This window comes from Lysinibacillus sp. NPDC097195 (assembly GCF_044762075.1).
In the GTDB taxonomy this organism is placed as follows: domain Bacteria; phylum Bacillota; class Bacilli; order Bacillales_A; family Planococcaceae; genus Lysinibacillus.
This window is the reverse complement of record NZ_JBIWDP010000001.1, coordinates 865073-979298: the sequence shown is the minus strand read 5'-3', so window position 1 is coordinate 979298 and position 114226 is coordinate 865073. Positions and strand designations below refer to the sequence as shown.

Here is a 114226-nt window from a genome sequence, read left to right as displayed (position 1 = left end):
TTTAACTACACCAACTGTATCTGCAGCTGAACAGACTGATGATTATGGACTTACAATTGTAAATGAAAGTAAGATGCAATTAGAGATATTAAACGAGGAAGTAACAATTGTAAACGATGAAGATGGAAATATATTTGTAAAAAAAGGAGATTATATAGAAGTATTACCAACACAAGCTTTAGATAGTAAGGGTAATGAGATTAATTTAATTTACAAATCAGTTGGTAATGGGCTGATTATCGAATTACATAACAATGAACAACCGACTCTCGGAACTACACTTGCTCGTTCTAAATGGAAATGTACTTTAGGAGTTCTTGGTGGTTATTATTCCGGGCAATAACTGGTTTAGGGGTTGGACTTGGTGCAGGAACTGCATTCCCTGTTATTGGACATGCAGTGGGTGCTGTCGGGGGAACTATTATTGGTGAGTAGGTGGCACTATGTTAGGTGCAGCTTCTAATTGTTTTGATTAGTTAAATAGGAGATTTTGTATGTTTAATTTAGACCATGTTTTTAGTTGGCCAATGATCTTTGCTTTTTTTGTGATTTTGCATTTGTGGATTTTTTTACAGCTAGCATTAGAAGTAAATTTACTTTGGGTTTTTTTGAACCCTATTAATTTTGGTTTAATATTTAATATAGTGTTTGGCATAACCTATCAGTTCAAAACTAAAAAAAGAATATGATTATAAAATTCTAAATTTCAGCTTGTTGCCAAAATACCTCGAAAGTTCTTTTCTATCGAGGTGTTTTTTGTTTTCGTATTAGAAAGCACTATAATACTAACCTCAGCATTGTACATCCATATCCACTGGGAATCCACTTTAACGATAGCGCTTGTTTTGGTAACGTCGCTTTAATAAAGTCATTGCCATTCCCCAAGCAGCCTATTCTCATAATATCCATGCTTTTCTAAGTTATTGATTTGCAATAAGCAATACTCTATATCTCCCTTTCAATGCTAGAAAATCCAATAAAGTACATAAAGGAAATCAAAAACTTCAAAGCTGAGTTACAAAAATAATTTCTCACTTTTCACTACAAACCTTGAAATATCAGCATTTCCACAAAAAAACACTCGTATGCTATACGAGTGTTTCGGAAATACTATGATAACCATTTCGGTGGTGTGTTTTTTTCCCAGTAAATATCGCCGAGATTATTATGTGCCATAAAATCGTCTTCGGCACTGTGGTAGTGGAAATTATAGTAGTAGCCTTCTTGTGGACGTTTTTCCGTACGAACATGGAAACGTATTAAATCTTGGCCTGTGTTGTTATTAACGATATTAAAAATTTTCTCTCCGTAGTTGCCGCTTGGCTTTTCTGTAATAGTAAGATTTGCTAGTGAGCCATCTTCTACGCTCGCTACGGTCATTGCGATTGCTTCCTCCATTTTAGGGAAGATAATGGAATCAAATTCATCGCTAATTTTAGGACCAATTTTTGTTCCAAATTTCATATAGGACTGTTCTTTTGCTGCGTCAACTAGGAGTGCGCCATAGTCGATGGCTTCATGTTGTATTGCGGTCGCTTCTTGTGTAATTGCTTCTGGTTCAGCTGCTAGTGCAGTGCTTGTCCCAGGTGAAGGACCAATTGAGGCACGGTTCGATGGATTTTGATCGAATGCATCCCAAATTTCATGTGTTGGCGTAATTAATCCAAATGTTAAAAACGCAACCATAATAACGATACTTTTTTGAACCCACTTTTTCATTAATTAACACCTTCTCTTTTATGTACAAATTGGTAATTCTACTTATAATATAATACGTCCCAACCAATAAAAGGTTTCATAATTCTATATTTCATTGTACAATAATTTATGAATAATGTGTCGTTTTTTAAAAGGAGGTACAAAATATGTCAATCTTAATGGGTATTGGTCTTTTATTAATGTTAGGTTATTTAACTTCTTTATGTTTCACGAACTAATTCATATTTCTTAAAAAAATCCGCGACTTGCTTAGAGCTCGCGGATTTTTCATTTTATTATCGCCAATCACAAAGTTTATAATCCCAATTTTTAAAAAATTCACCTTCTACGACTAGTTCTGCAAATATTGGCTTTAACAATCGCTGGACAACCTCCTGTACTTTATCAAAAGGTACATCCGTTAAGAGTTGCCCTCCTTTCTTAGAAAACATGACCGGGTATTTTTCAATTGTCGTTTTTTGTCGGTCAAATGTGTCGAAAATGGCCTCTTGTAAAACACGACCTTCAAAATTTTGTGTCGTTGCTAATAAATAAATATCATAATAGTCGTTTATCGATTGTTCTAATGCTGGATATTGATATATTGTGTTAAATTTATGTGCAATGATAAGCTCTATTGGATACGCTAATTGCTCCATTGTTGCATTACCAAGGTATGTCGGCAGGACAATCTTTTTTGGCGACATTGGAATCGTATTAAAAAGGCATATTGTTATTTCTATGTATGTTGTGATGGATGCTATTTGTGCAGGGATTCGTATATAAACTTCTTCATCGCTAGAGGAAAGTTCTATTTCTTCACTCATAAAATGAATGCCATCTTCTGCTACTTTAGCCGTACTTATTTCTTGAAAAGCATGTTTAATAATGCTGTCTTTATTGGCCATTTTTTTTGCGCACAAAGTCATTCTTGCCGTGGACTTTGCAATATCCTTCGCTAATAGACCTACTAAAAAATCACCATACAGCAAATACTGATCTTCATAGGAAGAAGCAGCCAATCGAACTAATAATCTTTCTTGGGCATAGCTAGTTACTAATACATCCAAGCTTACTTGTTGTTTCTTAGCTACATCTGTTAATTGATCCAATACGCTGATTGGTCGCGTTTGTACATGTTTCATATGCCACCCTCACCTCAATCATTTTTCAGAATTTTTAAATCAAATTATCATCTATTTGATTTTTGAAAAAACTCTTAAATTAATTATTACTTATTTTCCCACAATAGTAAACGGTAATATAATCCATGATAGATTGTCGTTTTATGTCGTATTTTAGGAGGTTTTGCATAAAAAATACACCTTGCTATTGTTTGTAAGCAGGTGTAATAATGGCGTAAAAATTAGACAAGGGGTAGTCTCGCTTTTGCGAAACTACCCCTTTAGTATTTAATAGGTAACATTTCTGTAAATTGTAAAGTCTCAACCCAATCATCTGGGGAATATTATTTCGAAACATCTTCGTTTCATCACCGCGGTAAAATTCCACTGTGTGCTTTCTAACTTAAGCAACGCAAACCCAACCTTCTTTTGCGTCCTTGCAGCCCCAAAGCATGCGCCAGTGTGAATAAGTATCCTAAAAAACAAAAAGCAGAATGCCAGATTACTGAAAATTGCTACCCAAAATAGCACGTTTATTAATATAACATATTATTTTCAATATGTAAACCCTTTTTTTATCAAACACCTTCTAAAACGCAATTAATCAGTTTGCAGCTCAAAATATATCGGATAATGGTTTTTGCATCTGTCATTAAAGACTGCATGACATTTTGGACAAGATGGAGACTGCATATAAGTATGAATTGTCAATTCCTCTTTACAATGTCCACAAAGTATTGCCTTTATTTGAAACTGTGATGGCTGCCAACGCTTTATAGCATGCTTCGCATGTTCTTCATGGCATTTATAGCAAGGATAATAGCGCTCGCAGCATGCAAATTTTATTGCAATAATATCTTTTTCCGTATGGTAATGGACACATCTTGTCTCATTATCAATAATCGCGCCAAAAATTTTCATGTTAAAAGCCACTCCATTTAATAAAAATTAATAATAATATAAACAAAATTGTTCCACACATAGCCATCCAATCTTTTTGCCGATATTGTAATTCCATATAACTCGTGCGATTTTTGCCATTACCATAGCCTCTGGCATCTATCGCGTCACTTAAATGGTCTGCTCTTTTAATAGTAGTAAATAGTAACGGTATAATTATTGGTATATACGCAAATACACGCTTTATAAATGGTAATGATTGCATGTCAAATCCCCTTGATTTTTGAGCTAATATAATACGTTGCAACTCTTCTAAAACGGTTGGAATAAAGCGAATTGCTATTACAATCATTAATGAAAACTGTTCTATTGGCACGTGGAACTTTGCCAAAGGTTTTAGCAAGTTTTCTAAACCTTTTGCTAAAATAAGTGGCTTCGTAGTAAGCGTTAAAAGCGAAGCTAGCAAGACAAGTAATAAAATACGCCAAACAAAACGTATCCCCGCTTCAAGCCCTTCAACAGTTATAGTTATGAAGCCCATTGACCAAATAATATGCCCTTTTGTTAAAAACAAATGATAGAAAAATGTAAAAGATAAAATAAAAAACAAAGGCCGTAGCCCTTTGAAAATGTGAATAGCAGAAACTTTCGAAACAACGATAAGTGTGAATACAAAAATAGTAGCGACCACATAGCTCGTTACAGTATCCAACAATAAAAAACTTATCATTAGCATAAAAATACTGATAATTTTTATGCGCGGATCTAATTGATGAAAAACAGACTGCTTGTCGACATATTGTCCAATAATAATCGAACTACGCATCCAACTCCCTCCCAAACTGTAGATACGGCTTCACCGCAGTGAAAATCGTTTGCTCCTTACAGTTTGCTACCGCTATTTTCTCTCCTATTAATTGCTCCACAATGTTTAATAGTCGCAAATGGTCAGGTGTTTTTAGGCCCGCTGTTGATAATATATGGGACTGCTGTAAAAACAATTGGTTGGTATTTAAATGTCCTTGTAGTTCCCCACCTTGCATCACGATCACTTCATCTGCGTACTCAGCAACATCTTCCATTTGATGGGTAACAAACAATACTGTACATTTCGTTTCCAAATGCCATTCCTTTAGAAAATGGAGTATCGATAATTTACTGATAGGATCAAGCCCAGCTGTAGGTTCATCCAAAATTAACAGCTTTGGTTGCATTAATAATATGGATGCAATAGCAACACGCCGCTTTTGACCGCCACTTAGTTGAAAAGGGGCAAGTGTTAAAATCGTTTCGTCTAAACCTACTTTTGCAAGCATAGCGAATATACTAGCTTTTATGGCTTTTTCTGATTGCCCAAGTAGTTTTAAACCAAACGCAAGCTCTTTATAGACAGTCGTTTCAAAAAACTGATGCTCTGGATACTGAAAGACATAGCCAATGTCCTGCAAGGCTGGTGATTTCCCTTTCTCACTCACTTTCACGGGCTTATTATGTAGCCTATATTCCCCTTGGAAATCTACTAATCCTTTTAGTAGTTGAACAAACGTAGACTTTCCGGCTCCTGTTTTTCCAATGACCGCAATCCATTTACCATCTTCTATCGCACACGAAATATTATTTAATGCAATTTTTTCATTGTACTTTACTGTCACGTTTTTAAGCTGGTATCCCATAGTTGACGAAGCGCTCCTTCCCAATCCGCTGTAAATGACCATGCTTCATTCGCCAATCGATGAATTCTAACAGCTACTGGTTCCAATAAGGCATAATCTTTTAGAGAAACCGATTTAAAAAGGTCTATTGGCTGTCCATCAAAGCAAATTTGACCGTTATCCAGTAATAGTACACGATCGCTGTGCAATACTTCTTCCATATGATGCGTAATATGGATAATCGTCAGCCCTTGCTGAGAAAGACTATGCATAAGTGTTAACACTTGATCTCTCCCTAATGGATCTAACATTGATGTGGCCTCATCAAAAATAATGCATTGTGGGCGCATTGCTAATATGGCCGCAATCGCTACACGTTGTTTCTGACCACCCGATAATTCATGTGGCATACTATCCAAATAAAATTCCATGCCCACTGCTTTGCTCGCCCATTGAACTCGCTGCTCCATTTCTTCCTTCGGTACACGTATATTTTCAAGACCAAAAATGATTTCATCTCGAACGGTTGTTGTAATAAATTGATCTTCAGGATTTTGAAAAATAAAGCCTATTTGCTGTCGTATTTCAATTAAATCTGCACTATTAGCAGTCTTTAAATGATGAAAACGGACATCCCCTTTTTTTGGTAATAATAGACCATTCATTAATTTAGCAAGCGTGGATTTACCACAGCCATTTTTGCCAACAATGGACACAAATTCACCTGATTGAATTGTAAAGTGAATATCTTTTAAAATCGGGGCATCCTTTTGATGATAAAAATAAACATCCTCAAATACTAGCATTTAGTCACTTCCTTTTTGCTGTTTATACATAGCAAAAAATTGCTCGGGACTACTTGCAGAAAAGCTTTTTTGAGGTTTAACCCATTTCGTAACCGTTGTGCCATTTACACCAAAGATTTCACCTGTCATAGTTGGATCTTGCTGTGCAAGTAATGTACCGATAAAATAGGCAACATCTTCTGGTTGCCCCACTTTCCAAAAATCTGGAAACGATTCGTTTCGCTCCTCATATTTTTTTGTTATAAAATCTATAACAGGCTTTGTCATATCTGTTAATGCGGCAGGCGAAATGGCATTTACGCGGATATTAAATGGCTTCAACTCCTCCGCTAAAGTCCATGTCATTCCAAGTAAAGCTGCTTTTGCAGCACTATAATTAAGTTGGCCTTTAGAGCCCAATAGCCCTGCTGTTGAAGTCATGAGTAAAATATCGCCACCTTGTTTAAGTAAATGTGGAAGTACGTGCGAAATACTGTAAAAGGCACCGTGTAAATGAACATTAATGACATCTTGCCATTGCTCGGTCGTCATTTTTGTACATTTTTCGTCTCGAAGAATGCCAGCATTATGAATAAAAACATCCATTTGACCAAATGCTTCTATAATTACTTCCATCATTGCTGACACCGCATCCATATCCGAAATATCAGCACAATAACCAATTGCCTCATGACCTTCTGATTGGATTTGTTGAACAACCTCATCTATTAACAATTGGTTCGTGCCATTTACAACGACACTGTAGTGATTGTTCGCAAGATGAATAGCTATACTGCGACCAATCCCTCTAGTTGCACCCGAAATCAACACGACCTTTTTCATATTTCCAACTCCTTTACTTCAAAGTATCCTAATGCGATTTTGTCGTTATTCGACAAGATCATTACTTCTATCGTATTATGCTTTTCAACAAATCGAAAAGTCACTTCTTCATCTATTAGGAGTGGCTGTTGAAATCGCATAGAATAGCGGAAAATCCATTTCAATGGATTTTCTTTTATATACAATGATTGAGCAAGCCCCATTAAATACATGCCATGAACAATTGGTCTTTCAAAGCCCGCTTGCTTTGCTGCCTCCGTACTGACGTGAATCGCTGCATGATCTTGTGATACATGTGCATAGTTTAAGACTTGTTCTGCTGTAATGGTTTTTTTCATGTAACAGCACCTACTTGAATCAATACAGTTTCTAGTTGTACAATTTCTATACCTTGTTGTAAGCAGTTTAATGTATAAGTAAACAAAGTCATCATGCCAGCTTTTCCTTGCTTATGAACTGTATGACTTAACTCTAATTCACAATCTAATACCATACCTTCAAAAATTGGCGAATGATACGTAAATTGTTGGGAACCATGAAAAAGCGGTGTTTGATTATTTAGCATGAAGCCTTCAAATTGTTGCCAAAAGATAATTGGCATGGTCACAGGGGCAATTAGTTTATTTTGTACGTATTGCAATGGGGCTTCTATACTTTTTGCATAGTTCTGAATCCACTCAGTCGTTACAATGATTTTCTTAGTAGCAATCATTGGACCGCCTCCACAAGTGTTGCAAGCCCCATACCCCCACCAATCCCTAAAGTAGCAAGGCCTCTTTTATATGGTTGATGTTTCATTTCATAAAATAAGCGCGTCATTAAAATAGCACCTGATGCGCCGTACGGATGACCAATGGCAATCGCGCCACCTGCCCGATTGACTTTGTCCTCAGGAATTTGCAGGGCTTGAAGTGAAGCTAACACTTGGGATGCAAACGCTTCATTAAATTCCACAATATCAATATCTTGAATGGTTAGTTGCTGTTTAGATAATAATTTTTCTACAGCCGGTACTGGTCCAATTCCCAAGTAATTAGGATCTACTCCTACAGCTTGTGTATCAACAATTCGTAAAATGGGCTGTAAATTTAAAGCACGACATTTATCTAATGACATGACTAAAACAAGCGCAGCTCCATCATTAATCGGACAAGCATTCCCTGCCGTAACAGTACCATCTTCTAAAAATACAGAATTTAGCGATTGCAGCTTTTCCATACTAGTATTTTCTCTTGGACATTCATCTGTAGTCACCCATTTATTATTTACTTGTAGCGGAACTATTTCATCGGTAAAACGATTGGTTTTCATTGCGTAAATTGCTTTTTGGTGACTTTTATAGGCATAACAATCTTGTGCTTCACGTGAAACCGAATAGGCCTTCGCGACATTTTCAGCCGCAATTCCCATGTCTGGATCGCCGTACCGTTGAGGCGTGAACGGAGCACGAGCATAAAATTCGGGCATAGCCATTAATGAGTGTGGCTTGGTCATTTTCCAAGGTGCTCGACTTGTACTTTCTACACCACCGGCTAAATAAACGTCTCCCGCTCCACTTTGCACAAATCTTGCTGCCATATTAATCGCTTCTAATCCAGAGCCACATTGACGATCAATTGTTACACCTGGAATTGATAGTGGCAATTCTGCCTCTAAAGCTGCTAGTCTTGCCAAATTACCACCTGGACCAACAACATTTCCTACAATAACATCATCGATACAATCACTTGGCAACGCTGTTTCTTTAATAATATGTTGTATTAATGGTGCAACTAGATGCTCCGGTTCTAGTGTTGCAAGTTGACCACCCATCCTGCCAATTGGTGTGCGTTTTGCCATGACAATCACTGCTTCTCTCACGTTAATGCCTCCATTACCCAATCTTTCATTGCCTTACGAGCTATCTTTCCGCTACTTGTATAAATGAAATTTTGTACCGTCACTAATTGTTTAGGCAACTTAAAACTAGCTAAAAATTGTGCGCCAAAATGCTGAAGTTCTTCTATGGACAGCGACCGGCTATCATGCCATTTTATACAAGCAACAAGTCTCTCCCCCCAGTAATCATCTGGTACACCTACAATTATCATGTCATCAACAGCAACATGTCGTTTAAGTACTGTTTCCACTTCCTCAGGATAAACATTTAAGCCACCTGTTATCAGCATATTATTGGCACGCCCCACTAAATGTAATGCGCCTGTATCATCCTGCATCATATAATCGCCCGTTTTTAACCAGCCTTCGTGAAATACAGCATTTGTTTCTTCAGGCAATTGAAAATAACGACTAAACATCATCTCGCTACGTACATATAGTAAACCGATTTCTCCCTTTGACACTTCACATTGCTGTGCATCTCGAATGGAAATAGCTACTCCCGGAAAAGGTTGTCCAACTATATGTTCTTGTATGGTTTGTTGAACATCTAAATAACTAATATAGCTAGCTTCGGAAGAGCCATAAAATTCATATAATTTCGTTGCCCCAAAGAGCTTTTTGGCTCGTGCTTTCGATTGTTCAGACCATTTAGCTCCAGAAGAAATGATGGCTTGGGCATATATATCCTCCACCCCTTCTAGATTAAGCAACTTTTCAATCATTGTCGGCACTAGAAATAAAATTAAATTCGGTACTTGGCGACAATACTTGACTACTTTTTCTTCATCGAAAGTGGTCATCATATAATACGTCCCACCAAAATATAAGCTTTGCATAAGCGCAAAGAGGGATAGTGACTGCACGAAAGGACCTGGCGCTAGGACATTATTTAAATTCTTTAGATGAAATGCTTCTTTGGTCGCAATAAAGCTTTTTAGCCAAGAATCATGTGTTCGTTCGTATCCTTTTGGCGTACCAGTTGTCCCTGAAGTAAAGCCTATAAATATCGGGTCTTTCGCTTTGTTACCAGAATCTTCAGTAATTAAAGTTGATAACCATTTATCGTAAGAAGCATCATGCCTTTTGGAAAAAACATACTTTTCAATCTGCTCGAAGGGATACTTTTGCAAGTATTCTTCATGCATGTCCTCAAAGAAAATCATCTTCGGTTGCGCTAATTTTAATACTTTGTCAATCTCATATTGACTCCATTTAGGATCAAATAATATAGGTACACAGCCTGCATAAATAATCCCTAAAAAAACTTCCACAAATTCAATGCGATTATTGGATAAAATCGCAATTTTTTCGTCTTCAAGTCCTTTCAATTGAATACCTTTTGCAATTTTTTTCATTGCCTCAATTAATTGATGGTATGTAAGTACGCGTTCCTCATGCACTAGCGCAATTTCATTTGGCTGACGAACTGCATGTTCTATAATGGGCTCGATGATGTTCATATCCTCACTCACCTTTTGAAAACACTCTTATTCTATTTCTTTATTAAACTTTTGTTCAATTGGGCTCACCATTTTTAATTGAAGCACAATGATCGCCGCAATGATCGCCTTGATACAATCTCCTGGTAAATACACTAATGCGCCCACTAAACCTGCCCAAATCGATGTTTGTGTAATTAATGCCATTACTGGTGCCCCTATTAAACTAACAAGGATAACACCGAATAAAAAATTAATAACTAGTAATTTCCAAACCTTTAAACCTGACCATACTTTCTCTGTTGCTAAACCAATTAAGAATGCTGCTATTGGCCAACTAAATATATAACCAGCTGATGGTCCAACTAATACAGAAAATCCTCCACGGCCACCAGATAATAACGGTAATCCTAAAGCAACTAAAACAATAAATAACACGAGACTAATAGTCCCTGTTTTCTTTCCTAAAAATCCCCCTGCTAACATCACACCTAATGTTTGAGCGGTAATCGGTACAGGAATAAAACCAACAGAAATTGGTGGAATCAGCCCTAATACTGCAATTAATGCCGCAAAAAGTGCCGCATAAACCATTTCTTTTGTAGTCATAAAAAAACCTCACTTAATAAATTTTGATGCACAAAACCGGCTTTGTTGCATGTGAAATTATAATAGCGCTAAAAAACCTTTGTGTAAACTATTTTTATATAAAAAGTTAACACAAATCACAAAAAAGAACAGACATATAAACATGTCTGCTCTTGAAGTTTGTTATTTAAGACTTCTCAATCACACCATAATGGAATTTCGAAGTTAAGCGCGTTAATCTTGAAAATTGATATTTCTCAAAACACGTTGATCGGTAGTGGGCCTTTAACACGACGCGCTTTTTGGCAACCCGTTTTGCTTCTGTTACCCATTCATCTGTTAAAGTGACATGTGCCCCCGCTGAACGAAGTGCCTGGAAATTATTCGATTCCTCAATTATTTCCTCAAACATCGGATCCATATAAACGACATCAAATACATTGTCTGGCAGTCGCTTTAAATAGTGAACGGCTTCTGTTTGGACTACTTCAATTTGACGCATGCATGCCGTTAACGGAAGTTCAGAAGTATCATAGTTGTCCATACCGTGGGCCACAATAAATGCCACATTAGGATCAGCCTCCAACCCTACTACGCGGCCCAATTCTCCTACAATAAAAGCTGCTAGCATCGCGTCTGCGCCTAAGCCTAGCGTACAATCTAATAGTGTATCATTTTTTTCTAGTTGTACCGCTTGCAAAAATGGCTCTGCTTCACCGCGTGCTACACGCTTCAAGCGAAATGCCGCTGAATTTGGATGAAAGAAAAAAGGCTCATCGGCGCCAAGTGCATAATATTCATAGCGATTTTTCCCCGCAACAATAACGTTTGCCTGTTTTTCCTCAGAAATTTTTCGAATTGAACGTTTTTTCCGAGGCACAAATGGAACACCTAATGTCACGCAAACAGAATCAGCGAGCGCCATCGACAAGTCGTCTGGTCTGCCCGCTGTAGTCACAATCGTTTTTACTTCTCGCATGTCTGCTCTAAAACACCCGTTAAATGCGCGGTAATTTGCTCCACTGGGAAACCTTCAATTTGTTCGCGTGGAATAAAATACGCCAATTCGCCATCTTTTAAAATGGCCATTGATGGTGAACTTGGTGGCACATCCTCAAAAAAACCGCGCATCGCAGCAGTTGCTTCAGGATCCTGTCCCGCAAATACCGTTACCAAATTATCTGGCTTCACCACAGCTACCGCTTCACGAGCCGCCGGACGAGCAAGCCCCGCCGCACAACCACAAACTGAATTAATGACCACTAACGATGTCCCTTTTGCTTGTGCCATAAATTCATTGACAGCATCCGCCGTTGTCAATTCACTAAATCCAGCCTCCACCAATTCTTCACGCATCGGTTTCACTACCTGTTTCATATATTCGTCGTAAGCGTTCATGCTTTTACCCTCTTTCATATGTAATCACAAAGCCCATTATAGCAAGGTTTCTTACGAATGTACAAAAACTTGTTTTCGCCGAAAATCACATGTTTTCGGGAGAAATGTGACTTTTTCGTGACTTTCGTGACTTATTTTGTGTAACGAAGTGGGGTTGGCTGGGGTTTGTTTTACACCTGAAAATTGGGACAAAACAGTAACGATGTGTATACATAATCTTTTTTTCGCTCGAATTAGTTAACGTAAGGATTTTAATGGAAAGGTACTATTTTCAACTAACGGAGCAGGTTAATTATTTTAGATTATGGTAATATTTTTGTTAAATAACAGAAAAAGTGAGTGTTTTATTTGGACATAAGATATGATTCATCATACATCTATATCGAAAATATTAAAGATGAGGCTATGATTCTCAATAAATTTTGTAAAGATAAAGGAAATAAACTTGTTTTTTTAGAACTATATTCTGAAGAAGATGTAGCCGCTTTATTTATTAATAACTATCGTTTTAAAATCTTGGATAATGCCGTCGTGTATAAAGAACAGGAAAATAAAATATCAATATTACATAGTTCAGCTACAACTATGGATATTAGAAAAACATTAAAGTTATTTCCGTGGGATTTCTCAGCTATTGTATTGCAAAAAAACACACCAATAAGAATTAAATACCATATAAGAGGTTATGAGTCTGACAATGGGGTTGGCATAAGAATTAAAGAGTTTAAAAACGGTTCTTTTATTAAAGAGATACTTCCGCTATTAACTCAGACCAAATAAAAGTCAGGGGAAGGGCATAACATTAATTATTTTCTCCTTATTCAACTAACTGGTGGCTTTAGTTAAATTTTGATGCACGAAATATCAAAACAAGTTGTACAAAAAAGGTACTGCCATTGCAGTACCTTTTTTATGCTAATTAATTGTCTTTTTAACCAGCGATTTTGCTTTTTGTACTTCAAAACAGAACCCGTTACACGAAACATTGATTTTTAGAAGTTATTATGTAAACTCTATGAGTCACTAATTAACTATGAATTTTTAAATAGAATAGGATTTTTCATAAAACACTATTGTTATATTGTCGTTTATTTTCTTTGTTTCACCTGTTTTTTTATAGCCTAACTTTTCATACAGGTAGCATAATCAATCGCCATAAAGATAGTGAGTGCTTTGATTAAATGGTCAATCCCACCAACAAAATAAGCGACTCCTGCCATGGAGCCGCCTACAAGTGATGTATATAATGTGTCAGTTTTCATTGCACATCTTCCTTTTTGCATAATAAAAGCCCTCCACAAATGATTGTAGAAGGCTTAAAATCTATTGTAATTTTACTTGTTTTGAAACGATCAAGCATTTAAGTCTGTTATTGAAGGGATAATAATTTCCTTAACACATGAAACTGGTGATAAATTAATCACACATTGCACAATAGATACAATATCTTGTACAGGTATACGTGTACCTTCATAGAGATCAATTGCCTTTTCTGCACCTTCTTCATAAGGGACTTCTGCTGCTAGTTCCCCTGGATTAATACAAGTGACAGGAATTTTGTCTCCCCTCAAATGTTCACGTAGAGCATTTGTAATGCCCCGTAAGCCGAATTTAGATGCAACAAATGAAACCTGTGAACTGTTTGTATGTTCTAAGCCTGCCGTTGAACCAATTAAAATGACTTTTCCATTTTTAGCTTGTCTTAAGTTTGGGAGAAGCGCTTGAATATACGTAATAGTAGAAGTTAGATTTATATTGATTAAGTTCGAAATATCTTCTATTTCATCCTTATCAAATGTATAGTCATCCTCGAAACCATGCTTTTCCCATACGCCAACATTATATATTAATACATCTATTGCAATGCCTTTTAAGGTTTCCTTTAAAGAAGAGATTTGTTGTTGATTTGATAAATCTATGGAGAGCCAATTGCGATTTACACCATCATTAATATCCAAACTTTCTGGTCTTGTTCTTGACACCATCCATACTGTATCTCCCGCTAAGGGTAGACCTTTTACAAAGGCGTCGCCAAGCCCTTGACTTGCACCAAAAATAATAAAGTCTTTACTCATCCAACCATCCCCTCCAATAACTATCTTTAAATTATTTAAGATAGAAACAACATAACAGTTAAACCTATTATATTTACAATATTATTATTTCACTTTATTCTTTTGACTGAAATCCATAAATTTTACTATCAAATTCTTGTTCTAGTTTGCTATAACCACTTGACATAGATTCGATGATTTTGGTATTTGATTACGCTTTTCAGGTCTTGCTAGCACATAGGTATACCAGATAGCTAGTAGTTCACTATGCTCATTAAACATTTTGTTTTCCTCCTTTCAAACCATTGGCTATCTACGTTGAAAGCTCCATAAACGCCTTTTCTTGCTCTGCTCAAATTGTGCCTTTAACTCACGTAACTGTTTCGTCTTCTCCGATTCCGGTGGATAACGATTTGTAATTTCCTCTTCTAGCATCTATGGAGGAGTTTTCGTTTCATACGTTTTTATCGCTTCCGTTACACGCATATCAGCAAATGAATGCAACCATTTCTTCCTCTCATCATTGGCTCTTAGAAATGCTTAAACCGTTTCAAGTGTCAAAGTAGTCCCTTTTCCGTTTCCAGCATCTCCTTGTGGTGGATGCTTCCCTGAAGATTTCCTTCCCCACCATCAGCAAACATTTAAATATGTAAAGTTAGATAGGTTTAATGGATTGATCTTCATGATGTCCTCCTTGCCCAATAGTATTTATCCCTAAACTGTTCCATAGTAGTTTTTCCCGTACTTTATAGCGTCTGCGAGAAGAAAGACAAAACAAAAAGCCACTCAGGATGAATGGCTTTTTAAATATTTATAAAGTTTAATTAAAATAACGCTTCAAGTATTAATTTATTTGTTTTCATTATGGATATCTGTATTGTCACTTATATAATATAATGAAAAATCATTATTAGATAAATCAACTTCAAAGTAATAATGTTTATCTGATTTTTTATCTACTACAACCATATCAAACAAACCCATTCCTATTCTATAGTTAATTTCTACAGAATCTAAGTTTTCCTTTTTTACTCCATAGTTCGTTTCTATATAGTTTTCAGCATAAAAATAGGCAACAGCTTTTCGAGACTGTAGGTTAAAATATTGATAGCTAACAAAAATAACTAGTAAACAAAATATTAAATTAAATAAAACTAACTTTTTCATTTCCCTCCCCCTAATTATCATCATATTTTTAGTAAACTATTAATATTCGATTTTAGCAATTATTATGATAGATATTAATCGTTAAGCTTACTAATCACAGAATGAGTTGCATAATTTATATTAAGTACGTAACTATCAGGCCCTAATGTTTAAACTCTCAATATAACTCAATCCAGGTGTCCAATGGTAATCATAGTCATAGTCTACATTTGACTCGAAAAGAGTAAAGTACTCATCAAATTTCACAGCTATTGAGCTACTATTATCTATTTCAGTCTTATAAGAAGAAAAGTTATTAAAACTACTTATTACAGCTACATACGCACTTGCTATAACTTCATTTTCTAGACCAGAACGTACACCATTTACAGACATACCAAATGTACTACTGCCACGATACTATCCTTTAAATTTGACTCCTTAATATTGAGGTGTCAAATTTTTCATCTATCAGTGTTTTAAAGTAGAAGTGAAGTGATTCTTTATCGAAGATTTTTTACAGAAATTATCCCCTAAGTGCTATAATAAAAAGCCACTCAGAATGAATGGCTTTTGTAGCTTATTTAATATTTTTTAAATTATAAATCGTTATTGGAATTATAGGCTCTCTGATGAACGAATTATTTAACAATACCAACACTGTCAAATGGATAAAATCTAACGTTGGCTTTCCCTAATACTTTTTCCAATGGTACTAATCCCACACTAGAATATCTACTATCAATACTATTTCTTCTGTTATCACCTAAAACAAATAAGTAGCCTTCTGGTATCGTTGAATGATCTGTTAAAGACTGTAAAGTGAAATCTTTTGTTAGTGAACTAGTGTCTAGTAGTTGTTTTTTATGCAAATCTAAATATGGTTCTTCAAAAGCTTCATTGTTTACATAAAGGGTGTCCTTCTTATAAGCAACATGGTCTCCGGGTAATCCTATGACACGTTTAATATAAAGCTCATCATTAGGGGTTATGAATAAGATAACGTCAAACCTTTCAATACCAGAAATTTTCTTACCAATTTTATTAACTAGAACAAAGTCTCCATCTTGATATGTTGGCATCATTGAAGCACCACCTACTCTAGTTGGGGAAACAATAAATGTCATCGTAGCGATAACAATAACACATGTTATTACTGTAGACTTAACCCAGTCTAATAATTCCTTTTTCTTAGATTCCTTCAAAACAAACGACCCCTTTAATTACCATTAAAACAATTATAAACCATTTTTTCTAAGCCAGTCAAACTGCTCTCTGCATAAACAGCTGAATAAATAATGGTCATAAAAAAATCGCAAACGTTGATTTAACAACATTCGTGACTTCTTGGTGTACGTCCAAACTTTCATTTGGAAACGTTAATTTGTATAGAATTGTATGAATTACGCTAGCTGCTGTAAGGTTTAACTCATTGGCTATTTGTTTTAAGCCCTCTGTAAGTAAATTAACTACCGTTAATTCCAGACTGGTTAGCTTTCTAATCCGAGTCTGGCACCTACTTCTGCATACTCTATATCTTTTCTTTCTGCATTCCAATTATCCCCTGTTTGTCCGTCCCATATCGCTCCTGTTTCAACGAAACCGACAGACGCAAACAACTTCCGAGCGACTTCGTTTACCATCCAATATGATGTAGCAACTGCATTGGCTTTTCCTTGTGGAAACGACTTTATGTAATCAATAACTTTCATCATTGCTTGTTTGCCAAATCCTTTGCTCTGATGCTTTTTATCAATCATAAAGCGATTAAGTCCATAAGTAGATTTATCTCCATATTTTTCATATAAAAATGCACTTTCTGCCAGTTCGAAAAATCCTATATCGACATATCCTATGATCTCATCATTGTTGTATATAGCGAAAATCATAGGAGGTTTTTCGTCGTTGAGTATCTTTACATAGGCTTTAGCCAAACAGTATATACTAGAATCCACATTTCCTTTCTGCTCGTCTGTTATGCTTAACTTCAACACTGCCTCAAAATTATTGTGGGTAATTTTTCTTAATTCAATCATTTTTCTTCCCTACTTCCGAAAATATAAATTCGCCTCTCTACAAAACTTTCATTTGGGAACATTTTTTGTATAAAATTATATTAGAAATTCATTAATTAATATTCTTAAAAACCTGTGCCGTTATCAAAAGGTATCTCTTTTCCATTTACTAGGAAATTAATTGTGTCATATTCTGCATTGCCACGATTAATTTTAAATACGTACTGTTTTAACGCATTATTTTCTTGACTTGCGCTATCTAATATTATGGTTAATATGTTCTCTCTTACTTCAAGCTGGGCTGTAACTATACCTGTAGATTGAAAAATGATATAGGCGTCTCCCTTTTTAATATCATGAATTAGTTGCGATGTGTAATCGGTATTAATCCTTTCTTGTACTTTAGTAGGGACACTATGAATTTCGGTAATACTCAATTCTGTTGAATTACAAGCTGCTAATATTATTGCCGCAACTAATACTATAGAAAATAGTCTTCGCAATTTAAGCCCCTCATTTCTTAAATAAGTTATAAATTGTTTCACTAACATTATATAGCCGAACATTCCTAAAGCGCTGTTTGGGGATATTTCTTTGCTTATCGTTGTGAATCCATATAAATCTGACTAGACTCCGTATTCCACAATCTGGCCCTTTAAAGTAAATGAGTGCTGATCCTTTTTACAGAATCGCGCCCGATTGTTGAATATTAAAATAGTGATATATGATTGCTACGTTTAACTTGGTGAACTTACGTAAGCCGTTAGTGCCATGTAATATACTTCATTAATAATTAATTTCAATTCCAGCTTGTTTCAAGGGCCCTAACACTTTTGGATAACACATTGAAATATAATCTACTGTTATTAAATTTTTTAGATTCTGAAAACCTTCAACCGATATTACATCAAATAAATCATCCTCACCATCCCAATCAGGCTTTAGGATATGATAGATTTCATTACCTCCATCAAAGCAAAGGTAATTAACCTTTTCCAGATCACTTGCTTCCAAAGTTAACTCTTCTAAAAAATTGCGGATTTCAACAATCGGACCATTTCCGGAATACCATTCATAATTATTTATATACTTATTTTTTAAGTCAGTTAATTCCTCTAAAAATAGTGGTGCTTTATCTAATAATGCTTCAATTACTATTAATTTAAAATTAAAATCTTTAAACACTCCACTTTTATCCATTATCCTACCTCCTATTTTATTTTTGTCTTATAATTTAAACTAACAAGTTCCACCAATTCAAAATATTGGTATTTTTTATAATAATACCCTACATCAACCTATCTAATAGTTTAAGTTAAAAACTTTATAATATCCACTTTGCTTTAAAATTGTTAATCAACTAACTAGTTCCATGATATTAAGATAAATTTAAAAATGAATAATGAAAACTTAATCAATCAAACTGCTCTTTGCATAAAAAGCAGAATAAAAATGTTCACAAGAAAAGTCACAAACGTTGATTTAACAGCATTCGTGACTTCTTGGTATACGTCCTAACTTGCATCTTGGAACGTTAATTAAATATGGGATGTATAGAAAATATAAAATACTATTTTTTTAAAGCATCATTATTTTTGCCAAGAGCCTTCAAGTTGAATTATTTCTCCATCTTTTTTCACACGGTAAGTAACTCCTCTATTTGGTGTAGACTTATTACTTACATCAAAGTCACCTAATTGAATGACATCTTCGTAATTTCTTGATTCAATATAAAACTCTTCAGTTGGATATGTATTTTGTAAATATTGCTCTAATTCATCATAAAGTTTTGCATGAATATTTGAACGTATAGTAGGATAGATTGCGAAAAAAACAATATAACTACTGACAATTAGACTAACAATAATCCGTGCAATCTTTTTTCTTTTTCGTAAAATGATTAATAGGATAACGACAGCTATTAAAATAATCACAGCAATACCAATTAAAAAAATTAAATCATCTGGTTTCAAAAAAATCACCCCATTAAATTAAATCGACCTCAAAATTCCCAATTAAAGCTCGTAGTTGTATTTAATTTTTTTCTCTATGTCCAATAAACAATCCTTTCAAATCGTTTTCAAAGCGTCGTTTGAAAGCATATCTTAAAAAATTGTTCTCTAACAATCTGGCCCTCTAAAGTAAACGAGCGCTGACCCTTGTTACAGAATCGCGCCGATTGTAGAATAACTTTATCTATTATAAGTAATCCAAATTCTATACATATCTTTACCGTCCAACTCAACCTTATCTCTATGCAATGTAACATTAACATTTGTGTAGCCCGCCCATTGTGGTATTAGTTCCGTTAAACAATCGATTACCTTTGCATCAGGAGTTGCATATCCGATATTTTCTTTTCTCAAAAAGCCATTTGAGAAATCTTGATATAATGAGTCCGTCCATTCATAAACTTCAAACTGAGAATCAAAAATCCGTTCATCTTCTTGATATTGTCCGTTTACCCAGAAAATTTCCATAATAATACCTCCCCTATTGAATACAATGTTCCACGTACCATTTAATTCTTGTATTGTATCAATTAAATGGCCCTTTAAGAAAATGAGCCCTAATCCCTATTACAAAATCGCGCCCGATTGTTTCATAATATTAAAATATTTGTCTTTTCTAACATACCGTGCGTGCAATAATAAGCTATTTTTAATATGAACGTACTGGAGATATAAGATGAATATAAGAAGGATTATTAATAGGTTCAATTAAAACTGGTCTCATTGAACCACCAAAACTTAATCTTATTTCTTCTTCTTTGATTACCTTTAAGGCATTTATTAAATAACTTCCATCTAGCGAGATAGTTAAATCAGTTTCACCCTTTATCTCTTTGATTTTTTGTGTCTCTTCTATTTTTCCTATCTTTGATGAATTAGAAGAAATTTTAAGTTTCTTACCATCTATGATTGCTAATTGTACGTTATTATTTTTCCATTCACTTGCAAAAAGACAAGCTCTATCAATACCCCTTAATAATTGAGCAGTATCAAGAGTAATTGTTGTCTTCGAATTTTTTGGTAATAATCCTGTTATGTTAGGATAATTCCCTTCAATTAACCTTGCGAACAAAGTAAACGTACTTGTTTTAAATACCATAAAACTTTCGTTTACGTATATACGTATTTCGCTGTAATTATTATTTATTAATTTGGTAAGCTCATTAAGACTTGAACTTGGAACAATAAAAGACCCCTTTATATTTGATTCTACTATGATTTCTCTTAGTGCTAAGCGATGGGAGTCTGTTGCAGCAATTGATAGATGACTATCTTTAAATAACATTTTTACTCCTGTCAAAGCAGGTTGAGACTCACTCTTCGAGACTGCAAACGTAGTTTGTTTAATAATTTCAATTAATTCAGAGCTGGATATTTTAATGTAGTCAGTTTCATCAATTTGAGGAAGCATTGGATACTGATCCGAATTAAAACCGAATATTTCAGTTATTATTTCTTCGGATTGAATAATAACTAGTTCTTTTTCATTTACTCTTAAATGTACTTTAGCCGGTAGTTTTTTAATAATTTCACTTAAATGAATAGCAGGAATAACAACACTTCCGGTTTTAATTACTTCTAATACTTTTACTCCATCCACCGCTAAAGGAATAACCTTTTCAATAACAAGATCAGAATTACCTCCAACAAGAACTAAGGAATCATAATAAGCAATAATTTTAATACCCGACAATATAGAAAAAGGTGTTTTTAAAGAAACTGCTTTATTAACATCTGAAATTGCTTTATAAAAGCATTCATTATCTATTAAAAAATCCATATTAATTCACCTCATTAGTATCACTAGGAAACTAGTTCGACAAAACAGGCTACAAACCCTGCTATACCTTATAAGTTAGTTATTTACTTTTTCATCTCTTCCGCTAAATGTCTTTCTTCAATCGTTATAGACATATTTTTCAGGAATTTCTCTTGGTTGGTCTGTTATTTTTGATACGCTCTTTTTTCGTTATAGCCGTAAATTATTTATTCAGTAAGCTAAATATTTAACAACGCATAAAATTTTTGATTTCGCAAATAACAAGAAAAATACTTAAAGGAATTGTTTCGATGCGAAAAATAATTATCATCTCATTACTTTTAATGAATCTTCTCCTCGTAAATTCTGCTTTTGCTAACTCAGATATAGAATATTTCCCTCAAAATCAACCCCCGAGTGTGATAGAATTAGCTTTTTTACGTGAATTAGGTCAACCAATTCTTGAAACGATGTCTGCATTCGGTGATAATCAATTATTTGAATTTGGAAGAATTGAAAAGATTGAAAGAAATAGACAAAATGACTATTATGACGTTAGTTTAAAGGTGATTGCTTTTGAAGGTGCACACGATCAACCATTTAAACTAATTAACATTACTTTTCGTATACCGCCTGGCGAATCTGCAGGAAAATATAAAGTGATTTCAAATAAGGCTGTCATTGCATATAAGGCTAAAAAAATTACTCCTGAAGAAGTTGAAAAGTTATCTAAATTTACTAATTAACATTGACTGATGTATATATACCCTTAATCAACACAAATTATTATTGAGTGTATCGCACGCACTTATTAGGTTGTGGCGTTGGTTGACCGTCACACCTCCCTCCTTTTATGCATAGAATAAAATGTAATATAAATTGCTTAATATACTCAACTACTCCTTTATTTAGGCACTTCCTATTGGTACCTTGATAGAGTTTAGTTATTTTTTTGGTCACTTTCTTAATTGAAGTGATCTTTTTTTATTGATTAAAATTTAGCAATACGAAAAGGATATTTGTGTCACTACTCACACACATTTTTTCTATGGCCATAACGCCCTGGCGTTATAGTTTTATATTATTCTTGAAATACCTTAAACGATAAAACACTTAGTTAGAATAATAAGGTTTTTGTTAGAGATCAGTAACTTCCTGAGGATTACATAATAATTCCTAGTGATAATAAAACCTCTTCTGAACAGACTAACTTGAGGAGGTGAGAACCATGTCAAAAAATCGAAACAAGAACCAAACTGCTGACCAAATTAGGCTAAAAATCCAGCAAGCTGAAGCTAATAAAAATCAAGCTTCTGGTCGTTTTTCAAATCAAAATTATATGAATTCCAAGAACGACGTAGAATTAGGAATTGAGACTGATGCAAACCAAGTAAGACAACAAGTTCAAAATGTGGAAGCAGAGTACCTCCAAGGAGCATCAGGCCCTAAAGCAAATTATGGTTTTGGAAATAACCTCAATTAATTATATATCCGGCAGATTTTCCTGCCGGATTTTGCTTTAAATCCCCAATTTACCATTCAATCGTCAACTCAGTACCGAGATACCCTTTCCGAACAGACAACTCTGTCACTTGCTATCAATTAATGATTAGCCTTATCAAGCGTATCTGGCGCAATCTGTGAGGCTACCAGTCACACAGATGCGCGTTGCTGCTACTGATAAGATGCATAATAAATTTACTGAGTTAAATCTAAAAATTTTCTAGTAGTTTGTATAAAAATGACCAGCTTCACTATCTGCGAACCATTGAATAGCTAAAGCTAAAACGGTTTATAAATTAAATCGATTTTAATTCATGTTTTCTTCCTTGCCCTATATTGTTTTCTGCTAGAATAGCCTAAACTGTTCTATAGGTAGTTTTTCTCGTTCTTTACAGCGTATAAGAGAAGAACGACAAAACAAAAAGCCACTCAGAATGAATGGCTTGTAAATATGTAAAATTCGAGACACATAAACCATCTTAAGCACAAAACGAATGCTTTATTACTTGTATAAGCATTTTTTATAGTTAACTAATACTAAAATTACAGCCACAAATAAATATAATACAGAGGTAACTGTAAGGATATTAAGTACGTTGCCAACTTGTATGCCCATAAAATAGTTAAAAAAATGGTGGGTCACAATTGGAATAATAAGGTTATTATTTAAGTTGTAAAATGCGGTTATGATAATTGATATAGCAACAATTGCACCCAAGAAACTAAAGATATATTGTACTAAGTGAATTCCTGAGTATCCTGACATAAGCCATAACGGTGTATGCCAGAAACCCCAAATCACCCCAACGATTATGGCTGATTTTAATGGATTAAATCTTTTTTGCAATTCATTTAATACAAACCCTCTCCACCCTAATTCTTCCCCGAGTGGTCCCAAGATTAAATTGTAACAAAATAAGATAAGTAATGAACCCCATGAAGCACTTAATTGTTCATGGATAGCTAAACCCCAAAATTTATTTATCATTAAAAGACTACCTATCAAAACCAAAGATTGTATAAGAATAACACTCAATACCGCCGATATTCTGATTTTTTCCCTAAATTGACTTTTAATAAAGTTCCATAGATTGCTGTGAGGATAGATATTACGAAACATAGCTACAAATACAAATGTAGCCGTCCATGATGATAGTACGATTAATATATCTACAACTCCTTGAGACTTTAGTAAAAACATTGTCAGCCCTATGAAAAGTAGAAAAATAAGGAACATGCCATAGGTCCATAAAACATACTTTTTTAACCATACACTCAAATGCAAACGCCCTCCTTATAAATAAAAACCAACAGAACAGGTTGTACTTGTTCCATTGGTTATAAGGATAAACTATGGTGTTACCCCCAGGTCAAAATCTATAAAAAGGATTTTACTCTTATTCAACAGGGATATAAATTTCTAAAAAGACTCTTTCTTTGTTATCAAGATATGTAACGAGACGAGTAGTTACAAAAGCAACCCCTTTTGGTTTAAGTCCTTGTTCGCTTCCCCATTTTAAAGTTGATTCAAAAACTTTATATTTAATATCACTATCTCCATTTTGATACCTCCCATCCTCAACAATTGTATAGATGCACTTAGAATATTGTAAAAAACTTTCGCTTTTTTCCTTATTTATTGTTTCTTGCTTTGCCACAATATACATCGTAGAATCTATAAACCCGTTTTCATCAAAATTAAATTTTCTCATTATTTTGCTAAGAATATCATCCTTCCTCATATCCATATTTTCTAATATGGATGGATACTCCAAAAAGGAAAAAAAGTCAGAAAACTCGTCGATTACTTTAAAGGTTGGAAATTTTTTTAAGGAAAATTGGTTTAAGTGTACTTTTAATTCCTCACAGAATGCTTTTGTTTCTTTTATTTTTTCAAGCATGATTTTTTTATTTCTTATTGTTTCTTCTAATTGTTCGGCTTTTACTTCTAATAAATTTCCCAGTTCTTCTATGGAACTTCCTTCTTGTACTTGCCTAACTTCTTTCATAGATAAGTTTCTCTTTATATAAAAATCTGCAACCAATAATGTATAAATATCATAGTCATTGTATTGCCGATAATTATTTGATTGTTCATGCTTTGGTTTAACAATTCCTTGTTTCTCGTAATACCTCAAAGCATCCCTTGATACACCTAAAATTTTAAATAATTGACTTGTTCTATATGTATCCCTCTCCACTCTAAATTAACCTCCTAAACTTACTATTCATATATTCTCTTTGTGTATTCTTATTCAACTAAACTGCCCAGTTAGTTAAAGTATATTTTAGCATAAATACCCAAAAGCGATATGAATCCTAAGTTTGCATAAGATGATACAGATTTCCACATCAAAAATGGTTTTAGAAAAAATCAGAAATAAAAAGACATTCCTAATATTTTAGGAATGTCTTTATGAATAAGTATTTATCTGTACAATTCTAACTCGTGTAATAAATATGTTTCTATTTTATTTATTGTAAGCATCAACTCTTTATGGAAAGTATCTTCTCCACTTTCATTAACTATAGATAGTAAATACTTATTTCCACCCTCAAATATTTCTCCGAACTCTTTTAAAAATTCTTCAATTTTTTGATCGCCAGGAGTTACAGATTGAAAGATAGTTTTAAATAAATTGAAATCGCTATATGCATTATTTAAAAAATAAAGGGCTAGCGTTTTATCTGTATTAACATATGTTTTAACATAATTTAAATTTTGTTTTAATTTCTTCAACGCGTTAATAAGATTTGTAGTTTGTTTAAACATATTTGATGAATTACTATACATCCTAACCACCTCCCAATTCAATAATAATTGAAAATTTATCAAATTGGAATACTCCTTTTCAACTTTACTCTCCAAAGGAGTTACCGGTAAATCAGCATTAGAGGAGAACTGCTCTGTAACGAAAGAACTTTGTCCTCCCATAAAAGAATAAATTAAAGATTCGTCTGTAGAGTCCTTGAACATGAAAATCACTCCTCATTCCATCCATATGAAACTTTGAATTGAGGAGTATGTTGAAAATAAAAATACACCTATTAGAAACAAACCATAGGCTTTTCTCTTACTTTGAAACTCTCTAATACCTATGATTAACATGGATAAACCTAGGAAGAATATCATTAGGAAATTCAGATGGTAATCTCGTGTAATAAGTCCATACGCTGAAAGAGATATTGCTATGACTCCAAATAAAATTGGTAAAATTCTCATCATCACTTTCCACTCCTCCTTAAATTACTTCTTTCATTTATCATACAATAAGCATATGGAAATTACAGTAAATTTTTCACTCTATATTAAATTAAGGTAACTATTCACTTAAAAAATATGCTGGCAAAGCATGTAGCGTTCACAACTAATCTGACAAGCGTAGGTCAGTATTTAATCTAACTTCACCTTATATTGTTTATATAAATAGCAAAAGGAAAACCCTACCGAACAGTCCTACCTCCCAGTTTACATTATTATTTTTGCCCCACTTAATGTTGTAAGTCTGGCTACTATAGTAGATATAGAGCAAAAGTGATAACATGGAATTAGTTAAATATTTCATAGTTCAGGAGTTGGTTTTCAATGACGTTAGAACAAAAAATTGTGCAATTAACTAGAGAAACCCTCGTTGATTTAGTAAACCTTCGTTACGATAAACTTAAAGTGGAAAATAAAATTAACGATGAAACTGAGGAATTACTAAAAGAAGTTATTCCAATGCAAGGTACTCTTACTTTACCTCCTAGTGATGAAGTAATGGACATAGATGTATACGAATACAATGATAATAGTGGTTTTTGTGCGGAAATAAGATACCTTTGGTTTGATAATGAAGAAACCCCGATAATACTTTTTTGTAAAGCTAAAACAAATACTGAAAAAACACATGTAACTGAATTTTATATCGAAACAATTGATGCATAGGAAAACAACTCACTAGCTTTTGATCCTCTATTAACATCTTTAATAATGGGTAATGTGTTTAATATTTTTCGAACGTCTAGTATTTTCTTACACAATAGAATTACCTAAAACGCCTGCTGCTTTTGGTAGTGTATCCATTCCATTTTACAATAATGGAGTCTAAAGCGGCTGGTGATAACTCTTTTTTATTATAGTTATGCCCCCGTTGAGACAATACTTTTATGACTAAGCCATTATTCAAAGGGCATAGACCAATAGAAGCTGTAGCGTCTGCAAACGCTGCAGCTTTTTCGTGTTATAATTTTATTAGAAAATACTTGGAGGTATTACATTGGATTCTTCTGCAATATTTACTATTTCTATAGCAATGGCGGCTTTCGTGATTTCAGGTATTAATGAAAAGAAAATTAAAAAATTAGAAAAACGTATCGAAGAGCTTGAAAGTAACAAGTAATTTTATTACATAGAATTGTAGAGCGAATTGATAATCTCTCTAATTTCGTATAATAGTCTCAAAATATTCAGTAATAATATTCCTTCCCCACCTAATTTATGTTAACCTAAAAATATATTTTAATTAACATAAAATGGAGGTAGTAAAATGTCTCATAATTTCCGCTTTTATTCACTAATTGTTTCTGCCATTTTATTTATATTCCTTGTCTTTATGAATTTTTCGGGATATTGGACAGCAGACAGATTCCAACAAATTTTATATTTTATTTGTATGGTCTCAGCAATTTTCGCTGTGGGTATTGAAACAGGTAAAAAAATAAAAACTAAGAGCTGATTAGTATTTCTAATCAGCTTTTTCCTGCACATTTCCCTTCTACTTTGCATTAGACATATCATCGGTTAGCCACTTTTCATTTTTCCAACATTGTCACCAAAGTTTGATACATTCTTGTATTTATTTAGACCACTCGCTCCAATTATTAACTGTCATTTCTACACATTTTTTATTGTTTCACTTTTATATACTAATCTTTCACCAAAAACTATTCGGTAAGGAATCACATTAATTATTACTATTATGGTATAATAATCCTAAAAGGAGGTAATACCTTAATGAATGATTCAATAATGACCATGGAAACCGGTTTTGGAATAATAGATTGGATCCCATTGCTAATTACCATGGTTCCTTTTGTATTAGTAATTTGGTTTATGATTACATTTATTAACTTACAGAAGGAACGCAACAAGATTTTAAGAAAGATTTCTGACAAGTTAGATAAGTGACGGTATTAGATTATAAATACCATCTTTTCTTATGGATAAATTACACATGTTGTTCAGTTCCTTTTCTACTACATATCCTATCATTTAATACATTTAGATATTTAATAAATTTATAAATTCTTCTTATGCTACAATTTATTTGTGTTTTCTTCAAAAGAAAGGATGTTTTTAATGAAAGAGTATTTTGTTAAAAAAGCGAATTGTATTATTCGCTATAATGATTTCCCCGGAAAAGAAATTCCCATTCTATTTATCCACGGACTCGGATGTGCTGGATCGTTTGATTATCCACAGGTTGCAACGCAAGCAGCATTACAAAAACATCGTTGTGTTTTAGTGGATCTTTTAGGTTGTGGGTACAGTGACAAACCAGATGACTTCAATTATACAGTCAAAGATCATGCAGAATATCTTGTAGAATTTGTTACCTCGATAGGATTAGAATCTTTTATTTTATTTGGGCATAGTCTAGGTGGAGCTATAGCGCTTTCTTTAGCTGCTATATGTCCTGAACGCATAAAGAAAGTTATATTAAGCGAAGCCAATTTAGACAAAAGTAGTAATGGTTCAACTAGCAAGTACATAGCAGATTATAATATGCAAGAATTTCTACAAAACGGTTTTAACAAGTTGGTACAAGAGAGTCATTCAAGTGGAAATCAAATGTGGGCAGCATCATTAGCTTTATGGTCTCCTAGGGCAGCCTATCTCCTATCTAAATCAGCGGCAAAAGGTGAAGTTCCATCATGGAGAGAGATACTATACTTACTCGATTGCCCTAAAACATTTATCTTTGGAGAAAATTCGCTACCGGATTCTGATACGCAAGTACTCGATGCACATGGTATCAATATAGAAATCGTAAAAAATGCAGGACATTCCATGGCCTGGGAAAACCCTAAAGGTTTAGCCAAAGCAATTGAAAATGGTATTCAAAGAAATTTAGCATAAATGTTAACGGACATCTTAGAAAGGCCTTTTTTATACTAAATCAGGCCTTTTTAATCGGATGCTTTAAACAATCTATCTTTCTTATCTTATATCGTTTTTAAAACAAAACGCGGTTCATAATCACTAATCACTTCAAAAATGCCATCATTGTAACAATATATGTGATGCTCTACGTTAGGCATCTCTTTACTTCCTAACCAAGGTAATCGGTCAAACCATTCAATATAATCTGAATCGGTCATTTTGTAAAACCACTCTGCAGTTTTATCAATTTTTGACTCTTGTGCTATTGCCTCTTGGACAAGTGGCACTAAATCTGACCTAGGAATTTCTCCAGTATATCGAAAAGACCAAACATAATCTTGAATAGGAGAAATTTTATCATAAATAATATCAACTTCAGAACCGTTGCTATCAATTAATGTTAAACATAGACCTAAGTCAGAATAATGGAATGAAGCATTTACAATTTGAGCTCTTTGTAAACATGTAACTGGTTGCCAAATAATAAGTCTACGAGCGCACATATAACTCCCCCTTAAATTAATAATAATATTATGATCACTGTTGTGCCTGACATCATCTTTAATATACTCTTTTGCCCTCGCTGAATCACCAGTAGTTACTAAATGAAATTACCATAATAGCATTGATAGTCCTTTAACTTAAAGATAGTTGCATAAAATGATCCTTTTAATTAGTAGTACTAATTCAATCTGTAGCTTCTGCAAACACTGCTGTTTTTTATTTACTACGTATTAGTTCATTATTTTAAGTGTTACTATTTTATTTTAGTAACATACCAGACAATTCACTCTATAAACATAGCTTTCTCATCATAATAATAGTAAGGTAAAGCTAATTTAGCCTTACGTCTCCTTTTCTTTTTACTAAGGGTCACTACATCCCAAGTGGCCCTTTTTTAATTTTTAATCTCTAAAAAGTATATTTTTGTGATATGGTTTATGACCCTACTCCTTTTCTACAGCTAACATATTCTATATGGTAGAAAGGAGGTGTGTTTTATGGGATACAATGTTGGTGGTGTTCAAGGCGGTGGCTATTACGGCGGCGGTAGTGAAAATGGTTCGCAATTTGTTTTAGTTGTTGTGCTATTTATACTTCTAATTATCGTCGGTGCTACTTTTATTTCATACTAGTTTTAATTATTTTGATTGAGGGGTCGCCTCTTGGACAGGTGACCCTTTAAAATTGCTCATCGCCATCTTTGTATTTTGTTATTCTTACATAGTATTCACTTTGTTTTGCAGTACTCCGAAACATTTCATTTATTACCGCCTCTACGTTTATATCGGTTAAGCCATTCATCACAACTAAAGTGTTTCCTCCAATTTATGAATCTGAGAGTGGGATACTAAATATATTTTGCCTGAAATGTCGATTTTGTTTCCCTTTAGACGTAGAGCACAATCTTTGTTCGACACATAAATATTCAACTCTTTTGACAAGGGAGACAACTCCTCTTGAATCAGTGCCATATTATTTTCAAGATCGAAATGCGACAAGACAGAAAAATCGTTAAGTCCTATTCCTTCGCATATGGAGCTTTTTTCAACTTTATAGCCCAAGTTTGGCGAGCATAGCCATTTAGCGGACATGTTGATTGCACCGGCACTTGTTCCGATTACAACAGCTTTGCTTTTTTTTATCAAATCTGACAAATTATATTCCTTTAGAAAACCGTTTTGTTTAAGCACATCTCCACCCAATAAGAAAATAACTGAAGCATTTTCAATTAAAGTTTGGGCATCTTCCTTCTGAACCCGATAATTAATTACATGATAGTCATCAAACATTATGCCTGCTTGGTTAAGCCACGAACGTTCAGTCTCACCATTCTCCTCATAACAATTGGGATTCGAGCTAATCATGATTAGTGATCTTCTATCACTTATATCCTCCTGAAGCATCCTGCTCAATTTCTCGGGAAGGAAATTGGTAAACCATCCTAAATAGTAATGAGTTTTCATATATACCCCCTAGTTTTATGTAAATAACGTTATTTCTTTTTCGATTTTGCCAATATGGCATTAATTTATCAGGCAGTTTAGTTTGAATAGAAGTACATTTAGCCCGCTTTCTAAAAATTAATGCCCCCCAAATGTTCCATATCTTATTTATTGTTGTTAGAAAGTCTATAGAAGGAGAAAAAAAGAAATATTAAGCCAAAAGATAACAGAATGCCACCTGTAAGCATATTCGATAGTATATATTTGGACTGAAGGGAATGAAATTCAGCCGTATCCATACCTCCTATAGAATCTAAATAGTCACTAGCAGCTCCTACTCCTAAATCCACGCTAAACTTTAATATAAAAAAACCTACTAACGTGATAATTATTGGCAATATGAAAAAGCCATATTTCGTAATAAATTTCATAATATTCCTCCTGTCCAATACTTAATAAATTCGTTCGAATAATAAGCAATCTACGCGCCCGCTTTGGAATAATGCCTGTTAGTAGCTCAGCAACATCTATTAAACTTTGAGGTTATAACATTGTTGGTTTTAGAGAACATGTATAAACAGTATCTCCAAAAGACCGAATATCGCTTAGATAGTCGTATCCTTTAGATGAACCATACCGGTTAAACATTCTTACTGCTACTACATTTTCCTCTGGAATGACGAGGAGAGCTACATTGGTATAGCCGAGTAATTGATAGGAACCATTTGGAACTGTATCACCTATTTGATTAAAACTATTGTTTGTGTCTTTTACAAACCACAAAAATCCGTTCTTCTGAATAGGAAGTGTTGGGTTAGGCGTTTGAATCGATGTAGCCATTTGGAGAATTTCTCTTGGAATCATTTGTTTTCCTCCCCATTTCCCTTCTGTTAAATGAATATAACCCCATAAAGCAAGCTCTTTTGCAGACACATACATATTCATTCCAGAACCATCAACTACATCCGTCTCAGACCAAAAGGGATTATCAGCATCTCGAATAACGTTTGCAATTTTTGTATGTTGCTTACTCATCTTAATCCATTCTGTCGATTGAAAACCTAGTGGCTCAATAACGTGTAATTTAATTATTTCAGCAATAGACTGTCCTGTTGTTTTTTGGATAATCATAGTCAACAAATCAATACTTGGCCCTCTATACGCCCATGCTTCACCAGGTTTAAATTCACTTACTAATTTAGATCCATCTATCATATTGAGTCCATGTGTATGGGTTAATAAGTGACGAATGGTCACCCCTTCATATGCGGATAGATGTGGATCTTCAATAAATTGTTGAACGAGGTCATCCAATGAAAAGTAACCATTGTAAATAGCGTAAGCCGCTACAAACCCAATATAAGCTTTTCTTACAGATGCTATGTGAAATTGAGTATCTTCTTGAACATCTCGAGCGTCTATTACATTAGACTGTTTACCAAAATATAACTCTGTTACGAGATTGTCGTTCTGAATAATAATTAAGGCACCACCACTAGCACCCAACTTTTCAGCACTTTCCATTACATGAGTATGTACATCTTTAAATAAGCTTGAGTAATTTTTCTCATTCTTTAAAATCAATACTTCACACTCCTTTAAAAATTAAAAAATACCTCCAAAAAAATTGGAGGCACTATGATTCTTTTTAGGACAATAACACAAGGTTTCTTCCTTATGTCATCTATATAACTATATTAATTGTAATATATTCCATTTATTTTAGCAATATTCTGTTTTTCTTTGCACGCTAAAAATTGTACATGGATGTCTTTGCAAAATCACAAACCCAATTATCTTACACATATTTTGCTTCCTTGACTGGAACGAGTTAGGGCAAGCTGAAGGTATTTTTGTAATTGGAACTAACTAAAATGGACCATCCTATAATTAGAACGGCCCTATATTAGTTTTAATAACAGCTGACGCTCTCGTGATAGAAACAAGCATTTACTCCTCTAAATAATCAAATTTTCTCGCATGTTCTATTTCCTGCATGGATACTTGGCTTGTTAATTCATCTGTTTCAGAGATATGGTAGGAATCCCATTCGTCATTAACAGCAATTTCTTCAGGGTCCTCATATAATTCATCATATGTTTCGAAATTCCCTTCAAAATCGGAAGGCGTTTCGGAAGTCCCATATTTTGCTACAACTTGAAAGACATCTTCATAATCGTGAATATCATCCTTGTCATCTCGACCAGCAAAAGAATTGTCTACTGGAGGAAGTAGCACTTGCTCTTCAACCGGTCGATCTGTAGGAACGTCTTTTGCATCTGTATGTTCAATACAAAAAGTGGTATAAGGCAGTGCTACCAATCGATCATATGGGATATCTTGTTGACAAACTTCACATACACCATAGGTACCATCCTCAATTTTTTGTAAGGCGGTATTTACTTTTGCTAATTCATCCACGTCATGGGCTTTTAACGCCATATCTTTTTCACGTTCGTATAATTCGGTACCTAAATCTGCTGGATGGTTATCGACCGTTGACAACTCATCTACTGAATCCCGTAAGCTTCCTCGTTCTAAATATTCATCATCTGTCTCCATTTTTCGTTCAAGTGAGCACTTTTCCTCAATTAACATATTTTTCAACTTCGAAATCTTTTTCTCATTTAAAATAATCATCACGTCCTTTAGATTATTATGAACGAATTCGATTGAATTATTTGTCTAAAGGATAAGTTTCAATACAAAAACGAAAAGAACAAAATTTATTAAAATAGTATACAAAAACCTCTGCTAACCTGAAATAATTATGGAAAAAAAACTTCTAAAACTGAGATTACACATCCTAAAATGCTATTAGAATCCCCTTTTTAATTTGTCCTAAAAGTCATTGCCTTTGAATAAAATGCAATTACATCTGATTAATGGAGGCTATTTTATGGATTCTATATTTACCTTTATCTTTTTGGGCATATCAATGGCTGCAACCATTGGACCTGTTAAGAGTGTCCTATTAAATACAGGTTTAAAAAATGGCTTTTTTCATGCCTGGTTTTTTAGTCTAGGTGCCATAGCAACGGATATTATATATATGTTTATCGTATATTTTGGAATTGGACAATTTATCAATTCTATCTGGCTAAAAACTATACTATGGTCTTTCGGTTGTTTTGTTCTATTGTACACCGGTATTGAAAGTTTATTGTCGCTACATAAAATTGAGATGAATTCGAAAACAGGTAAAAGAACACGACTGAGACAATCACTTATGACCGGTTTTTTTATGTCATTTTTAAATCCGTTAACCATCCTTTTTTGGCTGGGAATCTACGGTTCAATACTTGCAAAAACAGCTGATAACTCTGCAGGTTATGAAATCATTTTGATAAGTATGACCATTTTGATTGGTATTATTATAGTAGATTTTATTTATTCCTTTTTATCCAGTGTCGCTCGAAAATTATTATCCACAGGGCTTTTGAAAACGGTCTCTTTTATCTCAGCCTTATTAATGATTGGTTTCGGTCTCTACTTTGGCAACCAAGCCTACCAAGTATTATTCCAATAAACTGAACATTACGCATAAATTGAACACGAAAGGAAACCATACCTTTAAAGAACATTAGTTGAGGTGTGGTAATGGCCAAAGAGAAGGTTAATGTAAGTGTCTGGTGTATTGTAAGTTTAACTTCTATTCCACTAATCATGACACTTGGGAATTCTATGCTTATTCCCGTGCTCCCGAAACTGGAAGATAAGGTCGGTATTACATCATTTCAGTCGAGTATGATTATTACAAGCTATTCAGTGGCAGCGATTTTTCTAATCCCAGTAGCTGGCTATTTATCGGACCGCTTCGGCAGAAAAATAGTCATATTACCGAGCTTAATTTTAGCTTTAATTGGTGGTTTGATTGCAGGGTTTGCTTCATGGAAAATGGATGACCCATTCGCAATGATTATTGCTGGCAGAATTATTCAGGGGATAGGCGCGGCTGGTGCCATGCCAATCGTATTGCCACTTGTCGGTGATTTATATCAAGAAGATGAGGAAAAAATAAGCTCAACATTAGGAATAATTGAAACGTCCAACACGTTTGGGAAAGTGTTAAGTCCCATTTTAGGTTCAATATTTGCCGCTTTTTTATGGTTCCTGCCCTTCTTTTCCATTTCAGCGCTTAGCTTGATTTCGATTGTCCTTATTTTTTTCTTTGTTAAAGCACCTAAAGATGATGATGAACCATTAAAGTTCAAAGAATTTTTACGTAATACAAAAAAGGTTTTCAAGGAGGAAGGAAAATGGTTGTACACCGTATTCCTTAACGGGGTCCTTGTGATGCTCATATTATTTAGTATGCTATTTTTCTTATCAGAAAACCTCGAAAAAGTTCATGATATAAAAGGGATAAAAAAAGGGTTTGTCTTGGCCATCCCGCTTTTATTACTTTGTATAGCTTCATTTATATCTGGACGAAAGATTGAAGGGAATCTAGGAAGAATTAAAAAAATTATTATTTTCTCCTTGATTGCCATGTCTGTCAGTATTGTCTTCGTTGGATTTACAAGCAAAAAACTGATTCTTTTATTAGTCGTAACCAGTATTGTGGGGATTGCTATCGGAGCACTATTGCCTGCACTTGACACAATTATTACTGACAATATTAGAAAAGAGTTAAGAGGAACCGTATCCGCTTTTTACAGCTCGGCACGATTTATAGGCGTTGCAGCTGGCCCTCCTATAATGTCACTTGCCATGAAAAACTATCTCAATGTTAGCTATATTACGGCTGGTGTATTAGGATTCTTCCTCCTATTTGTTGTCTTGAAATTTATTAAAGTTGAAGATATTGAAAAAAATAAAGAAATGGCATAAAACTGTACCTTACAGCTATTAAGGCTGAAGCGCCATTTCTCAATACTGAAAAAATTTCAACTTACATCTAATTTTTGACTTACTTTTAAAGGACACTCTTACTTCATAATTAACATGAATTGTTTTGTACAACTGACAACAACACCGGTATTTAGTACCAGTGTTGTTTCATGCTGGTTACTGACCACTTTCTTTCCATAATAATGGCACTCTAATAAATAATATCAACTTCAGAACCATTGCTATCAATTAATGTTAAATATAGACCTAAGTCAGAATAATGGAATGAAGCATTTACGATTTGAGCTCTTTGTAAACATGTAACTGATTGCCAAATATGAAGTCTACGAGCGCAAATATTGCAAAAATAAAAAGCCATGTCGATCCATGGCCTTTGTAGTTTTGTAATGATTTAATTATATTAAGTTGAGATTATGGCCTAAAGTATAATTTAAGTAAATTACATGGGATACCTATTTTTAGTCACCACTTCTCATTATATTTATGCTTTTTTAAATGAATGTACTCTGAGTTTTTGATTCTCGTCCAACCACTTAGAGCATTCAAAATCACCATAAAGATAACAAATAAAACAGAACCTACCATAAAATGCCCTAAGAAAAAAGTAACAAATGCAGCAACTAAAAGTGATAGAATGAACACTATCGCCAATATTTGAAATTTACCCTTCCGCTTTTCATTCATAGAATCACTCCCCCTATTTTAATTTCGCAATTCCAGCCATATTTATGGTTCATTTTACCATATTCTGAAGAAACCAACGAATATTTCTTATCTTTATTTTACACTAATTTTTAATGACACACCGTGATTAAGTTTTCTACTATTTTTAATTTAGGAACTGTGAAATAAATTATTATGGCAGTAGTAATGCCAATCATCGCTCCTTCAAAAGGATAATGAACCCCCACCCAAATACGCGAAACTCCTACTACTATCGCGAACATCCTCCACAGCATCCATTTACTATTTTTTAGCGTTCAATTGCAGAAATCATTATGTATGAAAAAGATTTTTCCTGGAACTACAATACAGTAGAAAACTCAAAAAAAATGAAGCCTGAAGTTGAAATATGTCTAGAAATACTATTTAACGGGTAAAGAATACATACTTGAAGCAAACAGGAGGTAATATTTATGAAGAATCAAGTGATTGGTATTTACGAAAATGAACAAAGAGTCGCTGAGGTTGTGGAAGATTTAAAAGAGAATGGCTATACAACGGAGGAAATTTCAGTTATTGCTAGAAAAGCTAACGATTTATCTGAAAACACAGAGGAAGTAAAACCCTCTACGATGGATGGTGCCCTTGCAGGAGCTGCAACTGGGGCTGCAATAGGCATTGCAGGTGTGATAGCAGGATTATCCACTATATTAATTCCCGGATTTGGTGCTGTATTGGCTGCAGGTCCTATTATTACAACCATTGGAGGAGCAGTAGTAGGAGCCAACTCAGGTGCTGGCGGATTAAAGCATGCTCTTATGGAAATGGGCGTACCTGATGATGAAGCAGAACGCTATTCTAAAGACGCTGAGGATGGGAAATTTCTAGTACTTCTTCATCCTAAAGAGTAAGGTCGGACTGAATGGTCAATATGCGTATAAATCATACGCAGTGATTTTAGCTAAAGGTTGCTATATCACTTGAATGCTAGGAATGGTCTCATGATGAATCGGAATACATATGAGATTTAATATGCAATTTGACGAACGAGTTCCTATGTTTGTATGGTTTTTATACAAACTTAGGAATTTTTTTATGGTCTTACGACAAATTGTAACCTTTAGTTACCTCTTATCGAATCATTTGTGGTAAGCAGATTACCCTTTCGTCCACAAGTCCATTTTAGATGTGTCGTATGTCTTCATAGGTAAAACAATTTGAATTATTTCATTGGTCATTGCTTTCACTCTCCCTTCACTTTTTTTCGTTTAACTTATGATATTAAATTAATTACATTTATAACAAGTTCCTTAAACGAATATCGTGTTTTTCACGTCTTTTTATCTCCGACTTACATTCAGTTCCATATAAAAATTTTTCACCTTAGGACGCCTCTTTTTATAACTATAATACATTTATACCAAAATAACCCTCATGAGATATACATATCTTTTCAAACTACAATAGATTACCAATATTTGAATATTGATAATTCCTTATACTTACATTAGGCTATTTAAGTGACAGTTTAAAAAAATTAAAGGTATTGGTTATGTTAGATTCTTTCTCCGATTTTATTGTAGATTTTATAATTGATTTAATTCCAGATGCTTTATCTGAAGTATTCCTAAATGGAAATTCAACACCTTTAAATACTAAAAAGATAGATAAACATATTGAACAATTAAAACAGCTTGAATGGTTTAGTGATATCTACCATGATGAGAAGTATCACAAATTATTTTTTGTTAATCGTAATGTTCGAAAATACTTACAAAATAGTTATCGTGTTAAAAAGATTGTTAAGAAAAAGCAAGCTCAAGAAAGATTCCTATATTTTTTAAGTAAACAAATGCAGAAGTATTAACTTACATACCCACTATTGTTGCAGCACAACGCTTTCATATTCGATTGCACGCCTATTCACGCAGTTCCCTTCGCGTTTATTAAAGTCTCGCTAAATGTAAAATACTACATACCGTAATACAGCCAGACCGTTCGTCAATCATGCTCCGACTCTCCTACCTAAATTCATGTAAGTTAGGAAATAACAAATAATTTCCCGGGTAAGCGCAAGAAACGACAAGTTTTTAATTTCCTAACGTTTAGACTTTTGCAAGCGCATAAATAACAAAGCAGGCAGAAGGTTTTTCCTTTGGTTCTGATTGTCAAATTACCTGTATCGCTTATCATTTCTTAAAACCGACAACCACGATTATCATCTACTTACTTTCAAAAAAGAAAAGCATCCTCATTAGAGGATGCTAAAATAAAATTTATTAGTCGATAGTTAACAAAAAGAATTTAATAAAGTTTAATAGTACTACTATAACGTAGAGTGAGATTTCAGTTTATCTCATCTTTTAAAAGTGAGCGGTAAGCTTATTAATAACATTGCTATCCCTAGTGCTAAAAAGTATAAAGGCATCGCAAGAACTGTTCCATTATGGAAAATACTCATACCATAAATGATAGCGCTAACAAGGAAGTAATAACCTAAGCTAAACATTGCACCCGCAGATCCAATAACGTCTTGAAAGTCAATGAGCGCTAAGCTTAAACAGTTTGGTAAAGCAGTAGCTGTACCAAATAAAATTAAGAACACACTCATAATCATCATTGACATTTGCAAAAAAATTGGTAAAAAATGCACAGTCATCGCGAGCACTGTACCAAGGAGCATGATGACTAAGCCGCCGACGATAATGATCTCCGGCTTTGTATAGCTTACAAGTCGTTTAGATAACATTGCACCGACAATAGAGGCGAGCGCAACGATAATGCCTAATAAACCATACTTTGCACTTGTAAGTGTAAAGTATTGCGTAAAAATAAATGGTGCTTCGGTATAATAGCTAAATATAATACCGTTAATACCGCCAATTAATAGGCAGTAGCGCCAAAGACGCGCATTTGTAATCATGCGCTTTACGATTGGTAGTAATGGCTTTATTTCGATGGTTGATAGTGCTGTTTCAGGTAAGCATAAACTCGTATAGCATATAACAATCATGCTCATAACAACTAACACTAAAAATACAACTTTAAAACCAAAATAATAATCTGTAAAGCCACCGATTAATGGGCCAAGGGCAGGTGTAAAGGCAAGGGCAGCTGAAATTTGAGCAAATAATTTATGACGCTCAATACCAGAATAACTTTCACGTAAAATTGTTTGTGTCACAACAGAGCCAACACTTGCACCAAACGCTTGAATAAAGCGTCCGATTAATAAAAAGACCATTTCATTTGCTACTAAACAAAGTACATTTCCAATAAAATATAGAAACAGCCCATAGAGCATTGCCTTACGACGTCCGATTTTATCGGATAAACGCCCAAAGAAAAATACTCCCACGGCAAAAGCGCTAAAGTAAACACTCATCGTAAGCTGTGCATCACTCATAGAAGTTTCAAATACTTCTGCGATAGAAGGTAAAGTTGGACTAAAAATTGTTTCACTAATTTGTGGAAAGCCCACTAATACAATCAGTAATAATAAGCTAGGTGTATTGTTTTCGATGTTTTTCTTCAAGATATTCCTCTCCTAGATAATTATAGGTTTGAAAGAAAAACATCGTAGCTTGGGAAATGGTGGCTTCACGAGTTTGATTTTTTCTAAATCTCTCATGAATTCACTTCCTTCCAAATTAAAATACACATAAAATTATACCATTCAAATGGATAGGATGATGTACCTTTTTTTGAATAATATACTTATTATAAACTTGTTAAGCTTCTAATTCCTTGATATTGATATTTCGAATTATTTTCATACGAAAGCCCGTAACAATTAATTTCACAACATTCGTGACTTTTGCAAAGAACTTATTAAATAGGACTCAACAACAAATTTATTTCATCTTCAATTATAGTTCCACTATTTTTCTTCGTTACTTCAAAAGGCTTTTTATAAAGACAAGCATATTTTAAAGCAAGGAAGCCATCTAGTGGGAACGTGTAATTTTGCCATTCTTGCCGATATCCTAAAATGCCACGTTGTTTAAGTAGTCGATCTAACTCTTTCACTACACATAATACAAACTCTTCAAAGTTACATTTTGTTTTCAATATTTTCCTAGGTAAATTATCATTTACTTTTCTCTCTACTATGAAATTTTGTTTTTCGGTAATTACAATCTCCAAGTCCTCAAAATCACGCTTAAATTCCCAGCACAATAAATAAGGACCTGTCTGCCATTCGATCCCCCCATTTCTTTTGTTAAAGGCGCCTTCTTTCCAACTTAATTTACATAGTGGATGGATTGATGCAAGATAGGTAACAAAGTCACCTAGAGCATCCGAATGAAAAGTTGGCGAAAATTCCATCTTTTTATCATTAATTTCAAATATACAAGTTGCATTTCCACTTCTAATATCATCATAATTAAATTTCATATTACTGACTCCTTTTCGATGCAACACTATTCGAATACTAATTATTTTTTGGCAGCGTCTTTTCGACTGAATCCAAAAATGGTAGAGGCAAAAATAAAGATGGCTGTACACAACCATAAAGTGATGCCATCCCATTCACCTTTTAATAAAGTTATATTTGTTAAAATACATATTTGCATCAAACAAATTGAAATAAATAAAACTAAAGAGTGTTTCATTGTCTACCTCCGGACGAAATTTATTTTGAAACTAATCAATTGCTTTTCAAAACGAAGTTAGTATACAAAAAAAGTAGAAAAAAACGCTAATTTTCTCTCTCCGTTACTCCGTTTATGTACCAACGTGCTTTCGAAATTACTAAATCCTCGTTTTCATATTTAGCTTCCAGTGAATAATACGGCTTTGTTAAATTTTTAAATTCTTGTGGTGAAAATTCCACCTCAGCTTCTTGACTAGAAAAGGCATAATCTATTGTAAGTTTTAGAAGAAAGATTTCCATAATGTTGAAAATAGCAGCCTCTACAAATTCTAGTTCCTTTATTTCATAACAATTAATAATTGTTGCTTCCTCTATTTCAATCATGAAACTATAAAAATTATCTTTATAAATGTGTATTTTAAGCAATACATCAATTAATGAATTAGCATAAGGAAATTTAGCAACGTTAAATTCCCAATAAAACATCTTTTCCAATTGATAGACTAATTCCTTCGTTACGGCTTTAGTTGGATTACTACTTTCTATCCAGTTTAAACCGTTCTCATCTGTAGCATATTTTACAGATTTAATTTTCATGCCACTGATATTCAAGAAATCTATTAGACAATCAAAATTCCCCTTTAAAGTGGTAATTTCACTTTTGACAAACCCAATGTTTATTTTCGCTCCCATTAATTAAGCTTGCCACCTCATTCCTATCCATCGACTATTAGGATAATTTTTTAACCATTACAATATGTGGACCGATAGGGGGGTAATCAAAAACATCTCCATAAGGCTCAAAACCTAATTTTTCATAATACGATTGAACGCTCGTTCTGCCCTTGCACCAAAGAAAATTAACACCACGTGCTGTTATAATATTTTCTGCAAAACTGACCACTGCTCTTCCAGCACCCAACTTTCTATAGTCCTCTAAAGAAGCCATTTGTCTTAAACGGTATTGTCTTTCGAATGAAAACGCTCCGTTATTTTCTATAATAAAGGATGCTATACTTACCAGTTTTTCTTCATAAAATGCACCAACATGAAAAGTCTCTTTTTCATAATCTGATTCAAATATAGATTCTTCCATACTTTGGTTTGGTCGCAAAACCATTTGCCTAAGACTAAAGGTCATTTCCGGTTTAATTAGTTTAATATCTAACATGGTAATCCCTCCATCTAAAATATGTTTATTATATAATTCTACATAATACGCTTATATCCTTCCAGATAAATCCATATCTTAAAATAAGGTGCAATAGTGATCCCCTGCTATATAGACGTTTTATCACCACTTTGTATAATTCGCAATTCTCTTTCCAAGAACAAAAAAAACACCCCGAAGGATGTTAATTTTTTTTATTACGCTCTAGTTGTTTCTCTATACCTGCTCGATCAATTTGTATCCAATACTCAACTATTTTTTCATCTTCAATTCTATAAACTGCACTAGCTATTTCAATAACCAGAAGATTTGTTGGCACATAGCCATCAACTTCTCCAATATGCGTACCAACTTGTTTCCAACGTACATATACTTTTTTATCTTGGACCATAAACTCTTGAATTTCTAAAGTAAATTTGCCATATGCTTCAATCATTTCTTTTACATGATCGGCATATTCTTTAGGAGTTCTTATTATCGTTATTTCTTCTTCTGCAATTACTTGGTGTGCAGACATTTGTTCAGCCATTAATTCGCTTGCATAATCTGGATTTTTTCCAGAACGTACTTCTTCAAAAAATTTTTTTACTATTAGCTCTGGTGTCATACGAGCCCTCCGCTATATTGTATTAAGTTCATTTCCTAATTTTAACAACCTTCTCCTATACTTACTAATAATAATATAGGGAATGTTGAATTGAAACAATTTTCCTATACATTTAAGAATACTCAAAAATTTTAGCGTACACTATACTTATTGGATTTCTTGAGCCAATTCTAAAATAATTCCCTCTGGACCACGAACATAGCATAACTTAAAACGCTCTTCATATTGCTGTATGTCGCTAAAGATTTCAGTACCCCTTTTTTTCAAATTGGCAACCACTGCTTCGATATCTTCTACATTAAATGCAATATGTCGAATACCTAGTGAATTGGCTAGTGGTAGTATTATTTCCTTTTCGTTGGACGGGGAAATAAATTTGATTAGCTCTAGCCAAGTCTGGCCGTCCGATGTTCCCAATCCTACACACGCGACTTTAGTATCACCAAGGCCAGCTGCATAGCCCATCAACTCTCCTTCCATCTCCCATTCTCCTCTTACCTCAAGACCAAAATCGACAAAAAATGCTTTAGCTGTATTGAGATCATTGACAATTACACAAACATGATCGATTTTTTTAATCTTCAACTTGCAAACCTCCTAAAATCCTGTTATTTTTCAGGTATAGACAATCTTTCATGGCCAAAACTCCAACTCTTTAGTATGTGGGACGGCTCCCACTTTTAGTCTGTTTTATTGCCAATTTCTAATTTCTTTTGTTCCAAAGCTAGTTTATCTCGTTCTAATTTAATTTGTTCGAGTTTAATATCGTGCTTCTTTTTTATTTCATAAATTACAGCTACCATAAGTCCTAGAAATAAAATTGCTATCATAAAATAATCCATTTGTTCTCCCCTCCTATTTACGCAACTTAACTTTCGTACTTGTGAATACACCGCAATATTATACCAGCATCGGCTTTCTCTTCTTACATCGCTAATGTTTATTCTGTTCCTTGATCAGTCCATAATACTTTATAGACGAAAGAAAGCTCAGCTTCTTCAAGTCCAGCAGGTAATTCTCCATTTTCACTTCCGGCAGAACCTAACTCGTTTTTTGACGTGCCTAGCCATGCCACTAAATAAACAGGTTTGTTCTTCGTTAATGTAATCTTTTTATCTATTAAGTTATTAAATGAAAAAATCGTCACATTAATGGGATAAGTTGTCGTAGCAAGACCCGATGGTATGCCAGATAATAATTTAAAAGGATGATTTTCATTAAAATCACTTATTCCAAATGAAAGTAAAGTATCTCGATAGCTTTTTTCGATAACTCCCCAGCTCTTTAATAATTCTTCTTTCAATTTACCTTTTTCGTATACTTCCACTGAAAATTGCAAATCATCTGCTTCAGCTAAAGTACCATTTAGTTTAAAAAATTCTATATTTCCTACTCCTGTTTTACTAATTAATAGACTTTCCTTTTCACTAATGTTATAAGGCTCAATCGATATTTGCTCATGAGAGATTGCTTTATCTTGAGCTGCACACCCTGTTAACAACAACATAAAAATGATGAATAAACAGCAGTGTTTAAAAATGTGCATTGTACTTCTCACTCCTTTGGTAATTTCTATGATTTCTTTGTAACTGTTATGTAAGTGTTGCTATAAAGAAGCATATAAATATTTTTTACATTCCACAATTTTTTAAATTCTTGAATAGGAATTTTTCGATTATAGCAATTGTTTTGATCAGGATAATTTACCATTTCATTTAAAGATTCTGCTAGATAGAAATTGTTCTTGTCATATCCTACGACAGGTACAAAATGCAAATATCTTTGATCTTTCCTAACTTTAATAAACACGATTACGGGTATACCTTTACTAACTTCATACTTTAAAGTATCAATATTTCCTTTATAATAATGTGTTTTAAATCCCCTGTTTTTTAACACCGTTCGTATGCCTTTTGGGTACACATTTCCGGATTTAGTTTTACTCGGGAAATGAGAATATAATGCTTCTCCATCAACGTCATAACCAAAATGACGCAACACGTAGGCGGTTGAAAACGCGGCACATTCCCTATTTTTTTGCATAGCTATTCTACTATTTCGGTTATGAAATAATTAGCCGGGTACTCTCTTTTACGAAAAATCGGTTTCGGTAATGTCATGAAATACCCATTGAAAATTGTTGAAATAATGATCCATAAAAAAACTGTTCTAACGATCAACATATTTTTATCCCCCATTGCAGCATAGCCTTTTTACAGTAATAGTAAAAAAGGAGCTGCCTATGCAACTCCATAATCTTCAACTAAAGCTATTAAATAGTAAATTGATTTCAACAATAATATTTATTCTTTTATATAAAAGAACCCGCTTCCATCTTCTTGTGTTACATATCCTGCTTGATTGACCAATTCTTCAACCATGTTTTGTTCTTGAGCAGTGATAATCGTTGCATGATCTTTGCTAGCAGTTAAATGTTCCTTTTCAAAAACGTATCCTGTACCATTTGCTTGAGGTATAAAACCTTCATTCGTCTGTAAACTTTCTACCATATTTTGTTCTTCTATTGTAATAACGGTATGATTGTTAGTTTGTTCTTGTGCAGAAACGGTTGAGCTTTGCGAGTCATTTGCTAGACCCTATGTTAATGCTAGTACGCCTGTTAAACCTAATATAGAAATCATCTTTTTTTTCATAATAATTACCCCCGATTATTTTTTGCCTTGTAATAGTATTTATTGGCTCATGAATAAGTTGCATCACCTTAAATATCCACCATTATTTAAATCAAACGTTGCACCTGTATAATGTTGTGCTTTATTAGAAAGTAAAAAAACAACTGTATCAGCCACATCCTCAGGCTGTAAAGGCTTATTAATAAGTTGGTAATTTAAATACTCCTCTTTTCGCCAATCAGGAATCGAATCCATCATAGGCGTGCTAACCATCGTTGGCGCAACAGCATTCACACGGATGTAGGGTGAGAAATTCATAGCACAGCTTTTAGTTAAACCTAGTATAGCTGCTTTAGAAAGCCCATAGATTGCATCTGAACTACCTTCTAGCGCAGAAACTGAGGACATATTAATAATGACTCCGTAATGTTTGGCAGAAATTAATTTTTCACCAAACAGTTGTGAAAAATAAACAAATCCCTTGACGTTTATGCCAAGTACTTTATCAATTTCATCGACTTGATAGTCTAAAATATTTTTTGCCAAATAAATCCCCGCATTATTAACTAGACTATCCACATGGAAGTGCTTGGCATGAATATAGGAGAAAAATTCGCATACTTCCTCATAATTACTTACATCTACCTGATAGGTATGTAAAGCAGTACTTGCATTCATTGTATCCATTAATTCCTCTAAAGCATGGTAATTGACATCACAGGCAATAACTGAAGCACCTTCCCATAAACAACGCTTTACAATAGCTTTCCCGATTCCAGATGCCGCGCCTGTGACAATAATATTTTTATTTTTAAGCAATATTTAAACCTCTCCTCAATTGCTATTAAACTATTTTTTTTCGCCAATACACAATTTCTTACTATACAATTACTACTAGTCAAACATTCGTATGATTAAAAAATGTAAATTTTTTATTATTTTACCATTCAATTAGTTTGTATACAAAATATAATGCATCTAAAAGCCACTTCATAATCAGAAGTAAGGAAATCGCCAAGGCTATTTTATTGTCGGTTTTTGAAACAGTTATGTATCATTTATAGATAATCATTGCCGAATAAACTTTAAATTCGAAGTTATTTATGATATTAGTAGAATATTTAATATCATAATTTCATGAACTTGCATAAAGTTGTTCACTTCCTTTTCGAACTCATCTTTTTTGCGATAATCATTAACTTTTATTTTCATATTTTTTAATTTCTCCTTTTTTAATGTTAAGGTTGTCTAAAAATCCACGATTAATTTAATTGCATGACTGGACTAATTTTCACACTCTTAACACAAAGTGAAGCATGACGATATTGACACATATTTTAATTTCTACAGTTCTATCTATTATTTGATTTTGTCTAAATGCTATAAGTTCCTCTTCTGTTACTTTTATTATTTTCGATAAGGTTTCTGTTGAAAATAAGTAATCAGTTATTAGATTATTCATTAATAATACGGCTCTTTCTTTGGCATCAAGTTCAAATCCAAACATCAACATATCTTTTTTAAGCTGAATTTTTTCATCATAATTCTGTGTTGAATTAGCTTTACAACTCACTAAATTTTCTAATTCATTATTTGATAAATGAAAAATCAGTGAAAGTTGCGGATAGCTTAAATTACAGTTTTCAATTAATTCTTGCATATCTTCTTTAAGATTATTAAATTGTGAAGCGTTCGTTGTTAAGGATATTTTTGCATGATTTCTATATTCCACTCTTGTATCACATCCATCGCATTTTTTAATATATTTTACCATATTATTACACACCACTCTTACTTGATAAAGATGTCCAAAATGAAAACAATTAAAAGAGCCTTACTCGTGTTAGGAATAAGGCTCTTTAAAAGCAATTAACCGTAAGAATATCAAGCTTTACTGTCTTTTTTTCAGCTGTAAATTCCCTTTATTGAACATAATAAGACCGTTAAATCGCTCATATACAGCATATAAAGGATATAATAATCCAATAAATACGATAAACGAAGGTATCTTTTCAATAACTGGAATAATGTTTGAAAGGATGGATATTAATTTCTCAGTTATAACAATAAATATAGGAATAACTACAATTAAGCCGATAAAAAGAAAAGGTGTTACTTTTGTTTCTTTTAATTTGGCTTTACAGTATGGACAAATCATCGTAAATGGCGATGAAAAATCCTCAAAATCTTCTAACGTAATTTTCGCTTGGCAATTCGGGCAAGGTACAGACGTTCTCATACATTTCTCCTAAAATACAAATTTACTCTAGTATAGTAATGAATTGCTTCTTTTGTAAGAGGGAATAATAGGTTTAAGATGTAAGGATTACTAAGGGTCATGGAAAACAAGCGATTAGCTGAATAATGACAAGCAAACAAGTTTATCTACGTAAAATGATGAACTATCTTTTGGACATGATATAGTAGAGTGTATTTTGTTCATTTGCTGAAGCAACAGAAGGAGTGGAATGTATGAAAAAACTCATTATAGCTGGATTATTATTTGTATTTTTCGTAGTGGGTACTATTTTTTATCAGCAACACCTATTAATTACTAATTATCGTGCACAACTTTACAATCAACTGTCCATAATTCAAATGCCTATTAATCGTATTTTGTTATTCCAGCAGAATGCAGAAAAATATACGGAAGACGAAAGAAATCAATTGTTTACTTTGTTGCACGAAGCCTATGCTTATGTTGCGAACTATACTGGGGGTGGCCTACAATTAGAAACTGACATTAGGGAACAATATTTCATCAATTATTTGAATACAAAAAATGAATATTCAGTCCTATTAGATGCTTATGTAGATGCTACAACTGCAGAACAACGCGAATTAGCACATATTAAACTAAAGGAGCAACACGAAATCTATAAGAAATTTTTAGAAGAGACAAAATTAGAGTTAGTTAAAGACTTTGAGTAAGAGACAATAATGGTAAAACCCCCTTTTCGGTTTCTGCACAAGCGTTATACAATACCTACATATGATTTACCTTTTTGTTAAAGAATATATACTATGGATTTTATTAAAGATAAAGGATTCTTTCTCTTTAGTAAATCCATTTTTTTCAGCTACGCGAATTGAAGGTCTATTGAATGGATCGATAATACTTATCAACCTATGTAGACCTAATTGAACAGTTCCATATTCCATACACCCATTAGCAGCTTCAGTAGCGAATCCTCTAGACCAATAATTTTTATTAATATGGTAACCAATTTCAACTTCATTTTTACCATCTACTATTTGTTTGACTAGTCCGCAGTCTCCAATTAGTTCATTCGTTTCCTTCAAACAAACTCCCCATAATCCAAATCCATCTTTCTCGTATCTGTCAATATTCTTATCCACCCAATTTTTAGTTTGTATTAAGTTAAATGGTGCTGGATAGTACTTCATTGTTTCCGCATCTGAAAAAATTGCATGTAATGCAGCAATATCTTCATTGTTAAAATGTCTTAAATATAATCTTTTCGTTTCTACTACAAACATTAGATAACCCCCCTCTCTTAACATTCTAAGACTTTATAATCATACACTGATGCTAGCTGCTGATTTTTATAAATGACAATACCTATCATTTCGTAAGTGCGTGCACGAAACTTCCTCTAATTGAGGGAACATGGCAGCTATAAAATTCAAACAATACCCCATCCTTGACACATTCACCTATGTATTACTACAAGTCCTACAGAGCAAATATTCTATAAACGATAAAACCCAAGGAGAATAACAATATAAATATGCCTGCTCTTAAAGACTTTTTGAAGTATTTTTCATCTTCTATTTTATAATCAAAACTTTTAATAATTATGACTATTCCTAAAAGAGCTACTGTTAGATGCATATATAGTAAATTGAATCCACTTGGTATAAGGAAGAGACACATGATGAATAGCAAAATAATATTGATATATTTCCTAGTTTGGGCATTCAACTTTCTGCCCTCCTTATCGAATAAAAGTTCTTCTCATTATATTTTTTTTGGAAATATGAAGAAATATAATGTAAAATTAGTTATTAATACAAGTTTCTGAGTCACTAAAACAGAAGGAGCTAGATAGAATGGATTTATTTTCTATTTTAACATTTGGTAGCTTAATTATATATATCGTACTACCATTACTATTGTTGTTCGTTGCTATAAGCGCTTGCATGTATATCTATGTCGCACTTTTCAAAAAGGTTCTTCCACGTAGCATCTATCATTTCTTTTTAGGACCAGTAGCAATTATCGGTTTCTTAATTTGGGCTGTACCATTGAAAACAGGTTTTTCCGAATTTTTTAAATCACTATTAGTAGTTTTTGCTCTATAAATACATATCGAGGTGTTTAAATGACTGTGTTTGGTAAATACATTTATTTGGCTTTCTTTTTCACTCTTTTCTTAATTTTAACGATTAAAGATTATTCCAGTTATGGTAATTGGAATTTATTTGAGAATTTTATCTTTTCAATATGGATGTCTATTTTCTTACTGATGGTATCTCTGCTACTACGAAAATCGAAAGTTAGTAAGGAAAAACATAATGTATAAAACATTATAAAGTAAATCAACCAATAAATTGTTTTTATTTCCTTTAATAGCTATAGTCTACCAAGTTATGGTATAATAGTAGTGAACACGCATAAAGGAAATCCTTTGAACTGCTGCGGCTTGCAAATGCCGCAGCTTTTTTATGTCAAAGTCCTTACCCTTTAAAAAGGAGTGATAATCTTGATAAACATAGCCGGAAAAAAAGTGACGTTACGATCTGCTACCCCAACCGATTTAGATGCGATTTATTATTGGAAATATGTAGATGAAAAGCAAGCGGCGAAGCAATGGAATGGACCATATATCCAAGAAAAGCATTTGACAAAAAGTGAATTTTTGAACGAATGGGCGAAGGATGAAGAATTATTTGAGGGTGTCCCTAGTACCTTAATTATGTCTGTAAACGAACAATTTATAGGGGTTGTTGGTGCTTACTGGGTAGATAAAAACACAAATTGGCTTGAAACAGGGATTGTCACATATCTTCCAGATTATTGGAATGGTGGTTACGGTTCTGAAGCCTATCGCTTATGGATAGACTACCTATTTGACAATACACCACTTCATCGATTGGGGATGTCGACTTGGTCTGGCAATGAAAGAATGATGCGAGTTGCTGAGAAATTAGGTATGCAGTTAGAAGCAAGGATTAGAGATGCCCGATACTTTGATGGAAAATACTATGACGCCATTAAAATGGGTATTTTACGTAGTGAATGGGAAAGACAAAAAATAAAACCAGCATGACCTTTTGCATTGCTGGTTTTTATTACATGCCATGTCTATATTAATCATTTAATCGTGTCAAAATCTCTATTAAAGTGACACATTTAGATGGACTTAATTTTAAATCTAACGCATTTCCTTGAATAAAAGAATTAAGCCAATCCATGTCTAATGTCGTTAACTTATGAATTAATTCTAATGTGATACTACCTTTATTAACTACTGCTTGAAGATTTTCTCTTAGTTCTGCTGGGAACACGAAAAACTCATTCGATGAATTTTTAACAATTTGTTGAAAGAGCATTTCTACTACCTGAGCTGAGCAACAAAATTTTAGTATCTCTTTTGTTTCATGGTGAAACCCAACTAGCTCCCATGAATAATCTAAACAAACATTTCCATCGGTTTTATTCATTTTTTCCCCCTTCGTTTGATAAGCTGAATTTATAAGGTTTGAAGTTTTAACCTGACATTTAATTGTTGGAGGCTAATGATGAATATAAAAAAATTAATATTGATTATTTCTTTCGCTTTGAATATGACGCTAATTTTCTTATCTTTTTTCTTTTATAATAAGATGAATGAGGCAAAAGAAAGTGCAGCCAATGAAATTCAGCTGCAATTCATTGCTATTGAGACGGCTATTGGCAACCAAATGCAAACAGCCTGGACAGAAGTTGAAGATGTAGATAAACAATTGCAACATTCATTAATGACAATAAGTCGCTCTGTAGAACTAATAGATGAGCTTTCTATTGGCAGCAAGAAAGAGTTTGAGTCTTCTTTTATAAATGTATTAAAAACATATAAAAGAAATAATTTTTTCGATAACAACCATTTTACATCTCAAGGTATAGCTTATTTTGAAAAACTACGATCCATTTTACGTGAAGAAGGTTTTGGAAAAGGTATAGCCATTACTATGAATGATTACAAAGTATTTATAACGAAAATAGATGCTTTAAATACTAAATTATCCGATTTATATGAGGAATAGTGTTCGTTCTAAATAAAATGTTGCAAAACAGTCCCTTTACCGTTAAGGAATTGCACCTCAGCAAACGCACCGTTGATCAAAGTCATTTGAGGAGGTAAATAGCCACAATCGATATCGTAGATAATTGGTATTTGCAGCTCCGCGGAAAGTTCTCTATAGACATCTTCAAGTGTATAATTTTCTACGGAGATTGCAGCACCGCTTCTTCCAAACATAATTCCTGAACAATTTTCAAACCATCCCGCTAACTTCATTTGTACGAGGGTCCTTCGTAAATCGGTAGTGGATAAGTCACAGTTTTCAAAAAACCATAGTACAGTATTTCCTTGAATAAAGGTTTCTTTAAAATATTGAATGTCCCCAAATGGAGTGCCAATTAAATGGCTAATCGAATCAATACATCCCCCAAGTAACCGCCCTTGCATATTAACTGCATTCCCTGTAGTCGATTTCCACATTGTTTTCTCTGTGAAATGAAAAACATATGGAGAAGGCTGATCAAACTGCCATTCCTTTTGATATAGTTTCGAAGAATGTTGTCGTATAGATTGAACTTTTTTTAGCGATAAAACAGGCTCCCACTTTGCTGTTAGTTCATCACTATACTCACCTCGTAAATCGATTAAATTTGTACCATGTGCGGTAGCTATACCTGTTTTTAATGTAATGGCTAATAATAAAAGACTAATATCTGAATAACCTAATATCCATTTAGTTGGCATATGTTCAAAATTAATAAATTCAAGCGTCTCAATAAGTAGTTCCCCACCCCAAGGTGGAATAATAATATCGATATCTTCATTTGTTATCATTTTCTGAAACTCATCTGCACGCTTTTGGGCAGGAGCAGATTTTGCCTTATTTTGCGTCCAGACAGTTTCTCCACAAAACAGCTTATATCCTTTCTGTTCCATACGATTACATGCTGTTTTCAATAACTCGTGCAGTTCACTTGGTATCCCTGATGATGGAGCTGTAACGCCAATAGTTGCTCCTTCTTCTAAAATTGGATATTTTATCATAAGCACCTCTCCTAATAACAAATTTTATTTTACATACTTTGATCCTTCTTGTTTTTTCAATTGCTCATATTACAGTTGAAATGTTTCCTTCACTATCTTAGCAACTTGTTCTGCACTGATATTGGTATTATTTATCTTCATATAGTTAGTAAAGGTGATTTCTCCCTCAAAAGAATTCAATCTATACGCGTCCATCGATTGTAATAAGTCATTCTCAGACCATTCAATATCCCTTTTCGATGGCTTATGTTCTAATCGATTAGTACTTTTATTTCGCTGAAGTCTTTCATTTAAATCAGATTCTAGCTCTACATAGTACACCGTTCCATTATTATCCTCAAATAGCTGGGCGACTTGTTTTACATAATCCCAATCTTCTTGTAAATTAAATGCCCATACATACGTAAAAATCAATCCTTCTAAATTGCTCGTTGCGACTTCATTAAATATTTCTCTTCGAAATAAATTGACTAAACGCTTCCCTTCTGTCGTTCCGTAATCAAAGAAATGACCTACTAAATCGATGGTCATATGATTATGAAAAAGTTTCAGATCAGTGAGTTTTGCTAATTCTTGTCCTACTGTCATTTTGCCCACAGCTTGAGGTCCAAATATGAAAACTAATTTCATAGTAAGTCTCCTTTCATTTCACTTATTTCCATTTTCGTATACATACACTTCAACTTCATACTCTTTTAAATGATAGGCTTGTAGATGGTGATTCATATAGTTTTTGACATCTTCTTTGTATTTTTGATTTGATACATCCATGCCAACAACCAATAAATTTGCATTTTGATCTACTCCCATATGTAAATCCCATATTTCGCTTGTGCAGTATTATAAATATCCTTATTTCCGAAAAATTCCTCTATATTTTTTTGAGAACTAGTTGTTGAAACAAAGATTTTATCTTTCATTTGATAGCTCGAGATGACAACTACTAAAAGCATAATTAGTAAAGTTATTTTCTTCAAATTACACCTCCTAATTACTTTACTCATACTCGATTAAATCCACTTTTAATGATAAATCGATTTGGATTGGCATATCTTCCTCTTCAACTACGGTCGAAATTGCGTAAAATCCTTCTGGTAATTGATCAAAGACTTGTTGAAAGCTTTCATTTGTCTTCAATATGCCCGAGACGATTACTTTTTGGTAATCCTCCAAGTTACGAATTTTATAAATAAAACCTTCTGTGCCTGTATTTTCAATATGTACCTTCACTTTCAAATCACTATAAGTTTGGAAATAGGTTTTACTTTCACCAATTGTTGAAACGAGATGTTCATCAATCATACGGGCGCGAATCACTTCTATCCCCTTGTCTTTCATGCTGATGTTTTCATCTTTGATTGTTTGCTTGTCTTGTATAGCAACTGGTTCTGATTCGATTATTTTAGACTGTTCTTGTGGTGATTTCATTATGAGTGGACTACATCCTGAAAGAAAAATAATGCCCATAAAACAAATCGCTGGATATTGATTCATTTCATTTGGCTCTCCTTTTCGGCGTATTGAATTTAATGGTAATTATACCAAAAATATATTTTTTCTCAATGCCAAGTATTTATTCAAGACACTAATTGGCACAACTATTTTGTTTTTGACATATGTTATAAAAAAACTTTTTTTACTTTTGATGAAGGAGTATGCCTCAATGTATAAAATTGTGTACTTTCGTTATCCACAAGCCTATTCCTCATTCCCTACATTACGAATGGACCAAGCGTAAAGGACAAACCTACAATCGATCCTTGTGAATTCACTCCTCCTAGCTCTTGGAATGTTACAACCTCACTTATATAGAAGACAAGCGAGCTACAACTTCCGTATAATTTAAATTTTATGTTCGAGGAAGGTATTGTAATAGTAATTTAACAGCTTCGTAGAAATAACATTTTTTTCTATTTTTAACAAAACCGTGTTATAGTTAATTTTAGAATGGAGGTGCTAGTCCGATGGTAAAACATTAATTGAGAAAATCTTAAATTATTAACTTCGTTAAAAACATGTAGATTTTCTCATTCATAAACAACTATCGAATGAAGAGGAGATATAACATGCTAAATAAATTAAGTGATACGATTTATTATTTATCAAATCAAAATGACAAAGAACAACCAACTTTAGGCTTAGTCTGCGGTGATCATTCCAGTCTAATTATCGATGCTGGGAATTCCCCGCAACACGCTAAAGATTTCTTAATTGAGATTGAGAAATTAAACGTACCACCTGTAAAATATTTAGTTATTACACATGCGCATTGGGACCATTTCTTAGGTATGAATGAATTTGATGCCACGATTATCGTTAATAAACAGACAAATGAATTAATGAAAAAATGGATCGAATATTCCTTTGACGATCAATCTTTGCAACATTATGTAAATAATAATGAAATGAATACTTTATGTAAGGAAATAATTCAAACTGAAATGCCCAATAGGGAACATTTTAAGTTGAATACGCCCCAGATAATTTTCGAACATGCCTTAACACTTGATTTGGGCAATAAGGTTTGCATGCTCGAAAAAATCACAAGTACCCATACAGATGACTCTACGATTGTTTATATTCCTGATGAAAAAGTTATTTTTTTAGGTGATGCTGCCTATGGTACAACTAAAAGTGCACTTTACCATTTTAATCAGTCATTACTAGCGCCCATGATTCAGAATATTGAAAAGTATAATGCCGAAATGTTTCTTCTAGGACATGAATCCATTTGTGACACAAATGAAATGCAACTATATTGGGAAGAGTTAACAACAGCCAATTCAGCTGTAAATTCAAGCTCTCTAGACAATGCCATTGAAAGTTTCAAGGTAGAAAATAAAAGAGAGCCGAATGATAACGAGCTATTTTTCATGCAAGCATTTGTCAATAATCAAATAATTCAATCGAAGAAAAATTAAATTGATAGAAATAAGCCACTTCATTTTTTTGAAGTGGCTTTCATCGTTTCAGAGATAGATTATTTTCGGTTTTATTTCTCAGCAGGCTAACTTGTCATTGCACAGTTTCACATTAACCACAGGATGGCTACTTTATATTCCTAACACCTATGTAAATAGATATTAGCTGCCAACTGTCTAACACGTAAATGATTACTACCGAGATTCATTCTCAAAAAATAGTCCGGATTTTCCTTTGAAATGATGATACGCCCAAGTTCATCCTCATAAGTGTTCCAACCAAACAATAAAAACGTTATATTTACATGAATTAAATTAGACTTAATATATAAATAGCCAATTACAATAAATAAAATCATATTTGTAACCAATGTACTTTTTTCTTTTATGTCGATAGCTAATAATGGCACGATATATGTCACTAAATAACTTAAAATTTCTTCATTTTTGCGGGATACACGCTCCCCTAAAATCGTGCTGTTTAATTCACATTTCGTAATATACCAAATGGGCAAAAATGACACTATAAATAAAAAAAGTAATATACTAAAAACCGTAAGCGTCATTTTATCGTGAACAATAGACTTCAAATTAAAATCATTATAGGGGATTATGGAAAGAGCAACCATTATATACAATGGAGAATAGGACGAAATAAACAACAATAGCTTAAAAAGATTAGTCAATTATCCCTCACCCTTTCTTGAAGATTTACCTTAAGTCATCTCTTCCCCGTTCACCAGTTAGTACCGTTTTATAATAAGCATCATTCAGTAATTTGACTATATCATTCAATTGTTTTTTATCTGTATATTTAATTTTTGTTTTTTCTTCGTTTAACTCTATATTTAAGTCAAATTCCATAATAATTTCTTCTACTTTATTAAAATTTTCAACAAATCTCGTCATTCTCTCAGGCTTTGTCATCAACCTGGAAACTCTCTTGACAATATTACCATCTTCAATGCTATCTATTTTAAACTGTTCAAAGCCCTCAAATTTATTTGTTTCTTCAAAAGCCGATAAGACAGAATTCGTATTTTGCACATACTTTGTTTTTAAATCAAATATTCTTTGTACAGATACATTGTTTACTACCAGTACTTCATCCTCATAAATAAGTAAATCAAAACCCGCTTCAATTCCAATCAACGAATCTGCTACTTTTCTAAAAGTAGCATCTGCTAAAGTTCCCCAAAGACCTTTTGAAAACTTTTTAAACGGAGGAATGCGATTGAAGAAATAAGCTAACTTCCCTGACTCTATTTCAATTTTTATACAGTATAAATCTTTTGTTGTTTCTTCATTCAGCAATTCAGCTGGATTTTGCAAGCTCGCTAATAAATGTTCATAGGTTATTCCTATATAAGATGATGGACAGTATTCAACAACGCCATTTGGTCGACCGTTTTCATTAAATTCAAGTTGTTCCTTCCCTACTAGCTTATCTATAGTTGGTTGAATAATTTTTAAAATATCTATTTGTAAAGAACGACTCAAAGAGGGCTTAAACGATAAATAATTTAATCCATCATTGTTCTTTATCTTTTCAATTAAAAACAAACTTACTTCAGCTGTTCCACTTAATAACTGTTCTGAAATTTTGCTGTTAATAAACTCGATATTCAAAAATAATCACCCTTTTCTAAATGATTTTCTATAACAAAAATCATACAGTATTTGGCTATTATAGTAAAACAGAACATTCATCAAATAGAAGTTATTCACATCTTCAAAAGAAACAGGCTCTGAAAATTTTACACAACGTAAAACTTCCAAAGCCTTTAGAAATCTTTATATTAAATTGCAATTAAATTACTAGGTAGTTAATAAGATGGTTACGGAAACACCATTTGAAAAAGCACCACCAGTTGTTGTTACTTGAACGGATAAAAGGGTACAACCAGGTATTGCAAAATTAGCAGATTGCGTTGCACAACAATTCGGTGTAGTAGACGAGCTTGGTCCAGTAACTGTAGCTCGAACGCCTGTCGCTACTGGCGCTGTAAAGCCACATGTTGTACTCGTAAATATTTGAGCAGAAGCTGTTTGTCCCGCACTCAATGTGTGATCCCTAATATTCAAGGTTATACTTGTAATTGTAGCATTTTGTGGGATAACAAGCGAACACCTTACAAATGAAGCGGAAGAAGTACCTGTACCAAGAAAATCATTGTTTCCAACTGACTGATCCGTAGAAAGAAAAACTTCCATTAATCCAGGTCCACTTTGTCCAGTGGCTCCCGTTATTCCCGGGTTTCCTGTTGGTCCAGTTGGTCCGGTTAGACCGGTTGCTCCCGTTGCTCCTTGAATTCCTTGGGAGCCGGTTGCTCCTGTTACTCCTTGAATTCCTTGAGGGCCTGTTGCTCCCGTTGGTCCTTGAATTCCTTGAGGGCCTGTTGCTCCCGTTGGTCCTTGAATTCCTTGCGGGCCAGTTGCTCCTGTCACTCCCTGGATTCCCTGAGGGCCGGTTGCTCCTGTTGGTCCTTGAATTCCTTGAGGGCCGGTTGCTCCTGTCACTCCCTGGATTCCTTGGGGACCTGTTGCTCCTGTTGGTCCTTGAGTTCCTTGGGGGCCGGTTGCTCCTGTTACGCCTTGGATTCCTTGTACGCCGGTTGCTCCTGTTACTCCTTGAATTCCTTGGGGGCCGGTTGCTCCCGTTACACCTTGAATTCCTTGTGCGCCGGTTGCTCCCGTTACGCCTTGAATTCCTTGTGCGCCCGTTGCTCCCGTTACGCCTTGGATTCCCTGTGCCCCGGTTGCACCTGTTACACCTTGAATTCCCTGCTCACCTGTCACACCTGTTACACCTTGGATTCCTTGTGCCCCGGTTGCACCTGTTACACCTTGAATTCCCTGCTCACCTGTCGCACCTGTTAACCCTTGGATTCCCTGCTCGCCCGTTGCTCCTGTAACGCCTTGGATTCCTTGTACACCGGTTGCACCTGTTACACCTTGAATTCCCTGCTCACCTATCACACCTGTCACACCTGTTACACCTTGGATTCCTTGTGCCCCGGTTGCACCTGTTACGCCTTGAATTCCCTGCTCGCCAGTTGCTCCCTTTTCACCTTGGATTCCTTGTACACCGGTTGCTCCCGTTACTCCTTGAATACCCTGCTCACCGGTTGCTCCTGTTACGCCTTGAATTCCCTGCTCGCCCGTGGCTCCTCTCACTCCCTGAAGTCCTTGTATACCAGATGCTCCCCTTACTCCTTGGTTGCCTTGTGCACCTGTCGCACCTGTTACACCTTGGATTCCTTGTGGTCCAGTTGAACCTGTTGCACCTGGTGGCCCCTGTGGACCAGGTGGACCAGTAATACCAGATAAATTTTGTGTATTTTCATCGTAGCTACTGCATCCACCATCATTACATTTGAACCTATATAATTTATTTTTCATCGCATCTTTTTTTGTACACTCACTTAAATGATTATCGTTAATAATTCTCCCTCTATAGAAACTAAACGGCATAAAATCACCCCTGTCTTCATTTAATGTATTCATAAAAGAATGATTAAAATAGACAATTAACCTAGGTGATTTACAACTAGCCCAAAACAATTAGTCCTTTTTGCGGTTATACTGGCAATGTAATTTCTGTTTATCAATTACTGTGAAGTAATTTAGTTAAAAACTGATAGCACACTTCTTTTTCTTTAAAACATTCATGTAGACTGTTATTTTCAATTTCGTAAAATTTAGCTGTTTTGCGAATGGTATATTTGCCAATTAAGATTTCTTCATCTTCACTAAGCTGATTTAGTGCTTTATAAATAGGGTCAATCGAAACGCCAATGATTTCAAACATCGTCACATTTTCCATCTTCATCCCCCTTAACTTGCATTAACCTTATTTTGCCGTGCCCTTTTGGAAAATTCAACCTATATTTATGAACCTTCACTGTTTAATAAACGCAAAAATAATATGGTATAATATTGGAAAAAGTTAGGCTATGTATATAAGGGGGACATTCCATGTTACCGAATCCTATAAATATAAGAAAAATGACTGAGAATGATTATGCCATAATGGCTAAATGGCTAAGTACAAAAGAAGTATTAGAATTTTATGGGGATGTTAATTCACCTTTCTCATTAGCACAAGTTAAGCAAAAGTATGAACCACGTGTTCTCGGAGAAAGCCCAGTTTCTTCATTTATTGTGGAGTTAAATCATTTACCAATAGGCTATATGCAATATTACATAATTAAGGCCAACGATCAAAAAGAATTTGGCTATACAGAGAATCAAGTGATTTATGGTATAGACCAATTTATAGGGTATCCTAGTTTATTTAATAAAGGCTATGGAACAATAATGGTTCGTCACTTTATCGATTTCATTATTAACACAACTGATGCAGAGGTTATTATAGTAGACCCTGAAATCTCAAATACAAGAGCCATTAGATGTTACGAAAAATGTGGATTTTCTATAGTGAAAAAGATTCAGAATGAAAGTCATTTTTTAATGGAAATCAATTTCGTAAAAGCAAATTAAGCTTAAGCCTCTCCTTTGATCAGAACTTTTCCTAGCAATGTGGAACGTATAGGGAAAAAAGTTCTGATTACATATTCTATCAATATATGATAGAAAGGAGGTTTAGCATGGAAAAAGAACCTAAAAAAATTCTAAAGTTTAAATTTAAATCCAATCCAAGCTGTAATTGTCATTGTTGCGGTTTTTGTTGTAATTGTTGTTGTAAACCACCATTTATTCCTGAACAACCCGAACAACCCATTTGTCACTACCTCGTATATGTAACGGATGCTGGTCAAGCGGAAACGCCTGATAATAGAGTGTCCGTAATCGATACGGCAACTAATACAATCGTGGCTTCTATCCCAGTTGGAAGTGCTCCATTAGAAGTGGCAATTACACCAAATGGTGAATTTGGTTATGTTCCTGCGCTTTTTTCAAATAATGTGACAGTTTTTAATACGGCAACTAATATGGTAGTCACTACTATTCCAGTTGGCATTAATCCACTTGGTGTGGCAATCTCTCCAAACGGTACACTAGCCTATGTATCGAATCATGGTTCAAACACTATTTCTGTCATAGCCACAGCTACGAATACAGTAATCGCTACGATACCAGTAGGACTTCAGCCACAGGGAATTGCCTTTACTCCAAATGGTGCGTTCGCTTATGTAGCAGATGAAAATTCAAATGCAGTTTCAGTCATCAACACCGCTACGAATGTCGTCATTGCAACAATACCTGTAGGAATACGTCCAAGATCGATCGTATTTACACCTAATGGTCAATTTGCTTATGTTACGAATGAAAATAGTAACACGGTTTCAGTCATTAACGCAGCATCGAATACTGTAGTTGATACAATTCCAGTTGGGACCGGACCAGTTGGCACTGCAATAACACCTGATGGCACGCTGATTTACATTGTCAATAAAGGTAGTGATACTGTATCTGTCATAAGTACAGCTACAAATTTAGTCATTGCAACAATACCTGTAGGTACATCACCTGACCAAGTCACAATCTTACCAAATGGACAATTTGCCTATGTAACAAATCAAACGAATAATACAGTGTCAGTTATTGATATTGCAACAAATACAGTAGTTGATACAATACTAGGATTTAATGGCCCAACTGGCATAAAAACTGGCACAATCTGTAATTCGAATTAAACACAGCTATTTCATTTCTGTAAAAATATAAACCAGAATTATGCTACTTCATGTAGAAGTTAATTCTGGTTTTTCTAATGAATTTTTAGAACCCTACTGGATAATTAATAATAATAAATGAACGATAGCAATAATCCCTATTGGATAAATAATTGATCTTGAAAATAAATTTTTAAATTCATTGCGAGGATGGCGTTCAAAAAGGAAATGTAGACCTGCATGAATTATAAAAAATATATCAAGGACCAAAAAAAGGGCCGTTTGATACTGACTAAAGAGGAAGGAAAATATGATTACATAAAGAAAAAGATGAATAAATGTAAATATTTTATAAGCCTTGGAATCTTCCAAATCCTTTAACACAATAAACAAACGCCATTCCGAGCGCCTAATTGCATCCATTTCATGTAAAAGAAATAAAGAAAGGTTAAATAAAAAAAGAACCAACAATAAATCAGGCATATACTACCTCCGATATACTTATATTCCAATATTACTATAAAAAACAAATTATATTACTCGTATTATTATTTATTTATGGCGATATAAAGTCGACAAGTGAATGGAAACACTACGAGAAATAGTAGCTAACAAGTATAGTTTATGGTGAATTGGACACTCTTTAGTAATCGGAGGTGATATTGATGCCAAAAGAAAAAAAGGACATTGCAAAAGAAGAATTCGGGTCTGATTTAAGTCCTGATGATTTAGATATTCGTGAAGAAAATGATTTAACGAAAGAACAAGCGAAAAATTCGAATGAAAACAAAGAGCAACAAAAAGAAAATAAATAAAAACAAACTTAAAAATCCCTAGTATAAGCTAGGGATTATATTTTATATTCACTTCTTAATAGAGAGAGGATAGCAAGATCAATATATTTTCCTTTTTCAAATTCATGTTGTCTTAATACGCCTTCTTTAAAAAAATTCAACTTTTCTAATAAGGTGATAGATGCTTGATTTGCTGGTTCTACTTTTGCTTCAATTTTATGTATGGCCATCGTTTCAAAGGCAAATGGAATAATACATTGCAGTGCCTCTTTCATAACGCCCTTTCCCCAGTAGCTCGGCATTAAATCATAACCAATCTCAATGCGATTATGTGCATGTTCATAGTTTAGAAATCCACATGTTCCAATTATCTTTTTTGATTCCTTTACTTCAATTACCCATCTTAAACCAGTCTGTTCTTTGAAAATCGTGTCATACCAATCTAACTCATCCAACGCATTTTCTATCGTGACAAATGGTGCCAAAGGCAAGTACCTAGTCACTTCCTCATCCGAATACAATTCAAAAAGATCATGACAATCATCTACAACAGCTTGCCGTAAAATAAATCGTTGTGTTTTGAATGTTGGAAAATGAGTAAATGAAAATCCCACTTGAACACCTGCTCTCATTATAAATTTTATGGCCATTCATTTTATTTAAAATACCAGTTAAGGGCATTTTTAAAAAGAATACGTTCTGCGGCTGCTGTGTCAAATAATTGCTGTATACATTCTATATCCGAATAAGCAAATGGTCTTTTTGCTCGAGTTGAAGGTAAATCTGTACCAAACATTAGAGCATTTGGATTAATAGCATATATTGATGTCAACGCATTTTCAACATCAAGACTCACGCGTCCAAAACCTGTCGCTTTCACTCGTACGCCCTTTTCTACAAGTTGTAATAGATGTGGCAAGCCTTCTTCAGACAACCCTAAATGATCAATTGAAATGGCAGGTAAGCTTGCAATCGTTGATGCAATTTCTGGCAAATCCTTAGCATCTATATATAGTTCACTATGCCAACCAGTTAAATCAAAAACACGTCTTGCAAAATAATCAAGTTTAGATAAATCTTCGGAGCCGCCCCGTTTAACATTAAATCGTAATGCACGCACACCTTTTTCATGTAAGTCCAGTATGTCATTATCAGTCACGGAAAACGGTAATTGTGTTACACCACAAAAAGCAGAGCCCATTTTTTCTAAAGCATTTATTAAGTAATTTTGGTCAAATGCTTGAAAAGAACCCGATACAATGGCACCACCAACAATATTATAATTTGTCGTTTCCTTTTGATAATCCTCTACAATATAGCTCGGTGGAACATACCCTTGGTTTTCTGTAATCGGGTAATTAAAATCAATAATGTGAAAATGTGCATCAAATATATTCATCTTCCCGCCCCCTTTCTTTTACGTTAACACATGTAATTTATAAATAAAAATTATCATTAATTATTAGTTTGGATAACTTTTTCTTATCCACAATTAAATAAAACAATAAACATACTACTTATCTATACAAAATAATGTTTTTTCAGAATCAACTGTGCTCTTTCATCAAGATTTGCAGGTAGTTTTGTTGGCGAGAAATATTGTAAATCTAGACTTTCTCCGTCTGACATAACTAATTCACCATACACTTCTTCTGCAAGATAAACACTGATAACGTTATATACTTCATCTCCATGAGGATATTTAAAATAAAGATATTGTCCAGATAGCAAATCAAGGAATTTAAAATTTTTAGCCCTTAGCCCCGTCTCCTCAAACAGTTCGCGTTCGGCCGTTTGCTCCAGGCTTTCTGCTAGCTCCATTGCTCCACCAGGCAACCCCCACTCTTTTGTATCAGCACGATGTTGAAGTAATATTTGATTGGTATTATTTATTACAAGAACAGTAGCTCCGACTAAAATAATGGGTTTCGTTCCGATTAAATTTCTTAATTCTTTTATGTATTCAGCCATAATGAATCAACACCTCTTTCCTCATTATTCAACTTTCCGTGCAGTCAATATTGGTTGGTAATAACCGGTCTGTGACGGGAAATGCCACTCAACATTTACAAAACCGGTTGCTTGCATGATCTTATTTAACTCTTCACGTAACCACGCTCTGTACAATGTACTATACTGTTTTGTTTTCCAGCCAGTGTTCATTCTCTGCATAATAAATTGGTGTACAGTATAAGTTTTTCCATCTTGTGCCCAATCATAAATCTGAAAGGCCATTCTATTGCCATTGTCAAAAACATTTGGTTTTGTGCTTGTTATTTGCTTTTTTACCATTGCATCGTAATCCCTTATCGTAACGATGAGTAAACCATTTTGATCAAGCTTAGCATGCATATTATGAAAAGCTTGGTATAAATCTTCATCTGATATTAAATGTGGAATGGCATTATCCGCAGACAGAACAATATTAAAAATGCCTGACACATCTGTATGTAATGTCCGAAAGTCTGCCACTCCAAAAGTTATTTTCACCCCAAAATTCGCAGCTTCCTTAATAGCTCTCTTTACAGATACAGCGCTGAGATCCGTTGCAGTGACGTTATATCCATAATTCGCTAATCCAATTGCTTGTGTACCGATACCACAAGAACAATCTAAAATACGAATAATATCTGTACAAGACAAGTTTAATTTTGATTGGATGATGTTGTGAAGTACCTCACTTTGCCTTGCAATTGACTCATGCCAGTCTATAAAGATAAGATGATAATCCTCTGCCAGTTCATCATAGAAATTGATAATCGAATCTGTCAATGATAAGCCCCCTTTTTTGTTGTCGCTGAACCCAGTCAGCTTTGCACACACTTTTACTTAAAAATATAGTCTTATAAAAATAAGTTTTTTTTATTATTCTTATATTATTTAGTACAGGAGAAAGGTGTGTTATTGTGGCAAAAAGCATTAAAATAGAATCTCCCAAATTACCCGTAACATTAACTCAAGCCAATTTTCAAGATGTTTTTTATGAAGAAGAGCCATTCTTATCAGAGTGTGTAATCGCTAATACGGTCATTGCTAATGAAAGTATAGAAAGACTTATCTTATCAAAAGTCCATTTTAAAAATGTGAGATTCATTGGTGTTACTTTTCGTAAAATCGATTTAACCGATGTAGTATTTGAGAATTGTGATTTATCAAATGCCAGTTTTTGTGAAGGACTAATTCATAGAGTGAAATTCGATAACTGTAAATTATTAGGTTTGAATTTTGCCGAAGCTAATTTAGGAAATGTTTCATTTGACAAGTGTATCGCCAATCTATGTGACTTTTCAGAAACCCGTTTAAAACAGGTAGTTTTTCAGGAGACCTCGTTACAAAGTGCAAATTATTTTGAATGTCAATTTAATAAGGTCATATTTAATCACTGTAATCTTAATGAAGTAGATTTTTCTCAAACATCGTTAAAAGGGGTTAATATTAGCACTTGTAGATTTGAACGCTTGCTTGTAACATTGGAAAGTTTGAAAGGTTGTGAAGTATCTTCAGCACAAGCAGTTGGATTTGCTTCATTACTAGGATTAAAAGTTATAGAGAACTGAAGTTTTTAATTTACTTTTGTGGGAGTTAAAAAGGGCTGAACGTATATTTAAACATCATGCCCTTCTCCTCCCTATATGCTTCGATTTAGACATATGGTTTATTTTCAAAAAATCTAAACATCTCTCACATGTATCGATAAAATAGCTTTCGCAAAAAAACAACCCATTGTTGATAGACAACCACTCTGTAAAGGAAACTTAACCCAACCAAAATGCCAATTGTTTTCGGTATTAAAATTGATAAATACTCCACTAGCTCTTTTGTAACGCTATAAAAATGACCAGCGGTACTACTTTCGCTTAGCTGGTCATTTTTCCATTTACTTAATTAACGAATAAACATTCGTATCATAAGGTATGTTATTTTGGTGCATATAATTTCGTAATACGCCTTCTTTTTCAAAGCCCAATTTTTCCAATAACTTATTGGAAGAAAGATTTTCTGTGAAGACAATGGCTCCGATACGCACTAACTCCATCTCCTGAAAGCCGTAGGAAATTACTTGTTGCACAGCTTCCTTTGCATAGCCATGCCCCCAGCTATTAGGGAAAAGTGCATAGCTAATATCTGCTTTTTTATGCTCAACAGACCACTCTTGAAAACCTATCGTTCCAATAATCCCCTCTTGCCCTTGTATTGCAATACCCCATTTAATGCCAAGTTTGTTCTCGAAATTATGAGAAAAATTATGGATTATTTGTTTCACTTGCTCTAAGCTCGTTAACGGCTTTTGTCCATAATGACGTAAAACGTCTGGATTAGAAAAGCAATCTAAAATCGCTTGCGCATCGTTTTCAGTCAGTTCTCTTAACACTAATCGATTCGTTTTTAATATAGGAAACATTTATTCACGCTACTTTCAACAATCGTATTTCTACCATTCTATAACTTTAACTGACTATTTTCACTACTTATTTTCCATTTTTGTGAAATATCAATCTTATAATAAAGTCGTGGCATCAAAAAATAGCCATTTAGTTACTCTAGATACTAAATGGCTACGTAATCATATTAAACAATTTAATGGTACATATTCTTTATTTGCTGTCATATTCCTTCATAATTTTCAAAACTATCTTGTTATATTTTGTTATGCTAATATTTTTCACGACTAACAATAAGAATAATGATACAATGCAAACAAACATGGCGATATGCATGATCGTTTGCATTATATAATAGTAGGTCAAATAAGGTGGGGCTTTTAGTAAAATACAACCACTTGATAACATAATGAACAGCCAACCAGGAAGTCTTTGCACAAGAAAGTCCGTACTTTTCCGTTTCATATATTTTATCGATTTTTTGAAAACAAAGGACATAATTTTAATATAAACGAAACCAATTACTGCACTTAATAAAATATTTAGAAGAGAATTCAAAAAAATCATCCTCGTATATTTTCTATCTTTATCTTTATTATCATGGTATGGCTTGATATTTTTCTTTTGCATTTAGACATAAATTAATGTAAGTAAAAACATTAAGTATAGTTCCAACGACCGGTACACTTTTCCCTAGCTTAGTAAATATCTTTTTGATTAATTCCCACGATAATAGATTTCCGCCTTTAACAGCATTCCAGACTGCCGAAGTTACACCTATTAAACCTCCTGTAATGATAACTTTTTCTTGTGCTACGATATTATTAGCTGCTGCTTTAAAATCTCTGTACTGCCATTGTTGCTTTGTTGTAGTTTTAGACATAGTACCAAAAATAGCATATGCATTGTTATTATTTGGTGACTCCTCCCAACGAATTGCTGCAATATAAGAACCGCCAGTTGCACCTTTTGCTGCAGCATAAGTCTTAAAACTTGGGCGCTTAAAATAGGATTGTTGTTGAAAAGTAGCATTCAAATTATATTGAGGATCTTTTTTGTTTAATTTTACTGCCTCACTATTCGGGTCAGTAAGCTCTTTAATCACTATTTCTTCTGCTGTTTCCAATATACTAATAACTTTCTCTTCTATTAAATGTTTATTGTCGTCATTAGGTGAAATTTTGAAAATTCTTTGGGTAATTTCCTCAGTTCCATCCGGTTTAGTAATTACATCTTCAACGTACTCAAAAATATTTCCTGTTTCATCTTTTAACTGAAAAGCTGAATTATCACCATTATCATAAAGTAACGTAAAACTATTAGAATCCGAAGCAAGCTGTATGTTTTCTTCATAACTCGCGATAGTCAATAATGTTGGAGACGCAACAGTAGAAAATGCCAAAATCATTGCTAAGCAACAAATAAATTTTTTCATACTTAACCTCCTATAAACATATGATTTTGATTTGTTTATCGTTGTTTGAGTATTAAAAAAATTGTTGACCGAACATTAATTTTGTTAGTTTGTTTAAGATAAGTTATACTAACCATATTCTTCTAATCTAACTTCTTTTCTCCTAGATCTAGTTATAATTTATTTTAACAATTATCAATCACATTTCAATATTCAGTGTGAAAATCAGTGGTATTTCACTATTTTCTAGAAAATCCTGCTAAATAAATATAGTTTGCGAATTATGAATTTTTGTATAATATTATAGATTATTGCTAAATTTTTATTTTTTTTGATTGTTTATATACTGTTCATCACTCTGTCATGTCGACTAAAAAAAGCACCCCACGATAAAGTGAGATGCGTTCTATTAATGAGGTATTTCTTCCGTTATTTTGTCAAAGTCTAGAAGGTAACCACCGATTTTTGCTTTTTCTAATTCTTCAATAAATTCTTCTTTTCGTTCATTAAGTCTGTCTTCAAGTGTGTTTTGATAGGCTGGAAATAGATTGTAATCTACTGGTTTCCCCATAAGTTCACCTCTTATATTATATTTTTCATTTATTATAAGTTACATTGATATTTTCTGACAATTAAAAAAGATGAAATTGAACCTTTAGGTTGATAATATTTATTGCCTATAGGCTTATAATCTAATGTCTACCTTGAACTTTTTTCCTATTAATTAATAAAAAATTGGTAATAATAGTAGAAAAACAAAATAGATTACCTTGCCTTGAATGTCGAAAATTTTACTTTACCCTTTAAAATCCATCCATTTGTTGCTACAATAATACCATTAGTGTATATTTTGGTTAAAAAATACAATTATAACTTATATCAAATGAAAATAATTTATTTTTTCTCTAGTATAAAGGCTAAAAGCTAGCAATCATAATTTTTATATCATAATAATAGTAGTGTAAAGCTAATTTAGCTTTGCCCTCCTGATTTGTTGGTTAGGGTCACTCTGGTCCAGTGACCCTATTTAAATTATAAAAGAACTTTCAAAATGAGAGTGAGGATACAAGATGGAATTTTGGCTAAACATTCAGACACTTATCTGGTTGTTTCCTATTTTTTTTATTATCCACGATTTTGAAGAAATTATTATGGTTGAAAAGTGGTTACATAATAATAGAAACAAACTCTATAACCGATTGCCATTAAAATTAGCTAATCGTATTGTGAAACAGTTTTCTATGACTACAGCTCAATTTGCAGTGGCAGTTTTCATTGTTTTTATAGTTGTCTGTGGGGCTACAATTGCTGCTATTCTGTATTTATATAATGGTATGAGTATAAACCTTTATGTTTTCATAGTGGTCACTTTAGTATTTTTTATTCATGCTTTTACGCATATTGGGCAATCAATCATTGTACGCTCGATTACTCCTGGTTCTGTTACTTCGTTGATTATTATCATTCCATATTGCATTCTATTATTTAGCACAATGTTTAAACAGGATATCATTACATGGCAAATGATTTTAATTTCTTTACCTTTTGGACTGTTGTTTTTTCCTATTGTTTTATTAGCCCATTGGATTGGAAAAAAGGTCATTTAATATTTACTTATAGTTACATATAGCAAAAATCTACCCCATGCATCTTATATCGAAATGAGCTCTATTTTACATATTTCAAATGCTTTTTAACAAAGGCGACAATATATTGCACTTCTTCTTCTGTCATATCTAATATTAGACAAACTCTGCGAAGTTTTGCAGGCGACTTCAATTGATCTCGCACTTTATCAATCAACATATATTTACATTTCCGTGGATTCACATGATCTCTAATTTGCTTATAACGCATGTAAGCATACCTAGCAAATGCGTTAAGCAATTCCCGTTCATATGCTTCGCGTTCCTCAAGCTTGACAACTTCATCAATCTCTTCTGTTTCAAATATCCAAGAGCCGTCAGTCAATTGCATAATACCACCTCTTTCTTTTTTAACTTGAAAAGGCGAGTTGCCTCAATTCCTCTTCTAAGCATATTTAAATGAAGACTTTCCCTTCATCACCAACATACCTTCACCCATCCTTATTAAATGCACAATAAAAAGTCACATCTAGATAGATGTGACTTCTTTGAAAATTTTATTTTAAATACCTGTAAAAAAAGAAGGATGAATCCACATTTTAGGGAAATGCTTCCCTCTGTATGCAATCAATGATGTAAATTATCGTTGAATAAGTGCTTGTCTCTACCTGAGCCTTATCCACCTAAATTACTTCCGCCCATTCCCCAATTTTTATTTAAGCTATTTAAAATTTCCGTACTACGTGACCTGTGATAATGAAGATGACTAGTAAATGGTCAAATAATCTAGTCATCCTGATGACATCATTGTATTCCTGTGCGGGATGAATTTCTTTTAGTAATGGTGTGATTAACATGTTGGTTAGTCCAATATTTAAACTACTATTCTTAATCGTCCTTTTTATCATCATTGTCCTTTTTTAATTGTGCAAAAGCATTGATTAAAAACTTAGGTACACGTATTCCCAACTTACCTAAGTTTTCAATGATGCTAATTCCCTCCATACCAATTAAAAACAGAATCATCGCATTTCGCATAAAATTGCCGCTCTCTGTAGCATTATCTAATTGTACAGCTGCTATAACCATTAAGATCATAGCTGTCTTCTTCATTAACCCTTTAAAAGTTTTACGAGAATCAATATTCTTTATTAGCCAGCCAACCATTAAACCTAATATTAAATCGATGGCCATTAAAATGGTTAAAGATGTTACTAACTCATCTACTCCGCCAATTAGATAGACAATTAATGCTGTTAAACCACCAATTAACGATGACCACAACGTATTGGTTTCCAGATTATCACCTACTTTCTTATAGAAATCCCCCACACAGGTGATAGCTGAAGGCATAAAAAACTATTTTATATTCCAAATTGGACATAGCTTTTAGAAAGAGCAGCCTTCCTATCTAGCATATTCAATTCCTAGAATGATGAGCGTTCACAATCATACAGAATGGACTGCCATTTAGTATGATTTTTATATTAGGTAGTGCAGATAGAAGTACTCTTCTGCGCTACTAGCCACCTCTCTCACACTAGTTCTACTGATTATCAATTAACAGCCCGCATATTAAATTAGTTTGAACGACTATTGACAAACGATGAAAGCAAGCAAATTCCCCTAATTATTTGCCACAACTTTTACTTTAATGTAAAATATTAGTTGTTTAATATTAAAGGATTGGAGGCTATTCGTATGGAAATTAAGGTAGCTACATTAAATGAAGTACCACACATAGAAGTTTTATATCAAGAGCTTTTTATAGAGATGTCCAAATTACAACCAAAATACATACAACCTTCTAAACAAGACGTACAATTTATTCGAAATACAATAAACAATCATGCATCAGATATTCTCATTGCAAAACTAAATAACGAAATCGTAGGCTTTTTGCTTATCCAAGAATCGACGACACCTCCCTATTCATGTATTGTTAACCATAAATACGCCTTTATCGTCGATTTTATTGTTGGCAGTCAATATCAAAGCCAAGGAATCGGTTCCGCGTTGCTAACTGAAGCAAAACATTGGGCTAAAAATCGCCAATTGGATTACTTAGAATTAAATGTTTTAGCTGAAAACATTGGGGCGATTACTCTTTATGAAAAACAAGGGTTCCAAAATATGAATCATACAATGCGATTTGAGTTGGTATAAAATTGATTGTAAATGTGGATGTTCACATAGATTTTGTGTTACGTATGCCTAAATGCCACATTTTAAAAAATGTGTGCTATAATATGCTTACTGACAAACCAAAAAGGTAACCAATTTAAAGCTGTAGCGCTTTTATGCGCTGCAGCTTTTTTATGTGAATTTATTTTTTTATAAAAGAGTAGTGCACGATTGGGATAAATACCCCTCCGCATTTCTACAATGAACATATTATAAAATTGAAGGAAGGAGGAATGTTTCATGGGATACTACGGAAATGCAGGTAATTGGAACACTAATTTTTACGGTGGATATAACTATGGCGGTGGATGTAACTACGGTGGTGGATGTAACTACGGCGGCGACTCATACTATGGCGGCGGCAACGGATCAGCATTCGCACTAATTGTTGTTCTGTTTATTTTGCTCATTATTGTCGGCACTGCTTTCTTAAATTAAGTTCTAGAAAGCATTAGATGTTACTAGCTTCTATACTCCTATCAATCCAAAAAGGGTCACTTCCCCCAAGTGACCCTTTTTTTGTTTGTTGCAAAACCTTAAATACATAATTAAGTAACGAATAATGCAAGTTCGCCTTTTATTAAAAAACAAAAAAGTAAGTATAGTAATAAGGGAAATCGTAAATAGTATGAATGGTGTCATAGCGCCAAATAACTACGGTGGAGGGATTTTGGATGAACAATATTCGAGAAGGTTTAATCCCAACTATTTTAGGTTCTGCTGTTACAGCTGCTGGTTATGCATTAAAGCAAAAAAGTGGTTCTAACAAAATGATTGCGAACACAGTCTTTGGATTTGGGTTAGCACATATTGTGTTAGGGGCAATAGACCTTGTAGAACATCGTCGTTAGAAATAGGAGAGCACAGTTTTTGTGCTCTTCTTACATTTCTGTTCGGTATTGATTGTGATTAGGCTCAAATAAACGCTCGTCAGCGTTTCTGACCACTGCAAAATTATCTACATTATAATGACCATGTAGCGTTTCATTATGGTGGGCTATAATTTGCTGAGCAGAAAGTGTCTTTGAATCAGTTGTTGAATGGCCATCTGCAACAAGTGTAACATCGAACGATTGAATTGTTGCTGTTCTCACTGCTGTATCAATGCAATGTTCTGTTTTACAGCCCATTATTACTAAATGCTGTACTTGCTGCGCATTTAAATATGACAACAAATCTGTTTGATAAAATGCGTTGGTCGCTTTTTTATCTATAAAAACAGCTCTATTTGTTGGAATATGAATATCATTGTGAACTTGAAAGCCTACCCCTTGGCCGTTTGCAACATCTTTATCTCTCACGAAAATAATTAATGCATCCTCTACTATAGCTTGCTGTATTACAATATTAATATTTTCAAGTAATCTTTTTTTCTCAAAAACTTCTTTTTCTTCGTCATGACCATCCATTAATTCCTGTTGAGCATCGATAACTAATAAAGCTTGCTTCAATAAATCCCCTCGTCTCATTTATAATTATTCCAATAATTACTATAATATATAATTAATATGCTTGCACAGTAAAACCTCGAAAAGTGTTTACTTTTACACTAATCGAGGCGGTCATTGCGGAACTAGATCCTTTATTTACGATCTTCCATCTTTTTATTGGCCTTTTGTACTTCTAGCAATTCCGATACTGTCACAAATTTGTATCCTTGCTTATCAAGTTCAGCTAATATTTTTTCTAAAGCTTTGACTGTTTGTCCTCGGTCTCCGCCACCATCATGAAACAGCACGATATTCCCTTCCTTGGCACCTTTCAACACCGTATTTACTATTTTATTAACACCTGGGCTTTTCCAGTCCATTGTATCTTGATGCCAGGACCACATGACAACTTTGTATCCTTCTTTTGCAACAGCCTCAATCATACCATCCGTATATTGCCCTTCTACAGGACGAAATAGTGTCGGTGTATAGCCTGTTATGCCGTAAATCGTATCATGTGTTTGTTTAATCTCTTTCAGTAAATTAGGAACATTCGTCCTTAATGGGTGAGTATACGTATGGATGGCTAATTCATGCCCATCTTCATACATTCGTTGTACAATTTCTGAATTTTTCTCTGCGTTTTCCCCTACAATAAAAAATGTTGATTTTGCCTGATATTTGGCTAGTATATCTAAAATTTCCGGCGTGTATTTTTTATGAGGACCATCATCAAACGTTAAAGCGATAATTTTTTCATTCGTTTTTATTTCCCACAAAATTTGCCCTGCTTCTTCATAATACTTTCTTCCTTTATCAGCAGAGAACCGCTCACTGACAAAAAATACTGCAATTAACACAATGCATATCGGCATAATATACAGCAACAACTTCTTCAAACATCTTCACTTCCCAGAAAAAAATATTTAGTACTTTATTATTTGTTTCTTTGTTTAAAAAATGCTTTTTATTTTGAATTATTAACTGTTATTTGAAGTATAAAAAAACAAATTGATTGCCATAATAACCTTAAAGCCATGAATCTCCCTAAAACATTTTTTCTTTTAAGCTGTAGCGACTCGCTACAGCCTTTTTTAATTTTGCAAAGCTGTTACTTAAATCTAATTAAAAATTATAGAAAAATACACACTAGAATTAACAAAGTGTTGTTAATTCTAGTGTGCTTTTAATTTATTAATACGCAATTCCGACTCTTGCTTTAATATATGTTGGGCTTTGAATTTGCTGATAAGTGAATTCCGCTGTATCTGCTACTGAAATTTCAGTGCCACCCTCAGGTAAAAAATCTCTTTCTACTCGATAGTGGCCGATGCTTGGACCATCCGGTAGATAGGTAGGACAAACAATGGTCCAATCTAAATTTGACTGCGCAAATAACTTATACACATAGTGATGTTCTTGTGCAGCAACGGTTGACTTTCTTTTTGATTCACTTGATTGATAACGAAGTACACTAGGTGTTAGACGACTTTGTAAAATACCAGCTGTACCTACTACAATAATGCGTTTCAATTTTTCTTTTTGCATCGCTTGTAAAATAAGTGGGAAGCTTTTTGAAAGTGTTGTTGTTCCGTCCGTATTTAAAGCACTTATAACTACATCGGTAGTCGCGATAGCAGAAGCAATATCCTCTTTATTTAAAACATTCCCTTGCTTCACTTGCAAGTTAGTGGCGGTCATATGTAACTTACTTGGTGTCCGTACAAAAGCGATCACTTCATGACCATCGTTTAGTGCGGATGTAACAATTTTGCTACCCACACGACCAGTTGCACCTAAAACTAAAATTTTCAGTTCCATCACACCTTTCTTTGTCATTATATCATAGAGCAAATATCCATATTTCAGCACAAATCAAATACTATAAAATATTAATTTCCATCTGTCAGCTGGACATCGACGATAAACAAATTAAAGTTATTTTTACTGGCAATTCTTCTTACAATTTCTTGGATTTTGCTTTCTGTACTACTATCAAGTTTATCTAAATTATGTAATTGTATGATAATAATTTGATTGTCAGATGTGTCAATTAAATATTCAATCGTGCTGTCGGGATGATAGCCTTCTGCTCTTAAAGCTAAGAGTATTTTTTTCGTTAACTGCGTGCTTTGTAATTTTTGTGCTATGTCCTCAGCTCCACCTTGCGGAATATTACTTTCTGATAAATACGCTGTAGAAGACGATTGATTTTTTATATAGATTGCAACTATAAGCGTTACGACAATCATTAGATAAAAAAACTTTTTCAGTCTTTTATGCATTCTTTAATTCTCCTTTTTAGTAGAATCAGAGGCTAATTATGGTGCCTATGCTTTATAAACGGACAAAAAGGTGTATGAAAATTACGATTAGGCACTTGCTATAGTTATGTATACATATTTTTTACTATTATTTGTTTTAATTCTATTCTAGTAGGACATATTACCAAACCAATAATTTTTCATTTCATAGATTATTAATGTAAGGCAAGCGCGCGCGTTACAATAACAAAACTAACAAAAGGGAGATTATAAAATGGAAGATAATAGATATTGCAAACATATGAATTGGGATTATTACGAAGTTGAAATGAATGGCTACGATAATGTAGAAGAATATAAACATAATGAAAAGAAATGTCATAAACATGAAGACTGTAAACAAAAGCATCCACATTGCTCTTGTAAAAAAGAGGAATGCTGGAAAGAAGACAGAGACACTTGTAAAGAGATGCATTGTAAAGGTTGTATTTGTCACTTATTAAGATGCTTTGAAATAGGTTCTACTGTAGATGTTTATTTGTCTAGTGGCGGTAGCTTCCTTGGCGTGGTTTTCATTAAATTAGATAATCGAAATTGCTGTGCTTATTTCGTTGAGGCTGGAGCAGCAGCTGAACCAATCATTATTGATTGCCAAAAAATAGAAGCAATCAGACGAATTGCAACAGTATAACTTAGAGTCAAATTAGCTAGGATAAAGCATCTGTTTACTATATATGGATGAATCGTACGCTGCTGCGTCTTCCAATATGTGTTCATCCCATATCGTTTACAGATGCTTTTTTATCGTTTTCTCCTATCCGTTGACAATTACTTTTACTACTGGTTCTAATTTCCCAATAAATGCATCTCCTACATAATCTACATCAATGATTACTGCTCTTGGTTCAAAGCGTTGTATACTATCAATTATGCGAGCAGTATTACGTCTCTTTGCAATTTGAAAAGGTACTTCAAGCGTCAATTTCCTGTCCCGCTGCCTCTTATCAGGGTAAGACATGACAAATGTAGATAATATATACGCTACATTTTGCAAAATTTTATCAACGCCTTTCGCACTAAAATCAATATTTCTCGTTGCCGTCACTTGATGTGTCATCCTATCAACCTTTCTTCAACCTGGTGTACATATAAATAGTTCTTTCTTTTTGCTAAGACTGTTTTATGAACAGTGTAAGTGTCAAAGCAACACTTAGTTATGTATGCCACAATTGCAAAATATATGAAAGTTATTATTAGTAGCAGCTTTACGCATAATTTTTTGTATGATCACTTTGTAGCTTTATCTTGTAAAAACATAATAAATGACATATAACCAGCTAAAGCAGCCATGAATAATAGCCCACAATATGGATTGATGGACACTCCAAGATATCGTAATTGCTAGAACGGAACCAAATCCTATTCCATTTTTTACGACTGATTTATTTTCCAATTTGTGCCCTCTCCTCATTCCTTTTGTGTGTACATACCGATTAATTTTTATTTTTAGTCCTCCCTTAAAAGTCATTTCATATTTCGAATATACTCTTATGCCAATAAAACAGCATATGTTTTAAAGGGCAAGACCATCATGCATTTTCACATAAAATTCTTCTATTTTTTGTTTCTACACTCTCGGCGGGATAATTTCTGTTCCCTATTTGTCATACCCCATTCTAATTTTTTTTACACCTACGTTTCGTTTTTACTAAATATCCCAATTAATTTTACTGTAAATGTTTATGTCTTTATGGTCGTGGGGATAATTAGGAAAAGGAAGTGGCTATTGTGAAATTGTTATTAATTATCTTGAGCATAATTGTCCCTTTAGTAATGCTTTGGCTACAAAATAAAAGCAAGAACGTACGCACAGCGTTTAACGTTCTTGCAGTTTTGGCAACATTTATTTTTGGAGGCATCGCATCTACCTCTATTTTTCAAATTATTGCCGATGATGCCGTTTTTATGACAACGATTCATGCAATTTTTTTAAACCCATTCTTTTTAGTTACAGGTGCATACATGGGTGTATACATTCTCTACAGGCTCTTGTTATTAACATCGGATGAAAGATAGTAGTTAGTAAAGACAAAAAAAAAGAAGCATCCTAAAGGATGCTTCTTTTTTGCTTATACACTGGTTAAATTAAAGTTTAACGATGTTTTTAGCTTGTGGTCCGCGGTTACCGTCTTCCACTTCAAATTCAACTTTTTGACCTTCGTCAAGTGATTTGAAACCTTCGCCTTGAATCGCTGAGAAGTGAGCGAATACGTCTGCTTCACCTTCAACTTCGATGAATCCAAAACCTTTTTCTGCGTTAAACCATTTTACTGTACCTTGTTTCATAATAAGAAACCTCCAAAAAAAATAAATTAATAAACAATTTCTCCAAAAAAAATTCACCTATTATAAAAAGTACCGAACAACACGATTACTTTTTGTAATAGGTGAATTCAATATTTTAAATCAAGAAATCTTTTTATTAATTTCATTATATACGAAATCATTCCAATTGTCTAGTAGAACTTTTTATTTGGCAATTCATTAACATGCAATACTAAATCTGCCTACTGTATTTGTCGACAACCACAATCTACAATGTGATCATTCACCATTCCAACTGCCTGCATAAACGAATAACAAATTGTACTACCTACAAATTTAAAGCCATCTTTTTTTAACTGTTTACTCATGTGATCACTTAGCTCTGTTGTGGCGGGAACTTCCGCAATCGTCGGCCATTTATTGTCAATTGGCTGATGATCTACAAATGACCATATGTAATTTGAAAAAGAGCCATGCTGTTGTTGAATTTTTATAAAGGCTTGTGCATTGGTCACCACACTGGCTATTTTAAGTTTATTGCGAACAATACGCTTGTCCTCTTTTAGTGCTGCTAGCTTATCTTCCGTATACGTTACGATTTTAGAGGCATTGAATTGGTCAAAAGCATCTCGGTAACCCTCTCTTTTTTGTAAAATTGTCCACCAGCTAAGTCCTGCTTGTGCCCCCTCTAAACAAAGCATTTCAAATAAATGCTGATCATCAAAAACGGGTACGCCCCATTCTTTATCATGGTACTCTACATATAATGGTTCATCTAGCTTTACCCATTCACATCTTTTCATCTATACAACCTCCATCTATTTCTTATTTAGTAGCGATTACAGAAAGCCAGCCTTTTCTTGTATGTTCATGTATCGTAATGGATTGAAAACCTATACTTTGCAATAGCATCTTTAATTGTACATTGGTTTTATAATCCTTTCTATGATAATTGATTTTGTATAGCTCTGACATAATAATAAATTGGCCACCATGTTTTAAAACTCTATATACTTCTTTAACATCGCTCGCTAAATCAGCCCAAAAATAATGTGTTTGACAAGCCGTTATCTTATCAAAAAAAGCGTCCGGATATGGAATATTAGCAACACTTGCTTGCGATACAATAACTTTTCCAGTTGCCACATCATTCCGATTTACTCTAGTCGTATCATTTACCGCTTGTTCAGAAAAATCAATTCCATGAATTTCACCTTGGTGGTTAATACTAGATAATGCTCGAATTGTTCTGCCACCACCGCATCCAATATCTAAAACAATATCACCATCTTTTATTACACCACTGTCTAGTAACCAGCTATTCATTCCACTATGAGCTATATTCATAATACGTAACATGACAGAACCAATCCATCCTCTTGGTTGTTTTGCCTGTTCAATTAGTTTTTGTAAAATAGTCACCTTCATTTCCCCCTTCTTTTTTTCTACGTTCAAACCGCTATTAAAGTTTCATATTTTTCCAATTGACAAATCTCGTTTATGGAGACAGTACAAAAAAATCACAGCGTTATCATTCATATCACTGTGATTTCTTTCAACTAGATATATTTTTGATGTAAACCTTATAAATGGTTTACATGAGCTTAATAATTTGTTCTATGCTTCATGCCAGGACAAATTTTTCAGTCCTTCGACAAAATTACGTTAAATTAATTTAAATATGTATTATTTGAATTATTTCGTTCGCGCTCATCTATTACTAGATGGATAATCAATGCTAGCTGTTGTTCAATTCGCAGATTATTTTGATGAAAAATATCAGCTATTGCACTTTTTTGGCTGTCTGCTAATTCAACCTTTTTTAGCATCATCATAATTTCTTCTTTCGAAAGCCCAAACATCTTTACTCACCCCATTTCATTTCCAAAAATATTTCATTATTGCAAAAACATTATCAAAAGTTCTTAATACTGAAGACATGCATTATTATTATTGAACCATTTTTACTAATTATAGGATATAACATACAGAATAAGCAATCTAAAAACTAAATTTTCTAACAATATTTCCTGCTAAAAAAGCCACTATTATTATATTATATATAATATTACAAATATTTTAATTGTAAAATCCCATAAGATTACAAGGTTTTCTAACATAATAAACATTGCCATCGTTGCTATAACAAGCAGAACATAATACAAAAGATATGTCGAATATCGGTAAAATTTGCAATTTTTTTGCATTGAATTAGTAGAATCTTCAAGTATTTTTATTTTCATTGAGCTAAATTATCTCCCTATTTCCATAAACAATCGCTTTTTCTTTTTTTAAGTAATGCATTAAAGCATTTCAAGTTAAAGCTCTCGTTAGTTTCTAGGGAATATCATTTTATTGCAAGAAAAAAGTAATTTCAATAAATTGAAACTACTCATTTTTTGTTTCTCCCATCCGCTTGTGTAGTGATTGTATCTACCATTTGCTGTATTTTTTCCTTTGTAGTTGGTTGCAAATCTAGCTGGATAATTCTTGAGCTTGCATCTTTTTGCCAATTCCCTGCTTTGACAATGCCTCGAATATATAGCTGACTATGGTCCTGCACGATGGCGACTGTTTTAACATCAGCAAACCTGTTATGAATAATTTCCAGTAACGATCGATTGGTCATTGCCAAAAACGTTCTCTCCGTTTCCGCAACCTCACAATTTTGAATACGCCCCATTGATTTATCACTCCAAAAAATCGAATAAGGGCTTTGTGGGCAATGTGAAAAGTTGCTATCTTTTACTTCCACGATGGCATCAATACAAGTAATTCCATTCCCTACGACATGATGAAATGTACAATTATTTGCAAAAAGACGTGCATTTGTTATATAAATTTGGTGGCTCTTTATATGCTGGATTTGTGAGTTTTTTATAGTAATCTTAGCATGGTCATTGCCATAAATACCCCCTGTCTCCCCAAATTGTATAGTGCATTGCTCAAGGACAAGCCCACTTGCATCGGCGATTATTTGAAATTGCGTATGATGATGAATATGACATTCAGTCATGTGGACATCAGCTTCATTGAAAAGTGTCACTCCCGATGTAGCACCCTTTTTAATATGGCATTTCCGAATTTCTGCTTTACTGTTTTCAATAAATAACTGTGGTTTGCTATGGTCAAGTAGCTGACAATCATAGATGACAGCTTTTGATTTTTCCCCTACATACACGCCATTCATTTGACTGGAAGCAATGGTACTATCTGTGGCGATTATTTCACTTTCATGAACAACGATATTTGTTCCTGCATGTTGCTTTATCGTGCATTGATCCATTGTTAATTTAGAGTCATTCAATATTTGAACGCCTAAATCTTGACCTTCGTGAATAATTGTATTTACTAATGAAATAGTACTTAATGCTGCTACAATTTGTGCTTTTTCATGGCCATGCAATTCACAATCTGCAATGGTCATTTCCACATTCCGAATAGCGAAGATGCCATTCATTCTACCTTCTAACAACATACATTTTGATAATGAAATATGGCTATTTTGAATAATTATTTGTGCTTTTGTATGATGTTGGATTGTAGTTTCCTCCAACATTACACTTGAACCATTATCAATGCGGATGCCAAATTGATTAGCAGGGCCAGCCATCAAATCAACATTTTTCATCATTAATGTACCAAACTTAACGGTTACTTGTGTATGAACCATTTGTTGCTCTATAATACAATTTTCAAGCTGTAAATCCCCTTTAATATAAATACCCTGTCCCTTACTAAAGCGGAGATTTCTCATTTCCACATGTGTATGGTAGCGAATAAATACAGCACCACTAATGGTGACATCCCCCCTACCATAAAGCGTCAATCTTTTCGAAATCTCTATACTCTCTTCGTAAACACCATCCCTAATTTCTATAGAATCTCCCACTTCAGCATCTTGTAACGCCTGGTTAATGCTTTGGTAACGGTGCATAATGCTTTTTTTTACAATCAGTGTTGCCAACCTCATACCTCCTGTCTTAACTGGATATTCTTTGTTTGCTATTCATCCTATTTATATACCTATTGAACTACCGATTATTCACTTCCTAATAAATTATTTACAATTTATTGGGTACTGACATAACAAACTACTGTTGCTGAAAATAAAAAAACCAGCAATAAAGCGTACAGTTCGCCTAATGCTGGTTTACAATAATTATTTTTTTCGTTTGAAATAGAAGACTGCAATAATAGCTGCTATAAGTACAATAACTGCAACAATCCATAACGTGTATGAGCTTGATGAAGTTGGGTTAGATTCTTCATTGTTTTGTTGTTCATCTCGTGGTGTAGCAGCACCTTCATATTTATGTGATGTTTGTTCTGTAGCTTGTTGTGAAGTCGAAGCAATTTGAATGTATTGTAAAGTCGGTGTATCAGAAGACTGCGCTTCATGTCCTTCATGGTGACCACCGCTCGTCGTCATAATCGATTTTTCTAATTTTTGACCAATCCAACTATTTGGCTCAGTGGAATCAGCAAAAATTCGTGGGTGACCTGATAGCATATATGTTTTACCTTCAATGACAACCCCCATATCATCACCAGTAACCACATCTTCTATAGTGCCAGTAGGTCCGTAGGAGAAGCCACCCATTTGTAGTAAAGTGTGACCGCCCATATCCATATCTAAGTTCTCAGATAGAAAGGCAATATACTCTTCTTTAGTTAGTGTTGCATCGGGATTTTCAAATTCATATTTATTATGCAGTAAAGCCGTATTAATTTCCTTATACGTAATATCTCCATCTAGCGAAGAAACATATTCCTCCTTTTTTGCCGCTTGCGCAAGGTCTTCCACTGTTGCACCTTCAAGACCAAAAAATGCACCAGTCCATGCAGCAAAGTCTTTACGCGATAAGTTCTCTGATGGGTTCAATGCCATGTCCACACCATTATAACCAATAAGTCCTGTACTTTGTAGAATCATGATTTCTTCAATATTCGTTGCAGTTGCAGGAACATCCGAATAAACCATACTTTTATCCATCGTATGTGCATAGGCTGCTGCTGGTGCCATTAACAAGACACTCATTACAAATAATAGTATATATTTTCTCATTTTTACTCCACCTTCCATTCCATAGTATAGCTTTTAATTGTGATGGAAGTATGAAATCCGATAGGTTTAATGCATTTTTATAAAAGATTTTTACATTCTTGCTTTTATCCCCAAAAAATAAACCAGTAATGAATACGCTTATTACTGGTTTATTCAATATTTATTTTTTTCGTTTGATGAAAAAAACTGCTAGGACAACTACGACTAGTATGATTACTGCGGTAATCCAAAACGTGCTCGAGCTTGTAGACGTTGTGTCTGCAGTTTCGTTTTCTTTCGGTGTATCCTTTGTTTCTTGTTGTTGGGATAGTTCTGTACCTGACTGTGTCGGTGATGCTATTTGAATAAATTGAAGTGTGGATGTATGAGATTGCTGTTCTTTATCATGACCGTGATCATCATTTGTCCCATGACCATGATCATCACTTGCTTCATAATCATGGCCGTGACCATCACTCATTCCATGATTATGGTCATCATCACCCTTCATATTTACAATTGATTTTTCTAAGTTTTGCCCAATCCAGCTGTTAGGGTCAGTAGAATCCGCAAATAGACGAACATGACCAGAGAGCGGATAGGTTTTCCCGTCCAGCATAATGGCTAATTCATCACCAGTTACAACATCTTCAATTGTCCCGGTTGGACCATAAGTAAAACCGCCCATTTGCAGGACAGTGCTACCATTGACATCTACATCTAAATGTTTCATTAAAAAAGCAATATAGTCATCTTTTGTGAGTGTTGCTTCTGGCTTGTCCAATTGCAACTTCTGTTGCCATAATGCAGCGTTAATTTCGTCATAGGTTATATCGCCATCTAAAGAAGAGATATAGTTGTTATTTTTTGCGGCTAGAGCGAGTTCTTCTACATTCGACCCTTCTAGACCTAAATAGCCTCCAAGCCAAGCAGCAAAATCTTTACGCGATAAATTTTCTGTTCGGTTCAACGTCATATCTACGCCATTATAACCGAGCAGTCCAATACTATGAAGCACCATAATTTCCTGTAAATTAGGTGCAGTAGCTGAAATATCTGAATAAAGCATACTTTTATCCATTGGATGTGCATAAGCTACTGCCGGACTAAATAACAGGCCAAACATCAACAGCAAGAGTAATATTTTTTTCAAATCTTCCACCTCCTAATTCCAAGTATAAATTTTAATTGTGAAAGAAGTTTGAAGTTGAAAGTTTGAAATTATGAAAATACTGTTACATTTGCTCTCGTACTACTTTTTGTACAATAAAGTTTTCCCTTTTAGCAATTTCTATCGTTACATATCTTTGATTTCGAATTGCTTTTGTTCAATTTCATAATCTATCCGTAAAAAAGGTAGTCCAAAAATACGCATCGTATGGATAGCTGATAATGTTGTTTCGCTTGTAGCTGTTATCGTAAAATGCTCATTTAATGGTAGTCTCCAAACATAGTTTTTCAATGCCAAATAAATGCCTGCATCGCCTAATTGAGAACTCGTTATATGTAATGTTCCATCTTTTTCATAGACATATAAAATACCAATCATCGTGGTAAAAGGTAGCGGTAAAGCAATATTCATATAGGTAGTCTGAGCAGATGTATGTTGAGAATAAATAGCGACAAATGTCGTTTGCTCCTCAATCTTTCGAATCCAAGCTCGTGGGGCATATCGACCATCTAAGCTTTCATCTACTTTCACAATAATGCCATCCATGTTAACTCTCTTACTTGAAAATGGTAAATTAAGTTGCTGCATCTTACGACTTATACTTTGATAAACAAAAGCAAATGGTTTAAACCATGTTTGCCATTGTACGGATGCGTATAAACGATAATCATTTGTATGTTCATAAAAATGCGGGATGGCTAGTGGGAGATTTTGAGTATCAACAAAATCTTGAAGTGCATCGACTAAGCCTGTATGGGGCTCACCTATTGTCCGTAATTTCCCTCGTATCTGACTTACCGGAAATGTAAATGGTTGATGGCGAGATGGTGGTACTTCAATTCCCCATGCTAATACGCCGACAAATCCAAACAACAAGCAGTTCATGATGCCATGAAATGTAAGCATATCAGGAATAGTGACAAGGATGATGCCAGTAACATTACCAAATGCTTAAAGTAAGGACCATAATATTGTGATACATAAAGAACCATAAGAAATTTTCAACAACAGACCTTGTTTTTTCGGAAAATTCGTTTTCAATGACAGTAACAACAAAGTATAGATTGCAACAATATAAAGCATCACTGATAGTATTTCGATAATTGTGGAAAACGTAATGCCGATTGCAACGAGTAGCGGGCCTGTTAGTAAAATAATAACGACAGCAGGATACCATTTACTATCATGTAATCGTCCAAGCAAGCCTACTGAAATCGGTAAAAGACAGGCAGAATAGTGAAAGTGTATGGCGGTTAACCACGTAAGTAACGGTGAAAATCCTGTATCAATACCCGCAATATAGGCGAAGAACCAAAGACCTCCGATTAATAAGTATACAAGTCCAATATCTATCGCTATTTCCGCAATATTCGTAAAGCCGCGTTGTAAAAATCGAATTACGCCCTGTAATGCGATAAAAGCGGTATAAAGTACATAGACTATCGCTAACAAAACGGCTAGCTTACTATCTGCCATCCACTGTAATAATGTGACAGCGACCATCATAACTAGTATAATCACATGACCTGTTTTATTGACGGTTACAACCATTTTCACTATTGCAGGCACTAAGACTAGTTGTGCAAATGTGAGTAATATTAAAGTATCAGATTGCTTACTAAACAAATAGCATATGGCTACAAAGAGCCATCCTATCAATACGATAGGGCTAAAAAGATTGTTGCGTAAATTCGCCAGCATACATCATTAACCTCCCTAAAAGTGGGTTATGTATATAGACATGGATGGTAAAAACATCTCTATCCTCGTCATATCCTTCCTCGACAATCACACGCCCTTCAAGCATTTTAGGAATCGCCCATTGTATTTTCGACATAACAAAGCGTTGTGTCCCAGAGCGAATAATTAATTTCCCTTGTCGTGTCACAGAAAATAGTAAATCAGAATAGAACAGAGCTGGAGAGCCCAAGTAATCTTTCACAATGTTGTGAACTGGATCTACTGTCATCCTCGCATCAAAATGCCTTGTTTTTTTACTAAAGTAAAACGTCCGTTCCCACAGTACTTCCATTTCGCCAGTTGGCAATCGATGACAGGTGTTGCGAATCGTAAATGGAATATTCTTACCTGATTCAGGAAATAAGAACTTAAACTTAGTTGCCACCATATAAAAGGGACGCATCCATTTGGCACCTGATTCTATAGTTCGCATCACGCCCTTCGCATAAAAAGCTTGCCCCACTGGAAGTGCATAGCGCTGTTGTAATTTAGGATGGAGATTCTTAAAGTCCTCTCCTAATAATGTTTGATAGATCGTCATCCTTTTTTGCCTCGCTTTCGTTTACAACTTTTTGCACTAGGTAAATCTTTACTTAGTTGAAAGCCTACAATGGACAATATCCATAATGCTCCATTAAAAGTTATTGGGTTAAATGGTGCCGTTGCTATATTAGAATCTGCGAGAATGGCACCTAGTGTTAAAATAGGAAACAACAAAATTTGTAAGCCAAAAAGTAGCCGTTTCCCTCTAGGTAGTAAAAAACTGATAGCAAAAATCATCTCCGCGAGTCCAATCCACTTCACAATAACCGACGCCTGATTAAAATTGGCCTCACTAGCCGTTGTAGTAGCAAAGCTCAAATTTGTCAGTAAGTGTTTAACCATCATCACTTCATCAGGATGTTGCACCATTACTTTTGGCACCACACCATGATATAACCAAACAAAGCAAAACAACACACTAATGAGTATTGTTAAAAAGAAGCGGCGATATTGGCTAAATGGATTTTCACCCTTCTCAAGCCATCTTTTTAAAACATCAAAGCTGAGTGCTGTTGCCCACCCCATTAGCGGACGAAATACAACATCCAAAAGTGCACCAAGTTTGCCATAGCGTACATCATAATCATATTGTGTTAAAAATGTTAAACCTTGATTGTGCGGGATATACTTCCAATAGCCTTTTCCCTCTGCAATGGGCGATATTTTCTGCGGTGTCCCAAAATGCAAAGAGGACATTTTGCTGCCGTCTTTTTTTAAATGCTCCCCTTTGCTTTCTCCCCATCCTCTTACTGTTAAACCAGGCATTACTTTCGTTTCATATGTAAAGCGTTGCGGTTCGTCCGCAAATTTTTTCTCGCTATATGTAATCGATGTAAAGCGTAAATCCCACTGCTCATGAAGTTTCGGATTTTGAGTATAATGCCAGGCATCTTCTATTGATGCTTGCATATCAATTTCAACGTAAATTGGCTTTTTGTTCATACAATACGCTCCTTTTAGGGTTTACGTCCTATAACAAGTTTTTATAAATCGTTAAGTGAATACATACAAATTATACTATATTTAACATTATAACAGTGAATTCCCCAAGTTTACCGCTAATTTTCAATAAAAAAAGCTCTCCATATGAGAGCAGCGCATGAGTGGAGTGACAGGCACTCAAACAATTCTGAATTTTATGCTCCGACAAATAACACAGCTTGTCCGATTGCAATAAAAAATGCTTCGTGCTGGATCGGGCTCGTTGCTTCAATTTCCAATGTAATATCAAAATATGTTTCTTTGAATACGGCTTGCCAACGCGCAATGGGTTGCTCATCTATCGTAAAGACCGACCAACCTTCCATCTCCTTATTGAGCATTATTTTTTGTTGCCCATCAGTAATTATTAAATCGGGTATCATTATTTGCCAGCCATCATAGGCAATCATATAATCTTTCGCTGTGACAAGGTCTTTGCCTTTAAAATAAACCCGCCCCCGTCGCGATACTTTTTTACATGTAAAAAGACGTTGTCCCTCCACATCACAAACATCAAATTGTACAAAATAACGATAATCCATCGTACGGTCAAAGGCTTTTTTTAATTTATTGGAATAAATTCGTTGTACGGTAGACGTCACGCCCCCTTCTTCATTGACAATTTCGACTAGTTGCGTCGATTCAATCGTTGCGGGTTGCTTATATGTAAAAGTTTTCAATTTGTTCGCTCCTTCAATCACTGTTGCTTCCTTTAAGCTAACACAAAATATGCGTCAAATACAATGTCCCTGTATTTGACGCATCCATTTAGTCTTGAAGATACATATGCTTATTTATCTAATTTAAAAGTAATATCGCCTACACCCATTTCAGCGTTTACTTCTAGTATAACATCTGACTGCTCATATGCATCATTGACATATACACCTTTACCTTGTGCAATAAAGCCCTCTAGATTCATCGAACCAATGCCTTTTTCCGTTGTTATTTTCACACCAACTGTTGATGGTAAAATAACCGTTGTTTGACCAACTCCTGTTTCAATATTCGTTTCGAAGCTTTTTTTCCAATCACCACCTAAATCAACGTATAGTTCGCCTACACCCGTTTCAATTTCTAAGTTTTCAAGCTGTAAACCTTGTAGATTTAGCGTTGCTTGCGATGCACCTGTTTCAACTGATAAATCCATCGGTATTTCTTCATTTAGTTTCAAATCCCAAACGTTATTAATTTTCCCAATTCTAACTTTGGTAGAGCCTTTATGGTCAATATCTAAATGACCAGTTTGCCCACGTTGTTTATATCGTACTTCTGGTGCTAATTTTTTTATGTTATACTGAGCATTTCCTTCCAGCCATCCCTTTGCACCTTTGGCAACTGTCATTTCACCTACACCAAGATTTATTTCCACGTCTAATTTCTTGGCGTCATCCTTTTTCACTGAAAATGTGTCTTCTTGTTCCTTCTCTGGCATAAATGAAAAACACCCAGTTAATACGAGCAATGAAGCACCCATTATGATAACAAAGCCTAAATATTTCTTCACTCTTAGTTCCTCCCAAATAGTTTTTTCTATTACATCCACTATATCTAAATATTGCCAATGAACAAACGACCCTTAGCTTTAACTTCCACTAGGACCTGAGACGTAGACGTAGGTCAGTTTTCATTACCATCCATCTATATGCGGTTAAAACACAAAAATGAACCCTCCATTTTGCCACATTCACTGGGAACAGAATAAAGGGTTCTTACTATATATTTTATTAGTCAACGTCTGGTAAAACGAACATTTCTGAAGGTTGATATAAATCTTCTACCGTGCCGTCTTGGCGGACAGCTTGAATGGTAGCGGAAGATACATGGGCATTCGGTGGGAAAGGAACTGCCACAAGCTGCGCACCACGATGTGCATCCACAGCGACTTCTATCTGTTCAGTGTTCATGTCTACAATTATTCTCTCAATCGTATGACCTTCAAGAAGTGGCACCACTATGTAGTGTATCTCCGGTAACACGATCGTTTGCATTGTAGCTTCTGAATTCAAAAAGCCATTAACTAATTTATAGCCTTTACCATCATGTTTAAAAAAAGCGATGCCTTGCATATTCGATGTAGTAAAATAACTTAAACGAAATTGGTCGATTGTAATTGTATCAAATAACTGTAAATCATCCGTATTTCCTATTAGCCATACTCCTGATTGAATAACATCCACAATATCGTCTTCATTTGCTACATAATAGCGGTAGCCAAGACGTTCAGACATATTACCCACAATGGCAAAAATAACGATGGCACATAGTAAAAGCCACCAGAGCGACTTCTTACGGAGTGCATATAATCCAAAGCAACATAACAGTACAATTGTTATTAGACCTATCATCATCCAAGGTTCGTTAAGTAGAACTGTATAGTCTTTTACTTTACCTGATTTTTCTAGATAATGCTCCGAACCTTGTAACGGCGTTTCGGGTGAGGGTTGTTTGTTATTCATTAAAAGCATATTAAGTCCGATGATTAAACATATTGTGACACAAAGCGTTAATATTACAGGCGTTAAAGGACGTTTTTTTTGTTGATGGATCTTTTGGAATGTTTTCTGTTGATTGTCTAGCGAAAATTTCCCCTCTTTATAGACAGAATTAATGGCATTACGAATTGGATCCAAAGTCAAGCCCCCCCTCCTGTAATGTCACGCCAATAGATTGCCGTGCCCTTCTTAACCTTGTTTTAACCGTATTTTGTTTAAGCTTTAACGTTTCAGCAACTTCATTTAACGATAATTCTGCAAAGTGGAATAGTATTATGACATCTTTGTATTTCGTTGGGAGCTGTTCAATCGCTGCAACCAACATACGATCTGTCTCATTTGCAAGCATATGATGAACAGGATCCACTTCATCGCCCGATAGTTTATGCCAATAATCAATTACTTGCAGTTTTTTATAGCGCCAACTTGCTACATAATTATGACAATGATTGATAGCAATGCGATATAAATAGGTTTTGACAGTTGCTTCTTCACGATACTGGTCCATTTTTTCATAGAATTTGACGAATGTATCTTGCACTAAATCTTCGGCAACCGCCCAGTTTTTCACATATGTATAGCACACGCGTACTAAGTAATCGCCATACTGTGTCATCGCATCTACTAAGCAAGCATCTTTCTGCGCTTTTAACACGTTACTCCCCCCATCCAGTTAACCAACCAATCATGCAACCACTGTTTTACCAATTTATAGTTAGACCGACAATAATAGAAAAAGTTTCATGGAAAAATAAATTATTTTCACATGAAACTTTCCTTAGTTTTATTGACTTAGTTCATCTTTTTCTAACAGCAGTTTTTGCTGGAGATTATTGTATATACCTTGTTGTTGCATTAGTTGTTGATGATTTCCTTGTTCTACAATTTCACCTTGTTGAATAACTAAAATTTGATCGGCATTTTCAATCGTTTTCAAACGGTGTGCAATGACAAAACTTGTACGTCCTTGCATTAAATGTTGTAATCCTTTTTGAATATCGACTTCTGTTTGCGTATCTACGCTCGATGTCGCTTCATCCAATATTAAAATATCGGCATTTTCTAAAATAGCACGAGCTATCGCTAGTAGTTGTCTTTGACCTTGACTTAAATTAGCGCCTCCTGCCTGCACCACAGTATCATATTGTGCTGGTAAGTACTTAATAAAATTATGTGCATTGGCAATTTTGGCCGCTTCTTCGACCTCCGCATCCGTGGCATCAAGCTTGCCAAAGCGAATATTTTCTCTAATTGTACCTGTGAATAAATAAGTATCTTGTAACACGACACCAACGCGTTGACGAATCGTTGCCATTTGGTAGTCTTCGATATTGTGCCCATCAATAAGAATCGCACCACCATCCACGTCGTAGAAACGTGTTAGCAAGTTAATAATTGTCGTTTTTCCAGAGCCAGTTGGACCTACAAGTGCTATCGTGTCCCCAGCCTTAGCATGGAATTGTATATTTTTCAGTATAGGCTGATTAGGCAAATAGCTGAAAGATACATTTTGAAAGGCTACATCACCTTGTAAACGCTGACGCTCAATGGCATGTTGTTTATCTGCAACTTCAGATGGTTCATCTAAAATTTCAAAAACTCGTTCTGCCCCAGCAATTGCGGATTGGAATGTATTCAATAAGTTTGACAGCTGATTAAGCGGACGGAAAAATTGTCGTGTATATGTGACAAATGCCGCAATAATCCCAACGGTCACAAGCCCTTTGACCGCTAAAAATGCCCCTGTGCCTATGACAACTGCAAGCCCTAAGTTATTCATAAAGTTATTGATTGGGCCTAATAAACCTGAAGTTATTTCTGCGCGCTGAGCTGAATTTCGCAAGTTATTATTTTGTTGTCGGAACGTTTCGATGGCTTGCTGCTCTTTCCCAAACAGAGTGACCACCTCAGCTCCAGTTATCATTTCTTCAATCGTGCCATTTAGTTTTCCTAAATCACGCTGACGTGCTGCATAATTTTTACTACTACGTTTGACAATTTGTTTTGTTGTAAAAACAATGAGTGGAATGATAATCAGTGTGACAATCGCTAACTGCCAGCTCAGAGAAAACATCGCAATGCTAACACCGATTACGGTTAAAATAGAAGAGACAATTTGTGTAACGCTCTGAGCTAATGCTGTATTTAAATTATCAATATCATTTGTCACACGGCTCATTAAATCACCGAGAGCACGTTGATCGAAAAATTTTAATGTTAATGTTTGCAGTTTATTGAATAATTCCTGGCGCAATGAACGAATCGTCTTCATTGCCACTTGTATCATGACATACGTTTGAAGCCAAGTAAAAATAGAGGCTACTGTAAAAATGCAGGCTAATACAAGACCGAGTCGAATGGTTCCCGCGACTTGCTTTTTCATAATATAATCATCCACGATATGACCGATTAAATAAGGTCCTGCTAAGCTTAAAAAGGTAGAAGCAATGACAAAAAATATCGACAAGAACAGCCCTATTTTTTGTTGTCTTACATAGTGCCAGACACGTAAAATTGTTGTTTTTTGATTTTTAGCTTTTTCAGCCGGCCCACCCATTCGAGGTCCACGTCCAAAATTCATTTGCTTTGGTTGAGTTTGGCTCATTGTTGTTCACCAGCCTTTTGCTGTGAAGCGTAGATTGCTTGGTACGGTTGGTTATTTTGTAATAATTGCTGATGTGTACCTTGACCAACAATTTCGCCATCTTCGAGCACTAAAATAAGATCTGCTTGTTGTATGGATGTAATTTTTGAAGCGACTATAAATGTTGTCGTATCTTGAAAATGTTCAGTTATTGCTTGCTGTACATGCTTTTCAGATGCGCTATCAAGAGCAGAAGTCGTATCATCTAAAACTAAAATCGCTGGTTGCCTTACAAATGCTCGTGTTAGTGCTAATCGCTGCTTTTGACCGCCAGATAGATTGGTTGCTCCTTGTGATAGCTCATGTGCTAACCCATGTTCAAGCTTGTCAACAAACTCTGATGCACATGCCCTATCGAGTGCTAGTCTTAATTCTTCTTGGGTTGCTTCTTCCTTTCCAAGATGAATATTTTTTTCTATTGAACCTGAAAACAGTAAGGCCTTTTGAGAGGTAAAGCCGATATGTGAACGCAATGTGCTTAATGCATATTGCTTGAGTGGCTTGCCGTCTAGCAGAATATGGCCGCTCGTTGGATCAAAAAGGCGAGGTAAAAGTTTGACAAGTGTTGATTTACCACTGCCTGTTTTTCCAATGAGCCCTACTGTTTGCCCTGCCTTGACAGTAAACGTAATATTTTTGAGCACATCTTCTGACGTTTCATAATAACGATAGCTCACATGTTGAAAATCGATGGCTCCTTGAATAGTCGACGTAATCGGCTGTGTTGCTTCTTGCACCGCCACTTCTTTGTTTAGCACATCCACAATACGCTCACCTGAAGGTAGCGCACGGGCGATTTGCATCAAAACCATACTAGAGGACATGAGTCCATTTAAAATAATCGTTAGGTAGTTAATAAAAGCAAGTATGACACCGACTTGTAATGTGCCAGCTTCGACTTTTATAGCACCAAGCCACAGTGCCGCAACGATACCTAAGTTCACGATAAACATCGTAAACGGTACGAGTAATCCAACAATTTGTTCTGCCGTAATAAAGCGTTTTGTCAGTGTATCATTTAATCCTGCAAACTGCTCAACTTGGTGCTTTTCACGTCGAAACGCTTTAACGACTCGAATACCAGCTAAATTTTCTTGTAGCTTTGTATTCACACCGTCAATTGCTTCCTGTACTTTACGATATAAAACACCTGAATACTTTGTGAAAAAATACATCGCAGTAATTAAAAGCGGCACAATGATGAGTAGTATTGAAAATAACTCGCGAGCAGTTACAAACACAATGATAACCGCGCCAATAAATAATAAAGGTCCACGTACAAAAATACGCAGTGTCATCATAAATGCACGTTGGATACTTTCTACATCACTTGTTAAAATTGTAATCAGCTTACCAGTTGTAAACGCATCCCGCTCTTTTGCCGAATACGTCATCATTTTTTCATATAATGATTGGCGTACATCTGAGGCAAAATGAATGGCCGCTTTAGAACTGTAGATAGAGCAACCAAGGCCACCCACTAGTCCAAGAACAGCACTTAAAAGCATAAATAAAAACATCTTTAACACATACGGATTGTCACCATTGGCTATACCCGTATCAATCATATGTTGCATAATGGTCGGTTGAATTAAATCCATCGTCACTTCAAGCACCATTAACATTGGTGCAATCAGCGTAAAAAATTTATAGGGCCCTAGATAGCGCCCTAACTGTCTAACTGCCTGCATTCTTTCGTCTCCGTTCCTTGTAAATCACATTCGCTTTCCATTATAACTGAAAATCATTCCCAATTGGCAAATAATTTTTCGGGTCACGTAATATTTAGACAACAAAGATTCCCTACCGAATTTTCAGAATTGTTTGCGTGCCTGTCACTCTTTCTCAAACAGATAAGCCGCAACCATCGCTATTGTGCGACAAGTTGCGACTTTCATTATGGTTGTATCCTCTTGTAAAATTTCAGAATTGTTTGCGTGCCTGTCACTAACAATTACAAGTCATCAAAGCCGTTATCTTCTACATTGACTTTGACATATTGACGGGAGCGTTGCTCGAAGAAATCCGTTTTTCCTAAGTCTACATCCTCGTAAGCTTTAATCCATTTAAGTGGATTTTTACGATAGCCATCAAACGGACGCTCTACACCTAATTGATTGCAGCGAACATTGGCATAGAAATGAACATAGTCATGGACATCTTCCACATCAAGTCCTTCAATCTTGTCGCCGATTACTTCATTTGCCCAATCAATTTCTAGCTGAACAGCTTCACGGAAAATTTCTTGCACACGTGCCGCCCATTCTGGTGTATCATATTGCGGATATTCCGCTAGCAGTTCCTGATAAATTTTCACAAATAAATCAACGTGTAGCTGTTCGTCGCGGTTAATATAATTGATCATCGTTGACGAAGCTACCATTTTTTGATTGCGTGCTAAATGGTAGAAAAAGGCGAAGCCCGAATAGAAAAATAAACCTTCTAAAATAACATCATAAATAATAGCCTCTAGCATATTTTCAACGTTTGGTTCCTCTGAAAATGCCTGATAGCCTTTCATTACAAAATCATTACGACGCTCTAGCACTGGCTCTGTACGCCAAAAGTCAAATGTACGGTCCTGCTCATCTTTATTGACGATACTGGAAAGCACGTAAGAGTATGAATGATTATGGATAACCTCTTGCTGCGCTAAAATAATCATTAAGGCATTCAGGCTCGAATCCGTTAAATAGTCTGCAACTTTACCAGCAAAATCTGTTTGCACACTGTCTAGCAGTGCTAGTAAACCGATAATTTTTAGAAATGATTCTTGTTCATGTGTTGATAACGTTGGGAATTGTTTAACATCATTGCTCATATTAATTTCAAAAGGTGTCCAGAAGTTCCCAAGCATTTTTTTATATTTTGGATACGCCCAACTAAATCGTACGTCATCCCAGTTTAAAATATTGGAAGAGCGCCCGTTGACAATAGCAGTAGAACGGTTTGGCGCTTCCTTATCCATCATTTTTCGTTTTGTAATTGTTGTCATTAATTGTTCCTCCTAGCTCGCACAAGACTCACATTCTAGCAACTCAACAGAAGTCGAGCGCACATAATAAGTCGTTTTCACACCACTTGCCCAAGCATTTAAATGTAACGCGAGTAAGTCTTTTGCTTGAATCGTATTTTGTACATATAAATTTAGCGAAATCCCTTGGTCGATATGACGAGCACGTGCTGCATTTTGTTTTATTGTCCAGTTTTGATCGATAAAGTACGCAGACTTATAATACCAAGTCGTCACGGGTGATAAATCCGGTACTGTAACTGGAATTTTGTAATCCTTCTTCTCTTCCGAATAACTTTTTTGGAATATCGGATCAATTGTTGCTGTACTGCCTGCTAAAATAGATGTCGATGAATTCGGTGCTACAGCCATCACATAGCCATTGCGCATCCCATAGCTTGCAACATCCGCGCGCAATGCTTGCCACTGTTCACTGTGATAGCTACGCTTGTCAAAATATGCTCCTGTTTGCCAATCGGAGCCCTCGAATAGTGGGTAAGCCCCTTTTTCACGCGCAAGGTCATTTGATGCTCGTATCGTTAAATAAGCAATTTGCTCGTATAATTTATCGGCAAAATCCACGGCCTCATCCGACTCCCACTGAATTTCTTTCAAAGCTAGTAAATGATGCCAGCCAAACGTGCCAAGTCCAATACCGCGGTAGCGGGTATTTGTGCGCTCTGCTTGCTTTACTGGAATGGTGTTTAAGGCAATGACATTATCTAACATGCGTACTTGAATCGGTATTAAACGCTCTAATACGTCAGCAGGTACTGCCTTACCTAAATTGACAGACGATAAATTACAGACAACAAAGTCTCCCGGTTTACGACGCGTGACAATAACATCATCTTCTAACGTAATCGATTCAAATTGCGTTGGCGACATGTTTTGGAAAATTTCAGTACATAAATTAGAACTATAAATTATGCCTTCGTGCTTATTAGGGTTCATGCGGTTCACTTCATCACGGTAAAACATGAACGGTACACCTGTTTCAAGTTGAGAGCGCATAATACGTTTCATAATATCAATCGCAGGTACGACTTCCCGACTTAATAAAGGATTGGCAATACATGCTGCATATTTTTCACGGAAAGAGCCTTGCCCTTTTTGTTCATCATAATAATCCTCCAGTGAGAAGCCCATCACTTCACGCACTTCATGAGGATCAAATAAATGCCAATCTTCACGAGCTTCGACCGCTTCCATAAAGATATCTGGTAAACATAATCCGGTGAAAATGTCATGGGCACGTAAGCGCTCGTCTCCATTATTTAAACGCAAATCTAAAAAGGTAAAGACATCCTTATGCCAAACATCTAAATACACGGCGATAGCCCCTTGACGTTGACCAAGCTGATCCACCGAAACAGCTGTATTATTAAGTTGTTTGATCCATGGTAGCACACCACTTGACGCGCCTTTAAAGCCTTTAATAGAAGAGCCACGACTACGGATTTTCCCCATATACACGCCAATACCGCCACCATATTTTGATAATGTTGCAACATCTGTGTTTGTATCATAAATACTTTGTAAACTATCATCCACAGTATCAATAAAGCAACTTGAAAGTTGACCATGCGTTTTTCCAGCATTAGATAATGTCGGTGTCGCCACTGTCATATATAAATTACTCATTGCCCAATACGATTCACGGACTTTTTCTAAGCGATTTTCCGTTTCATCTTGCATCAATGTCATGGCAATGACCATCCAACGCTCCTGCGGTAATTCCACTGGTGTTTTCGTATAATCACGGACAACATAGCGATCCATTAATGTTTTTAAACCGATGTATGTAAATAGCTCATCACGGCTCTGTTCAAGATAGGATGCAAGTTCCGCTAGCTCTTGTTCACTATACTTTGTCGTTAAACATGCATGATAAAGACCTGCCTCTGTATAGCGTGCAAGCTGCTCCGGAAAGACTTTATAAACGTCTTCCTTTGCAACACCACGGTTTGTAGCAAATTGACTATATAATTTTTCTAAGTAAATTTGTGCAGCGACAAATGTCCAATAGGGCTCTTCTTCATCGATTAGACTAAGTGTTTGTAAAATCATCGCATCCGCCCAAGCTTCAAACGTAGCCTCTTCATTTTTACGTAGCCAACGATCCGATAATCTTACAAAGCTTTCAAGCTCATCCTCCGTGTAACTTTTCTTCAACTTAGCCATGTGCTGTTCAATTTGTATTGTCATCTTTACATTCTCTCCCTTTCTCAACAGCCAACACATCAAAAAAGCGATTACACACCATAGTTCGGTTGCGTAATCGCTGTAAAATTGGAAATGGAAATGAAGGATATGTACACATCAAAGTGGACAAATCTCTCGCTTCCACTTCTCAATCCCCGAAGATGTGTTGCTGTCTTGAACAACTCGGCAGGTCTCCTGGCTCATGCTTCACTCAAATAATGGCCTTCCCGTTTTTTCACAGTGGCATGTTCATTATTTGTCAGCATTTACAGTTGCGGGGACAGCTTCGGCTTTAGATGTCTCTATTTCCGAATTCCCTTTTAAACCATACTGGTACCGCTTGTCCAACATACTATATATTGTGTTTCAATCTCTCAATTAATCTAACATATTGTGTTTCTCGTTTCAATAGGTGTTTTGTCCCTTGCAATTTTAAAAATCTTACTTTTGCTCGAAGCAAGCCCTATTCCAATGCAGTTTTACACAGTTTCTCAAAATTTCGAGTAAAAATTTTTTGTGCTAATTGCTCTTTCTGTGGATCAATTCCGAGTAAAATAACGGCACAAGGTCCTGCAGATTTTGCCATATCCAACGAACTTTTAAGTGGTTGCTGACCAAAAAGTCGTGAAAATTCAGCTTGCAGTCCTTGCGATCCTACCGGCCACACTTGTTGGACAATTTCCTCACGCCATGCATGATAAATGGGCTGAAGTTGGGCGACATCTTCAGCCTGTTCAAGCACTTCTTGGCCAACGAGTGGCACACCATATGTGTACCAACTTAGTTTTCCACGTTCAAATGATGCCCTTTGTTGGATTTCGCCTAACATTGTCACCGATAAGCCCGATTGCAGAGTCGGCATATTGGATTCTGAACTTCCTGTTATAGGTGGACAATCCATCCCTACTTCATCAAAAACTTGCTCAAGTCCTGCGATATAGCGCGACCATGCTGCATCTCCTGAAAAATTAGCAAGTATGATGTGACTCGGTATGGCATTTGCTGCAAGCTGTTCTAAAAAAGTAACACGCGCTGTTAAATAAGCGGTTAAAGTATCTGATGCACAGACGACATCTTGTGGCTTCTCACCAATTGCTGCCGCATTGTCTGTAGTAGCAATTAAGTGTCCTATTTTTACGGCATTCCTCAATTCGCTCGACCTGCCTTACGAACAAACACTTTTGACAGCACGGGTATAACAACTGCCACAATTAGAAGGTTAATGACCGTTGCCATGAAAATACCCGGCAAGGATGCCCAGAAAAAAGCTGGACTAATGATAAAATAAAATGGCAGTGGTGCGATTATACCATTTAAGACAAGTGCTACGGGCCATTTCAAAAAATGCATCCCTTTTTTATGCATAACACCAAATAGCCATACGACCATAAACATTTCAACTGCAATAATAATATGCAAAGGTCCATAAGGAAATCCAGCTGTTAATGCTGTAATAAAATGCCCGATTAGCCCTGCTACGCCCGCTAACACAGGTGATAAAAATACTACGCCGATAAATGCCGGTGCTGAGTCCAGGGCAGCCGTCGATACAAATGACGGGATTTTAATTACTGCTCCGATGGCGCAAATCGCTGCAACCATGGCAGTTAAAGTTATAGTCATTAATTTTTGTCGATTCATTCCATTCCCTCTTTTCTAGAAATAATGAAAGCCCATGCCTGAATGACAAAACGTCACATACAACATCATTTGATGCGTTCAGCGATGCCATACCAAATACGATCGACTCGCTGTGCTTGGGCAAATAACGCTTGGTACAAGCGACCACAAGTGTCACGCAACAGTCGTGCTTGTTTTTCCATTGGCACAACACCGCGCCCCATATCAGTAACAATAATATACAATGGACATGTTTCCTCAAACGTTTTCAGTCTTTCCAAAATTTGCTGAACAAGCATTTCATCGTCCTCAAGATTATGCGTTATCAGCCATTGTTCTAAGTTTTTAATAATAAGGGCATCACAGTCAGGAACAACATCTGGCAATATGCCATCCAATATTGCCACATCCTGCTCCGCCAGCAATTGCGTTACATAGGCGTTTTTTCCGTTATAGGCTCCTCCGATAAAGACATGCATCTTGCTCCCTCCTTCCAAGCCGCTTTGGAAAATGTTAACGTAAACATCCTATCATGCGGTACTTGATACGACCAGAAAGGCTTTTGCTGTGGTGCAAAAGCGACAAGCAATGCACGCACGACACCTCCATGCACAACAAGATAATAATCGTCTTCCTCTTTTGGTAATGCTAAAAAACCTGTTACTACACGCTGGCAAAACAAATCGAAGCGCTCTCCATTTGGTGGAGATGTGTTTAGTGGGTCATCTAGCCATTTACAGTAGCGCTCGTCCGTTTTTAATTCGTCATATGTTTTACATTCAAAGTCACCGAAATTAGTCTCTCGAAATCTAGCATCAGCCATATAGCGAGCATGTGGAAAATAACAACTCGCTGTTTGTTGACAGCGTCGTAAATCACTACCGTAAACTTTCTTGACAGCAAGATCGACAATAGGCAGTGATACTATTTGTGCTAATGGAGAATCTGTCCAGCCAATATAACGCTTTTCCATGTTTTCTTGCGTTGGTGCATGTCTCATTAAGCGCACAGTAACAATGTCAGCCATAGCACAACCTCCATTCCTTCAATTGATGCTCCGAGTAAATCTCCTGATACACCGCCAAAATTACGCAATGTAAACTGACGAAATAAAATAAACGCGACGATTAAAACAGCCATTAATACAACAGGTAAAATTGACAGACCGGTCACAACCAATACAGTGCAATAAGCAAGTACAAGCGTCATCAGCATAAAGCAAGTCAATGTACGGTGGTTTAGTTGCGTCTTAAAAAAATAAGCAAGTCCTTTTTCTTTTGAGCACTTTAACGATAAAAAATAAAAACTCATCCCTACTCGTGTCAGTAAAGGGATAAAAACAAGCATCCATAAGGCGAACTTGTCCTGCACTATAAGCTCATGTAGCACAACAAATTTCCCTAATACTAAAAATAATACAGACATGACGCCAAACGCCCCTACACGAGGATCGTCCAAAATTTCAAGACGCTTTTCACGATCCCGATAGGAAAAATAAGCATCTCCCATATCGATAAATCCGTCCAGATGCAAGCCCCCTGTAAATAACGCAAATAACCCTACAATGACAAATGTTAATAAAATTTCACTGCTTGCTGTCCAGGTCGTTAAACTATAAATAGAGCCAGCAACAATTGCTCCCATCAATGCCCCTACCCATGGCAAAAAAGCGAACATCCCAGTAATCGTACTTTTGGATAATGGAATTTCCTTATGTACAGGCAAAACTGTAAAAAATTGAAATGCGAGTAATACGCTATGCCATATAGTTTTCATCGCCTTGCCCTCTTCCTATTAATTTTATTTCCACTTCTTTACGATACCATAATTTATTTCGTATGCCTCTTCAGCAACTGAAACCAACCATTGATGTAATTGACCGAGCATTTGTCGATACAATTCGACTTCATCATTGTCGTAAGGCGGTTCATCGAATAGTTCGTTAGAAACAACAAAAAGCGTCACCTTTTTGTCAAGTAACGTCTGTACTGAACTTTTCATGATTTGTAGCTTTTGCTCAAGACAACCTGGCTTTTCCACACACGGTGTTCCACTGTCAAACCCTTCATAAAACGCATTCGTCAGCCACGTCGTCACACAATCCCAAAGGACCACATCACCATCTTCAACCTTTTCAAAGGCATGCTGAATTTGATAGGGTGCTTCGATTGTGTGCCAGGCAATCTGTTGTTTTTGTCGATCAGTCTGGTGGCGCTCGATACGTCTTGCCATCTCATCATCCGTTGCAACACCAGAAGCGATATAAACTAATCGCTTACCCTGAAATTGATTGTATTGATAGTGCTTAACAGCTGCTTTTTCAGCAAAGTGAGACTTACCGCTACGGACACCACCAGTAATAAAAATTAGCGGCACGATTATCACCCCTCTATAATAAATGTGGCGTGCTGCCAATTTCTTTGACGTGCCAATTTTCATCTAGTCGCTCTATAATAGTCACACTTGTTCCATGGATAAATGGTGCTGTCCAAAGCTGATCGATGCCACGTCCTAATATGGCATTTAGTATGCATTTAATTGTTACCGCATGAGACACGATTAACACATGCTCATGTGGATACATTTGAGCAATATTTTTTAACGTGTACATCGCCCGCTCTGTTACGGCACCAAAACTTTCGGTATGCGTGGCAATAAATTGTGCTGGATAATCCGTATACAGTTCATAGTCCAAGCGATTTGTCGCCACTATTTCTTCAACCGTTTTACCTTGCCATTCACCTAGATAAATTTCACGTAAATCATCTTCATAATGCATGGCAAGTTGACGACCAGCTGTCAAATAGCGCAACGTTTCTTGTGCACGACCACTTGAGCTACTATAAGCGACAGTAAACGGAATCGTTTTTAATTGTTCTGCAAGTTTTCGGGCATGCAAAATGCCGTTTTCTGACAAAGGCGAGTCCAACCACCCTTGCAATCGCTGCTCTTTATTCCATACAGTTTCCCCATGTCGAACTAGATAAAAAGTTGTCACATTCCTCACCCCTTATTTGCTTTAAACCATACCTGTAAACAATTTTGTAAATAGGTCATGGCCGCTACATCTTTTATCCCGATGCGGAACCACTCACCATTTAAGCCCATAAAGTTTTTTGTATGCCGTAAGACGATGCCCTCCGCTAAGCAATAGCTAAAAAATGCATCTGCTTGTTGATTGTTTGGCAATGAAAAACAAACATAATTCGTAACACTATTTGTTACCTGACATCCATTTTCTTGCAGAAATTGTTGTAGCCATTGTCTTTGATGTGTAGCATAGCTAATTGCCTGTTGACAGTATTCATGCTCGTCCAAACATCCTGCACCAATAACAAGGGCAAACGCATTGAGATTCCAATGAGATAGCATTACTTTTAATTCTTGAACGATGGTTTTACTGGCAATTAAATATCCTAATCGTAGCCCTGGTATAGCATACATTTTTGTCATCGAACGGACGACAATGACATGCGCATTATTAGCCACATAGCTAATCAATGAATGTGATTCACTTACCCAATCAATAAACGCTTCATCAAAAACGAGCTCACAATTCACTTCTGCTCCGTAAGCAATTAAGCGTAGTAATTCCTCTTGTTTCGGTAAGACACCTGTTGGATTATTCGGTGTACAAATATATAAAGCATCTGCATTGACCATTTCTTGATAAAGCAGTGCCATGGGTAATGTATAGTAAATAAAATCTTCAACTACTATCGGTATAACATTTGCTCCGGCTGCCTGAAGTGTGCGTGCGTACTCAGAAAATGTTGGATGAACGACAATGACCCGTTTATTTGCATAGCGTCTTGCTAACACACTAAATAGCTCTGAAGCCCCGTTTCCTAAGACAATCGAATCTTTTTCAATGTGATGAAATTGTGCTACCTTTGTTAAAAATGGCTCCCCATCTGGATCTGGATAACGTTGAATTAATGGATAAAAAGTACGCCAACGAGCCTCTACAAATGCAGGTGGGCCTGCGGCATTAACATTTTCACTAAAATCGTATACTTCTGTTGGCATTTTCAGCCCAAGCTGATGATAAACATTTTGTGGATTTGCTCCATGATTAGGTAATTGCAAAAATAAACACCTCCATTGCTAACATTACGAGCGTAAACAATACAGTAGCAACACGCATATGGATAATCGATGTTGCAATATGTTCTTTCGTTAACGGTACGTATTTTTCCCCCATTGTCGCTCTATGGGATGCCACACCTTGATATGTATTTTTTCCACCTAATTGCACACCTAATTGAACTGCCGTTGCGGCTTCTAAATAACCGCTATTTGGACTCGGATGTTTTCGTGCATCTTGTGCCCAACGCTTTAAACGTTTGCCGAGTGGCACAGATGTCTCATTTTTTGTGCCAAGTACCATCAATAAGCCTGTTAAACGACTTGGAATAAAGTTTAAAACATCATCCAGTTTTGCTGCAAACATCCCAAAGTCTTTGTATTTTTCATTTTTATAGCCTATCATCGAATCCAATGTATTAACGGCTTTATAACCCCATAAACCGATTGCCCCAAATAAAAATGCATAAAAAAGTGGTGCAGTGACGCCATCACTTGTATTTTCAGACACGGTTTCAACTACTCCTCGCACAATTTCATCTTCATCCAGCTTATCGGTATCTCGTCCAACAATCCATGATAGTTTGACACGTGCTTCTTTAAAATCGCCTTTTACAAGTGGCTCATAAACAGCTAACGCGGCTTCCTTTAAACTACGCTGTGCCAGTCCAACACCTATTAAAAGGCCCTCTATTAGAATACCAAATACGATGCTCACTTGATAACTAAGCATTAAAATAACCGTGACTACAAACATTGTTGTACCAACGACAGCAAGCGCCATGACCATGCCACGTACCTTTCGCATTTTGCCTTTATTCCACAACGCGGTTTGCGCTTGAATCAGCTTGCCGATCCAGCGTACTGGATGAGGCATTTTGGGCGGGTCCCCAACTAGTAAATCAAAAAGTAGACCGATGATACAGGCAATAACTAGTGCAATCATAGTAGATTCGCCTCTTTCTCTTTTTTATACTTTTGAATAGCCTCTCGCATCGTTTCGTATACACCATGTCCTATTATTTTCCCTAACATCGTAATAGGACCTGCGTATTGATGGAAATCTCCTTCTTCCGTCGACGCTATTAGCAAACTATCAGTTGACGTCCCTGTTGCCTGGGTACCTGTTGTAGGATCTGTAATGTTTTCATCTATCAGTGCCTTGACCTTTGCCTCAGTCGTTGAAATCATTGCCTGAAACAATGCTTCATCAGATAGTTTCCCATTGATTAGCACCCACGTATTTATTGTTCCTGCATGATACTGTTCTTGTCGATGAAATGCACGCGTAATATCGACAGCATTACCTAATCCTGCTGTAATCATCACGACAAGATGAATACCTTCATATGTAAATTCTCGAATTGTTGCAAAGCGTGCATATACAGCTGTCATCATCGCCACCGTTTGATCGATAGGATAGCCCTCTGCTTGTAAAAAGGATTGTAGCTCTTGATGGGGTTGTCGTTCGTCGTAAGCTTTTGGTACAGAACGATTTAACAAATGTGTATAATAGCCAAAGCCCGGGTTATGCATCGCTGACGATACGACTTTCATCGGCTCAGCGGTTTCAATCACAAGATAATGCTCTACTATTTTTATATCTTCCTTTCGTACAACAGCCATCTGCTCACCTCCTATTTTTATAAGTAATATTACTTTCTTGCTTAGGCAAATAAAAAAACAAATTCTTACAAAGAAGAATTTGTACTGTTCATGCTTTAATTATGAATACACTGCAAATTTGAACCTTCTGAATTTTTTGTATAGTACAGAAAAACAACTTCATGCAAATGAAATTAATTATTTTCTTTGAAATTGTATCATAACTTTGACGTTTGCAACATTCATTTTCTTGATATTTTTCTTATTGCTTTTGCTTTAAATTTTTAAAGCGGATGATGGAGCCAGCAATAATAAAGATCCAGCCAATCCCAACATAAACCACTTTCATTGATTTCGTCGATGCTGGTAAAATATCCATAATTGTTAAACAGACAAATAATATTCCGATAACAGACAAAATCATACCCATTGAAAAACTTTTCAACCGAATGCCCTCCTATCTATGTACGCACTTGATTTTACAGTATTACTGGCTAAAAGAAAACTGTATTCCTATTAGTTTGGTAGAAAACCGTAAAATCATCCACTGTGAAAAGCACATTTAACATGAAAAAGCTGCCTCATCAGCTATTGAGTAATAGCTTTTTGAAACAGCTCTCTTTTATTGTTAGATAATTTTATCATCGCTTTGCTAAAAATTATCGTATTTTATCCATTTATGCTTGCACTTGTGCAAAAAATTCCCCATATAGCGCTTGTAAAATTCGATTTTCATATTCTTGTAATACACCAAATACAAGACTTACTTCAGACGAACCTTGGTTAATCATTTCAATATTAGCTCCAGTTTTTGAAATAGCTGTAGCTGCACGCGCGGCAAGACCCGTGTTATTGCGCATCCCTTCGCCTACAATCACAATCATAGAGAAACCATGACGCATTTGAACATCATCTGCTTGCAATTCTTCTTTCACACGCGCTAAAATACGTGCTTCATTTTCCGGTGTTAGCTGATTAGAGCGCATAATAACCGAAATATCATCTAAACCTGAAGGTGTATGTTCGTAAGAAATATTTTCATCCTCTAAAATTTGGAGAAGTTTACGACCGAATCCTACTTCACGGTTCATTAAATACTTAGACACATATAACGTTGAAAAGCCACTATCTGCCGAGATACCTGTTACCGGGCGACCTGTCGCAGGACGACTCGGTACAATGCGAGTACCTGGGGCTGATGGATTATTTGTATTTTTTATGTTAACTGGCACCCCAATCTTATAGACAGGCATTAATGCTTCATCATGGAATACAGAAAAGCCCGCATAGGATAATTCGCGCATTTCGCGATACGTTATTTCTTTAATCTCAACAGGATCATTCACGACTTTCGGATTTGCAGAAAAAACACAATCCACATCCGTAAAGTTTTCATAAAGCTCCGCCTCAACAGCTGCTGCTAAAATAGAGCCTGTAATATCGGAGCCACCGCGGTCAAACGTACGCAATATGCCCGCTTTAGTGTAACCGAAGAAACCTGGGAAAACAATAATTTCTTTTGTATCTTTTAAAGGCGCTAAATTTGTATAAGCTTCAGGTAATGCGAATGTACGCTCTGGTAAATCATTGACTACCAACCCTTCTTTTGGACTTACATAACGTGCTGGCATACCGATAGAGTTAAAATAAGCTGCGATAAGCTTGGCGTTGTTATCTTCTCCAGCTGCTTTTAAGCTATCAATAAATAGTTCTTTGTTTGCTACATCACCAAGCACACGTTGACGTAAGTCTTCAGCAATTACGTCACAAATCGTATGATCCAATTGTAAGCCGTCTGCTATAGATTTGTAACGGTTCACAACGGTCTGGACTTTTTCTTCTGTATTTTCTTTTTGAATTGCTGCGTTCGCTAAGTCAATGAGTAAATCAGTTACTTTTATATCATCAGCACAACGTTTCCCTGGTGCTGAAACGGCTACGATTTTGCGTGCCGGATTAGATTTTACAATGTTTGCGACTTTTTGAATTTGTTCTGCACTTGCTACAGACGTTCCACCAAATTTACATACGATCATATCTATCAAATCCTAACCTTTTAAAATAATGTATTCCTCCAAAAAACAATTGAATGTACACAGTGTACAAATTATCGTTCTCTACGTCAATACAATTTAAAAAATTCACGCAATTTAGCGAGAGAAAATGGACAATTTACGCACTGTTTGATTTATTATACGGATTTCGTAGCAAATAGTTAAGGTTTTTATAAATTTTTTTCGTATATGTTACATAATCATAAAAATTTTCGCTTGAACTAGCTTAAATCAGCTTCCTACAATAGGGTATGAAACCACCTTAGCTCGTCTTCTTCAGCAAATGCTATCAAACAGCCACATCTCTTTGCAATCACTGTTTTATTTTATACATAATGACAGCGCTTTCTTCCATTATGATATGCGGCGAAAATCATACGGTCTGTGCTATTTGATCTTCATAACTTACCAAAAAAAAAAAACAATGTCACCCTTTTCAAGATGGCATTGCTGTTTTTATTCTTCTATATAATGGAGGAAACGCTTTCTTTCGCATAAATTTATTTTAGAGACAACAGCGGTAAGTTAGTTACGTTGCATTTTTTACTGCATGGATATAGTGAATGGTTTCAAACGCTTGTAAATAATCATGTCGATTGGAAAAGAATTGATGTTGAATAGCTTGTGGTGATAAATGCTCATAAATTAATAAGTGTTCCTCGGCAAGAAATTTCGCTAAATCTGATATGGAAGATGCGAACTTCATTTGTTCTCCAGAGACACGAGCCATCTGAACCATATTGTGCACTCGATTGAAAATGCCAGCTGTCGTAAATAATTGCTCATCTGCTACATCGAAAATAATCGAACTACCATTAGGTAAATCTTTAAACAATATTTTGATTAATTGCTGAAGTATATCTTTTGTTAAATAGTAAGTGACACCAAGCAAACTGAAAATGGTTTTCTTCGATATATCAAAACCTGCTGTAACCAACTTTTCTAGTGACAGCTCCTTGGTAAAATCCAATGCTACAAAATTCACATGAGGCGGTATGTCATATTTTGCTTGCTGTAAACGTGCTAATTTAAAATGCTGTGTTAAAGGATGATCGACTTCGAAGACAGTTACATTTGTTAATGCATCGTGTCGCCATGCAAACGTATCTAGACCTGCACCTAAAATAACGTATTGCTCCGCACCTAATTGGCATTCATGCAGTACCACTTTTTCTGTGTAAGCCGCTCTTGCAACAGGTGTTGGAGAAAGTTGAACTTGTGTCACCCACTTTAAGATTGCTTCATTATCACCCTTTAGTTGGTCAGCCATTTTTGGACTAAAAAATGCAATGCCATTAGTCATATTGCTTGCAATTGCTTGATATTCTTCGGGCAATAGGAAGTCCTGTGCTAAGTAATCATTAAAAATAAGTGGACGATCTTCTTTCGCGTGATACGCTCGGCTAAATGCTGAAACGAGGGAAGTAAGACTTGCTTCATTCTTTTTCACAGAAATCACTCCAATAAAAAAAGATTCCCCCTGGCCAGGAGAATCCCATTGTATCACCTATTTTTATAACTGTAAATTATAGCATAAATGAATTTTTTTGTCAAATATTTTGCATTCCATTTGTTTAGCAATTTACTTCACTTTATTAAAATCAAATTCAATTTTCCCTTCCACTAAACGCAAGGCAGCACTGAATTGTTTTCCACTCTTTGCTTTGAACCCTTTAATTTCTGCCGTTTTGCCATTGCTACATAAATCTCTAATATTCTTTTCAGAAAGTTTTCTTCCTAGTAATCTTTCAGGGAATGTTTGTTTACAGCCATTTTTATAATCTGAGCAACCATAAAAGTTTTTTCGCAAGCTGATTTTTCCGACTTTGCATGCGGGACACGTCACAATATCTTTTGCGACAGGCTTTGTAAACTGCTCCGCCTCAATTGTTAACGTATTGATTTTGTTCGGAACTTCTGCAATTAGCTGATGAATAAACTTGCCTATATTATCAATAAAATGTTTTGCAGACCCTTCGCCCCGACCTATTTTTTTTAAATAGATTTCCCATTTAGCCGTCATAGAGGGACTTGAAAGTAATGTTCCTTCAATCGCTTTGCACAATAGTTCACCTTTTGGCGTAATGCTGACGATATTTTTCTTTACCTCAATAAAGCCATGTTTTTTTATCGTTTCAATAATGCCACTTCGTGTGGCTTCTGTGCCAATGCCCTCTACTGAATTTAATACTTCGATTTCAGCCTCATCTTCAACTGCTTTACCACATGTTTTCATCATCGTAATTAACTGCCCTTCTGTATAGGGCTTAGGAGGGGTTGTTGTGCCCTCGATAATCTCTACCTTACTATGCACCATCTCACCTTGGGCAACGACAGGAAGTACCTGTTCGCGTGGTTGAAGCTCTATATCGCCAGTAAAAAGTGCTTTCCAACCTTTTACAAGTTCTGTTTTGCCAACTGATTTAAACTCTAAGTTTTTGACATTCGTTAAAATGATTTTCTCGTCATACTCGTAATCTTGATGAAACATCGCAAGCGTCGTATTTACTATTTCAAAATAAATATTACGTTCATCTGTTGCCATAGATTGCAGTGCTTTTGCTGTCGGAATCTTTTTTGTTGGTATGATGGCATAGTGTTCACCAACATTCGAACTGTCGACATAGCGTTTATGTTGCCCTCTTAAAACAGGTGCAAATGTTTGCCCAATAAGTTGTTGGTATTTTTGTAAAGACTCTTTTAAATACTCGAATTCATTATGCGTAATAAGCTGGGAATCGGTACGTGGATACGATACGAGCTTTTTCTCATACAACGACTGTGTAAGCTTTAACACATGAGCAGGACTGTATTTCCAACGTTTATTGGCGGTTGCTTGCAATGTAGACAGCGCATGTAATTTTGGTGGTTGAATGCGCTTCGTCTTATTAGTTACACTCGTTATTTGACCACTATCAATTGGCAAAATAGCGTGCTGCTGTAATAATTGCTCGACTTCCGTCCTTACTTTTGCTTTAATTTTTGCTTTACCTTTATACATACCTTTTTGTGCTTTAAAGAGACCTTCTACTTCGTAATAATTTTCGGGTTTAAAATGCTCGATTTCCTGCGATCTTTTATAAATTAAATAAACGGTCGGTGATTGCACACGACCAATCGAAATACTCCCTTTAAACCCCTTCTTCTGAAGTAACAATGTGTATAATCGACTGCAATTCATCCCGACTAGCCAGTCACTAATTTGACGTGTTTTTGCTTCTTGATACATTAGCAAATCCCGCTCATTACTTTGCATATTTTGAAAGCCTTTACGGATTTCATCGACCTCTAATGAGTTTATCCATAAACGTTTTACAGGCTTATGTACTTTCGTCATTTTGTAAATAGAATAAAAGATATTCGATCCTTCGCGCTCCGCATCGCATCCATTATAAATCATCGTCACTTGCGGATCGTGGAAAATTTTTTTAATGGCATTAAATTGCGTGTACATAGTCCGAACGACTTTATCTTCGTATTTATCTAAAATAATTGGCAACGAATCTAGTGACCACTTGTCCCACTCTTTTTTATATTCCTTCGGTTCCTTCAATTCGACGAGATGACCAATACCCCAACTGATAAAAGCGCCATCCGGAAAAGTTGAACAAGGTTCTAACTCTATAAATGTTTTCTCTTTATGTTTAATTTTAAATGCTTCTGCATACGCTCTTGCCTGCGATGGTTTTTCAGCCAAAATAGCAATTTTACCCATTATTATCACATCTTCTTTTAAAAATTTATATAAACTCAACTAATGTCATTAGTGAGTTTATGATGGCATACCACTATTTTACTTTAAACAATATAAAATTTCTAATGTCATTGTATGAGAACAGTATTGATTTAAATTTACTTGCAGTTGTTGCACAGATATACAAGAAAAAAGTTTAAACTAGAAAATATTATATTGAGCTAGCAAATAGCAGGATGAAGATGATAAAATATGGTTATTAAGGGGGATGGGATATGGGGAAATTAAATAAGCGTAATATTTTATGGATTATACCTATTTGCATTATAGGGGTGTTTTGGTACTATTACGGGCCACAAAAGGATATTACGGATAATGAATATATTACATATGTAAAAAGCTATACTATTGAAAATAGTAACAAACCATTAGAAACAGCCTTTGCTTCAGCTTGCCAAAATCCTTATTGGGTTTACTTTAAGACGCAAAAAGGGCAGGATGTTGTTGAATTTGAGGGGAATTGTCCTATTAACAACAAGGACGCAAAAATAAATGTTCAATTTTTAGTAAATCCTGACATGACAACTGTCAAGTATGGTGCAATGTTAGTCGATAGTAAGTTACAACAAGAAAACGATCGAGATCATTTTCTTGTTACGTTGACGAAAGACTAATTAGGTACTAGCAGTCATGAGCCCTCGCTCACTAAGAATAGTGAATGTGGGCTCTTTACATTATTTGTTAAACAATGCATACACGTACGTATCATACGCCTTTCCTTGTTGGTACATATAATCCTTCAAAATTCCTTCTTCTTGAAAGCCTAGTTTTCTTAGTAATTGATTCGATCCTTCATTATCGATAAAAACAATCGCCCCAATACGGTGTAATGCCAAGTTGCTAAATCCAAACGATAATACTTCCGTAATCGCTTCCTTCGCATAGCCTTTGCGCCAATAATCCGGATGTAGTTCATAACCAATTTCTGCCCGCTTATGATTAGGTGACCATGCATTAAAGCCAATTGTTCCAATAAGTCCTTTCACATCTTTTCTTTCTATCCCCCATCGCATCCCCCGCTTTTCTTGAAAGCTTTTAGAAAAACTTTCGACTAGTTTTTGCGCTTGTTGTTCTGTCGTAAACGATGTAAGTCCATAATATTGTGTAACATAATCATTGGAAAAACAACGAAACACATCCCCTACATCGTCAGCTGTTATTTCTCTTAATATTAATCTATCAGTCTCTAAAATCGGAAACATGTCATTCCTCCTTATCTTCCTTTCTATTCTCTACACGCTATACATTATCCTTTTTACAAAGTGATATACGATGTACAACTACAAAAGCATACTAGGAGTTTCCCTAGTATGCTTAAAATTCCAATTATTTAAAATAAAAGTTTACAACTTCATCAGCACTATGGAAAATATTATTTTCGTTGTTTTTATAAATCAGCTTCGCCGCTTGACAAGCATTTTGAAGGTTTTTCGCATGATTTAATTTGCCATTTATTTGCTCTATGATCGATGAAAAGCCATCTAAATGAGTTGAGTTGTGTTGATCCAATTGTTGAGACTCAATGTCTAACATAATCGATAGCTGATCCTCTACATAATTATTTAAATTAATAAAAATACATTCCTCCAAGTCTTTAGAATGCTTGTCTATAGTTATTTGTGCTTGTTTATATTGCGCTATTAATTTTGAAGATGCCATTGTCACCGTAAATCCATGCTGCTCTAAATGCGTAATAACACTTGTAAAAAATTGTTGAACTTCAGAGGCGATTTTAGGTGCAACCGTTGTTTTTTTTAATTCATAACAATTTTGATAAATTGTATCGATTTCCATTTGTTTTTCCACTAATAACTTAAAATTTGACAGTGAATACATCAGCAATCCCCCTTTTTACTATAGTCGGCAAGAGGTTTAATTTTTAGTCATTAATAGCTGGCTTACTTATAAAGATAATTCTGCTTCATCGCTTGTATAGTTTCAATCATTTCTTCTCTCAGCTCCAGTGGCTCAAGTACTTCTATATCTGCCCCTTGACTAAGGAGCCACATTTTAATACCACGCCCAAAAACTTCCGCTTCAAATAAGCATTCTCCCGCTTTATTGGATAAGATTTTAGCTGTCGGCAAGCGATCTAAAACTGCTTGTGGTGAATACCCTTTAAAAATAAATTTAATATGTATAAGCTCACCAGCATCCATAAATTGAATACGTTTACGAAATTCGCCTTCTTGGAAGCGCTCTGAGTAGGGGATTTGAAACTTCTTATCTAGCTCCACAAAATGCTGGATACGGTCAATACGATAAACAATTGTTACATCCTTTTCCTGCTTACTATCATAAGCAATTAAATAAAAATAATATTCGGAGAAAATAACACCGAGAGGTTTCAATATTTTTTGTGCAGGAATTGTTTCTCCTTCACGTAAATAATCAATTTTAATAATTTTTTTCTTTTGAATAGCTTCTGAAATGACCCAAATTAAATGTAAAAGAGATTTTTTATGATTTAAATCCACGTACAAATGCTTTTCATTTAAAATAATATTATGAATAAACTCTTGTTTATCCGCAGCAACGATGGATATAAGCTTATCGATAATGTCGCTCATTTCTGATTTTAATAGCGCCCTCGATTCGATAAGTATTTTCACTATGGCCAATACTTGTTCTTTTGATAAAACATTATTTCCTGTTTTCGTAAGCTTGTACACTTTTTCTGTTCGCACATATTCTAAATGACAATCTAATTTAGCTTTTTCAATATACGCTCGAATTTGATCTAAATCGCGTTGTATGGTTTTTTCACCAACCTGATGTGTAAATGCTTCTTGCTTTTTGCTAATTCCTTGACCATCCATCAATCTGTCAAACATAGATATGACACGATAGCCTTTATTCTGTTGTGAATCCACCATATATCCCACTCTTTCTACGTAGTTACCCTCTCATTATACAAAACGAGATGGACATTATTAGTCCTTTTAACTATGAATTTTCTATATATTTGGGATAATTAGTTCAATACTATTTCCACTACTAAACAAACGTCACTGACGGAGCACCCATTTTTTTGTTAGTATTATCAATAATTTTAAAATTAAAAGGACTTCAATTCGTTTAAACTGAAGTCCCCTGTTCAAGTTATCCTTTTAATTTTACAGCAGTTCCATAGGCTAATACTTCAGAAGTGCCATCCATTACAGATGAAGTCGAAAATCGAATAGCCACAATGGCATCCGCACCAAGACGTTGCGCCTCTTGCTCCATTGCGCGAGTGGCCAATTCTCTTGAGCGAACAAGCATTTCAGCATATTCTTTCATTTCGCCTCCAACAATATTACGAAGCCCTGCCATCATATCGCGACCAATATGTCTCGATTGCACTGAATTGCCCTTTACTAAACCTAATGTCTTGTCAATCACTTTTCCTGCAACAACATCCGTTGTTGATAAAAGCATTTGCCATCCCCCTTAAGGTTGTAGTTCTTGCACTGCTAAAACAGCATCGTTAATTGACGTAGTAATGACACCGTTGCGCTTTATTAAACCAATGACAAATAAATTGCGATAGACAAATTGATTTTCTATCCCATCTCGAATAAGCGCTTCAATTTTCATCATATTTTCTCGCCCTTGTTGACGGACGTCAGTAAATACTCCGAT

At 35.0% G+C, this 114226-nt stretch carries 142 protein-coding genes and 1 riboswitch (2 of these 143 cut by a window edge); of the genes, 29 read left to right on the top strand and 113 right to left on the bottom strand.

Features of this window, described 5'->3' with window-relative positions:
- Positions 1-343 carry the 3' portion of a hypothetical protein gene (locus tag ACIQXI_RS05065; RefSeq protein WP_402922221.1) on the top strand. It extends 65 nt beyond the left edge of the window, so the window shows 343 of its 408 coding nt (coding positions 66-408); its start codon lies off the left edge, out of view; the stop codon is at positions 341-343.
- Positions 344-1110: 767 nt separating this feature from the next.
- Here ACIQXI_RS05065 and ACIQXI_RS05060 read toward each other — a convergent pair.
- The 14 genes from ACIQXI_RS05060 to ACIQXI_RS04995 all read right to left on the bottom strand — a co-directional run bounded on the left by ACIQXI_RS05060 (position 1111) and on the right by ACIQXI_RS04995 (position 12308).
- Positions 1111-1719 carry a YpjP family protein gene (locus ACIQXI_RS05060; protein ID WP_402922219.1) on the bottom strand — a complete coding sequence of 203 codons (609 nt, stop codon included), beginning with the start codon at positions 1717-1719 and terminating at the stop codon, positions 1111-1113.
- A 275-nt stretch (positions 1720-1994) separates the two neighbouring features.
- Entirely contained in the window at positions 1995-2843 is an 849-nt protein-coding gene (locus tag ACIQXI_RS05055) for a nucleotidyl transferase AbiEii/AbiGii toxin family protein (RefSeq protein WP_402922217.1), read from the bottom strand.
- 579 nt (positions 2844-3422) lie between these two features.
- Positions 3423-3743, bottom strand: coding sequence for a CHY zinc finger protein (locus ACIQXI_RS05050; RefSeq protein ID WP_402922215.1), 321 nt, complete (start codon positions 3741-3743; stop codon positions 3423-3425).
- Between the two features lies 1 nt (position 3744).
- On the bottom strand, positions 3745-4548 hold the full coding sequence (locus ACIQXI_RS05045; protein WP_402922213.1) for an energy-coupling factor transporter transmembrane component T family protein: 804 nt from the start codon (positions 4546-4548) through the stop codon (positions 3745-3747).
- Positions 4541-5395 (bottom strand): ATP-binding cassette domain-containing protein, encoded by an 855-nt coding sequence (locus ACIQXI_RS05040; RefSeq protein WP_402922212.1) that lies wholly within the window; start codon positions 5393-5395, stop codon positions 4541-4543. The genes ACIQXI_RS05045 and ACIQXI_RS05040 overlap by 8 nt, the downstream gene beginning before the upstream one ends.
- Positions 5371-6180 (bottom strand): energy-coupling factor transporter ATPase, encoded by an 810-nt coding sequence (locus ACIQXI_RS05035; RefSeq protein WP_402922210.1) that lies wholly within the window; start codon positions 6178-6180, stop codon positions 5371-5373. Before ACIQXI_RS05035 ends, ACIQXI_RS05040 begins: the two co-directional genes overlap by 25 nt.
- Positions 6181-7002 (bottom strand): SDR family NAD(P)-dependent oxidoreductase, encoded by an 822-nt coding sequence (locus ACIQXI_RS05030; protein WP_402922208.1) that lies wholly within the window; start codon positions 7000-7002, stop codon positions 6181-6183.
- A complete protein-coding gene (locus tag ACIQXI_RS05025) occupies positions 6999-7340 on the bottom strand; it encodes a MaoC family dehydratase (protein ID WP_402922207.1) in 342 nt (113 codons plus the stop codon). Before ACIQXI_RS05025 ends, ACIQXI_RS05030 begins: the two co-directional genes overlap by 4 nt.
- Positions 7337-7714, bottom strand: a complete 378-nt coding sequence (locus ACIQXI_RS05020; RefSeq protein ID WP_402922205.1) for an FAS1-like dehydratase domain-containing protein — start codon at positions 7712-7714, stop codon at positions 7337-7339. Before ACIQXI_RS05020 ends, ACIQXI_RS05025 begins: the two co-directional genes overlap by 4 nt.
- Positions 7711-8862 (bottom strand): thiolase family protein, encoded by a 1152-nt coding sequence (locus ACIQXI_RS05015; RefSeq protein WP_402922203.1) that lies wholly within the window; start codon positions 8860-8862, stop codon positions 7711-7713. The genes ACIQXI_RS05020 and ACIQXI_RS05015 overlap by 4 nt, the downstream gene beginning before the upstream one ends.
- The gene (locus tag ACIQXI_RS05010; protein ID WP_402922201.1) at positions 8859-10343 is read right to left on the bottom strand and encodes an AMP-binding protein; all 1485 of its coding nucleotides are present in this window, start codon (positions 10341-10343) and stop codon (positions 8859-8861) included. Before ACIQXI_RS05010 ends, ACIQXI_RS05015 begins: the two co-directional genes overlap by 4 nt.
- A 27-nt stretch (positions 10344-10370) precedes the next feature.
- A complete protein-coding gene (locus ACIQXI_RS05005) occupies positions 10371-10931 on the bottom strand; it encodes a biotin transporter BioY (protein WP_402922199.1) in 561 nt (186 codons plus the stop codon).
- A gap of 166 nt (positions 10932-11097) precedes the next feature.
- A complete protein-coding gene (locus ACIQXI_RS05000) occupies positions 11098-11889 on the bottom strand; it encodes a class I SAM-dependent methyltransferase (RefSeq protein ID WP_402922197.1) in 792 nt (263 codons plus the stop codon).
- Positions 11877-12308 (bottom strand): BrxA/BrxB family bacilliredoxin, encoded by a 432-nt coding sequence (locus ACIQXI_RS04995; RefSeq protein WP_402922195.1) that lies wholly within the window; start codon positions 12306-12308, stop codon positions 11877-11879. The genes ACIQXI_RS05000 and ACIQXI_RS04995 overlap by 13 nt, the downstream gene beginning before the upstream one ends.
- A gap of 348 nt (positions 12309-12656) precedes the next feature.
- Here ACIQXI_RS04995 and ACIQXI_RS04990 point away from each other — a divergent pair, with 348 nt between their 5' ends.
- The gene (locus tag ACIQXI_RS04990; protein WP_402922193.1) at positions 12657-13088 is read left to right on the top strand and encodes a hypothetical protein; all 432 of its coding nucleotides are present in this window, start codon (positions 12657-12659) and stop codon (positions 13086-13088) included.
- Positions 13089-13429: 341 nt separating this feature from the next.
- On the opposite strand, the gene ACIQXI_RS04985 is transcribed toward ACIQXI_RS04990, so the two are convergent.
- From ACIQXI_RS04985 to dnaN, 10 genes are all read right to left on the bottom strand, one after another.
- Positions 13430-13591 carry a phage holin family protein gene (locus ACIQXI_RS04985; RefSeq protein ID WP_402922191.1) on the bottom strand — a complete coding sequence of 54 codons (162 nt, stop codon included), beginning with the start codon at positions 13589-13591 and terminating at the stop codon, positions 13430-13432.
- A gap of 69 nt (positions 13592-13660) precedes the next feature.
- On the bottom strand, positions 13661-14383 hold the full coding sequence (locus ACIQXI_RS04980) for an SDR family NAD(P)-dependent oxidoreductase (RefSeq protein ID WP_402922189.1): 723 nt from the start codon (positions 14381-14383) through the stop codon (positions 13661-13663).
- An 828-nt stretch (positions 14384-15211) separates the two neighbouring features.
- Complete coding sequence (locus ACIQXI_RS04975) at positions 15212-15529, bottom strand: histidine kinase (protein WP_402922187.1); 318 nt, start codon at positions 15527-15529, stop codon at positions 15212-15214.
- A 620-nt stretch (positions 15530-16149) separates the two neighbouring features.
- Positions 16150-16713 carry a signal peptidase I gene (gene lepB, locus ACIQXI_RS04970; protein WP_402922186.1) on the bottom strand — a complete coding sequence of 188 codons (564 nt, stop codon included), beginning with the start codon at positions 16711-16713 and terminating at the stop codon, positions 16150-16152.
- A gap of 285 nt (positions 16714-16998) precedes the next feature.
- Positions 16999-17544 carry a GNAT family N-acetyltransferase gene (locus tag ACIQXI_RS04965; protein ID WP_402922184.1) on the bottom strand — a complete coding sequence of 182 codons (546 nt, stop codon included), beginning with the start codon at positions 17542-17544 and terminating at the stop codon, positions 16999-17001.
- A 104-nt stretch (positions 17545-17648) separates the two neighbouring features.
- The gene (locus ACIQXI_RS04960) at positions 17649-18074 is read right to left on the bottom strand and encodes a peptidylprolyl isomerase (RefSeq protein ID WP_402922183.1); all 426 of its coding nucleotides are present in this window, start codon (positions 18072-18074) and stop codon (positions 17649-17651) included.
- 235 nt (positions 18075-18309) lie between these two features.
- Positions 18310-18723, bottom strand: a complete 414-nt coding sequence (locus ACIQXI_RS04955) for a DUF6892 domain-containing protein (protein ID WP_402922181.1) — start codon at positions 18721-18723, stop codon at positions 18310-18312.
- Between the two features lie 389 nt (positions 18724-19112).
- Positions 19113-19496, bottom strand: a complete 384-nt coding sequence (locus ACIQXI_RS04950) for a hypothetical protein (protein ID WP_402922180.1) — start codon at positions 19494-19496, stop codon at positions 19113-19115.
- Positions 19497-19715: 219 nt separating this feature from the next.
- On the bottom strand, positions 19716-20003 hold the full coding sequence (locus ACIQXI_RS04945) for a hypothetical protein (RefSeq protein WP_402922178.1): 288 nt from the start codon (positions 20001-20003) through the stop codon (positions 19716-19718).
- A 181-nt stretch (positions 20004-20184) separates the two neighbouring features.
- A complete protein-coding gene (gene dnaN / locus ACIQXI_RS04940; RefSeq protein WP_402922176.1) occupies positions 20185-21315 on the bottom strand; it encodes a DNA polymerase III subunit beta in 1131 nt (376 codons plus the stop codon).
- A gap of 290 nt (positions 21316-21605) precedes the next feature.
- Here dnaN and ACIQXI_RS04935 point away from each other — a divergent pair, with 290 nt between their 5' ends.
- Both ACIQXI_RS04935 and ACIQXI_RS04930 read left to right on the top strand, forming a co-directional pair.
- On the top strand, positions 21606-22040 hold the full coding sequence (locus ACIQXI_RS04935) for a hypothetical protein (protein WP_402922174.1): 435 nt from the start codon (positions 21606-21608) through the stop codon (positions 22038-22040).
- 482 nt (positions 22041-22522) lie between these two features.
- A complete protein-coding gene (locus ACIQXI_RS04930) occupies positions 22523-22777 on the top strand; it encodes a hypothetical protein (RefSeq protein WP_402922172.1) in 255 nt (84 codons plus the stop codon).
- A gap of 522 nt (positions 22778-23299) precedes the next feature.
- On the opposite strand, the gene ACIQXI_RS04925 is transcribed toward ACIQXI_RS04930, so the two are convergent.
- The 4 genes from ACIQXI_RS04925 to ACIQXI_RS04910 form a co-directional block, all read right to left on the bottom strand.
- A complete protein-coding gene (locus tag ACIQXI_RS04925) occupies positions 23300-24076 on the bottom strand; it encodes a CPBP family intramembrane glutamic endopeptidase (protein ID WP_402922170.1) in 777 nt (258 codons plus the stop codon).
- A gap of 118 nt (positions 24077-24194) precedes the next feature.
- Entirely contained in the window at positions 24195-24998 is an 804-nt protein-coding gene (locus tag ACIQXI_RS04920; RefSeq protein ID WP_402922168.1) for a MerR family transcriptional regulator, read from the bottom strand.
- Between the two features lie 227 nt (positions 24999-25225).
- A complete protein-coding gene (locus tag ACIQXI_RS04915; protein ID WP_402922166.1) occupies positions 25226-25774 on the bottom strand; it encodes a hypothetical protein in 549 nt (182 codons plus the stop codon).
- 12 nt (positions 25775-25786) lie between these two features.
- Positions 25787-25930 (bottom strand): DUF3953 domain-containing protein, encoded by a 144-nt coding sequence (locus ACIQXI_RS04910; RefSeq protein WP_402925662.1) that lies wholly within the window; start codon positions 25928-25930, stop codon positions 25787-25789.
- Between the two features lie 453 nt (positions 25931-26383).
- Here ACIQXI_RS04910 and ACIQXI_RS04905 point away from each other — a divergent pair, with 453 nt between their 5' ends.
- The 4 genes from ACIQXI_RS04905 to ACIQXI_RS04890 all read left to right on the top strand — a co-directional run bounded on the left by ACIQXI_RS04905 (position 26384) and on the right by ACIQXI_RS04890 (position 28918).
- The gene (locus ACIQXI_RS04905; protein WP_402922165.1) at positions 26384-26725 is read left to right on the top strand and encodes a DUF7668 domain-containing protein; all 342 of its coding nucleotides are present in this window, start codon (positions 26384-26386) and stop codon (positions 26723-26725) included.
- Positions 26726-27056: 331 nt separating this feature from the next.
- A complete protein-coding gene (locus ACIQXI_RS04900) occupies positions 27057-27179 on the top strand; it encodes a hypothetical protein (RefSeq protein WP_402922163.1) in 123 nt (40 codons plus the stop codon).
- Between the two features lie 614 nt (positions 27180-27793).
- Positions 27794-27967 (top strand): hypothetical protein, encoded by a 174-nt coding sequence (locus ACIQXI_RS04895; RefSeq protein WP_402922161.1) that lies wholly within the window; start codon positions 27794-27796, stop codon positions 27965-27967.
- 171 nt (positions 27968-28138) lie between these two features.
- Positions 28139-28918 (top strand): alpha/beta fold hydrolase, encoded by a 780-nt coding sequence (locus ACIQXI_RS04890; protein ID WP_402922159.1) that lies wholly within the window; start codon positions 28139-28141, stop codon positions 28916-28918.
- An 86-nt stretch (positions 28919-29004) separates the two neighbouring features.
- Here the strand turns inward: ACIQXI_RS04890 and ACIQXI_RS04885 are convergent, their stop codons facing one another.
- Positions 29005-29445: a hypothetical protein gene (locus tag ACIQXI_RS04885; protein WP_402922157.1), complete on the bottom strand. Its 441-nt coding sequence runs from the start codon at positions 29443-29445 to the stop codon at positions 29005-29007.
- A 498-nt stretch (positions 29446-29943) separates the two neighbouring features.
- Between ACIQXI_RS04885 and ACIQXI_RS04880 the strand changes: the two genes are divergently transcribed.
- Complete coding sequence (locus ACIQXI_RS04880) at positions 29944-30078, top strand: YjcZ family sporulation protein (RefSeq protein ID WP_402922155.1); 135 nt, start codon at positions 29944-29946, stop codon at positions 30076-30078.
- 174 nt (positions 30079-30252) lie between these two features.
- Here ACIQXI_RS04880 and ACIQXI_RS04875 read toward each other — a convergent pair whose 3' ends face one another.
- The 4 genes from ACIQXI_RS04875 to ACIQXI_RS04860 all read right to left on the bottom strand — a co-directional run bounded on the left by ACIQXI_RS04875 (position 30253) and on the right by ACIQXI_RS04860 (position 33522).
- A complete protein-coding gene (locus ACIQXI_RS04875; protein ID WP_402922153.1) occupies positions 30253-30909 on the bottom strand; it encodes a Type 1 glutamine amidotransferase-like domain-containing protein in 657 nt (218 codons plus the stop codon).
- A gap of 143 nt (positions 30910-31052) precedes the next feature.
- Entirely contained in the window at positions 31053-31319 is a 267-nt protein-coding gene (locus tag ACIQXI_RS04870; protein WP_402922151.1) for a hypothetical protein, read from the bottom strand.
- Positions 31320-31431: 112 nt separating this feature from the next.
- Complete coding sequence (locus ACIQXI_RS04865) at positions 31432-32472, bottom strand: serine hydrolase domain-containing protein (RefSeq protein WP_402922150.1); 1041 nt, start codon at positions 32470-32472, stop codon at positions 31432-31434.
- A 366-nt stretch (positions 32473-32838) separates the two neighbouring features.
- The gene (locus ACIQXI_RS04860; protein ID WP_402925660.1) at positions 32839-33522 is read right to left on the bottom strand and encodes a TraR/DksA C4-type zinc finger protein; all 684 of its coding nucleotides are present in this window, start codon (positions 33520-33522) and stop codon (positions 32839-32841) included.
- 265 nt (positions 33523-33787) lie between these two features.
- Between ACIQXI_RS04860 and ACIQXI_RS04855 the strand changes: the two genes are divergently transcribed.
- A complete protein-coding gene (locus tag ACIQXI_RS04855) occupies positions 33788-34417 on the top strand; it encodes a LysE family translocator (protein WP_402922148.1) in 630 nt (209 codons plus the stop codon).
- Positions 34418-34488: 71 nt separating this feature from the next.
- Entirely contained in the window at positions 34489-35721 is a 1233-nt protein-coding gene (locus ACIQXI_RS04850; protein ID WP_402922146.1) for an MFS transporter, read from the top strand.
- Between the two features lie 483 nt (positions 35722-36204).
- On the opposite strand, the gene ACIQXI_RS04845 is transcribed toward ACIQXI_RS04850, so the two are convergent.
- Positions 36205-36426, bottom strand: a complete 222-nt coding sequence (locus ACIQXI_RS04845; protein WP_402922145.1) for a hypothetical protein — start codon at positions 36424-36426, stop codon at positions 36205-36207.
- 452 nt (positions 36427-36878) lie between these two features.
- Between ACIQXI_RS04845 and ACIQXI_RS04840 the strand changes: the two genes are divergently transcribed.
- Positions 36879-37316, top strand: coding sequence for a general stress protein (locus tag ACIQXI_RS04840; protein WP_402922143.1), 438 nt, complete (start codon positions 36879-36881; stop codon positions 37314-37316).
- Positions 37317-37957: 641 nt separating this feature from the next.
- Positions 37958-38272, top strand: coding sequence for a hypothetical protein (locus ACIQXI_RS04835; protein WP_402922141.1), 315 nt, complete (start codon positions 37958-37960; stop codon positions 38270-38272).
- A 489-nt stretch (positions 38273-38761) separates the two neighbouring features.
- On the opposite strand, the gene ACIQXI_RS04830 is transcribed toward ACIQXI_RS04835, so the two are convergent.
- From ACIQXI_RS04830 to ACIQXI_RS04765, 14 genes are all read right to left on the bottom strand, one after another.
- Entirely contained in the window at positions 38762-39940 is a 1179-nt protein-coding gene (locus ACIQXI_RS04830) for a multidrug effflux MFS transporter (RefSeq protein WP_402922139.1), read from the bottom strand.
- A gap of 296 nt (positions 39941-40236) precedes the next feature.
- Entirely contained in the window at positions 40237-40803 is a 567-nt protein-coding gene (locus ACIQXI_RS04825; protein WP_402922138.1) for a hypothetical protein, read from the bottom strand.
- Positions 40804-40844: 41 nt separating this feature from the next.
- Positions 40845-41021, bottom strand: a complete 177-nt coding sequence (locus tag ACIQXI_RS04820) for a hypothetical protein (protein ID WP_402922136.1) — start codon at positions 41019-41021, stop codon at positions 40845-40847.
- A gap of 86 nt (positions 41022-41107) precedes the next feature.
- A complete protein-coding gene (locus tag ACIQXI_RS04815) occupies positions 41108-41695 on the bottom strand; it encodes an Imm64 family immunity protein (RefSeq protein ID WP_402922134.1) in 588 nt (195 codons plus the stop codon).
- A 37-nt stretch (positions 41696-41732) separates the two neighbouring features.
- A complete protein-coding gene (locus tag ACIQXI_RS04810) occupies positions 41733-42173 on the bottom strand; it encodes a GNAT family N-acetyltransferase (protein ID WP_402922132.1) in 441 nt (146 codons plus the stop codon).
- Positions 42174-42357: 184 nt separating this feature from the next.
- Positions 42358-42780 carry an ester cyclase gene (locus ACIQXI_RS04805; RefSeq protein WP_402922131.1) on the bottom strand — a complete coding sequence of 141 codons (423 nt, stop codon included), beginning with the start codon at positions 42778-42780 and terminating at the stop codon, positions 42358-42360.
- Positions 42781-42927: 147 nt separating this feature from the next.
- Positions 42928-43365 carry a VOC family protein gene (locus ACIQXI_RS04800; RefSeq protein WP_402922129.1) on the bottom strand — a complete coding sequence of 146 codons (438 nt, stop codon included), beginning with the start codon at positions 43363-43365 and terminating at the stop codon, positions 42928-42930.
- 95 nt (positions 43366-43460) lie between these two features.
- The gene (locus ACIQXI_RS04795) at positions 43461-43622 is read right to left on the bottom strand and encodes a hypothetical protein (RefSeq protein WP_402922127.1); all 162 of its coding nucleotides are present in this window, start codon (positions 43620-43622) and stop codon (positions 43461-43463) included.
- Positions 43623-43720: 98 nt separating this feature from the next.
- Complete coding sequence (locus ACIQXI_RS04790; RefSeq protein WP_402922126.1) at positions 43721-44326, bottom strand: hypothetical protein; 606 nt, start codon at positions 44324-44326, stop codon at positions 43721-43723.
- Between the two features lie 26 nt (positions 44327-44352).
- Positions 44353-44823: a cysteine peptidase family C39 domain-containing protein gene (locus ACIQXI_RS04785; RefSeq protein WP_402922124.1), complete on the bottom strand. Its 471-nt coding sequence runs from the start codon at positions 44821-44823 to the stop codon at positions 44353-44355.
- Positions 44824-45083: 260 nt separating this feature from the next.
- Complete coding sequence (locus ACIQXI_RS04780) at positions 45084-45290, bottom strand: hypothetical protein (protein WP_402922122.1); 207 nt, start codon at positions 45288-45290, stop codon at positions 45084-45086.
- Between the two features lie 207 nt (positions 45291-45497).
- A complete protein-coding gene (locus tag ACIQXI_RS04775) occupies positions 45498-46232 on the bottom strand; it encodes an SDR family NAD(P)-dependent oxidoreductase (RefSeq protein WP_402922120.1) in 735 nt (244 codons plus the stop codon).
- A 472-nt stretch (positions 46233-46704) separates the two neighbouring features.
- Entirely contained in the window at positions 46705-47187 is a 483-nt protein-coding gene (locus ACIQXI_RS04770) for an HTH domain-containing protein (RefSeq protein WP_402922118.1), read from the bottom strand.
- Positions 47188-47304: 117 nt separating this feature from the next.
- Positions 47305-47652, bottom strand: coding sequence for a hypothetical protein (locus tag ACIQXI_RS04765; RefSeq protein WP_402922116.1), 348 nt, complete (start codon positions 47650-47652; stop codon positions 47305-47307).
- A 233-nt stretch (positions 47653-47885) separates the two neighbouring features.
- On the opposite strand from ACIQXI_RS04765, the gene ACIQXI_RS04760 reads away from it, so the two are divergent.
- A complete protein-coding gene (locus ACIQXI_RS04760) occupies positions 47886-48344 on the top strand; it encodes a hypothetical protein (RefSeq protein ID WP_402922114.1) in 459 nt (152 codons plus the stop codon).
- A gap of 66 nt (positions 48345-48410) precedes the next feature.
- Here the strand turns inward: ACIQXI_RS04760 and ACIQXI_RS04755 are convergent, their stop codons facing one another.
- On the bottom strand, positions 48411-48914 hold the full coding sequence (locus tag ACIQXI_RS04755) for a GNAT family N-acetyltransferase (RefSeq protein ID WP_402922112.1): 504 nt from the start codon (positions 48912-48914) through the stop codon (positions 48411-48413).
- 573 nt (positions 48915-49487) lie between these two features.
- Here ACIQXI_RS04755 and ACIQXI_RS04750 point away from each other — a divergent pair.
- Complete coding sequence (locus ACIQXI_RS04750) at positions 49488-49739, top strand: hypothetical protein (RefSeq protein ID WP_402922110.1); 252 nt, start codon at positions 49488-49490, stop codon at positions 49737-49739.
- Between the two features lie 401 nt (positions 49740-50140).
- The gene (locus ACIQXI_RS04745; protein WP_402922108.1) at positions 50141-50707 is read left to right on the top strand and encodes a GNAT family N-acetyltransferase; all 567 of its coding nucleotides are present in this window, start codon (positions 50141-50143) and stop codon (positions 50705-50707) included.
- Positions 50708-50747: 40 nt separating this feature from the next.
- Here ACIQXI_RS04745 and ACIQXI_RS04740 read toward each other — a convergent pair whose 3' ends face one another.
- Complete coding sequence (locus tag ACIQXI_RS04740) at positions 50748-51101, bottom strand: HTH domain-containing protein (protein ID WP_402922106.1); 354 nt, start codon at positions 51099-51101, stop codon at positions 50748-50750.
- Positions 51102-51179: 78 nt separating this feature from the next.
- On the opposite strand from ACIQXI_RS04740, the gene ACIQXI_RS04735 reads away from it, so the two are divergent.
- Positions 51180-51683: a hypothetical protein gene (locus tag ACIQXI_RS04735; protein ID WP_402922105.1), complete on the top strand. Its 504-nt coding sequence runs from the start codon at positions 51180-51182 to the stop codon at positions 51681-51683.
- Positions 51684-51691: 8 nt separating this feature from the next.
- Here the strand turns inward: ACIQXI_RS04735 and ACIQXI_RS04730 are convergent, their stop codons facing one another.
- From ACIQXI_RS04730 to ACIQXI_RS04710, 5 genes are all read right to left on the bottom strand, one after another.
- Complete coding sequence (locus ACIQXI_RS04730; RefSeq protein ID WP_402922103.1) at positions 51692-52705, bottom strand: S66 family peptidase; 1014 nt, start codon at positions 52703-52705, stop codon at positions 51692-51694.
- Positions 52706-52774: 69 nt separating this feature from the next.
- Complete coding sequence (locus tag ACIQXI_RS04725; protein ID WP_402922101.1) at positions 52775-53335, bottom strand: AAA family ATPase; 561 nt, start codon at positions 53333-53335, stop codon at positions 52775-52777.
- Between the two features lie 18 nt (positions 53336-53353).
- Complete coding sequence (locus tag ACIQXI_RS04720; RefSeq protein ID WP_402922099.1) at positions 53354-53515, bottom strand: hypothetical protein; 162 nt, start codon at positions 53513-53515, stop codon at positions 53354-53356.
- Entirely contained in the window at positions 53506-53682 is a 177-nt protein-coding gene (locus tag ACIQXI_RS04715) for a hypothetical protein (RefSeq protein WP_402922097.1), read from the bottom strand. The genes ACIQXI_RS04720 and ACIQXI_RS04715 overlap by 10 nt, the downstream gene beginning before the upstream one ends.
- Positions 53683-53701: 19 nt before the next feature.
- On the bottom strand, positions 53702-54199 hold the full coding sequence (locus tag ACIQXI_RS04710; protein WP_402922095.1) for a hypothetical protein: 498 nt from the start codon (positions 54197-54199) through the stop codon (positions 53702-53704).
- Positions 54200-54771: 572 nt separating this feature from the next.
- On the opposite strand from ACIQXI_RS04710, the gene ACIQXI_RS04705 reads away from it, so the two are divergent.
- On the top strand, positions 54772-55626 hold the full coding sequence (locus ACIQXI_RS04705; protein WP_402922093.1) for an MBL fold metallo-hydrolase: 855 nt from the start codon (positions 54772-54774) through the stop codon (positions 55624-55626).
- A gap of 140 nt (positions 55627-55766) precedes the next feature.
- Here ACIQXI_RS04705 and ACIQXI_RS04700 read toward each other — a convergent pair whose 3' ends face one another.
- From ACIQXI_RS04700 to ACIQXI_RS04685, 4 genes are all read right to left on the bottom strand, one after another.
- A complete protein-coding gene (locus ACIQXI_RS04700) occupies positions 55767-56312 on the bottom strand; it encodes a hypothetical protein (protein WP_402922091.1) in 546 nt (181 codons plus the stop codon).
- Between the two features lie 25 nt (positions 56313-56337).
- Complete coding sequence (locus tag ACIQXI_RS04695) at positions 56338-57255, bottom strand: DUF4868 domain-containing protein (protein WP_402922089.1); 918 nt, start codon at positions 57253-57255, stop codon at positions 56338-56340.
- 189 nt (positions 57256-57444) lie between these two features.
- Entirely contained in the window at positions 57445-59100 is a 1656-nt protein-coding gene (locus ACIQXI_RS04690; protein ID WP_402922087.1) for a collagen-like domain-containing protein, read from the bottom strand.
- A gap of 133 nt (positions 59101-59233) precedes the next feature.
- Complete coding sequence (locus ACIQXI_RS04685; RefSeq protein WP_402922085.1) at positions 59234-59452, bottom strand: hypothetical protein; 219 nt, start codon at positions 59450-59452, stop codon at positions 59234-59236.
- A 152-nt stretch (positions 59453-59604) separates the two neighbouring features.
- On the opposite strand from ACIQXI_RS04685, the gene ACIQXI_RS04680 reads away from it, so the two are divergent.
- Together ACIQXI_RS04680 and ACIQXI_RS04675 are read left to right on the top strand one after the other, a co-directional pair.
- Positions 59605-60129 (top strand): GNAT family N-acetyltransferase, encoded by a 525-nt coding sequence (locus ACIQXI_RS04680; protein WP_402922084.1) that lies wholly within the window; start codon positions 59605-59607, stop codon positions 60127-60129.
- A gap of 107 nt (positions 60130-60236) precedes the next feature.
- Positions 60237-61286: a beta-propeller fold lactonase family protein gene (locus ACIQXI_RS04675; protein WP_402922082.1), complete on the top strand. Its 1050-nt coding sequence runs from the start codon at positions 60237-60239 to the stop codon at positions 61284-61286.
- Positions 61287-61379: 93 nt separating this feature from the next.
- Here the strand turns inward: ACIQXI_RS04675 and ACIQXI_RS04670 are convergent, their stop codons facing one another.
- Entirely contained in the window at positions 61380-61748 is a 369-nt protein-coding gene (locus ACIQXI_RS04670; RefSeq protein WP_402922080.1) for a DUF6713 family protein, read from the bottom strand.
- A gap of 182 nt (positions 61749-61930) precedes the next feature.
- Here ACIQXI_RS04670 and ACIQXI_RS04665 point away from each other — a divergent pair, with 182 nt between their 5' ends.
- On the top strand, positions 61931-62080 hold the full coding sequence (locus ACIQXI_RS04665; RefSeq protein ID WP_402922078.1) for a hypothetical protein: 150 nt from the start codon (positions 61931-61933) through the stop codon (positions 62078-62080).
- A gap of 35 nt (positions 62081-62115) precedes the next feature.
- On the opposite strand, the gene ACIQXI_RS04660 is transcribed toward ACIQXI_RS04665, so the two are convergent.
- The 4 genes from ACIQXI_RS04660 to ACIQXI_RS04645 form a co-directional block, all read right to left on the bottom strand.
- Complete coding sequence (locus tag ACIQXI_RS04660) at positions 62116-62673, bottom strand: GNAT family N-acetyltransferase (RefSeq protein ID WP_402922076.1); 558 nt, start codon at positions 62671-62673, stop codon at positions 62116-62118.
- Between the two features lie 41 nt (positions 62674-62714).
- On the bottom strand, positions 62715-63458 hold the full coding sequence (locus ACIQXI_RS04655) for an amidohydrolase family protein (RefSeq protein ID WP_402922074.1): 744 nt from the start codon (positions 63456-63458) through the stop codon (positions 62715-62717).
- Between the two features lie 122 nt (positions 63459-63580).
- Positions 63581-64030, bottom strand: a complete 450-nt coding sequence (locus tag ACIQXI_RS04650) for an NUDIX hydrolase (RefSeq protein WP_402922072.1) — start codon at positions 64028-64030, stop codon at positions 63581-63583.
- Positions 64031-64054: 24 nt separating this feature from the next.
- A complete protein-coding gene (locus tag ACIQXI_RS04645) occupies positions 64055-64831 on the bottom strand; it encodes a class I SAM-dependent DNA methyltransferase (protein WP_402922070.1) in 777 nt (258 codons plus the stop codon).
- A gap of 134 nt (positions 64832-64965) precedes the next feature.
- Here ACIQXI_RS04645 and ACIQXI_RS04640 point away from each other — a divergent pair, with 134 nt between their 5' ends.
- Positions 64966-65616 (top strand): pentapeptide repeat-containing protein, encoded by a 651-nt coding sequence (locus ACIQXI_RS04640; RefSeq protein ID WP_402922068.1) that lies wholly within the window; start codon positions 64966-64968, stop codon positions 65614-65616.
- Positions 65617-65936: 320 nt separating this feature from the next.
- Here ACIQXI_RS04640 and ACIQXI_RS04635 read toward each other — a convergent pair whose 3' ends face one another.
- The 3 genes from ACIQXI_RS04635 to ACIQXI_RS04625 all read right to left on the bottom strand — a co-directional run bounded on the left by ACIQXI_RS04635 (position 65937) and on the right by ACIQXI_RS04625 (position 68426).
- Positions 65937-66461 carry a GNAT family N-acetyltransferase gene (locus tag ACIQXI_RS04635; RefSeq protein WP_402922066.1) on the bottom strand — a complete coding sequence of 175 codons (525 nt, stop codon included), beginning with the start codon at positions 66459-66461 and terminating at the stop codon, positions 65937-65939.
- Between the two features lie 578 nt (positions 66462-67039).
- The gene (locus ACIQXI_RS04630) at positions 67040-67876 is read right to left on the bottom strand and encodes a hypothetical protein (protein WP_402922064.1); all 837 of its coding nucleotides are present in this window, start codon (positions 67874-67876) and stop codon (positions 67040-67042) included.
- 388 nt (positions 67877-68264) lie between these two features.
- Positions 68265-68426 (bottom strand): hypothetical protein, encoded by a 162-nt coding sequence (locus ACIQXI_RS04625; RefSeq protein WP_402922063.1) that lies wholly within the window; start codon positions 68424-68426, stop codon positions 68265-68267.
- A gap of 499 nt (positions 68427-68925) precedes the next feature.
- On the opposite strand from ACIQXI_RS04625, the gene ACIQXI_RS04620 reads away from it, so the two are divergent.
- Positions 68926-69462, top strand: coding sequence for an HXXEE domain-containing protein (locus ACIQXI_RS04620; protein WP_402922061.1), 537 nt, complete (start codon positions 68926-68928; stop codon positions 69460-69462).
- Between the two features lie 61 nt (positions 69463-69523).
- Here the strand turns inward: ACIQXI_RS04620 and ACIQXI_RS04615 are convergent, their stop codons facing one another.
- Both ACIQXI_RS04615 and ACIQXI_RS04610 read right to left on the bottom strand, forming a co-directional pair.
- A complete protein-coding gene (locus ACIQXI_RS04615; protein WP_402922060.1) occupies positions 69524-69832 on the bottom strand; it encodes a hypothetical protein in 309 nt (102 codons plus the stop codon).
- A gap of 497 nt (positions 69833-70329) precedes the next feature.
- Positions 70330-70725, bottom strand: coding sequence for a phage holin family protein (locus tag ACIQXI_RS04610; protein ID WP_402922059.1), 396 nt, complete (start codon positions 70723-70725; stop codon positions 70330-70332).
- 417 nt (positions 70726-71142) lie between these two features.
- On the opposite strand from ACIQXI_RS04610, the gene ACIQXI_RS04605 reads away from it, so the two are divergent.
- The 3 genes from ACIQXI_RS04605 (at position 71143) to ACIQXI_RS04595 (ending at position 72476) form a co-directional block, all read left to right on the top strand.
- A complete protein-coding gene (locus ACIQXI_RS04605; protein WP_402922058.1) occupies positions 71143-71607 on the top strand; it encodes a GNAT family N-acetyltransferase in 465 nt (154 codons plus the stop codon).
- A 258-nt stretch (positions 71608-71865) separates the two neighbouring features.
- Positions 71866-72063 carry a YjcZ family sporulation protein gene (locus ACIQXI_RS04600; RefSeq protein WP_402922057.1) on the top strand — a complete coding sequence of 66 codons (198 nt, stop codon included), beginning with the start codon at positions 71866-71868 and terminating at the stop codon, positions 72061-72063.
- Between the two features lie 236 nt (positions 72064-72299).
- A complete protein-coding gene (locus ACIQXI_RS04595) occupies positions 72300-72476 on the top strand; it encodes an asparagine synthase (protein WP_172771828.1) in 177 nt (58 codons plus the stop codon).
- Between the two features lie 30 nt (positions 72477-72506).
- On the opposite strand, the gene ACIQXI_RS04590 is transcribed toward ACIQXI_RS04595, so the two are convergent.
- The 4 genes from ACIQXI_RS04590 to ACIQXI_RS04575 form a co-directional block, all read right to left on the bottom strand.
- Complete coding sequence (locus tag ACIQXI_RS04590) at positions 72507-73076, bottom strand: isochorismatase family protein (RefSeq protein ID WP_402922056.1); 570 nt, start codon at positions 73074-73076, stop codon at positions 72507-72509.
- Positions 73077-73207: 131 nt separating this feature from the next.
- Positions 73208-73954: a polysaccharide deacetylase family protein gene (locus tag ACIQXI_RS04585; protein WP_402922055.1), complete on the bottom strand. Its 747-nt coding sequence runs from the start codon at positions 73952-73954 to the stop codon at positions 73208-73210.
- Between the two features lie 295 nt (positions 73955-74249).
- Positions 74250-74870 (bottom strand): NAD(P)-dependent oxidoreductase, encoded by a 621-nt coding sequence (locus tag ACIQXI_RS04580; protein ID WP_402925658.1) that lies wholly within the window; start codon positions 74868-74870, stop codon positions 74250-74252.
- A 77-nt stretch (positions 74871-74947) separates the two neighbouring features.
- Positions 74948-75340 carry a hypothetical protein gene (locus ACIQXI_RS04575; protein WP_402922054.1) on the bottom strand — a complete coding sequence of 131 codons (393 nt, stop codon included), beginning with the start codon at positions 75338-75340 and terminating at the stop codon, positions 74948-74950.
- Positions 75341-75593: 253 nt separating this feature from the next.
- Between ACIQXI_RS04575 and ACIQXI_RS04570 the strand changes: the two genes are divergently transcribed.
- Positions 75594-76010: a hypothetical protein gene (locus ACIQXI_RS04570; RefSeq protein ID WP_402922053.1), complete on the top strand. Its 417-nt coding sequence runs from the start codon at positions 75594-75596 to the stop codon at positions 76008-76010.
- 123 nt (positions 76011-76133) lie between these two features.
- On the opposite strand, the gene ACIQXI_RS04565 is transcribed toward ACIQXI_RS04570, so the two are convergent.
- Both ACIQXI_RS04565 and ACIQXI_RS04560 read right to left on the bottom strand, forming a co-directional pair.
- Positions 76134-76436, bottom strand: coding sequence for a hypothetical protein (locus ACIQXI_RS04565; protein ID WP_402922052.1), 303 nt, complete (start codon positions 76434-76436; stop codon positions 76134-76136).
- Between the two features lie 183 nt (positions 76437-76619).
- A complete protein-coding gene (locus ACIQXI_RS04560) occupies positions 76620-76772 on the bottom strand; it encodes a hypothetical protein (protein WP_402922051.1) in 153 nt (50 codons plus the stop codon).
- Between the two features lie 335 nt (positions 76773-77107).
- Here ACIQXI_RS04560 and ACIQXI_RS04555 point away from each other — a divergent pair, with 335 nt between their 5' ends.
- Entirely contained in the window at positions 77108-77395 is a 288-nt protein-coding gene (locus tag ACIQXI_RS04555) for a transposase (protein WP_402922050.1), read from the top strand.
- A 69-nt stretch (positions 77396-77464) separates the two neighbouring features.
- Here ACIQXI_RS04555 and ACIQXI_RS04550 read toward each other — a convergent pair whose 3' ends face one another.
- The 33 genes from ACIQXI_RS04550 to ACIQXI_RS04390 all read right to left on the bottom strand — a co-directional run bounded on the left by ACIQXI_RS04550 (position 77465) and on the right by ACIQXI_RS04390 (position 110563).
- Positions 77465-77665, bottom strand: a complete 201-nt coding sequence (locus tag ACIQXI_RS04550) for a cold-shock protein (RefSeq protein WP_024360941.1) — start codon at positions 77663-77665, stop codon at positions 77465-77467.
- A gap of 221 nt (positions 77666-77886) precedes the next feature.
- The gene (locus tag ACIQXI_RS04545; protein ID WP_402922049.1) at positions 77887-78447 is read right to left on the bottom strand and encodes a DNA-3-methyladenine glycosylase I; all 561 of its coding nucleotides are present in this window, start codon (positions 78445-78447) and stop codon (positions 77887-77889) included.
- A gap of 22 nt (positions 78448-78469) precedes the next feature.
- The gene (locus ACIQXI_RS04540) at positions 78470-79066 is read right to left on the bottom strand and encodes a class I SAM-dependent methyltransferase (protein WP_402922047.1); all 597 of its coding nucleotides are present in this window, start codon (positions 79064-79066) and stop codon (positions 78470-78472) included.
- A 248-nt stretch (positions 79067-79314) separates the two neighbouring features.
- Positions 79315-79506: a hypothetical protein gene (locus ACIQXI_RS04535; protein WP_402922046.1), complete on the bottom strand. Its 192-nt coding sequence runs from the start codon at positions 79504-79506 to the stop codon at positions 79315-79317.
- Between the two features lie 530 nt (positions 79507-80036).
- Positions 80037-81611 (bottom strand): right-handed parallel beta-helix repeat-containing protein, encoded by a 1575-nt coding sequence (locus tag ACIQXI_RS04530; RefSeq protein ID WP_402922044.1) that lies wholly within the window; start codon positions 81609-81611, stop codon positions 80037-80039.
- Positions 81612-81806: 195 nt separating this feature from the next.
- Positions 81807-82712, bottom strand: coding sequence for a hypothetical protein (locus ACIQXI_RS04525; protein WP_402922042.1), 906 nt, complete (start codon positions 82710-82712; stop codon positions 81807-81809).
- A 160-nt stretch (positions 82713-82872) separates the two neighbouring features.
- Positions 82873-83853 (bottom strand): hypothetical protein, encoded by a 981-nt coding sequence (locus ACIQXI_RS04520; protein WP_402922040.1) that lies wholly within the window; start codon positions 83851-83853, stop codon positions 82873-82875.
- Positions 83854-83988: 135 nt separating this feature from the next.
- A complete protein-coding gene (locus tag ACIQXI_RS04515) occupies positions 83989-84735 on the bottom strand; it encodes a hypothetical protein (protein ID WP_402922038.1) in 747 nt (248 codons plus the stop codon).
- 78 nt (positions 84736-84813) lie between these two features.
- Positions 84814-85563, bottom strand: coding sequence for a YndJ family protein (locus ACIQXI_RS04510; RefSeq protein WP_402922037.1), 750 nt, complete (start codon positions 85561-85563; stop codon positions 84814-84816).
- Positions 85532-86143: a DUF4166 domain-containing protein gene (locus ACIQXI_RS04505; RefSeq protein WP_402922035.1), complete on the bottom strand. Its 612-nt coding sequence runs from the start codon at positions 86141-86143 to the stop codon at positions 85532-85534. The genes ACIQXI_RS04510 and ACIQXI_RS04505 overlap by 32 nt, the downstream gene beginning before the upstream one ends.
- Positions 86140-87087: a DoxX-like family protein gene (locus ACIQXI_RS04500; protein ID WP_402922034.1), complete on the bottom strand. Its 948-nt coding sequence runs from the start codon at positions 87085-87087 to the stop codon at positions 86140-86142. The genes ACIQXI_RS04505 and ACIQXI_RS04500 overlap by 4 nt, the downstream gene beginning before the upstream one ends.
- Before the next feature lie 194 nt (positions 87088-87281).
- Positions 87282-87806, bottom strand: a complete 525-nt coding sequence (locus tag ACIQXI_RS04495) for a tubby C-terminal domain-like protein (RefSeq protein WP_402922032.1) — start codon at positions 87804-87806, stop codon at positions 87282-87284.
- 110 nt (positions 87807-87916) lie between these two features.
- Positions 87917-88633 carry a toast rack family protein gene (locus tag ACIQXI_RS04490; RefSeq protein ID WP_402922031.1) on the bottom strand — a complete coding sequence of 239 codons (717 nt, stop codon included), beginning with the start codon at positions 88631-88633 and terminating at the stop codon, positions 87917-87919.
- Between the two features lie 220 nt (positions 88634-88853).
- Positions 88854-89759: a hypothetical protein gene (locus ACIQXI_RS04485; protein ID WP_402922029.1), complete on the bottom strand. Its 906-nt coding sequence runs from the start codon at positions 89757-89759 to the stop codon at positions 88854-88856.
- Complete coding sequence (locus ACIQXI_RS04480) at positions 89743-90276, bottom strand: sigma-70 family RNA polymerase sigma factor (protein WP_402922027.1); 534 nt, start codon at positions 90274-90276, stop codon at positions 89743-89745. Before ACIQXI_RS04480 ends, ACIQXI_RS04485 begins: the two co-directional genes overlap by 17 nt.
- 129 nt (positions 90277-90405) lie before the next feature.
- A complete protein-coding gene (locus ACIQXI_RS04475; protein ID WP_402922026.1) occupies positions 90406-92226 on the bottom strand; it encodes an ABC transporter ATP-binding protein in 1821 nt (606 codons plus the stop codon).
- On the bottom strand, positions 92223-93956 hold the full coding sequence (locus ACIQXI_RS04470; protein WP_402922025.1) for an ABC transporter ATP-binding protein: 1734 nt from the start codon (positions 93954-93956) through the stop codon (positions 92223-92225). Before ACIQXI_RS04470 ends, ACIQXI_RS04475 begins: the two co-directional genes overlap by 4 nt.
- Positions 93957-94219: 263 nt before the next feature.
- Positions 94220-95260, bottom strand: a complete 1041-nt coding sequence (locus ACIQXI_RS04465; RefSeq protein WP_402922023.1) for a ribonucleotide-diphosphate reductase subunit beta — start codon at positions 95258-95260, stop codon at positions 94220-94222.
- A 12-nt stretch (positions 95261-95272) separates the two neighbouring features.
- On the bottom strand, positions 95273-97486 hold the full coding sequence (locus tag ACIQXI_RS04460) for a ribonucleoside-diphosphate reductase subunit alpha (RefSeq protein WP_402922021.1): 2214 nt from the start codon (positions 97484-97486) through the stop codon (positions 95273-95275).
- Between the two features lie 164 nt (positions 97487-97650).
- Positions 97651-97839: riboswitch (cobalamin riboswitch) on the bottom strand.
- 107 nt (positions 97840-97946) lie between these two features.
- Positions 97947-98633, bottom strand: coding sequence for a hypothetical protein (locus tag ACIQXI_RS04455; protein WP_402922020.1), 687 nt, complete (start codon positions 98631-98633; stop codon positions 97947-97949).
- On the bottom strand, positions 98630-99124 hold the full coding sequence (locus ACIQXI_RS04450) for an ECF transporter S component (RefSeq protein ID WP_402922018.1): 495 nt from the start codon (positions 99122-99124) through the stop codon (positions 98630-98632). Before ACIQXI_RS04450 ends, ACIQXI_RS04455 begins: the two co-directional genes overlap by 4 nt.
- Before the next feature lie 65 nt (positions 99125-99189).
- Complete coding sequence (locus ACIQXI_RS04445) at positions 99190-99582, bottom strand: bifunctional adenosylcobinamide kinase/adenosylcobinamide-phosphate guanylyltransferase (RefSeq protein WP_402922016.1); 393 nt, start codon at positions 99580-99582, stop codon at positions 99190-99192.
- A complete protein-coding gene (locus ACIQXI_RS04440) occupies positions 99534-100130 on the bottom strand; it encodes a histidine phosphatase family protein (RefSeq protein ID WP_402922014.1) in 597 nt (198 codons plus the stop codon). The genes ACIQXI_RS04445 and ACIQXI_RS04440 overlap by 49 nt, the downstream gene beginning before the upstream one ends.
- Positions 100103-100879: an adenosylcobinamide-GDP ribazoletransferase gene (gene cobS, locus ACIQXI_RS04435; RefSeq protein WP_402922012.1), complete on the bottom strand. Its 777-nt coding sequence runs from the start codon at positions 100877-100879 to the stop codon at positions 100103-100105. The genes ACIQXI_RS04440 and cobS overlap by 28 nt, the downstream gene beginning before the upstream one ends.
- A 24-nt stretch (positions 100880-100903) precedes the next feature.
- Positions 100904-101479, bottom strand: coding sequence for a bifunctional adenosylcobinamide kinase/adenosylcobinamide-phosphate guanylyltransferase (locus ACIQXI_RS04430; RefSeq protein WP_402922010.1), 576 nt, complete (start codon positions 101477-101479; stop codon positions 100904-100906).
- Between the two features lie 13 nt (positions 101480-101492).
- A complete protein-coding gene (locus tag ACIQXI_RS04425) occupies positions 101493-102101 on the bottom strand; it encodes a histidine phosphatase family protein (RefSeq protein ID WP_402922008.1) in 609 nt (202 codons plus the stop codon).
- A 5-nt stretch (positions 102102-102106) separates the two neighbouring features.
- Positions 102107-103192: a pyridoxal phosphate-dependent aminotransferase gene (locus ACIQXI_RS04420; RefSeq protein WP_402922006.1), complete on the bottom strand. Its 1086-nt coding sequence runs from the start codon at positions 103190-103192 to the stop codon at positions 102107-102109.
- Positions 103179-104135, bottom strand: coding sequence for an adenosylcobinamide-phosphate synthase CbiB (gene cbiB, locus ACIQXI_RS04415; protein WP_402922004.1), 957 nt, complete (start codon positions 104133-104135; stop codon positions 103179-103181). The genes ACIQXI_RS04420 and cbiB overlap by 14 nt, the downstream gene beginning before the upstream one ends.
- Positions 104132-104815, bottom strand: a complete 684-nt coding sequence (locus tag ACIQXI_RS04410; RefSeq protein WP_402922002.1) for an adenosylcobinamide amidohydrolase — start codon at positions 104813-104815, stop codon at positions 104132-104134. The genes cbiB and ACIQXI_RS04410 overlap by 4 nt, the downstream gene beginning before the upstream one ends.
- Positions 104816-105056: 241 nt before the next feature.
- Positions 105057-105239 (bottom strand): hypothetical protein, encoded by a 183-nt coding sequence (locus ACIQXI_RS04405; protein ID WP_402922000.1) that lies wholly within the window; start codon positions 105237-105239, stop codon positions 105057-105059.
- A gap of 232 nt (positions 105240-105471) precedes the next feature.
- Entirely contained in the window at positions 105472-106830 is a 1359-nt protein-coding gene (locus ACIQXI_RS04400) for an aspartate kinase (protein WP_402921998.1), read from the bottom strand.
- Positions 106831-107377: 547 nt separating this feature from the next.
- On the bottom strand, positions 107378-108298 hold the full coding sequence (locus ACIQXI_RS04395; RefSeq protein ID WP_402921996.1) for a class I SAM-dependent methyltransferase: 921 nt from the start codon (positions 108296-108298) through the stop codon (positions 107378-107380).
- A gap of 132 nt (positions 108299-108430) precedes the next feature.
- Positions 108431-110563, bottom strand: coding sequence for a type IA DNA topoisomerase (locus ACIQXI_RS04390; protein WP_402921994.1), 2133 nt, complete (start codon positions 110561-110563; stop codon positions 108431-108433).
- Between the two features lie 254 nt (positions 110564-110817).
- Between ACIQXI_RS04390 and ACIQXI_RS04385 the strand changes: the two genes are divergently transcribed.
- A complete protein-coding gene (locus ACIQXI_RS04385) occupies positions 110818-111216 on the top strand; it encodes a glucosamine 6-phosphate synthetase (protein ID WP_402921992.1) in 399 nt (132 codons plus the stop codon).
- Between the two features lie 60 nt (positions 111217-111276).
- Here ACIQXI_RS04385 and ACIQXI_RS04380 read toward each other — a convergent pair whose 3' ends face one another.
- The 5 genes from ACIQXI_RS04380 to ACIQXI_RS04360 all read right to left on the bottom strand — a co-directional run.
- Positions 111277-111804, bottom strand: coding sequence for a GNAT family N-acetyltransferase (locus ACIQXI_RS04380; protein WP_402921990.1), 528 nt, complete (start codon positions 111802-111804; stop codon positions 111277-111279).
- A 124-nt stretch (positions 111805-111928) separates the two neighbouring features.
- Positions 111929-112438: a hypothetical protein gene (locus tag ACIQXI_RS04375; protein WP_402921989.1), complete on the bottom strand. Its 510-nt coding sequence runs from the start codon at positions 112436-112438 to the stop codon at positions 111929-111931.
- 62 nt (positions 112439-112500) lie between these two features.
- Entirely contained in the window at positions 112501-113478 is a 978-nt protein-coding gene (locus ACIQXI_RS04370) for a helix-turn-helix transcriptional regulator (RefSeq protein ID WP_402921987.1), read from the bottom strand.
- A gap of 226 nt (positions 113479-113704) precedes the next feature.
- The gene (locus ACIQXI_RS04365) at positions 113705-114022 is read right to left on the bottom strand and encodes a YbjQ family protein (RefSeq protein ID WP_402921985.1); all 318 of its coding nucleotides are present in this window, start codon (positions 114020-114022) and stop codon (positions 113705-113707) included.
- Positions 114023-114034: 12 nt separating this feature from the next.
- Positions 114035-114226 carry the final stretch of a nucleoside 2-deoxyribosyltransferase gene (locus tag ACIQXI_RS04360; protein ID WP_402921983.1) on the bottom strand. Its footprint extends 288 nt past the window's final position, so 192 of the gene's 480 nt are visible here — the last part of the coding sequence; its start codon lies beyond the right edge, outside the window; it ends in the stop codon at positions 114035-114037.

Bases quoted from the DNA above. Each gene is read 5' to 3' on its own strand.
- ACIQXI_RS05060 (WP_402922219.1), bottom strand. From the start codon at position 1,719: ATGAAAAAGTGGGTTCAAAAAAGTATCGTTATTATGGTTGCGTTTTTA.
- ACIQXI_RS05055 (WP_402922217.1), bottom strand. From the start codon at position 2,843: ATGAAACATGTACAAACGCGACCAATCAGCGTATTGGATCAATTAACA.
- ACIQXI_RS05050 (WP_402922215.1), bottom strand. From the start codon at position 3,743: ATGAAAATTTTTGGCGCGATTATTGATAATGAGACAAGATGTGTCCAT.
- ACIQXI_RS05045 (WP_402922213.1), bottom strand. From the start codon at position 4,548: ATGCGTAGTTCGATTATTATTGGACAATATGTCGACAAGCAGTCTGTT.
- ACIQXI_RS05040 (WP_402922212.1), bottom strand. From the start codon at position 5,395: ATGGGATACCAGCTTAAAAACGTGACAGTAAAGTACAATGAAAAAATT.
- ACIQXI_RS05035 (WP_402922210.1), bottom strand. From the start codon at position 6,180: ATGCTAGTATTTGAGGATGTTTATTTTTATCATCAAAAGGATGCCCCG.
- ACIQXI_RS05030 (WP_402922208.1), bottom strand. From the start codon at position 7,002: ATGAAAAAGGTCGTGTTGATTTCGGGTGCAACTAGAGGGATTGGTCGC.
- ACIQXI_RS05025 (WP_402922207.1), bottom strand. From the start codon at position 7,340: ATGAAAAAAACCATTACAGCAGAACAAGTCTTAAACTATGCACATGTA.
- ACIQXI_RS05020 (WP_402922205.1), bottom strand. From the start codon at position 7,714: ATGATTGCTACTAAGAAAATCATTGTAACGACTGAGTGGATTCAGAAC.
- ACIQXI_RS05010 (WP_402922201.1), bottom strand. From the start codon at position 10,343: ATGAACATCATCGAGCCCATTATAGAACATGCAGTTCGTCAGCCAAAT.
- ACIQXI_RS05005 (WP_402922199.1), bottom strand. From the start codon at position 10,931: ATGACTACAAAAGAAATGGTTTATGCGGCACTTTTTGCGGCATTAATT.
- ACIQXI_RS05000 (WP_402922197.1), bottom strand. From the start codon at position 11,889: ATGCGAGAAGTAAAAACGATTGTGACTACAGCGGGCAGACCAGACGAC.
- ACIQXI_RS04995 (WP_402922195.1), bottom strand. From the start codon at position 12,308: ATGAACGCTTACGACGAATATATGAAACAGGTAGTGAAACCGATGCGT.
- ACIQXI_RS04985 (WP_402922191.1), bottom strand. From the start codon at position 13,591: ATGCAAAAAGGAAGATGTGCAATGAAAACTGACACATTATATACATCA.
- ACIQXI_RS04980 (WP_402922189.1), bottom strand. From the start codon at position 14,383: ATGAGTAAAGACTTTATTATTTTTGGTGCAAGTCAAGGGCTTGGCGAC.
- ACIQXI_RS04975 (WP_402922187.1), bottom strand. From the start codon at position 15,529: ATGAAAAAGTTAGTTTTATTTAATTTAATATTTTGTTTACTAGTTATT.
- ACIQXI_RS04965 (WP_402922184.1), bottom strand. From the start codon at position 17,544: ATGATTGAATTAAGAAAAATTACCCACAATAATTTTGAGGCAGTGTTG.
- ACIQXI_RS04960 (WP_402922183.1), bottom strand. From the start codon at position 18,074: ATGTTAGTGAAACAATTTATAACTTATTTAAGAAATGAGGGGCTTAAA.
- ACIQXI_RS04955 (WP_402922181.1), bottom strand. From the start codon at position 18,723: ATGGATAAAAGTGGAGTGTTTAAAGATTTTAATTTTAAATTAATAGTA.
- ACIQXI_RS04945 (WP_402922178.1), bottom strand. From the start codon at position 20,003: ATGGAAATTTTCTGGGTAAACGGACAATATCAAGAAGATGAACGGATT.
- dnaN (WP_402922176.1), bottom strand. From the start codon at position 21,315: ATGGATTTTTTAATAGATAATGAATGCTTTTATAAAGCAATTTCAGAT.
- ACIQXI_RS04935 (WP_402922174.1), top strand. From the start codon at position 21,606: ATGCGAAAAATAATTATCATCTCATTACTTTTAATGAATCTTCTCCTC.
- ACIQXI_RS04930 (WP_402922172.1), top strand. From the start codon at position 22,523: ATGTCAAAAAATCGAAACAAGAACCAAACTGCTGACCAAATTAGGCTA.
- ACIQXI_RS04915 (WP_402922166.1), bottom strand. From the start codon at position 25,774: ATGTTCAAGGACTCTACAGACGAATCTTTAATTTATTCTTTTATGGGA.
- ACIQXI_RS04910 (WP_402925662.1), bottom strand. From the start codon at position 25,930: ATGATATTCTTCCTAGGTTTATCCATGTTAATCATAGGTATTAGAGAG.
- ACIQXI_RS04905 (WP_402922165.1), top strand. From the start codon at position 26,384: ATGACGTTAGAACAAAAAATTGTGCAATTAACTAGAGAAACCCTCGTT.
- ACIQXI_RS04895 (WP_402922161.1), top strand. From the start codon at position 27,794: ATGAATGATTCAATAATGACCATGGAAACCGGTTTTGGAATAATAGAT.
- ACIQXI_RS04890 (WP_402922159.1), top strand. From the start codon at position 28,139: ATGAAAGAGTATTTTGTTAAAAAAGCGAATTGTATTATTCGCTATAAT.
- ACIQXI_RS04885 (WP_402922157.1), bottom strand. From the start codon at position 29,445: ATGTGCGCTCGTAGACTTATTATTTGGCAACCAGTTACATGTTTACAA.
- ACIQXI_RS04880 (WP_402922155.1), top strand. From the start codon at position 29,944: ATGGGATACAATGTTGGTGGTGTTCAAGGCGGTGGCTATTACGGCGGC.
- ACIQXI_RS04875 (WP_402922153.1), bottom strand. From the start codon at position 30,909: ATGAAAACTCATTACTATTTAGGATGGTTTACCAATTTCCTTCCCGAG.
- ACIQXI_RS04870 (WP_402922151.1), bottom strand. From the start codon at position 31,319: ATGAAATTTATTACGAAATATGGCTTTTTCATATTGCCAATAATTATC.
- ACIQXI_RS04855 (WP_402922148.1), top strand. From the start codon at position 33,788: ATGGATTCTATATTTACCTTTATCTTTTTGGGCATATCAATGGCTGCA.
- ACIQXI_RS04850 (WP_402922146.1), top strand. From the start codon at position 34,489: ATGGCCAAAGAGAAGGTTAATGTAAGTGTCTGGTGTATTGTAAGTTTA.
- ACIQXI_RS04845 (WP_402922145.1), bottom strand. From the start codon at position 36,426: ATGAATGAAAAGCGGAAGGGTAAATTTCAAATATTGGCGATAGTGTTC.
- ACIQXI_RS04840 (WP_402922143.1), top strand. From the start codon at position 36,879: ATGAAGAATCAAGTGATTGGTATTTACGAAAATGAACAAAGAGTCGCT.
- ACIQXI_RS04835 (WP_402922141.1), top strand. From the start codon at position 37,958: ATGTTAGATTCTTTCTCCGATTTTATTGTAGATTTTATAATTGATTTA.
- ACIQXI_RS04825 (WP_402922138.1), bottom strand. From the start codon at position 40,803: ATGAAATTTAATTATGATGATATTAGAAGTGGAAATGCAACTTGTATA.
- ACIQXI_RS04820 (WP_402922136.1), bottom strand. From the start codon at position 41,021: ATGAAACACTCTTTAGTTTTATTTATTTCAATTTGTTTGATGCAAATA.
- ACIQXI_RS04815 (WP_402922134.1), bottom strand. From the start codon at position 41,695: ATGGGAGCGAAAATAAACATTGGGTTTGTCAAAAGTGAAATTACCACT.
- ACIQXI_RS04810 (WP_402922132.1), bottom strand. From the start codon at position 42,173: ATGTTAGATATTAAACTAATTAAACCGGAAATGACCTTTAGTCTTAGG.
- ACIQXI_RS04805 (WP_402922131.1), bottom strand. From the start codon at position 42,780: ATGACACCAGAGCTAATAGTAAAAAAATTTTTTGAAGAAGTACGTTCT.
- ACIQXI_RS04795 (WP_402922127.1), bottom strand. From the start codon at position 43,622: ATGGATTATTTTATGATAGCAATTTTATTTCTAGGACTTATGGTAGCT.
- ACIQXI_RS04790 (WP_402922126.1), bottom strand. From the start codon at position 44,326: ATGCACATTTTTAAACACTGCTGTTTATTCATCATTTTTATGTTGTTG.
- ACIQXI_RS04785 (WP_402922124.1), bottom strand. From the start codon at position 44,823: ATGCAAAAAAATAGGGAATGTGCCGCGTTTTCAACCGCCTACGTGTTG.
- ACIQXI_RS04780 (WP_402922122.1), bottom strand. From the start codon at position 45,290: ATGGTAGAAAGTTTACAGACGAATGAAGGTTTTATACCTCAAGCAAAT.
- ACIQXI_RS04770 (WP_402922118.1), bottom strand. From the start codon at position 47,187: ATGGTAAAATATATTAAAAAATGCGATGGATGTGATACAAGAGTGGAA.
- ACIQXI_RS04765 (WP_402922116.1), bottom strand. From the start codon at position 47,652: ATGAGAACGTCTGTACCTTGCCCGAATTGCCAAGCGAAAATTACGTTA.
- ACIQXI_RS04760 (WP_402922114.1), top strand. From the start codon at position 47,886: ATGAAAAAACTCATTATAGCTGGATTATTATTTGTATTTTTCGTAGTG.
- ACIQXI_RS04755 (WP_402922112.1), bottom strand. From the start codon at position 48,914: ATGTTTGTAGTAGAAACGAAAAGATTATATTTAAGACATTTTAACAAT.
- ACIQXI_RS04750 (WP_402922110.1), top strand. From the start codon at position 49,488: ATGGATTTATTTTCTATTTTAACATTTGGTAGCTTAATTATATATATC.
- ACIQXI_RS04740 (WP_402922106.1), bottom strand. From the start codon at position 51,101: ATGAATAAAACCGATGGAAATGTTTGTTTAGATTATTCATGGGAGCTA.
- ACIQXI_RS04735 (WP_402922105.1), top strand. From the start codon at position 51,180: ATGAATATAAAAAAATTAATATTGATTATTTCTTTCGCTTTGAATATG.
- ACIQXI_RS04730 (WP_402922103.1), bottom strand. From the start codon at position 52,705: ATGATAAAATATCCAATTTTAGAAGAAGGAGCAACTATTGGCGTTACA.
- ACIQXI_RS04725 (WP_402922101.1), bottom strand. From the start codon at position 53,335: ATGAAATTAGTTTTCATATTTGGACCTCAAGCTGTGGGCAAAATGACA.
- ACIQXI_RS04720 (WP_402922099.1), bottom strand. From the start codon at position 53,515: ATGGGAGTAGATCAAAATGCAAATTTATTGGTTGTTGGCATGGATGTA.
- ACIQXI_RS04710 (WP_402922095.1), bottom strand. From the start codon at position 54,199: ATGAATCAATATCCAGCGATTTGTTTTATGGGCATTATTTTTCTTTCA.
- ACIQXI_RS04705 (WP_402922093.1), top strand. From the start codon at position 54,772: ATGCTAAATAAATTAAGTGATACGATTTATTATTTATCAAATCAAAAT.
- ACIQXI_RS04690 (WP_402922087.1), bottom strand. From the start codon at position 59,100: ATGCCGTTTAGTTTCTATAGAGGGAGAATTATTAACGATAATCATTTA.
- ACIQXI_RS04685 (WP_402922085.1), bottom strand. From the start codon at position 59,452: ATGGAAAATGTGACGATGTTTGAAATCATTGGCGTTTCGATTGACCCT.
- ACIQXI_RS04680 (WP_402922084.1), top strand. From the start codon at position 59,605: ATGTTACCGAATCCTATAAATATAAGAAAAATGACTGAGAATGATTAT.
- ACIQXI_RS04675 (WP_402922082.1), top strand. From the start codon at position 60,237: ATGGAAAAAGAACCTAAAAAAATTCTAAAGTTTAAATTTAAATCCAAT.
- ACIQXI_RS04670 (WP_402922080.1), bottom strand. From the start codon at position 61,748: ATGCCTGATTTATTGTTGGTTCTTTTTTTATTTAACCTTTCTTTATTT.
- ACIQXI_RS04665 (WP_402922078.1), top strand. From the start codon at position 61,931: ATGCCAAAAGAAAAAAAGGACATTGCAAAAGAAGAATTCGGGTCTGAT.
- ACIQXI_RS04655 (WP_402922074.1), bottom strand. From the start codon at position 63,458: ATGAATATATTTGATGCACATTTTCACATTATTGATTTTAATTACCCG.
- ACIQXI_RS04650 (WP_402922072.1), bottom strand. From the start codon at position 64,030: ATGGCTGAATACATAAAAGAATTAAGAAATTTAATCGGAACGAAACCC.
- ACIQXI_RS04635 (WP_402922066.1), bottom strand. From the start codon at position 66,461: ATGTTTCCTATATTAAAAACGAATCGATTAGTGTTAAGAGAACTGACT.
- ACIQXI_RS04630 (WP_402922064.1), bottom strand. From the start codon at position 67,876: ATGAAAAAATTTATTTGTTGCTTAGCAATGATTTTGGCATTTTCTACT.
- ACIQXI_RS04625 (WP_402922063.1), bottom strand. From the start codon at position 68,426: ATGGGGAAACCAGTAGATTACAATCTATTTCCAGCCTATCAAAACACA.
- ACIQXI_RS04620 (WP_402922061.1), top strand. From the start codon at position 68,926: ATGGAATTTTGGCTAAACATTCAGACACTTATCTGGTTGTTTCCTATT.
- ACIQXI_RS04615 (WP_402922060.1), bottom strand. From the start codon at position 69,832: ATGCAATTGACTGACGGCTCTTGGATATTTGAAACAGAAGAGATTGAT.
- ACIQXI_RS04605 (WP_402922058.1), top strand. From the start codon at position 71,143: ATGGAAATTAAGGTAGCTACATTAAATGAAGTACCACACATAGAAGTT.
- ACIQXI_RS04600 (WP_402922057.1), top strand. From the start codon at position 71,866: ATGGGATACTACGGAAATGCAGGTAATTGGAACACTAATTTTTACGGT.
- ACIQXI_RS04595 (WP_172771828.1), top strand. From the start codon at position 72,300: ATGAACAATATTCGAGAAGGTTTAATCCCAACTATTTTAGGTTCTGCT.
- ACIQXI_RS04575 (WP_402922054.1), bottom strand. From the start codon at position 75,340: ATGCATAAAAGACTGAAAAAGTTTTTTTATCTAATGATTGTCGTAACG.
- ACIQXI_RS04570 (WP_402922053.1), top strand. From the start codon at position 75,594: ATGGAAGATAATAGATATTGCAAACATATGAATTGGGATTATTACGAA.
- ACIQXI_RS04565 (WP_402922052.1), bottom strand. From the start codon at position 76,436: ATGACACATCAAGTGACGGCAACGAGAAATATTGATTTTAGTGCGAAA.
- ACIQXI_RS04550 (WP_024360941.1), bottom strand. From the start codon at position 77,665: ATGAAACAAGGTACAGTAAAATGGTTTAACGCAGAAAAAGGTTTTGGA.
- ACIQXI_RS04545 (WP_402922049.1), bottom strand. From the start codon at position 78,447: ATGAAAAGATGTGAATGGGTAAAGCTAGATGAACCATTATATGTAGAG.
- ACIQXI_RS04535 (WP_402922046.1), bottom strand. From the start codon at position 79,506: ATGTTTGGGCTTTCGAAAGAAGAAATTATGATGATGCTAAAAAAGGTT.
- ACIQXI_RS04525 (WP_402922042.1), bottom strand. From the start codon at position 82,712: ATGAGAAAATATATACTATTATTTGTAATGAGTGTCTTGTTAATGGCA.
- ACIQXI_RS04510 (WP_402922037.1), bottom strand. From the start codon at position 85,563: ATGCTGGCGAATTTACGCAACAATCTTTTTAGCCCTATCGTATTGATA.
- ACIQXI_RS04505 (WP_402922035.1), bottom strand. From the start codon at position 86,143: ATGACGATCTATCAAACATTATTAGGAGAGGACTTTAAGAATCTCCAT.
- ACIQXI_RS04500 (WP_402922034.1), bottom strand. From the start codon at position 87,087: ATGAACAAAAAGCCAATTTACGTTGAAATTGATATGCAAGCATCAATA.
- ACIQXI_RS04475 (WP_402922026.1), bottom strand. From the start codon at position 92,226: ATGAGCCAAACTCAACCAAAGCAAATGAATTTTGGACGTGGACCTCGA.
- ACIQXI_RS04470 (WP_402922025.1), bottom strand. From the start codon at position 93,956: ATGCAGGCAGTTAGACAGTTAGGGCGCTATCTAGGGCCCTATAAATTT.
- ACIQXI_RS04465 (WP_402922023.1), bottom strand. From the start codon at position 95,260: ATGACAACAATTACAAAACGAAAAATGATGGATAAGGAAGCGCCAAAC.
- ACIQXI_RS04460 (WP_402922021.1), bottom strand. From the start codon at position 97,486: ATGACAATACAAATTGAACAGCACATGGCTAAGTTGAAGAAAAGTTAC.
- ACIQXI_RS04450 (WP_402922018.1), bottom strand. From the start codon at position 99,124: ATGAATCGACAAAAATTAATGACTATAACTTTAACTGCCATGGTTGCA.
- ACIQXI_RS04445 (WP_402922016.1), bottom strand. From the start codon at position 99,582: ATGCATGTCTTTATCGGAGGAGCCTATAACGGAAAAAACGCCTATGTA.
- ACIQXI_RS04440 (WP_402922014.1), bottom strand. From the start codon at position 100,130: ATGGCTGACATTGTTACTGTGCGCTTAATGAGACATGCACCAACGCAA.
- cobS (WP_402922012.1), bottom strand. From the start codon at position 100,879: ATGAAAACTATATGGCATAGCGTATTACTCGCATTTCAATTTTTTACA.
- cbiB (WP_402922004.1), bottom strand. From the start codon at position 104,135: ATGATTGCACTAGTTATTGCCTGTATCATCGGTCTACTTTTTGATTTA.
- ACIQXI_RS04410 (WP_402922002.1), bottom strand. From the start codon at position 104,815: ATGGCTGTTGTACGAAAGGAAGATATAAAAATAGTAGAGCATTATCTT.
- ACIQXI_RS04400 (WP_402921998.1), bottom strand. From the start codon at position 106,830: ATGATCGTATGTAAATTTGGTGGAACGTCTGTAGCAAGTGCAGAACAA.
- ACIQXI_RS04390 (WP_402921994.1), bottom strand. From the start codon at position 110,563: ATGGGTAAAATTGCTATTTTGGCTGAAAAACCATCGCAGGCAAGAGCG.
- ACIQXI_RS04385 (WP_402921992.1), top strand. From the start codon at position 110,818: ATGGGGAAATTAAATAAGCGTAATATTTTATGGATTATACCTATTTGC.
- ACIQXI_RS04380 (WP_402921990.1), bottom strand. From the start codon at position 111,804: ATGTTTCCGATTTTAGAGACTGATAGATTAATATTAAGAGAAATAACA.
- ACIQXI_RS04375 (WP_402921989.1), bottom strand. From the start codon at position 112,438: ATGTATTCACTGTCAAATTTTAAGTTATTAGTGGAAAAACAAATGGAA.
- ACIQXI_RS04370 (WP_402921987.1), bottom strand. From the start codon at position 113,478: ATGGTGGATTCACAACAGAATAAAGGCTATCGTGTCATATCTATGTTT.
- ACIQXI_RS04365 (WP_402921985.1), bottom strand. From the start codon at position 114,022: ATGCTTTTATCAACAACGGATGTTGTTGCAGGAAAAGTGATTGACAAG.